This is a genomic window from Nocardia sp. NPDC051900, assembly GCF_044452545.1.
GTDB lineage: Bacteria > Actinomycetota > Actinomycetes > Mycobacteriales > Mycobacteriaceae > Nocardia > Nocardia sichangensis.
On sequence record NZ_JBITBU010000020.1, the window covers coordinates 55,050 to 167,015 of the forward strand.

General features: G+C 68.4%; 118 protein-coding genes (2 of these 118 running past the window's edge). 51 read left to right on the forward strand and 67 right to left on the reverse strand.

The annotated features are described in order from the left end of the window. The 7 genes from ACIA5H_RS29305 to ACIA5H_RS29335 all read right to left on the reverse strand — a co-directional run. Positions 1-425, reverse strand: partial view of a TetR/AcrR family transcriptional regulator gene (locus tag ACIA5H_RS29305; protein WP_355071845.1) — the 5' portion only. The gene continues 142 nt to the left of window position 1, outside the view; only the first 425 of its 567 coding nucleotides appear in the window; it begins with the start codon at positions 423-425; its stop codon lies off the left edge, out of view. Continuing rightward, positions 425-847: a VOC family protein gene (locus ACIA5H_RS29310; protein ID WP_379254046.1), complete on the reverse strand. Its 423-nt coding sequence runs from the start codon at positions 845-847 to the stop codon at positions 425-427. Before ACIA5H_RS29310 ends, ACIA5H_RS29305 begins: the two co-directional genes overlap by 1 nt. A 105-nt stretch (positions 848-952) precedes the next feature. Beyond that, a complete protein-coding gene (metE, locus tag ACIA5H_RS29315; RefSeq protein WP_379254047.1) occupies positions 953-3,259 on the reverse strand; it encodes a 5-methyltetrahydropteroyltriglutamate--homocysteine S-methyltransferase in 2,307 nt (768 codons plus the stop codon). Between the two features lie 287 nt (positions 3,260-3,546). Continuing rightward, a complete protein-coding gene (locus tag ACIA5H_RS29320) occupies positions 3,547-4,419 on the reverse strand; it encodes a 3-hydroxybutyryl-CoA dehydrogenase (protein ID WP_355071840.1) in 873 nt (290 codons plus the stop codon). 222 nt (positions 4,420-4,641) lie between these two features. Continuing rightward, positions 4,642-5,931, reverse strand: a complete 1,290-nt coding sequence (gene aceA / locus ACIA5H_RS29325; protein WP_355071838.1) for an isocitrate lyase — start codon at positions 5,929-5,931, stop codon at positions 4,642-4,644. Between the two features lie 961 nt (positions 5,932-6,892). After that, positions 6,893-7,156, reverse strand: a complete 264-nt coding sequence (locus ACIA5H_RS29330; RefSeq protein ID WP_397078740.1) for a hypothetical protein — start codon at positions 7,154-7,156, stop codon at positions 6,893-6,895. After that, positions 7,156-7,488, reverse strand: a complete 333-nt coding sequence (locus ACIA5H_RS29335) for a hypothetical protein (RefSeq protein ID WP_379254049.1) — start codon at positions 7,486-7,488, stop codon at positions 7,156-7,158. Before ACIA5H_RS29335 ends, ACIA5H_RS29330 begins: the two co-directional genes overlap by 1 nt. 264 nt (positions 7,489-7,752) lie before the next feature. Between ACIA5H_RS29335 and ACIA5H_RS29340 the strand changes: the two genes are divergently transcribed. The 3 genes from ACIA5H_RS29340 to ACIA5H_RS29350 all read left to right on the forward strand — a co-directional run bounded on the left by ACIA5H_RS29340 (position 7,753) and on the right by ACIA5H_RS29350 (position 9,625). Next, a complete protein-coding gene (locus ACIA5H_RS29340) occupies positions 7,753-8,634 on the forward strand; it encodes a helix-turn-helix domain-containing protein (RefSeq protein ID WP_397078742.1) in 882 nt (293 codons plus the stop codon). Beyond that, positions 8,631-8,840, forward strand: coding sequence for a DUF397 domain-containing protein (locus tag ACIA5H_RS29345; RefSeq protein WP_397078744.1), 210 nt, complete (start codon positions 8,631-8,633; stop codon positions 8,838-8,840). The genes ACIA5H_RS29340 and ACIA5H_RS29345 overlap by 4 nt, the downstream gene beginning before the upstream one ends. Positions 8,841-9,226: 386 nt before the next feature. Next, complete coding sequence (locus tag ACIA5H_RS29350) at positions 9,227-9,625, forward strand: hypothetical protein (RefSeq protein WP_397078746.1); 399 nt, start codon at positions 9,227-9,229, stop codon at positions 9,623-9,625. An 84-nt stretch (positions 9,626-9,709) separates the two neighbouring features. Here the strand turns inward: ACIA5H_RS29350 and ACIA5H_RS29355 are convergent, their stop codons facing one another. Continuing rightward, complete coding sequence (locus ACIA5H_RS29355) at positions 9,710-10,558, reverse strand: alpha/beta hydrolase (protein ID WP_397078748.1); 849 nt, start codon at positions 10,556-10,558, stop codon at positions 9,710-9,712. 71 nt (positions 10,559-10,629) lie between these two features. Here ACIA5H_RS29355 and ACIA5H_RS29360 point away from each other — a divergent pair, with 71 nt between their 5' ends. After that, positions 10,630-11,070 carry a MarR family winged helix-turn-helix transcriptional regulator gene (locus ACIA5H_RS29360; RefSeq protein WP_397078750.1) on the forward strand — a complete coding sequence of 147 codons (441 nt, stop codon included), beginning with the start codon at positions 10,630-10,632 and terminating at the stop codon, positions 11,068-11,070. A 91-nt stretch (positions 11,071-11,161) separates the two neighbouring features. Here the strand turns inward: ACIA5H_RS29360 and ACIA5H_RS29365 are convergent, their stop codons facing one another. The 14 genes from ACIA5H_RS29365 to uraD form a co-directional block, all read right to left on the reverse strand. Beyond that, entirely contained in the window at positions 11,162-11,344 is a 183-nt protein-coding gene (locus tag ACIA5H_RS29365; RefSeq protein ID WP_397078752.1) for a hypothetical protein, read from the reverse strand. Positions 11,345-11,758: 414 nt separating this feature from the next. Next, positions 11,759-12,145 carry a DUF6188 family protein gene (locus ACIA5H_RS29370; protein WP_397078754.1) on the reverse strand — a complete coding sequence of 129 codons (387 nt, stop codon included), beginning with the start codon at positions 12,143-12,145 and terminating at the stop codon, positions 11,759-11,761. A 2-nt stretch (positions 12,146-12,147) separates the two neighbouring features. After that, on the reverse strand, positions 12,148-13,395 hold the full coding sequence (locus tag ACIA5H_RS29375) for a hypothetical protein (RefSeq protein ID WP_397078756.1): 1,248 nt from the start codon (positions 13,393-13,395) through the stop codon (positions 12,148-12,150). A 27-nt stretch (positions 13,396-13,422) separates the two neighbouring features. Next, positions 13,423-13,728, reverse strand: coding sequence for a WXG100 family type VII secretion target (locus ACIA5H_RS29380; protein WP_397078758.1), 306 nt, complete (start codon positions 13,726-13,728; stop codon positions 13,423-13,425). Next, entirely contained in the window at positions 13,728-14,072 is a 345-nt protein-coding gene (locus tag ACIA5H_RS29385) for a WXG100 family type VII secretion target (protein WP_397078760.1), read from the reverse strand. Before ACIA5H_RS29385 ends, ACIA5H_RS29380 begins: the two co-directional genes overlap by 1 nt. 197 nt (positions 14,073-14,269) lie before the next feature. Next, positions 14,270-15,172, reverse strand: coding sequence for an allantoinase PuuE (gene puuE / locus ACIA5H_RS29390; protein WP_397078762.1), 903 nt, complete (start codon positions 15,170-15,172; stop codon positions 14,270-14,272). Positions 15,173-15,329: 157 nt separating this feature from the next. After that, positions 15,330-16,307, reverse strand: coding sequence for an allantoicase (alc, locus tag ACIA5H_RS29395; RefSeq protein ID WP_397078764.1), 978 nt, complete (start codon positions 16,305-16,307; stop codon positions 15,330-15,332). A 44-nt stretch (positions 16,308-16,351) separates the two neighbouring features. Beyond that, positions 16,352-17,566: a DUF6986 family protein gene (locus ACIA5H_RS29400; protein ID WP_397078766.1), complete on the reverse strand. Its 1,215-nt coding sequence runs from the start codon at positions 17,564-17,566 to the stop codon at positions 16,352-16,354. Next, the gene (locus ACIA5H_RS29405) at positions 17,563-20,325 is read right to left on the reverse strand and encodes a molybdopterin-dependent oxidoreductase (protein WP_397078768.1); all 2,763 of its coding nucleotides are present in this window, start codon (positions 20,323-20,325) and stop codon (positions 17,563-17,565) included. Before ACIA5H_RS29405 ends, ACIA5H_RS29400 begins: the two co-directional genes overlap by 4 nt. After that, entirely contained in the window at positions 20,325-21,167 is an 843-nt protein-coding gene (locus tag ACIA5H_RS29410) for an FAD binding domain-containing protein (protein ID WP_397078770.1), read from the reverse strand. The genes ACIA5H_RS29405 and ACIA5H_RS29410 overlap by 1 nt, the downstream gene beginning before the upstream one ends. Before the next feature lie 644 nt (positions 21,168-21,811). Beyond that, positions 21,812-23,173: an 8-oxoguanine deaminase gene (locus ACIA5H_RS29415; RefSeq protein WP_397078772.1), complete on the reverse strand. Its 1,362-nt coding sequence runs from the start codon at positions 23,171-23,173 to the stop codon at positions 21,812-21,814. Continuing rightward, positions 23,161-24,066, reverse strand: coding sequence for a factor-independent urate hydroxylase (gene pucL / locus ACIA5H_RS29420; RefSeq protein ID WP_355071814.1), 906 nt, complete (start codon positions 24,064-24,066; stop codon positions 23,161-23,163). Before pucL ends, ACIA5H_RS29415 begins: the two co-directional genes overlap by 13 nt. Positions 24,067-24,068: 2 nt before the next feature. Continuing rightward, the gene (gene uraH, locus ACIA5H_RS29425) at positions 24,069-24,386 is read right to left on the reverse strand and encodes a hydroxyisourate hydrolase (RefSeq protein WP_397078774.1); all 318 of its coding nucleotides are present in this window, start codon (positions 24,384-24,386) and stop codon (positions 24,069-24,071) included. Then, positions 24,383-24,886 carry a 2-oxo-4-hydroxy-4-carboxy-5-ureidoimidazoline decarboxylase gene (uraD, locus tag ACIA5H_RS29430; RefSeq protein WP_397078776.1) on the reverse strand — a complete coding sequence of 168 codons (504 nt, stop codon included), beginning with the start codon at positions 24,884-24,886 and terminating at the stop codon, positions 24,383-24,385. Before uraD ends, uraH begins: the two co-directional genes overlap by 4 nt. A 136-nt stretch (positions 24,887-25,022) precedes the next feature. Between uraD and ACIA5H_RS29435 the strand changes: the two genes are divergently transcribed. After that, positions 25,023-25,619 (forward strand): NTP transferase domain-containing protein, encoded by a 597-nt coding sequence (locus ACIA5H_RS29435; RefSeq protein ID WP_397078778.1) that lies wholly within the window; start codon positions 25,023-25,025, stop codon positions 25,617-25,619. Between the two features lie 13 nt (positions 25,620-25,632). Then, complete coding sequence (locus tag ACIA5H_RS29440) at positions 25,633-26,664, forward strand: XdhC family protein (RefSeq protein ID WP_355071809.1); 1,032 nt, start codon at positions 25,633-25,635, stop codon at positions 26,662-26,664. Here ACIA5H_RS29440 and ACIA5H_RS29445 read toward each other — a convergent pair whose 3' ends face one another. The 5 genes from ACIA5H_RS29445 to ACIA5H_RS29465 form a co-directional block, all read right to left on the reverse strand. After that, complete coding sequence (locus ACIA5H_RS29445; RefSeq protein ID WP_355071807.1) at positions 26,665-27,753, reverse strand: ABC transporter substrate-binding protein; 1,089 nt, start codon at positions 27,751-27,753, stop codon at positions 26,665-26,667. A 69-nt stretch (positions 27,754-27,822) separates the two neighbouring features. Further along, positions 27,823-28,620 carry an ABC transporter permease gene (locus tag ACIA5H_RS29450; protein WP_397078781.1) on the reverse strand — a complete coding sequence of 266 codons (798 nt, stop codon included), beginning with the start codon at positions 28,618-28,620 and terminating at the stop codon, positions 27,823-27,825. Between the two features lie 46 nt (positions 28,621-28,666). Further along, a complete protein-coding gene (locus ACIA5H_RS29455) occupies positions 28,667-29,413 on the reverse strand; it encodes an ABC transporter permease subunit (protein ID WP_355071804.1) in 747 nt (248 codons plus the stop codon). Beyond that, positions 29,410-29,532, reverse strand: a complete 123-nt coding sequence (locus ACIA5H_RS29460; protein WP_397078783.1) for a hypothetical protein — start codon at positions 29,530-29,532, stop codon at positions 29,410-29,412. Before ACIA5H_RS29460 ends, ACIA5H_RS29455 begins: the two co-directional genes overlap by 4 nt. Continuing rightward, positions 29,529-30,332, reverse strand: a complete 804-nt coding sequence (locus tag ACIA5H_RS29465) for an ABC transporter ATP-binding protein (RefSeq protein ID WP_379254064.1) — start codon at positions 30,330-30,332, stop codon at positions 29,529-29,531. Before ACIA5H_RS29465 ends, ACIA5H_RS29460 begins: the two co-directional genes overlap by 4 nt. 143 nt (positions 30,333-30,475) lie before the next feature. Here ACIA5H_RS29465 and pnuC point away from each other — a divergent pair, with 143 nt between their 5' ends. After that, a complete protein-coding gene (pnuC, locus tag ACIA5H_RS29470) occupies positions 30,476-31,177 on the forward strand; it encodes a nicotinamide riboside transporter PnuC (protein ID WP_397078785.1) in 702 nt (233 codons plus the stop codon). A 389-nt stretch (positions 31,178-31,566) separates the two neighbouring features. Beyond that, positions 31,567-32,463, forward strand: a complete 897-nt coding sequence (locus tag ACIA5H_RS29475) for a hypothetical protein (protein ID WP_397078787.1) — start codon at positions 31,567-31,569, stop codon at positions 32,461-32,463. 278 nt (positions 32,464-32,741) lie between these two features. Here the strand turns inward: ACIA5H_RS29475 and ACIA5H_RS29480 are convergent, their stop codons facing one another. The 5 genes from ACIA5H_RS29480 to ACIA5H_RS29500 all read right to left on the reverse strand — a co-directional run bounded on the left by ACIA5H_RS29480 (position 32,742) and on the right by ACIA5H_RS29500 (position 37,495). After that, entirely contained in the window at positions 32,742-33,533 is a 792-nt protein-coding gene (locus tag ACIA5H_RS29480) for a DeoR/GlpR family DNA-binding transcription regulator (RefSeq protein WP_379254068.1), read from the reverse strand. A gap of 111 nt (positions 33,534-33,644) precedes the next feature. Then, the gene (locus tag ACIA5H_RS29485) at positions 33,645-34,379 is read right to left on the reverse strand and encodes a TetR/AcrR family transcriptional regulator (protein WP_379254069.1); all 735 of its coding nucleotides are present in this window, start codon (positions 34,377-34,379) and stop codon (positions 33,645-33,647) included. A gap of 92 nt (positions 34,380-34,471) precedes the next feature. After that, entirely contained in the window at positions 34,472-35,365 is an 894-nt protein-coding gene (locus tag ACIA5H_RS29490) for a carbohydrate ABC transporter permease (protein ID WP_397078790.1), read from the reverse strand. Further along, a complete protein-coding gene (locus ACIA5H_RS29495; protein WP_355071789.1) occupies positions 35,362-36,243 on the reverse strand; it encodes a sugar ABC transporter permease in 882 nt (293 codons plus the stop codon). The genes ACIA5H_RS29490 and ACIA5H_RS29495 overlap by 4 nt, the downstream gene beginning before the upstream one ends. A gap of 1 nt (position 36,244) precedes the next feature. After that, positions 36,245-37,495, reverse strand: a complete 1,251-nt coding sequence (locus ACIA5H_RS29500) for an extracellular solute-binding protein (RefSeq protein ID WP_397078792.1) — start codon at positions 37,493-37,495, stop codon at positions 36,245-36,247. Between the two features lie 160 nt (positions 37,496-37,655). On the opposite strand from ACIA5H_RS29500, the gene ACIA5H_RS29505 reads away from it, so the two are divergent. The 6 genes from ACIA5H_RS29505 (at position 37,656) to ACIA5H_RS29530 (ending at position 44,045) form a co-directional block, all read left to right on the forward strand. Continuing rightward, entirely contained in the window at positions 37,656-38,567 is a 912-nt protein-coding gene (locus tag ACIA5H_RS29505) for an SIS domain-containing protein (RefSeq protein WP_379254072.1), read from the forward strand. A 160-nt stretch (positions 38,568-38,727) separates the two neighbouring features. After that, positions 38,728-39,798 (forward strand): ROK family protein, encoded by a 1,071-nt coding sequence (locus ACIA5H_RS29510; RefSeq protein WP_397078795.1) that lies wholly within the window; start codon positions 38,728-38,730, stop codon positions 39,796-39,798. Positions 39,799-39,901: 103 nt separating this feature from the next. Then, complete coding sequence (locus tag ACIA5H_RS29515) at positions 39,902-41,059, forward strand: N-acetylglucosamine-6-phosphate deacetylase (protein ID WP_397078797.1); 1,158 nt, start codon at positions 39,902-39,904, stop codon at positions 41,057-41,059. After that, complete coding sequence (locus tag ACIA5H_RS29520; protein ID WP_397078799.1) at positions 41,047-42,009, forward strand: hexose kinase; 963 nt, start codon at positions 41,047-41,049, stop codon at positions 42,007-42,009. Before ACIA5H_RS29515 ends, ACIA5H_RS29520 begins: the two co-directional genes overlap by 13 nt. Positions 42,010-42,252: 243 nt before the next feature. Next, on the forward strand, positions 42,253-43,080 hold the full coding sequence (locus tag ACIA5H_RS29525) for a class II fructose-bisphosphate aldolase (protein WP_397078801.1): 828 nt from the start codon (positions 42,253-42,255) through the stop codon (positions 43,078-43,080). Between the two features lie 188 nt (positions 43,081-43,268). Next, a complete protein-coding gene (locus ACIA5H_RS29530) occupies positions 43,269-44,045 on the forward strand; it encodes a DUF559 domain-containing protein (protein WP_397078803.1) in 777 nt (258 codons plus the stop codon). A gap of 237 nt (positions 44,046-44,282) precedes the next feature. Here the strand turns inward: ACIA5H_RS29530 and ACIA5H_RS29535 are convergent, their stop codons facing one another. Together ACIA5H_RS29535 and ACIA5H_RS29540 are read right to left on the reverse strand one after the other, a co-directional pair. Further along, the gene (locus tag ACIA5H_RS29535) at positions 44,283-44,480 is read right to left on the reverse strand and encodes a DUF397 domain-containing protein (protein ID WP_379254077.1); all 198 of its coding nucleotides are present in this window, start codon (positions 44,478-44,480) and stop codon (positions 44,283-44,285) included. Then, positions 44,477-45,358, reverse strand: coding sequence for a DUF5753 domain-containing protein (locus tag ACIA5H_RS29540; protein ID WP_397078805.1), 882 nt, complete (start codon positions 45,356-45,358; stop codon positions 44,477-44,479). Before ACIA5H_RS29540 ends, ACIA5H_RS29535 begins: the two co-directional genes overlap by 4 nt. Before the next feature lie 130 nt (positions 45,359-45,488). Here ACIA5H_RS29540 and ACIA5H_RS29545 point away from each other — a divergent pair, with 130 nt between their 5' ends. Together ACIA5H_RS29545 and ACIA5H_RS29550 are read left to right on the forward strand one after the other, a co-directional pair. Then, positions 45,489-45,791, forward strand: a complete 303-nt coding sequence (locus ACIA5H_RS29545) for a hypothetical protein (RefSeq protein ID WP_355071772.1) — start codon at positions 45,489-45,491, stop codon at positions 45,789-45,791. A gap of 49 nt (positions 45,792-45,840) precedes the next feature. Continuing rightward, the gene (locus ACIA5H_RS29550; protein WP_397078807.1) at positions 45,841-46,281 is read left to right on the forward strand and encodes a DUF4254 domain-containing protein; all 441 of its coding nucleotides are present in this window, start codon (positions 45,841-45,843) and stop codon (positions 46,279-46,281) included. Here the strand turns inward: ACIA5H_RS29550 and ACIA5H_RS29555 are convergent, their stop codons facing one another. The 6 genes from ACIA5H_RS29555 to ACIA5H_RS29580 form a co-directional block, all read right to left on the reverse strand. Next, the gene (locus tag ACIA5H_RS29555) at positions 46,282-46,566 is read right to left on the reverse strand and encodes a DUF3349 domain-containing protein (protein ID WP_397078809.1); all 285 of its coding nucleotides are present in this window, start codon (positions 46,564-46,566) and stop codon (positions 46,282-46,284) included. Positions 46,567-46,581: 15 nt separating this feature from the next. Next, complete coding sequence (locus ACIA5H_RS29560; protein WP_397078811.1) at positions 46,582-46,917, reverse strand: DUF3349 domain-containing protein; 336 nt, start codon at positions 46,915-46,917, stop codon at positions 46,582-46,584. Between the two features lie 11 nt (positions 46,918-46,928). Continuing rightward, positions 46,929-47,207, reverse strand: a complete 279-nt coding sequence (locus ACIA5H_RS29565) for a hypothetical protein (protein ID WP_355071765.1) — start codon at positions 47,205-47,207, stop codon at positions 46,929-46,931. 11 nt (positions 47,208-47,218) lie between these two features. Beyond that, positions 47,219-48,481: an anion permease gene (locus ACIA5H_RS29570; protein WP_397078813.1), complete on the reverse strand. Its 1,263-nt coding sequence runs from the start codon at positions 48,479-48,481 to the stop codon at positions 47,219-47,221. Between the two features lie 90 nt (positions 48,482-48,571). Next, complete coding sequence (locus ACIA5H_RS29575; RefSeq protein ID WP_397078815.1) at positions 48,572-49,828, reverse strand: lipase family protein; 1,257 nt, start codon at positions 49,826-49,828, stop codon at positions 48,572-48,574. Between the two features lie 156 nt (positions 49,829-49,984). After that, the gene (locus tag ACIA5H_RS29580) at positions 49,985-51,496 is read right to left on the reverse strand and encodes an ATP-dependent DNA ligase (protein WP_397078817.1); all 1,512 of its coding nucleotides are present in this window, start codon (positions 51,494-51,496) and stop codon (positions 49,985-49,987) included. A gap of 93 nt (positions 51,497-51,589) precedes the next feature. Between ACIA5H_RS29580 and ramB the strand changes: the two genes are divergently transcribed. After that, positions 51,590-52,996 (forward strand): acetate metabolism transcriptional regulator RamB, encoded by a 1,407-nt coding sequence (gene ramB, locus ACIA5H_RS29585; protein ID WP_379254084.1) that lies wholly within the window; start codon positions 51,590-51,592, stop codon positions 52,994-52,996. 26 nt (positions 52,997-53,022) lie between these two features. After that, positions 53,023-53,307 (forward strand): hypothetical protein, encoded by a 285-nt coding sequence (locus tag ACIA5H_RS29590; RefSeq protein WP_379254085.1) that lies wholly within the window; start codon positions 53,023-53,025, stop codon positions 53,305-53,307. A gap of 53 nt (positions 53,308-53,360) precedes the next feature. On the opposite strand, the gene ACIA5H_RS29595 is transcribed toward ACIA5H_RS29590, so the two are convergent. Beyond that, the gene (locus ACIA5H_RS29595; RefSeq protein WP_397078820.1) at positions 53,361-54,584 is read right to left on the reverse strand and encodes an MFS transporter; all 1,224 of its coding nucleotides are present in this window, start codon (positions 54,582-54,584) and stop codon (positions 53,361-53,363) included. Between the two features lie 74 nt (positions 54,585-54,658). Here ACIA5H_RS29595 and ACIA5H_RS29600 point away from each other — a divergent pair, with 74 nt between their 5' ends. Next, a complete protein-coding gene (locus ACIA5H_RS29600) occupies positions 54,659-55,504 on the forward strand; it encodes a TetR/AcrR family transcriptional regulator (RefSeq protein ID WP_397078822.1) in 846 nt (281 codons plus the stop codon). A 13-nt stretch (positions 55,505-55,517) separates the two neighbouring features. On the opposite strand, the gene ACIA5H_RS29605 is transcribed toward ACIA5H_RS29600, so the two are convergent. Continuing rightward, on the reverse strand, positions 55,518-57,347 hold the full coding sequence (locus tag ACIA5H_RS29605; protein ID WP_397078824.1) for an acyl-CoA dehydrogenase: 1,830 nt from the start codon (positions 57,345-57,347) through the stop codon (positions 55,518-55,520). Between the two features lie 373 nt (positions 57,348-57,720). Here ACIA5H_RS29605 and urtA point away from each other — a divergent pair, with 373 nt between their 5' ends. The 6 genes from urtA (at position 57,721) to ACIA5H_RS29635 (ending at position 63,440) form a co-directional block, all read left to right on the forward strand. After that, entirely contained in the window at positions 57,721-58,995 is a 1,275-nt protein-coding gene (gene urtA, locus ACIA5H_RS29610; RefSeq protein WP_397078826.1) for an urea ABC transporter substrate-binding protein, read from the forward strand. A 178-nt stretch (positions 58,996-59,173) separates the two neighbouring features. After that, on the forward strand, positions 59,174-60,058 hold the full coding sequence (gene urtB, locus ACIA5H_RS29615) for an urea ABC transporter permease subunit UrtB (protein WP_397078828.1): 885 nt from the start codon (positions 59,174-59,176) through the stop codon (positions 60,056-60,058). After that, complete coding sequence (urtC, locus tag ACIA5H_RS29620; RefSeq protein ID WP_379248981.1) at positions 60,055-61,194, forward strand: urea ABC transporter permease subunit UrtC; 1,140 nt, start codon at positions 60,055-60,057, stop codon at positions 61,192-61,194. The genes urtB and urtC overlap by 4 nt, the downstream gene beginning before the upstream one ends. Beyond that, positions 61,191-62,045 (forward strand): urea ABC transporter ATP-binding protein UrtD, encoded by an 855-nt coding sequence (gene urtD, locus ACIA5H_RS29625; protein ID WP_355071744.1) that lies wholly within the window; start codon positions 61,191-61,193, stop codon positions 62,043-62,045. The genes urtC and urtD overlap by 4 nt, the downstream gene beginning before the upstream one ends. Then, positions 62,038-62,730 (forward strand): urea ABC transporter ATP-binding subunit UrtE, encoded by a 693-nt coding sequence (gene urtE / locus ACIA5H_RS29630; protein ID WP_397078831.1) that lies wholly within the window; start codon positions 62,038-62,040, stop codon positions 62,728-62,730. The genes urtD and urtE overlap by 8 nt, the downstream gene beginning before the upstream one ends. Before the next feature lie 8 nt (positions 62,731-62,738). Continuing rightward, a complete protein-coding gene (locus tag ACIA5H_RS29635; RefSeq protein WP_379248984.1) occupies positions 62,739-63,440 on the forward strand; it encodes a GntR family transcriptional regulator in 702 nt (233 codons plus the stop codon). A 4-nt stretch (positions 63,441-63,444) separates the two neighbouring features. Here ACIA5H_RS29635 and ACIA5H_RS29640 read toward each other — a convergent pair whose 3' ends face one another. After that, positions 63,445-64,317, reverse strand: a complete 873-nt coding sequence (locus ACIA5H_RS29640) for an NERD domain-containing protein (RefSeq protein ID WP_356962705.1) — start codon at positions 64,315-64,317, stop codon at positions 63,445-63,447. Between the two features lie 228 nt (positions 64,318-64,545). Between ACIA5H_RS29640 and ACIA5H_RS29645 the strand changes: the two genes are divergently transcribed. Next, complete coding sequence (locus ACIA5H_RS29645; RefSeq protein WP_355072125.1) at positions 64,546-65,079, forward strand: carboxymuconolactone decarboxylase family protein; 534 nt, start codon at positions 64,546-64,548, stop codon at positions 65,077-65,079. On the opposite strand, the gene ACIA5H_RS29650 is transcribed toward ACIA5H_RS29645, so the two are convergent. Then, complete coding sequence (locus ACIA5H_RS29650; protein WP_379248986.1) at positions 65,076-65,852, reverse strand: TetR/AcrR family transcriptional regulator C-terminal domain-containing protein; 777 nt, start codon at positions 65,850-65,852, stop codon at positions 65,076-65,078. The genes ACIA5H_RS29645 and ACIA5H_RS29650 overlap by 4 nt on opposite strands. A gap of 127 nt (positions 65,853-65,979) precedes the next feature. On the opposite strand from ACIA5H_RS29650, the gene ACIA5H_RS29655 reads away from it, so the two are divergent. Next, entirely contained in the window at positions 65,980-66,357 is a 378-nt protein-coding gene (locus ACIA5H_RS29655; protein WP_397078834.1) for a VOC family protein, read from the forward strand. A gap of 174 nt (positions 66,358-66,531) precedes the next feature. Here ACIA5H_RS29655 and ACIA5H_RS29660 read toward each other — a convergent pair whose 3' ends face one another. Beyond that, positions 66,532-67,383, reverse strand: a complete 852-nt coding sequence (locus tag ACIA5H_RS29660; RefSeq protein ID WP_356963472.1) for an SDR family oxidoreductase — start codon at positions 67,381-67,383, stop codon at positions 66,532-66,534. Positions 67,384-67,479: 96 nt separating this feature from the next. Here ACIA5H_RS29660 and ACIA5H_RS29665 point away from each other — a divergent pair, with 96 nt between their 5' ends. Further along, on the forward strand, positions 67,480-67,878 hold the full coding sequence (locus ACIA5H_RS29665; RefSeq protein ID WP_356962711.1) for a helix-turn-helix domain-containing protein: 399 nt from the start codon (positions 67,480-67,482) through the stop codon (positions 67,876-67,878). Between the two features lie 36 nt (positions 67,879-67,914). Further along, positions 67,915-68,343, forward strand: a complete 429-nt coding sequence (locus ACIA5H_RS29670; protein ID WP_379248990.1) for a PPOX class F420-dependent oxidoreductase — start codon at positions 67,915-67,917, stop codon at positions 68,341-68,343. Between the two features lie 376 nt (positions 68,344-68,719). Here ACIA5H_RS29670 and ACIA5H_RS29675 read toward each other — a convergent pair whose 3' ends face one another. The 3 genes from ACIA5H_RS29675 to ACIA5H_RS29685 all read right to left on the reverse strand — a co-directional run bounded on the left by ACIA5H_RS29675 (position 68,720) and on the right by ACIA5H_RS29685 (position 72,006). Continuing rightward, complete coding sequence (locus ACIA5H_RS29675) at positions 68,720-69,427, reverse strand: polysaccharide deacetylase family protein (protein WP_355071729.1); 708 nt, start codon at positions 69,425-69,427, stop codon at positions 68,720-68,722. A 127-nt stretch (positions 69,428-69,554) separates the two neighbouring features. After that, positions 69,555-70,958 carry a dihydrolipoyl dehydrogenase gene (gene lpdA / locus ACIA5H_RS29680; RefSeq protein WP_355071727.1) on the reverse strand — a complete coding sequence of 468 codons (1,404 nt, stop codon included), beginning with the start codon at positions 70,956-70,958 and terminating at the stop codon, positions 69,555-69,557. A 73-nt stretch (positions 70,959-71,031) separates the two neighbouring features. Continuing rightward, the gene (locus ACIA5H_RS29685; protein WP_397078838.1) at positions 71,032-72,006 is read right to left on the reverse strand and encodes a dipeptidase; all 975 of its coding nucleotides are present in this window, start codon (positions 72,004-72,006) and stop codon (positions 71,032-71,034) included. A 222-nt stretch (positions 72,007-72,228) separates the two neighbouring features. Between ACIA5H_RS29685 and ACIA5H_RS29690 the strand changes: the two genes are divergently transcribed. Further along, the gene (locus ACIA5H_RS29690; protein ID WP_379248996.1) at positions 72,229-72,771 is read left to right on the forward strand and encodes a hypothetical protein; all 543 of its coding nucleotides are present in this window, start codon (positions 72,229-72,231) and stop codon (positions 72,769-72,771) included. A gap of 33 nt (positions 72,772-72,804) precedes the next feature. Further along, positions 72,805-74,862, forward strand: coding sequence for a prolyl oligopeptidase family protein (locus ACIA5H_RS29695; protein WP_379248998.1), 2,058 nt, complete (start codon positions 72,805-72,807; stop codon positions 74,860-74,862). Positions 74,863-74,883: 21 nt separating this feature from the next. Here the strand turns inward: ACIA5H_RS29695 and ACIA5H_RS29700 are convergent, their stop codons facing one another. The 3 genes from ACIA5H_RS29700 to ACIA5H_RS29710 all read right to left on the reverse strand — a co-directional run bounded on the left by ACIA5H_RS29700 (position 74,884) and on the right by ACIA5H_RS29710 (position 77,555). Continuing rightward, positions 74,884-75,741 carry an alpha/beta fold hydrolase gene (locus ACIA5H_RS29700; protein WP_356962720.1) on the reverse strand — a complete coding sequence of 286 codons (858 nt, stop codon included), beginning with the start codon at positions 75,739-75,741 and terminating at the stop codon, positions 74,884-74,886. A gap of 48 nt (positions 75,742-75,789) precedes the next feature. Next, positions 75,790-76,422 (reverse strand): TetR/AcrR family transcriptional regulator, encoded by a 633-nt coding sequence (locus ACIA5H_RS29705; RefSeq protein ID WP_355071720.1) that lies wholly within the window; start codon positions 76,420-76,422, stop codon positions 75,790-75,792. A 308-nt stretch (positions 76,423-76,730) separates the two neighbouring features. After that, the gene (locus ACIA5H_RS29710; protein ID WP_397078841.1) at positions 76,731-77,555 is read right to left on the reverse strand and encodes an HAD-IIA family hydrolase; all 825 of its coding nucleotides are present in this window, start codon (positions 77,553-77,555) and stop codon (positions 76,731-76,733) included. Between the two features lie 54 nt (positions 77,556-77,609). On the opposite strand from ACIA5H_RS29710, the gene ACIA5H_RS29715 reads away from it, so the two are divergent. Then, the gene (locus tag ACIA5H_RS29715) at positions 77,610-78,293 is read left to right on the forward strand and encodes a ZIP family metal transporter (RefSeq protein WP_397078843.1); all 684 of its coding nucleotides are present in this window, start codon (positions 77,610-77,612) and stop codon (positions 78,291-78,293) included. Positions 78,294-78,306: 13 nt separating this feature from the next. On the opposite strand, the gene ACIA5H_RS29720 is transcribed toward ACIA5H_RS29715, so the two are convergent. Further along, positions 78,307-78,627 (reverse strand): helix-turn-helix transcriptional regulator, encoded by a 321-nt coding sequence (locus ACIA5H_RS29720; RefSeq protein WP_355071715.1) that lies wholly within the window; start codon positions 78,625-78,627, stop codon positions 78,307-78,309. A 100-nt stretch (positions 78,628-78,727) separates the two neighbouring features. Between ACIA5H_RS29720 and ACIA5H_RS29725 the strand changes: the two genes are divergently transcribed. After that, positions 78,728-79,846, forward strand: coding sequence for an MFS transporter (locus ACIA5H_RS29725; protein WP_397078846.1), 1,119 nt, complete (start codon positions 78,728-78,730; stop codon positions 79,844-79,846). A 60-nt stretch (positions 79,847-79,906) separates the two neighbouring features. Here ACIA5H_RS29725 and ACIA5H_RS29730 read toward each other — a convergent pair whose 3' ends face one another. Further along, a complete protein-coding gene (locus tag ACIA5H_RS29730) occupies positions 79,907-80,359 on the reverse strand; it encodes a MarR family transcriptional regulator (protein WP_355071711.1) in 453 nt (150 codons plus the stop codon). A gap of 122 nt (positions 80,360-80,481) precedes the next feature. Here ACIA5H_RS29730 and ACIA5H_RS29735 point away from each other — a divergent pair, with 122 nt between their 5' ends. Further along, positions 80,482-81,480: an SMP-30/gluconolactonase/LRE family protein gene (locus ACIA5H_RS29735; RefSeq protein ID WP_397078848.1), complete on the forward strand. Its 999-nt coding sequence runs from the start codon at positions 80,482-80,484 to the stop codon at positions 81,478-81,480. A 74-nt stretch (positions 81,481-81,554) separates the two neighbouring features. On the opposite strand, the gene groL is transcribed toward ACIA5H_RS29735, so the two are convergent. Both groL and ACIA5H_RS29745 read right to left on the reverse strand, forming a co-directional pair. After that, positions 81,555-83,180, reverse strand: coding sequence for a chaperonin GroEL (gene groL, locus ACIA5H_RS29740; protein WP_355071708.1), 1,626 nt, complete (start codon positions 83,178-83,180; stop codon positions 81,555-81,557). Positions 83,181-83,392: 212 nt separating this feature from the next. After that, entirely contained in the window at positions 83,393-83,686 is a 294-nt protein-coding gene (locus ACIA5H_RS29745; RefSeq protein WP_355071706.1) for a hypothetical protein, read from the reverse strand. Between the two features lie 189 nt (positions 83,687-83,875). Here ACIA5H_RS29745 and ACIA5H_RS29750 point away from each other — a divergent pair, with 189 nt between their 5' ends. Beyond that, positions 83,876-85,933, forward strand: coding sequence for an NAD(+) synthase (locus ACIA5H_RS29750; RefSeq protein WP_364424508.1), 2,058 nt, complete (start codon positions 83,876-83,878; stop codon positions 85,931-85,933). Between the two features lie 59 nt (positions 85,934-85,992). Further along, the gene (locus ACIA5H_RS29755) at positions 85,993-86,667 is read left to right on the forward strand and encodes a suppressor of fused domain protein (RefSeq protein ID WP_379249010.1); all 675 of its coding nucleotides are present in this window, start codon (positions 85,993-85,995) and stop codon (positions 86,665-86,667) included. On the opposite strand, the gene ACIA5H_RS29760 is transcribed toward ACIA5H_RS29755, so the two are convergent. The 7 genes from ACIA5H_RS29760 to ACIA5H_RS29790 all read right to left on the reverse strand — a co-directional run bounded on the left by ACIA5H_RS29760 (position 86,668) and on the right by ACIA5H_RS29790 (position 91,974). Next, on the reverse strand, positions 86,668-86,904 hold the full coding sequence (locus ACIA5H_RS29760; protein WP_397078852.1) for a hypothetical protein: 237 nt from the start codon (positions 86,902-86,904) through the stop codon (positions 86,668-86,670). Between the two features lie 5 nt (positions 86,905-86,909). Then, a complete protein-coding gene (locus ACIA5H_RS29765) occupies positions 86,910-87,635 on the reverse strand; it encodes a Clp protease N-terminal domain-containing protein (protein WP_364424514.1) in 726 nt (241 codons plus the stop codon). 55 nt (positions 87,636-87,690) lie between these two features. Next, positions 87,691-88,779: an NAD(P)/FAD-dependent oxidoreductase gene (locus ACIA5H_RS29770; protein WP_397078855.1), complete on the reverse strand. Its 1,089-nt coding sequence runs from the start codon at positions 88,777-88,779 to the stop codon at positions 87,691-87,693. 82 nt (positions 88,780-88,861) lie between these two features. Beyond that, complete coding sequence (locus ACIA5H_RS29775; RefSeq protein WP_379249018.1) at positions 88,862-89,776, reverse strand: RNA polymerase sigma-70 factor; 915 nt, start codon at positions 89,774-89,776, stop codon at positions 88,862-88,864. A 146-nt stretch (positions 89,777-89,922) separates the two neighbouring features. Beyond that, positions 89,923-90,870: a CDP-alcohol phosphatidyltransferase family protein gene (locus ACIA5H_RS29780; protein ID WP_379249020.1), complete on the reverse strand. Its 948-nt coding sequence runs from the start codon at positions 90,868-90,870 to the stop codon at positions 89,923-89,925. Continuing rightward, the gene (locus ACIA5H_RS29785; RefSeq protein WP_355071692.1) at positions 90,870-91,598 is read right to left on the reverse strand and encodes a phosphatidylserine decarboxylase; all 729 of its coding nucleotides are present in this window, start codon (positions 91,596-91,598) and stop codon (positions 90,870-90,872) included. The genes ACIA5H_RS29780 and ACIA5H_RS29785 overlap by 1 nt, the downstream gene beginning before the upstream one ends. A gap of 103 nt (positions 91,599-91,701) precedes the next feature. Then, positions 91,702-91,974: a GlsB/YeaQ/YmgE family stress response membrane protein gene (locus ACIA5H_RS29790; RefSeq protein WP_356962735.1), complete on the reverse strand. Its 273-nt coding sequence runs from the start codon at positions 91,972-91,974 to the stop codon at positions 91,702-91,704. Between the two features lie 219 nt (positions 91,975-92,193). Here ACIA5H_RS29790 and ACIA5H_RS29795 point away from each other — a divergent pair, with 219 nt between their 5' ends. After that, positions 92,194-93,222 carry a beta-ketoacyl-ACP synthase III gene (locus ACIA5H_RS29795; protein WP_355071688.1) on the forward strand — a complete coding sequence of 343 codons (1,029 nt, stop codon included), beginning with the start codon at positions 92,194-92,196 and terminating at the stop codon, positions 93,220-93,222. A 63-nt stretch (positions 93,223-93,285) separates the two neighbouring features. On the opposite strand, the gene ACIA5H_RS29800 is transcribed toward ACIA5H_RS29795, so the two are convergent. Next, positions 93,286-93,741 carry an SRPBCC family protein gene (locus ACIA5H_RS29800; protein ID WP_356962737.1) on the reverse strand — a complete coding sequence of 152 codons (456 nt, stop codon included), beginning with the start codon at positions 93,739-93,741 and terminating at the stop codon, positions 93,286-93,288. A 208-nt stretch (positions 93,742-93,949) separates the two neighbouring features. Between ACIA5H_RS29800 and ACIA5H_RS29805 the strand changes: the two genes are divergently transcribed. The 13 genes from ACIA5H_RS29805 to mnhG all read left to right on the forward strand — a co-directional run bounded on the left by ACIA5H_RS29805 (position 93,950) and on the right by mnhG (position 108,154). After that, a complete protein-coding gene (locus ACIA5H_RS29805; protein ID WP_355071685.1) occupies positions 93,950-94,150 on the forward strand; it encodes a hypothetical protein in 201 nt (66 codons plus the stop codon). A 53-nt stretch (positions 94,151-94,203) separates the two neighbouring features. After that, positions 94,204-95,871, forward strand: a complete 1,668-nt coding sequence (locus tag ACIA5H_RS29810; protein WP_379249025.1) for an FAD-dependent oxidoreductase — start codon at positions 94,204-94,206, stop codon at positions 95,869-95,871. Between the two features lie 14 nt (positions 95,872-95,885). Next, positions 95,886-97,376: an ATP-binding protein gene (locus tag ACIA5H_RS29815; protein ID WP_397078860.1), complete on the forward strand. Its 1,491-nt coding sequence runs from the start codon at positions 95,886-95,888 to the stop codon at positions 97,374-97,376. Further along, the gene (locus ACIA5H_RS29820; protein WP_379249029.1) at positions 97,373-97,726 is read left to right on the forward strand and encodes a UBP-type zinc finger domain-containing protein; all 354 of its coding nucleotides are present in this window, start codon (positions 97,373-97,375) and stop codon (positions 97,724-97,726) included. Before ACIA5H_RS29815 ends, ACIA5H_RS29820 begins: the two co-directional genes overlap by 4 nt. Before the next feature lie 73 nt (positions 97,727-97,799). Then, positions 97,800-98,240 carry a hypothetical protein gene (locus tag ACIA5H_RS29825; RefSeq protein WP_397078862.1) on the forward strand — a complete coding sequence of 147 codons (441 nt, stop codon included), beginning with the start codon at positions 97,800-97,802 and terminating at the stop codon, positions 98,238-98,240. Between the two features lie 75 nt (positions 98,241-98,315). After that, complete coding sequence (locus ACIA5H_RS29830; protein ID WP_397078864.1) at positions 98,316-100,580, forward strand: AAA family ATPase; 2,265 nt, start codon at positions 98,316-98,318, stop codon at positions 100,578-100,580. 131 nt (positions 100,581-100,711) lie between these two features. Next, the gene (locus ACIA5H_RS29835) at positions 100,712-102,013 is read left to right on the forward strand and encodes a hypothetical protein (RefSeq protein ID WP_397078866.1); all 1,302 of its coding nucleotides are present in this window, start codon (positions 100,712-100,714) and stop codon (positions 102,011-102,013) included. 110 nt (positions 102,014-102,123) lie between these two features. Next, positions 102,124-105,027, forward strand: coding sequence for a Na+/H+ antiporter subunit A (locus ACIA5H_RS29840; protein WP_397078868.1), 2,904 nt, complete (start codon positions 102,124-102,126; stop codon positions 105,025-105,027). Then, entirely contained in the window at positions 105,024-105,401 is a 378-nt protein-coding gene (locus tag ACIA5H_RS29845; RefSeq protein WP_364424538.1) for a Na(+)/H(+) antiporter subunit C, read from the forward strand. The genes ACIA5H_RS29840 and ACIA5H_RS29845 overlap by 4 nt, the downstream gene beginning before the upstream one ends. Further along, on the forward strand, positions 105,398-107,002 hold the full coding sequence (locus ACIA5H_RS29850; RefSeq protein ID WP_379249039.1) for a Na+/H+ antiporter subunit D: 1,605 nt from the start codon (positions 105,398-105,400) through the stop codon (positions 107,000-107,002). Before ACIA5H_RS29845 ends, ACIA5H_RS29850 begins: the two co-directional genes overlap by 4 nt. Further along, positions 106,999-107,565 carry a Na+/H+ antiporter subunit E gene (locus ACIA5H_RS29855; RefSeq protein ID WP_397078871.1) on the forward strand — a complete coding sequence of 189 codons (567 nt, stop codon included), beginning with the start codon at positions 106,999-107,001 and terminating at the stop codon, positions 107,563-107,565. Before ACIA5H_RS29850 ends, ACIA5H_RS29855 begins: the two co-directional genes overlap by 4 nt. Next, on the forward strand, positions 107,562-107,822 hold the full coding sequence (locus tag ACIA5H_RS29860) for a monovalent cation/H+ antiporter complex subunit F (protein ID WP_356962749.1): 261 nt from the start codon (positions 107,562-107,564) through the stop codon (positions 107,820-107,822). The genes ACIA5H_RS29855 and ACIA5H_RS29860 overlap by 4 nt, the downstream gene beginning before the upstream one ends. Continuing rightward, entirely contained in the window at positions 107,819-108,154 is a 336-nt protein-coding gene (mnhG, locus tag ACIA5H_RS29865) for a monovalent cation/H(+) antiporter subunit G (protein WP_379249043.1), read from the forward strand. The genes ACIA5H_RS29860 and mnhG overlap by 4 nt, the downstream gene beginning before the upstream one ends. A gap of 14 nt (positions 108,155-108,168) precedes the next feature. Here mnhG and ACIA5H_RS29870 read toward each other — a convergent pair whose 3' ends face one another. The 4 genes from ACIA5H_RS29870 to ACIA5H_RS29885 form a co-directional block, all read right to left on the reverse strand. After that, positions 108,169-109,527, reverse strand: coding sequence for a DUF5933 domain-containing protein (locus ACIA5H_RS29870; protein ID WP_397078874.1), 1,359 nt, complete (start codon positions 109,525-109,527; stop codon positions 108,169-108,171). A gap of 76 nt (positions 109,528-109,603) precedes the next feature. Continuing rightward, positions 109,604-110,749 carry a glutamate--cysteine ligase gene (locus ACIA5H_RS29875; RefSeq protein WP_355071663.1) on the reverse strand — a complete coding sequence of 382 codons (1,146 nt, stop codon included), beginning with the start codon at positions 110,747-110,749 and terminating at the stop codon, positions 109,604-109,606. Positions 110,750-110,760: 11 nt separating this feature from the next. Beyond that, positions 110,761-111,447, reverse strand: a complete 687-nt coding sequence (gene sodC / locus ACIA5H_RS29880) for a superoxide dismutase[Cu-Zn] (protein WP_355071662.1) — start codon at positions 111,445-111,447, stop codon at positions 110,761-110,763. Between the two features lie 162 nt (positions 111,448-111,609). Then, positions 111,610-111,867 carry a LytR C-terminal domain-containing protein gene (locus tag ACIA5H_RS29885; RefSeq protein ID WP_379249047.1) on the reverse strand — a complete coding sequence of 86 codons (258 nt, stop codon included), beginning with the start codon at positions 111,865-111,867 and terminating at the stop codon, positions 111,610-111,612. Between ACIA5H_RS29885 and ACIA5H_RS29890 the strand changes: the two genes are divergently transcribed. Beyond that, positions 111,860-111,966, forward strand: partial view of a hypothetical protein gene (locus ACIA5H_RS29890; protein ID WP_379249049.1) — the start only. 196 nt of this gene lie beyond the right edge of the window; 107 of the gene's 303 nt are visible here — the first part of the coding sequence; the start codon lies at positions 111,860-111,862; its stop codon lies off the right edge, out of view. The two genes, ACIA5H_RS29885 and ACIA5H_RS29890, sit on opposite strands and share 8 nt — an antisense overlap.

Below are 111,966 nucleotides of genomic sequence, written 5' to 3' on the forward strand. Positions count from 1 at the left end.
ACTTCGCCGCGGGCGATGGCCGAGCGCAGCGCCGTCGCCGTGGTCCGCCGCCGCGGTTCGAAGACGGTGGCCAGGAAGTGGGCGCGCAACCGCTCGTCACCCGCCAGGTCCGCGACCAGCGCGGGCAACACCCGGTGCAGCGACGTATCACGCAGTGCCGCAACCAGATCCCGCATGGCGCGGTTCAGGTCGGCGCGCAGGTCGCCGGTGTCCGGGGTCGGTCGCAAGCCGAGCATTTCGGCGACGACGTCGACCACCAGGTGCCGCTTCGACGGCCATCTGCGGTAGATCGCGGGACGGTGCAGACCCGCACGGGCCGCGACCTGCCCGATGGACAGGTCCGCGTATCCCACCTCGTCGAGCAGTTCCCGCGCGGCGGCGAGCACCGCGGCGTCGATGCGGTCGTCGCGGGTTCGTCCCGCCATCAGAAGACCGGTCGCGGCATCAGCACGACGCGCCAACCGTCCGGATCGGGAAAGGTCAAGCCGCCGTTGGCCGCCCAGAACGGATTCTCGGCGGGCACCGGCTCGACGCCGAACTCACCGAGCCGCTGCGCCACGTCGTACATGTGCGACTCGCTTGTGAAGTAGAGCACCAACAGGTTCTCCCGGCTCGGCGCATCGCCGGGGCTGCCGTCCACATGCGTGGTGAATTCCAGGTGGTATCCGGCCCCGGGCAATCCGAGCATCACGCCGTCGTAGCCCGCGTGGTCGCGGAATCGGTAGAGCTCGCGCAGGCCGAGCCCGTCGACGTAGAACCGCACCACTTCCTCGAGCCGGTCGGTGGGGCGGGCGATCCGGACCTGCGCGACGCGCAGTGAGTCCGGCCAGCCGTTGTCGGTGTCCATAGTTCAACGATACAGTACGAACTGTACTGAAATAACTCTCGGAAAACACCGAGGGCCGCCCCGTTCGATCGAACGAAGACGGCCCTCGGCGCGTTCTGCCTCAGCTCACTCGGCAGACTCCACCCGTCTGCGGATGCGGCGCGCCGCCGCGACCAAGTTGCGCAGCGACGGCTCGAGCTGCCAGTAGTGCCGGGTCTTCAGGCCGCCGTCCGGATTCGCCCACAACCGCTGCGGCGTCACCGCTTCGGCTGCCGCCGTGAGCAATTCGTCCAGCTCGTCGATGTCCGGGATACGCGCGGACCGGCTCTCGTACACGCCGGGGCCGACGCCGTGGCTGAGCCCGTGCCCGGACGCGCAGTCCTCCTTCAACGCACGCAGCACCCATTCGATCGAGCGCGTCGCGACGATGGCGGTGACGTCGGCGTCGAGTTCTTCGATCGCCTCGACCACCTCGGCGCGGCCGGAATACCCGATGTGCGTGTGGATCTGCGTTTCCGCCTGCACCCCCGAGGTGGCCAGACGAAACGCGCCGATCGCCCAGCGCAGGTACTCGGCGCGCCCCTCCGGGCGCAACGGCAGCATCTCCCGGATCGCGGGCTCGTCGACCTGGATGATCGCGATGCCCGCCTTCTCCAGGTCCACCACTTCGTCGCGGATGGCCAGCGCCACCTGGTCGGCGGTCTCGTGCAGCGGCTGGTCCTGCCGGACGAACGAGCGGGCGATCATGGTGACCGGCCCGGTCACCATGCCCTTGACCGGCCGGTCGGTGAGCGACTGCGCGTAGGTGATCCACTCCACCGACATCGGCGCCGGGCGCGACACGTCGCCGTAGATGATCGGCGGCCGCACACAGCGTGATCCGTACACCTGCACCCAGCCGAAGCGGGTGGTCGCGAAACCGTCGAGCAGCTCGGCGAAATACTGGATCATGTCGTTGCGCTCGTGCTCGCCGTGCACCAGCACATCCAGGCCGATGTCCTCCTGCAACCGGATCGTCGCCTCGATCTCGGCTTCGATCCGCTTGCGGTACTCCTCGTAGGACAACCGGCCCTCGCCGAGCTCGTAACGCGCCTGGCGAATCCGGGCGGTCTGCGGAAAGGAGCCGAGCGTGGTCGCGGGCACCGGAGGCAGGTTCAGCTTGCGCTGCTGGGCTTCCCGGCGCACCTCGTAGGGCTCCCGCGAGCGCATGTCCGAGGTGATCGCGTAGACCCGCTGCCGCACCGCGTGCTTCTGCTTGAAGTGCACCTCGGTCGGCCGCTTGCGCCATTTGTCCGACGGGCCTTCGGTGAGCGCCTTGGCGAGCGAGACCACCTCGCCCACCTTCTGTTTCGCGAACGCGAGCCGATCGGCGACGTGCCCCTCGATGTCGTATTCGACCAGCAGGTCGTAGGGCACGTGCAGCAGCGTGGTCCCGGTCGAGACGACCAGGTCCGGGCACACCTGCGCCAGTTCGTTCAGGTATTCCAGCGTGACGTAGCGGTCGGCGCGCCACACGTTGCGGCCGCTGATCACGCCCGCGTACAAGCGCTTGCGGCGGATGCCGGGCACCTCGGCCAGATCCTCCGGGCGCATCCGGTGACTGGCGAGGTCGAGGCCGATCGCCTCGATGTTCGTGCTCGCGAGAATGGCCAGCGCCTCACCGAAATCGCCGTACTGTCCGGTGACCAGGATGCGCGGACGCAGCGGGGCCCTGCCCAACCGGTGATAGGCCGATTCGAACGCGGCCAGTTCCGCGGGCGTGCGCTCGCTGGTGAACGCGGGCTCGTCCAGCTGCACACAGGTGGCGCCGCGCTTGGCGAGGATCTCGAACAGTTCCTCGTAGACCGGCAGCAGCTTGTCCAGCAGGCTCAGCGTGTCGAATCCGCCCGACTCGCCGGGGATGTGCCCGGCCTTGGACAGCAGCAGCAGCGACACCGGGCCGAGGACCACCGGCCGCAGTTCGATGTCGACCGCCTTCGCGCGGTCGAATTCGTCGAGCAGCGCCTCGGGGTGCAGCGAGAACTCGGTGTCGGCGTCCATTTCCGGCTGGCGGTAGTGGTAGTTAGTACCCAGGAACCGGACCAGCTCGAGCGGCGGCAGGTCCGGACGGCCGCGCGCCATAAGAAAGTAGAAGTCCAGCGGATGCAGGCCCTCGCGATACGGCTCAAACCGCTTGGGCACCGCGCCGAACAACAGCGCGTTGTCGAGCACGTGGTCGTAGAACGAGAAGGTATTGCCCGGCACCTGGGTCAGTCCGGTGGCGGCCAGCTCGTTGAACTGGGTCTCCTGGATCTCACGGCCGACCGCGAGCAACTTCTCGCGGTCGAGCGAACCGTGCCAGTAGGCCTCGAGGGCCCGCTTGAGTTCGCGGTGCGGCCCGATCCTGGGATAGCCGAGGATGCTCGACCCGTAGCCGTCGGTCACGTTCACCATGAGCGGGATACCTTCTTTCGATCACCTGCGCGGCCCTTGCCGGGATCGACGGATCGACCCCGGCGCTGCGCTCCGGATACCCAGCCGAGCCGTCACCATGGCCCGGCTGTTGTGCAGCTTATGCCGATTGCCGTCAACGGCCCGGCGACACCGATTTCTGGTCGACTCCGCGTCGAGGTTCGCCGGTGCCGTTTCCTACCGGTCGCGGCCCGTATCACGTCCGAGTGTCCGTTGCGCCTTCGCCACGGGCGCGGGCAACGGACGCTCGGACGCGAGACTTCAGAGATCTAGCGATTGTTGTATTGGTAGAAACCCGCGCCGGTCTTCTTGCCGAGCAGTCCCGCCTCGACCATGCGCATCAGCAGCGGCGGTGCCGAGTACAGCGGCTCCTTGAACTCGCCGTACATCGAGTCGGCGATGGACTTCACGGTGTCCAGGCCGACCAGGTCGGTCAGCGCCAGCGGGCCCATCGGGTGGGCGCAGCCGAGCACCATCGCCTTGTCGACGTCCTCCTTGGTGGCGAAGCCGGACTCGACCATCCGGATCGCCGACAGCAGGTACGGCACCAGCAGCGCGTTGACCACGAAACCGGAGCGGTCGGCCGAACGCACGACCTGCTTGCCGAGCACGTCGCCCGCGAACGCCTCGGCCCGCGCGGAGACCGACTCACTGGTCTTGAGCGTGGTGACCAGCTCGACCAGCGGCAGCACCGGGACGGGGTTGAAGAAGTGCATGCCGACCACGCGCTCGGGGTTCGCCGTGGCGACCGCGATCTTCATGATCGGGATGGAGGAGGTGTTGGAGGCCAGTACGGCCGAAGGGTCGGTGACGACCTTGTCGAGCTCGGCGAAGATGCTCGTCTTCACCTTCTCGTCCTCGAGCACCGCCTCGACCGCCAGCTGACGGTCGGCGAAGTCGCCGAGGTCGGAGGTGAACCGCAGCCGCCAGGCGGCCTGCTCGCGTTCGCGCTCGGTGATCTTGCCGCTGCTCACGCCGCGATCGAGGGACCGCAGGATGCGCGCGCGGCCCGCCGCGGCCAGTTCCCGGGTCTGCTCGTACACCAGTACGTCGACGTGCGCCCTGGCACACACCTCCGCGATTCCGGCGCCCATCTGGCCGGCGCCGATGACACCGACGCGTTGGATCTTTTCGCTGCTCACGTCCCGCTCCTGCTGGGTTGTCTGGCTCTGGGGTGGCTGGTCTGCGAAGGTGTCGCTCCGGTGTGAGCGCGCCCTTCGATGGTCCAAGGTATAGGGATGCCCTCCCCGCCGGGGCTGTTCAGCGGGGAGGGCAGTACACCCCTACCGGAGTAGAGGATTGTCGGTTTTCACGTCGGGAACCTCACTTCCCTTGGCGAGCACCAGTTGTGTTTTTCGAACGGCTCAGTGGAACTGGCCCTCTTCGGTGGAGCCCTTGAGCGCCGCGGTGGAGGTGTTCGGGTCCACGGTGGTGGCGATGGTGTCGAAGTAGCCCGCGCCGACCTCACGCTGGTGCTTGATGGCCGTGAAGCCACGCTCGGCGGCGGCCTTGAACTCGCGCTCCTGCAGGTCGACGAAGGCGGTCATGCCCTCGCGGGCGTAGCCGTAGGCCAGGTCGAACATGCCGTAGTTGAGCGAGTGGAAGCCGGCCAGGGTGATGAACTGGAACTTGAAGCCCATCGCGCCGAGCTCACGCTGGAACTTCGCGATGGTCGCGTCGTCCAGGTGCGCCTTCCAGTTGAAGGACGGCGAGCAGTTGTAGGCCAGCAGCTGGTCCGGGAACTCGCCACGGACGGCCTCGGCGAACTTGCGCGCGACCTCGAGGTCCGGCACGCCGGTCTCCATCCAGATGAGGTCGGCGTAGGGGGCGTAGGCCTTGGCACGCGCGATGCAGGGCTCGATGCCGTTCTTCACACCGAAGAAGCCCTCGGGGGTGCGGGTGCCGTCCAGGAACTCACGGTCGCGCTCGTCCACGTCCGAGGTGATCAGGGTGGCGGCCTCGGCGTCGGTGCGGGCGATGATCACCGACGGCACGTCGGCGACGTCGGCGGCCAGACGCGCGGAGGTCAGGGTGCGGATGTGCTGCTGGGTGGGGATCAGCACCTTGCCGCCCAGGTGGCCGCACTTCTTCTCGGAGGCCAGCTGGTCCTCCCAGTGCACACCGGCGGCGCCGGCGGCGATCATGGCCTTCTGCAGCTCGTAGGCGTTCAGCGCGCCACCGAAGCCGGCCTCGGCGTCGGCGACGATCGGGGCCAGCCAGTTCTGAACCGAGGTGTCGCCCTCGACCTTGGCGATCTCGTCGGCGCGCAGCAGCGCGTTGTTGATGCGGCGGACCACGGACGGAACCGAGTTGGCCGGGTACAGCGACTGGTCGGGGTAGGTGTGGCCGGACAGGTTCGCGTCACCGGCGACCTGCCAACCCGACAGGTAGATGGCCTTCAGGCCGGCGCGGACCTGCTGGACCGCCTGGTTGCCGGTGAGAGCGCCGAGGGAGTTGATGTAGTCCTCGTTGTTGACGAGATCCCACAGGATCTCCGAGCCGCGGCGGGCGAGGGTGGCCTCCTCGACGACCGTGCCCTGGAGCTTCGACACCTGCTCCGCGGTGTAGTTACGGGTGACGCCCTTCCAGCGCGGGTTGGTGTCCCAATCCTTCTGGATTTCCGCGGTGGTCCTCGGGGTGCCGGTGGTCGACATCTGTGACTCCACTTCCTCGTTCGGTGCTGCCGCCCGGTCGAGCTACGAAACAGCTCGTACTGCTGGAGCGGCAATTTGCAGGCTTGCTAGGCCCTTGGGGTGTACTTCCACACGATGGCACATGAAGAAATAGGCGTCTACCTGTTGTTAGTGTGAATCTGAGCTAGGTTTTCCGCCCTCTTTGCTAAGTCTGCAAAATTTGCCCTCGAATTGCAGTGGTGCAATCTACCGGCCGGTAGCTCTGACGTGGGATTTTAGCGTAACGCTCGTACTGTTAGCGATCGGCGAGCGGCCCCTATACCCCGGCTCTGCAATTCCCAACTGTGAGGACCTTCACAGGACCACTGTGGCCTACGCCACGCGTCGATCACCGGCTCCGATCGCCCGGCTTCCTCGGTTCCGAACCCGGAGCGTGTCTCTCCGCCCGCCATGCGCGCTCCACAGCTGCCCGCCATGCGCGCTTCGGCACCCCGCCATGCCCGCTTCGGCACCCCACCATGCGCCCCCAAAAGCCGTCAGTCGGATTCCTCGGACCATCCCCCATAGCCGGTGTCGTCGCGCGGAGTCCGGCGTCATCCGCCCGGCCGCGACCAATGCCGCGAAGGCGGCGCGCTTGCGGGGACAGTCGTGTTCACGATGCAACTGCATCGCGCGATGAGCATCCGCGAGCGTGAATGTTCGCCCCGGCCGGTTACACGTCCACGCCTCGGGCCAGGTCACCGACCGCAACGAACAACGGGCTCGGGTGGCCCCGCGCGCGGGGCCGGGACGGCGCGGCCGGGCGATCGGCCAGACACACGCGATCCCGACCGCGGCGAACGCGCCACCCCCGACCACGGCGAGAACGCTCTGCACTATGTGCCACACGCCCACGGCCGCTCGCCTTCCACGGCGCAGCCGTTGTCTGCGTCCGGTGTGGACAGCGCCGGCCGCGCGAGCCCGTCGAGCACCTGTTGAAAGGTCACCACGTCCGGCGTCCCCTCGAGCGCCCGTCCACGCTCGCTGTGGTCGATGGGGAAGGCGATACCGCGACGATGAGCCGCTCTCGCGGGCTGAACTGCTGCGGCACCATCCGGCCGCTCTGCACCAACGTGCAGTAGGCGACCCACTTCCAGGCGCACTGCTCGATCCGGCAGGCACGATGCCGCCGCATCTGCTGGTGCGCCACCTCGGGATCAGCGGATGCGCAGGCGCGCGGCGGAACGACGATCACGTGTCGATTCATCACGCCGCCCCCGCTCCGACCCTCGGCCCAGCCTGCGCCGACCGCGCCCAAGTGCACTGCGGGCAAACAGTTTCCAGATCGAACCCCGCGTCACAGACCAACGCGGGCCGGTTGTCCACATGCTCGAGATCGAAAACAACGATCACCTCGATCTCCAGCCCGCCCGCGATCGCGAGCACGTACCCGATCGGATCATCGACATCGACCGGTGGACGAACCGTGTAGACGTATCGGTAGCCGAGCGCGAGAGCATGCCGCTGCAGTGCATCGGCATGCCGTGCTGCGTCCGGGCCGGACACGTCGTTGCGAACGAGCCCGATTGCTTTCGGCACTTCCCCGCTCACGGTCGAGCGGAGAGCCGACCCGACATTCACAAGCTGCGTATTCATCGGATACCCCCAATATCTTCGAAGCGATTCGTCTGATTTGCGGCCCCGGCGTGGCTACCTCGCTCATCCCAGCCGCCTGCCGCACACCGAGTACAGCACCATCAAGCTCGAAAATGGAGTAATAACAATATGATTGGCTTCAGATGGATTCACTCCAGATCAACTGGAATGATCACGTAGCACTGCTAACGAAAGGTGGGGGTTCGCATGGCAGCCCAGACGACGACTCTGCCACGCAGACTGCTGGCTCGACGCTTGCTCGAGTTGCGCGAGCACGCCGGACTCACCCGGGACAAGGCGGCCAAGCTGTCGGAGATGAGTTCACAAACGTTGTGGCGCTTGGAGAACGGCCAAGTCGCCATGGTCAAGAAGATGGTGATCCGAGCACTGTGCGATGTGTACGACGCGATTGACGACGACCGGCAGGCGCTGCTCTGGCTGGCGGAAGAGGCACGTAAGACCGGCTGGTGGCAGTCCTACAGCGACGCGATGTTTGCCAACACAGACCTGTTCGTCGTGCTCGAACAGGCGGCCTGCCATGTCACGTCGTTTCAATTGACGTTGCTGCCAGGTTTGGTGCAGACAGCCGACTACCGACGTGCCGTCGCCAAAGCCTTCATCCCAGCGTTGACCGATGACGCGATCGATCGGCACATAGAGTTGCTCACCAAACGACAAGCGCGCCTTCAGGAACCACCCGACCGATTCAGCCTGGACGTGAGACTGAGCGAGGCAACGTTGCGCCACCATATCGGCGGCACTGCGGTCATGGCAGGCCAGTCCAGTCATTTGGCGGACCTGAGCCGCTTGCCGAACGTATCCATCCGAATCGTTCCACTGAACGCCGGTTCCTACCTCGGATTGGAAGCAGGTTCCTTTGTATTGCTGGAGTTTCCCGAACACCCGAACCCGTCGTTGACGGAGCCGCCCGTGGTCTACGTCGAGGGCTACACTGGGGCCCTGTACCTGGACAAACCCGACGAGATCGATCAGTACCAGACCGCGCGGTCAAGTGTCGAGAGTGCGGCACTGAACGAGGACGAGTCCCGGGCGCTGCTGGTGGCAATTGCAGAGGAGTACGGAGCGTGAGTGCCGACCTATCGACGGCGAAGTGGTTCAAAAGCAGTCGCAGCGGCACTGGCAAAGACTGCGTCGAGGTCGCACATCTCACCGGGGGCATGGTCGGTGTCCGTGACTCCAAGAACTCCACCGGCCCAGCGTTGATCTTCACGCCCTCCGACTGGGACGCCTTCACGGCAACCATCACCGATGGCGGGTTCGATTTCCCAGAGTGAGCACGGTTCCTGCTCGCCAACACGCGGCCCATACCAGGACATGCATTCTCAGGTACGGGCCGCTGTCGTATCGCGAGAACTCCGTAGCACTCGCACGATGAGATCCTGCACATAGACGAAGCAGTCCGAGCCGCCCGGCTGCCGGCGGCGATGGCAGAGGAGTACGAAGCTCGAGCGTCGACCTACCCGCGTCGAAGTGGTTCAACAGCAGCCACAGCGGCACTGGCAACCTCTCCGACTATTCCGGCTCACGAGTGGCACATGAGCGAGAGCCCTTCTCGCATTTTGCCGCAGCCTTGTGCCACTCGTGGCGGAAGATGGCCGATCCGAAGGGGGCGTGTTCTCTCGAGGAGTGTTCGGCCCTATGGACGAATGGCAGGATGGGCATGGGTATAGACGAAGCAGTGCGAGGCGCACGGTTGCTGGCCGCTGATATCGAAGAATCCGTGGGGTTCTCGGTACAGATCAGCACCGAGTACACCGAGGACTGGCGGAGATTCGGCGAGCAGTCCGGTCGCCCGGTGCCGAAAGTATGGGTGAGCATTGGAGTGCCGGATGCCGGCACCTCCGCGGCGCTCGACCCCACCAAGTCGGGCAGCGGCACGGCCGAGGGCTTCGCGATGGAGTTGGTGCGAATCCTTCAGGACGATATCCAGATTCACATACGCGAGCCGTGGCCGAAGGACCCCGCTGCCAGCGGCCAGGCGCTGGAACCGAGTGAGCGCGGTTGGCGAAGCCGAACGGATCCCGGGTATCTCGTGCCGTACGGCAGGCTGGGCCGCTGAGCGGGCATGCGCACGGGCATTTTCCCCAACCTGGGCGCAGGATCAGTCCGTCTGCGGCAATGATGTAGCGAGCCGGACCAGGCTCTATCCCGCCAATACCGTGTGGTCTGACAAGATTTCGCCGACCCGCGCGGCCCATCCGGCCGGATGCGTCAGATTTCCGTTGTGTCCGCCGGGAAATCCCATCACCGGCACGCCGCGCAGCGCCGCCAACTCGTGGGCGGCCTTGTAGTCGAAGACGTGCTGAGGGGTGGTGTGCCCGCAGGCCGGGACGATGCGTACCGGCGAGTGCCGCAAGGCCGCGACGTCGAGGTGGTCGGCGCGGATCGCGGCGAAGTCGTGTCCGAGGAAATGTTCGAAATTCGCGGCGCGCTCGGGGCCGAGCGGCGGTGCGGTGACGCCGGGTTCGCGATCCTGGCTCTCCGGATCGATCCCCAGCGTCCGCACCATCGGGGCGAGCGCCGCCTGCCACCCGCGCTCGGCGAACACCTGCTCACAGTGTTCGAGTTCGCCCATTTGGGCGGCGCGGTCGGCGGCGCCGAGCAGCCACGGCGTGACGGGCTCGTGCGCGATGAGAGTGTGCAACCGGTCCGGGTGCTCGACCGCCAGATGCAGTCCGATGGCCGCGCCCATGCTGCACCCGAGCATTGCCACGGGCTCGTCGGTCAACGTCGAGAGCAGGCGGTCGACATCGTCGGCGTGCGTCGCAACCGAGGCGGGAGCGCTTGGATCGCGAAGGACGCTGCGGGACAGTCCGCGCCGGTCGTAAGTGACGACGGTGAAGCGCCGCTCCAGATGGCGGACCAGATCTTCGCTGCGCCGCGCGTCCCCCTCGCCGCTCTGCGAGATCAGCAGCATCGAGCCGCTGCCGCGAACTTCGTAGTACAGGTCGGCTCCGGGGACTTCGAGAGTGCCGGTGGCAATCGTGTTCATGCAGACAGGCTAATCCATCAATTCAGATACATCAAGTCTGATGCATCTGAATTGATGTAAAGTTCTCCGTCGTGGACGGAGTCGAACTGTTCCTGTTGGGCCGGACGTTGATGAAGATCGGCGAGGAGGCGTTGCCGACGGCGGGACTCAGCGGCGGACACCGCCCCGTGCTCGTCGTGTCGAGCGACATCCTCGAGCACCCGGACAGCACCGTGGGCGAGATCGCCACCCGCACCGGATTACCGCAAAGCGCGGTATCCACCGCCGTAGCCAGACTCAAGGAGGCCGGTGCGGTCACCTCGACGGTCGACCCACGCGACCGCCGCCGCACCCTCGTCCGCGCGGCCGACCAGGCCTCACCCCGAGTCGCCGAAGTACGAGCAACACCAGTGGACGACGCGGTGGCAGCGGCACTGGCCGACAACGACCCGGCCGCCCTACGCGAGGTGCTCGACGCGCTCACGACACTGACCCGCCACCTCCGACCACGCGAACCCCGCGCCGATCCCTGACGCCCGCCACCAGCCACCCGACGACCGCGAGCGGCACACCACCGAGAGGTCTCCTCGCGTTTCGCCACAGCCATGTGCCACTCGCGACGCGTCAGGGAAGGTAGACGCAGCCGCCCATGCCGAGGTAGCTACGGATCGAGCAGATCAGATTGTTCACTGTTTTGCCTGAGCCGGAGGACGAGCCACTACTGAGCGGCTCGGCGCTCGCGGTGGCCGCGACCGGCAGTGACAGGGCGGCGGTGACCAGCATGGTGGCCGCGATCTTCTTCGTCATGTTTTCTCCTGCCATCATGAATTCGAGGACCAACTCCGGCACTCGCCTTCACTGTCGCCACGAAGCGTACGAATCACTGAATGGCGATGACAGCCCCAACTTTTCATGTCTGCCGAGATGCGCACATATCGCCTTCCGGCTCTGTAATCGAAGGCTCGTACAAACATTCGACTCCGTAGTCGAGGTCGCTGCCGGCCGCGCTCGAAAGGACGTTGTTGGAGCCGAGTTCGGTGCGCCCGGCGACGACCAAAGCTGCGAACGTCGCATGAGCGATGCCCTAGACGCGCACAGACTGCCACCGAGCGCAGCGCGAGCCGGCGAGCGCCCATACCCACAAGGGAAGTCTTCTAACGTTTCGCGGCAGCCTTATGTCAGTCGATCGGTCACCTGTGGTCGCGAACCGAGCGTGTCGGCTCAGTGTGCCCCGCGCGCAGACCAAATAGCCAGTTCTCCGCCCGGCATACAGATCACGCGATAGCCACCCGGCCCGACGACTCCCCATGCCTCGTATTCTTCATCGACCGGGACGTAAATTCTCGCTCCGGATTCGAGAACAACCGTCAAACCGGACCCGTCTTCAGCGCTGGAGGACGTGACAGCACTCCCGACCAGCGCCTTCAGATCGGTCGCGATACTCTCGTAGTCCTCGGATGACACACTCGACGTCACGCCGTCCGCAGTGGTGAACTCGATGTCGCCCTCGATTTGGAGTTCAAACTCCGAGTTCGGACCGAATCGAATTGTCACCGCATATCCTATCAGAACTTCGGATACGCGATGATCCACCAATGAAATTTCCATTCTCACCATCCTTGGGGCGTCGGGAATGATCCGTCCGGATTCTTCGGTATGTGGGTTGCAGCTTTGCTTCCAGGTTTTCCGTCGAGTCCGATTGGTTGGCCGTGTTCATTGTAGAATCGAACATATCCGTTCGGGTATTGCGCGGTCGGCTCCGCATCGCGGAACATATTCGCATTCCCCTTGGACCCCGGCTTCTGCCAGACCCAACCCTTTCCGTTGTCCGCTCGCCTGACCTCCCATCCCTCGGGAACGTGATTCGGCCGCTTCGGTGTTCCCGCGCCGATGATCTTCTTGCCTAGTTCCCGGAGCCGTTGCAGGACCGACCGAATGTTGACAGGGAGTTTCTCGAGAGCCTTCAGTACCTTGAAGCCGATGCCGGCGAGGACGGTCCCGACTCGGGAAGCATAGTTCTTCACCTTGAGCGCGATCTTCCCTGCCTTCGCCGCAGCAACCGCTGCAGCACCGAAACCTGCCGTCAGTGCTCCGGCGACAATACTGAAGGCAACACTTGTCGCAATCTCGAGGGCGATCTCCTCGGCGAGTTCCCTGAGGAGTTCTTTGAGTTTCTCACGGAGGCTGTCGATCGCCGCTTTGTGGTCACGGCAGGATTGCGCGATCTCCGCATAAAGGCCGAGGATGCTTTCGGCCGACGACTTCATCTCACGAATATCTTCGTCGACGTACTCCAAGTCGGGCGCCGTCTCGGTTTCGAAATCGTTTGCGAGACCTTCGAGAAGAGCAGGAAGATTACCCGCCCCATCAGCGGATGCGAACCTCGACCAGACATCAGCGGCGTTTTGCAGTTTATCGGGTTCACCGTCCGGGATCGATACACCGAAATTCTCCAGTGCGGAAACCGCGAAACCGACATCGTCGAAGAGTCCGCTGCCAGGGCCGCCGGCGGATGGAGGCGGAACTACGCAGGAGGCCCAGGCCGGAGGAAACTGTGTCGGTTCGACCGGTGCGGCGCGGCCGCTTCCTTCCTCATGATCGGCGAGGGCGTAGTTGTAGCCGGAAGCCTGCAATACGTTGGCATAGTTACCCATCGCCTCGATGAGGGACTGCGTCAAGGTCGTAGCCTCGGTGACGGTTTTGTCGCATGAGGTTGCCCAATCCTTGGACGCCCCGACGTTGCCGCCCATAGCGTCTGTACCGCGCAGAGCGGCCATCTGATCGGCGAAAATCTTTTGAAATGTGCAAGCGTAACTGTTGAGGCTGGCCGCCGCCGACGAATACACCAGCGGATCCACGACAAGTTCCGACATCGGCGTTGGGCCTCACCCGCGTCCGAGCATTTGAAGATTCGCGGCGATCGCCGCGGCGTATCGGTCGTGGGCAGCTTGGGCGGCTTCCTGCATGGCCTGAATGCCTTCGGCGACATCGGTGGCACCAGTGACCCACTGGCGGAACGCGTCGGCTTGGGCGTCGGCGGCCACGCCGTTCCAGTTCTGCTGGACCGTGTCGATGCGCTGCTGAAGTCCGGCGAGGCTGTCGTTGAGAAACCCGACGAATGCACCTAGGCGTGCGTTGATCTGTTCGAGTTCGGACAGCTTTACTCGGAAAGGTTGGGCGTTGTCCACCATCACAGCTCCGGGAGGTCGAGCGAACTGGTCAACGACGCTGTGACCGATGCGCGGAAGGAGTCCTCGTCGGCGACGACCTGGCTGGTCACGCCGAGTAGGTCTGCCATCGCTGCCAACGCGGCCAACACCGTGTCCGCACCTTGCTTGGTTTCGAGCCAACCCGCCGAGTACGCGTCTGCAGAGATGCCCTTCCACGACTCCAGCAGAGTGGTGATATCGGAATCCAGGGATCTCAATCCGTCCACTAAGGACTCAGCCACCCGCTGCACATACTTGCCTGCGTCAGCGACCTCGGCAGGCACCACAGCGAAATCTCGGCCAGACTCATCCGGACCCGAAGTCATAATGGCCCTCCCCCTCTTGGAACAGGCGAACCCCGCACCGACGGTACCGAATTCAGAACTGGCTCAGCAAGTACATCTGGGCAGAATCATCAGACGACAGCAGCGCAGCAGGAGTTCCTTCGTCTCCGACGGAATCGACGGTTCACGAAAATGCCTGCCGCTCGGATGCGCTCGCCGGTTTGTGGGTTACTAGTCCTTCACCTTGAGACGGGTGGCGGGTGCACCGCGCGCCAATGTCGCGCTATGTCGATGCGGCGGGTGATCCAGACCTGGTCGTAGGACTGGATGTGGTCGAGTAGGCGTTCCAAGGCGGCGGTGCGGGCGGGGCGGCCGATGAGGCGGCAGTGCAGGCCGATGGACAGCATTTTCGGATTACCTTCCGCCCCTTCGCGGTAGAGGACGTCGAAGGCGTCGCGGACATGTGCGAAGAATTGTTCGCCGGTGGGGAAACCGGCGGGCGAGGCGAATCGCATGTCGTTGGTGTCCAAGGTGTAGGGCACCACCAAGTGGTCGCGGTCGAGCACGCGCACCCAATAGGGCAGGTCGTCGGCGTAGGAATCGGCGTCGTAGGCGAAGCCGCCGTGCTCGACCACCAGCTCCCTGGTGTTCGGCGAATCGCGGCCGGTGTACCAGCCCAGCGGCGCGGAGCCGGTCAGTTCGGTGAGGACGCGCACCGCCTCGGCCATGTGCGCACGCTCGGTGTCGCGGTCGGTGAGCTGGTAGGACTTCCAGCGCAGACCATGGCAGGCGATCTCATGGCCCAATTCGCCGAAGGCGGCCACCGCCTCCGGGTTGCGTTGCAGAGCTCGGGCGACCGCGAAGATCGTCAGCGGCAACCCGCGCCGTTCGAAGACGCGCAGCACTCGCCACAACCCGGCGCGTGAGCCGTACTCGTAGAGCGACTCCATGCTCATGTGGCGGTTCGGAAAGGCTTCGGCGGGAGTCATTTCCGACAGGAACGTCTCGGAGAACTCGTCACCGTCGAGGACGTTGTTCTCGCCGCCCTCCTCGTAGTTGAGCACGAACTGGACCGCGATCCGCGCCTCTCCCGGCCACTGCGGGTCCGGCGGACGCGGGCCGTAGCCGACGAAATCCCTCATCAGCGCGCCTCACGAAAACACGACTCGGTACGCGCTGCCGATGCCCGCGTGTTCATGTGCCGAGCTCGCCCCGCAGGCGCAGCTTCACTCCGTGCGGACGCCCACGCGTACAAACGCCGAGCAGGCGCAGCCCGACACACTGCCGACGTTCGCCCGCTCATGCGCCGAGCTCTCCGTACAGGCGCAGCCGCGCCAGCCCTCCGTCCGGGTAGATGTCCAGCCGCACCTCCTCCACCGACGCCGCCATCGGCGCGATCGGGAACCGGTGCCTGGTGTCGGGTTGAAGCGGGGTGCGCGGCAACAACTCCAACTCGGTGCCGTCGTTGGTGCGACCGGTCAGCCGGGCGGCGCCCGGACTGTTGCCCAGGAAGTAGGACGTGTCCAGCTCGGCGAGCCGGATCAGTCCCGGCCCGGCCAGGCGGATGCGCACCCAGTCGTTGCCGTCGTCCCTGCGGCGGGCGGTCTCCCAGCCCTCACCCATGGACCGGGCCCGGCCGGGATACAGCAACTGGTTCGGCGAGCTGTAGAAGCGATTGGAGCAGTCCAGCACCAGCGCGCCGTTCTCCAGCGCGGCCAGGTCCAGCGGGCCGAGGCCGAGCAGGCGCGGGTCGGGCCGTCCTTCGCCGTGCACCCGCAGCCTGGCGACGCCGCCGTCGGGGTGCATGGTGAGTTTCACATGCGTCCAGCGCTTCTCGTTCTCGACGGCGAAAGGATTGCGGTGGTCGCCCGCAATCGGCGAGCGATCGACCAGCATCACCCAATCGTCGCGTGCGGCGATGGTTTCCGCGGGCGGATAGTCCTCGACCTCCAACGCGGATACCGAGACAGCGGGCGGGTAGTTGCCCTTGAACCACGCCGTGTCCACCACGATGCCGCGGATCACGCCGGGCACGCCGAGCCGCACGATCGCGGCGTCGTCGCCCGGCTGCCCGCGGTGTCGGCGGGTCTCCCAGCCGTCGTAGATCTGTCCTTTGTGCCCGAAGTCGGACGGCCGGTACTGGGCTGGCCCCGGGTTGATCAGATTCTCTTTCTCCGCGAAGAATTCGTCGTTCGCCCAGATCACCGAACCGCCCAGCGGCCGGACCGCCAGGTCCGGCAGCAGCGTGAATTCTTCGTCTTCGCCCCGGTCACGCATCGCGTCTCCTGTGTCGTGCGGGATCGTCCCGTTCGGATGGCCGATCACGGCGCCTCCGGTATCGGCGCGCGTGCCGCCAGGGCTCGCAGAACCGTCTCGGTGAGTTCCGGAGTCCCCGCGTCCGGGCGGGCACCGCAATCGATGCCACGCAGCACCGTGGCGGCCAGCGCTTCCGCGGTGGCGGGCTCGTCGACGATGTCGCCGCCGCGTCGAGCGAGGTAGTCCCGCAGGCGCGGCACCGCGACGTCGATCGCCCGGCGGAAGAAGTCGTAGGTGGCGAGCCAGCGGGTGACCAAGTGACCCGGATGCATGTCCCAGCCCTGGTAGTACCCGCGCCGCAACGCCCGGGCAACCAATCGGTGGTGGTTGCGCAGCGCGGCCTCCGGGTCGGCGTCGGGCACGATCTGGGTGGAACCATCGCATACCCACACCCCGGTCTGCGCGGCCGCGACTTGCATGACCGCCTTGGCGTAATCGGCGGCCGGGTGGTCGAGCGCCTGATCCGGTGCGGCCACCCCACAGGCGGCGGTGTAGTCGTACGTACCGAAATGCAATGCGCTGCATCGTCCTTCGGAGAGGGTGAGCATGGCGGCCACCGGCGCGGTGCCATCCGCGGCCAGGATCGCCTGCGGGCTCTCGATCTGTAGTTCGAAGCACAGGCTGCCCTCGGCGATGCCGTACCCGCGTTCCAGCCCTACGCACAGCTGCACCAGGGCGGGAACCTGCTGCGCCGCACGGATCTTCGGCACCGTGAAGACGAACCCGTCGGGCACGCCGCCCGCGCCCTCCAACACGAGGCCGAGCGTGCGCAGCGCGCGGCGACGCTCGCCGCCGCCCAAACCCTTCATCCGGATGCCGCTGCTCGCCGGGCCTCCGGGGCGTCGTGCCCAGGCAGCCAGCACCGCGCCCGCCGCCGTGGCCGCGTGGTCCTCCTCGGCGTCGGCGCGCAGGCCGTAGCCGTCCTCGAAGTCGATGCGCAGATCCTGGACCGGGTCGGCTTCCAGCCGTTTGCGCACGTCGGGAAGCGAATCGGTGCCGTCGAGAGTGGTCAGCAGATCGTGGTGGCGGTCGAGTAGTTCGACCGCGGTCGCGCCCCATTCCCCGGGAGTCTCCTCGGTGACCCGGTCGGCCGGGACGTACACGGTGTGGATCGGTTGCGAGCGACCGTTCGAGCCGGGGTATCGGCGGCGCAGCTCGGTGTCGACCGCGTCGAGCATCGCCTCGATCCGGGCGCGGACGTTCTCCGGCACCTTCGTCATCGTGATCCCTTCTCCCGCAGGGCGGCCCAGACCCGGTCCGCGGTCATCGGCAGCCCGTACAGCCGCACGCCGACCGCGTCGCGGATCGCGTTGGCCAGCGCGGGCGCGACCGGGTTGTACGGCGATTCGCTCATCGACTTGGCCCCCAACGGACCGAGCGCGTCGGACGTCTCGGCGAAGTAGACCTCCGTGCGCGGCACGTCGGCGAATTGCGGTATGTGGTAGTGCCGCAGGGTCTGCGCACCCACCACACCGTGCGCGCTGCGCATGTCCTCGTACAGCGCCGTGCCGATGGCCTGAGCCGCGCCGCCCTCGATCTGCCCGCGGCACTGCACCGGGTTGAGCACCGTCCCCGCGTCGGCGGCCTGGATCGATTGGAGGATGCGCACCGCCCCGGTGTCCGGGTGCACGGCGACGCGGAAAGCGTGCACGTTGAAGCTCACCGACCTGGGACTGCCGTCGTGCTCGGCGCGCGCGGTGAGGTCGCCTCCGGTCAGCAGTTCGGCGGCGGTGAGCAGCCGGTCGCCGCAGTGCACGCCGCCGGAGTTCAGCGCGCAGTCCCGCTCCACGACGCCGGTCAGTTCCGCCGCCCTCGCCAGCAGGCGCCCGCGCAACGCGCACGCCGCCGCGTACACGGCCTTGCCCGCGACCACGATGCCGGTGGAGCCGAACGCGCCGGTGTCGTGGTCCACCAAGTCGGTGTCGCCGTGCCGGACCACGATGCGGTCCACCTCGGTGTCCAGCGCGGTAGCGGCGAGCTGCGCGTGCACCGTCGTCGTTCCGTTGCCGAATTCCGCCGTGCCGACCCGGATCTCGTAGCGGCCGTCGGGCAGCAGCGCGGCCGTCGCGGTCGACCGGTGACCGCGCGGCGGGACGGTCGCGATCATCGCGGCGGCCATGCCCGTGCCCACCCGCCACTCCGGGCCGGGCGCGTGCACGTCGTTGCCGCGCAGCAGCGCTCGTTCGGCGAGGTCGAGGCATTGGTCCAGGCCGTAGCTGCCGAACATGAGGTCGCTCTCGTTCACCGCGGCGCCGACGAACCGGTCGCCCGGCACTACCGCGTTGGTGCGGCGCAGTTCGAACGGGTCCATGCCGAGCGCGTGCGCGAGTTCGTCGAGAGCCGACTCCACCGCGAAGATCACCTGCCCGAGGCCGTATCCGCGGAACGCGCCGGAGGGAACGTTGTTGGTGTACACCGCCTGCGCGTCGACCCGCTTGTTGGCACAGCGGTACAGCTCCACCGACTCACCGACGCCGTGATACATCACCCCGCCGCTGTGATTGCCGTACGCGCCGGTGTCGGCGAGCACGTCGACCGCCAAGGCGGTCAGCACACCGCGCGCGTCGGCCCCCGCCGTCACCGCGACCCGCATGGGATGGCGGCAGGTCGCGGCGGTGAATTCGTCGGAGCGCGTGAACTCGTATTGCACCGGTCTGCCGGTGCGCAGCACGGCCAGCGCGATCAGGTCCTCGGCCAGCATCTCCTGTTTCGCGCCGAACCCGCCGCCGACCCTGGCCGCGAATACCCGCACCTGCGCGGACGACCGGCCGAACAGGCGGCACAATTCGTCGCGGACCAGGAACGGGACCTGGGTGCTGCACCGGATGACCAGGCGTCCGGCGTCGTCCAGCCAGCCGACGCCGCCGTGTGTCTCCAAGTGCACATGCTGACCCCGCGGCGAATCCCAGACGCCGCGTACGACATGCGCCGCGGCAGCCAGACCCGCGGCGACGTCACCCACCTCGCCGTGCAGTTCGGCGACCAGGTTGCGGCCGGGATCGACGATCCGGGCCGAGGGGGGCTTGTCGCCGTGCAGTTTCGGCGCGTCGGGGCGCAGCGCGTCCTGCGGTTCGAACACCGCGGGCAGGACCTCGTAGTCGACCTCCAGCAGACGGCATCCCTCGCGGGCGATCGCGACGCTGTCGGCCACCACCGCGGCCACCCGCTGCCCCACGAAGCGAACCGTGCGGTCGAGCACGTAGGTGTCGTCGGGGTCGTCGGTGCGCAGCTCGTGCCGCGCGGTGGAGAACGGCACGTCCGGCGCGTCGGCATGGGTGAGCACCGCGTACACGCCGGGTAGTGCCTCGGCGGCGGTGGTGCCGATCGAGCGGATTCGCGCATGCGGGTGCGGGCTTCGCAGCACCGCGATGTGCAGCGGCGCGGACGGTGGCGCGGTGTCGGCGTCGCCCGGTCGCGGCAAGTCGAAGGTGTACGGTTCGCGTCCGGAGACGATGCGCGGCCCGGCCGGGGCGCCCGCTCCCACGATCGGCGCGGCCGGATCCGGTGCCACGGCGGCAGGATCGTCCGGAGTGAGCTGCTCGCCCAGCGCGGCGCGGATGGCGCGGTAACCCGTGCAGCGGCAGAGGTTGCCCTTCATCAGCTCGGCGAGTTCGTCGCCCGACACGCCGGCCTGCTCGTCGGCGGCACACCCGAGACCCGCGGCCGTGACCACCATGCCCGCGGTGCAGAACCCGCATTGGAACGCGGCGTCGGCGACGAACCGGCGCTGCACCGGGTGCGGATGCTCGGGCGTTCCGAGTCCGGCGGCGGTGGTGACAGCGCGTCCGGCGGCGCGAAACGCGGGAAAGACGCAGGAGTGCACCGTCATTCCGTCGACCAGCACCGAGCAGGCCCCGCAATCTCCCGTGTCACAGCCCTTCTTCACCGCCAGGTTGCCGCTGTCGCGCAGCGCCGTCCGCAGGCACTGACCCGGCCGCGCCGCGATGTCGACGGTCCTGCCGTCCACTTCGAATCGCATCAGCTTCCCCGCAGTTCCGCGGCGACCTCGTCGGCGAGCACTCCCGAGACATGCCTGCGCCACTCCGGCGACCCGTGCGGATCGTCGAACCACAACGGCGAGTCGATCGTGTGCATGGCATCGCGCATCTCGCCCTCGGAGGGCGGGGCGGCGAAGTCCAGCACGACGGGCCTGCTCGTGGCGGCCGTGATCGTGACCGCGCTACGGCCACTGCCTTCCCTCCGCCCCATCACGACGGCGCCGGAGCGGCCGAGCGGGGCGAGCGCGATCTTTCGAAAGCTGGTGCGGGCCAACAGACTCGAGCGCGGCAGGCGAATGGAGCGCAGCACGTCGCCGGGGCGCAGCGCCGTACGACCCGGACCGAGGACGAACTCCCGCATCGGAATCTCCCGATCGGCGCCGTCCGCGGCCCACACCAGCGCCGTTCCGTCGAGCGCCACCAGCGCGCCGAGCACCGCACCCGCGGGCAACGCCAGGCAGACGTTGCCCCCGACGGTCGCGGTGCGCCAGATCTTGTGCGAGGCCAGCAGCGCCCGGCAGGACCGGGCGAACAGCGCGGTCCCCGGCCACGGGTCGCGCAACACCCCCGTCCCCAACTCACGGCCCGGCGCGGCTCCGGCGAACTCGGCCAGGGTGCAAGTCGCGGCGATGTCCAGTCCGCCGTCCACGATCTCGAACGCGGGCCACCCCAGGCCTGTGATGTCGACCAGGCGCAGCAGCTGATCCTGCGGCTCGGAGAACAGGAAGGTTCCTCCGGCGAGCACCGCGGTGGACGCACCGAGCACGGCCAGGTCTTCGCGCTCGCGAGCGACCACCACCTCGCGAATCGTGTCCAGGTCCACGTCTCACCTCGTTCCTGCCTCTCCGTCACCGTAGAGCCAGTCGGTTGCCGCCGTATTGCGCGCGACGCACGTCAGATTGCGCGGCCGTTACCTCGCCGCGCGACGGGCGCCCGCGCCCGGGAACCGCCCCGGCCGCGCGCTTACGCGGGCGTGCCGTCCGCGACACCACGGCTCGCGCCCGCCTACCGGCCGTCCGAGCCGACACTGCTTCAGTATTGCTCGTCCGGCCTGACCAGGCACGACACCCCGCCCAGATCAGCGCGGCGATTCTCACTTGGGCGAAGGTGACGCGACACCACCGTCACCGCACCCGGCATTCCCGACCACCGCGCGGCTATGGCGAAGAGTGCCGCACGGCCGTACCCGGTGTTGCGGTGCGCGATCGACTTCGAGCGCCTTGGCGACGGAGATCCGCACTCCGTGCACCCAAGGAGCCGACAGCATCCTCCCGGCCTCGCCGCACCGACCGCGCCGCCTGGTTCCCGGTGCTGCTCGCCTGCGCAGTCGAGCAGGTGGGCGACCTGTACCGGCCGGGCCACGTCCCCCGCTTCGACCGGCACAGGCCGTACGGCGACAGCACCCGCTGCCGGTAGGCCGATCCCGCGCTCCGGCAGGGCCGCCGACGGCTGCTCCGCGCGAGTCGCTCACCCCGCCTTCGCGAGCAGCTTCGCCTGCGCCCGTGCCACCTCGGCGGCGACCACGTCGGTGTCGACCGTCCGCACCTCGCCGTCGCGCACCACCTCGCGCCCGTTCACCAGCAGCGCCGCCAGCGGTGGAGGCGAGCCGAGCACCAGTGCGGTCACCGGATCCGCGATCCCGGCGTGCGCGGCGGTGTCCAGCCGCCACAGCGCCAGGTCCGCCAGCTTGCCGACCTCGATCGAACCGATGTCGGCGGCGCGGCCGAGCACCCGCGCGCCGCCCATGGTGGCCAGTTCCAGCGCGGTGCGCACGGTCATCGCGTGCGGGCCGCCCCGATTGCGCGCCCACAGCAAGGCGTGGCGCGGCTCCTCGATCATCGAACCGGCCTCGTTGCTCGCCGCGCCGTCCACGCCGAGCCCCACCGCAACGCCCGCGCGGACCAGGTCGGCGACGCGGGCGATGCCCGCGCCGAGCCGCGCGTTCGACGTGGGGCAGTGCGCCACGCCGGTACCGGTCTCCGCGAGGGCGGCGAGCGCGTCGTCGTCCAGGTGGACGGCGTGCGCGTACCAGACGTCCGGACCGAACCAGTCCAGCCGCTGCAGGTACCGCGCGGGCGTACAGCCGAAAGTCGCCAGGCAATAGTCCTGCTCGTCGATGGTCTCGGCGAGGTGGGTGTGCAGCCGGACCCCGAGTTCGCGGGCCAGCGCCGCCGACTCGCGCAGCAGGTCGGGGGTGACCGAGAAGGGCGAACACGGCGCGAGCGCGATCCGCAGCATGGCGTCGGGCGACGGGTCGTGCCACCGCGCGACGGCCTCCGCGCTCGCGGCGAGGATGTCGTCCAGGCGTTCCACCAGGTGATCGGGCGGCAGGCCGCCCGCGCTCGCGCCCAGATCCATCGAGCCGCGACAGGGATGGAACCGCAGGCCCACCCGCGCCGCCGCGGTGATCTCGGCGGCGAGCGGGTCACCGCCGTCGCGCGGGAACACGTAGTGGTGATCGGTGGTGGTGGTGCACCCGGTGCGCGCGAGAGTGGCGAGCGCACCGGTGGCGGCCACGCGCACCCCGTCCTCGTCGATACCCGCCCAGACCGGGTAGAGCGTGGTGAGCCATTCGAACAGCGTGTGGTCGGTGGCCAGGCCGCGGGTGATCCATTGGTAGAGGTGCTGGTGGGTGTTCACCAACCCGGGCGTCAGCAGGCAGCCGCGCCCGTCGACGCGCCGCGCGTCCGCGCCGAGGTCCGGCGGATCCCCCGCGCCGACCGCGTCGATCCGGTTGCCCCGCACGACGACGTACCCGCGGGCGTACTCGGTCCCCTGGGCGTCGACGGTCGCGACGGCGCAGTCCGCGATGACGGTCACCTGCTCCACGCGGGACCCGCTTCCGGCGCGTCGGCCCGCGCAACGGTGGCGTGGATCAGCCCGTAGGGGCGGTCGTCGGCGTGGTAGACCTCCCCGTGGTTCTCGATGCCGAAGCGTCCGAGGTCGTAGTCGAAGTGATGCTTGTTCGGCGCCGCGAGCCGGATCTCGGCCAGCACCGGGTACGCGGTCAGCGCGGCCTTGCCCATCTCGAACAGCGTCTGCTGCAACGCCTTCGAATGCAGCGTCGCGAAGGTCTCGACCAGCCGCGCCCGCACGCCGGTGTAGACCTCGTCCCAGTCGATGCCCGCGCTGCTCGCGAAACGCCATTCGGCGATCAGTGATGTGGCCAGCATTCGATCACGGGTCGGCGCGAGCACGGTGAACTCGTCGTTCAGGAAGTCGGCGAACTCCGAGCCGGTCGACTTGAGGATGGTCAGGTCCTTCACCCCGCCGACGACCCAGGCCCGCCGCTCGGCGCCTTTCCCCGCCACGGTGACCGCCGCGGTGCGCACTTCCGGTCCCTGCCGCACCCAGGTGTGATCATGTTCCACACCGTCGACCGTCACGCGCTGCCAGGCGTATTCGTCGACCTCGATACGCGCGCTGCGCACCGGTTCGATCTCGGCGACGAAATGATCGGCCAGCGCGAGCGCGTAGTCCTCGATGGCCCGCAGCCCGGGCCGTTTCGCGAAGGCATAGGCCGTCTGCTTCTGTGAGTCGGTGGGCAGGACCTTCGCCTGGTCGCCCGCGACGTACGCGTCGGCGAAATCACCGCGCAGCACCGTGGACACGTTCACGTCGCGAATCTCGTGCCGTGCGCTCTGCCGGTGGATCCGGACGACCCGGTTCTCCGCCTTGCCGTATCGGTGGTCGGTCAGCACGATGGGCCCGGTCAGTTCCATGCTCAGCTCCCTCGATAGGTGGAAAAGGCGAAGGGCGACAACAGCAATGGGACGTGATAGCGCCGTTCCCCCGTCACGGCGAACGCGATGCTCACCTCGGGATAGAAGGTTTCCACCCCCTGACCCGCGAAGTAGGCGCCGGTGTCGAAGACCAGCCGATAGGTTCCGGCTTCGAGCGCTTCGCCCAATGCCCGGATTCGCCCGTCCGCGCCCGTTTCGCCCGAATCGAGCTGCCGCTCCTGCTGGTACAACGTCACCGTGACGCCCGCGGCGGGCACGCCGCGCACCGCGTCCAGCACATGCGTGCTCAGCGTGCTCATGACAGCTCCGCCAGCAGCGCACGCAGCCGGATCCGATTGATCTTGCCCAATTCTGTTCGCACGACCTGCCTTTCGGTCTCGGGATCATTGCGTAACCGGGCAGTGAGCAGCGCGAGCAGCTCCTCACCCGACTTTCCGCTCGCACACACCAGGTAGATGTGCCCGAACCGTTCCTCATAAGCGCGGTTGCCCTCGGCGAGCGCCGCGCGTACCGCGTCGGCCGCACCCGCCACTCCGGCCTGCTCCCGCGCCGAAGCGGCGGAATGCGGTCGTTCGCCGATCCTGGGGTGACCTGCCAGGGCCGAGTCGAGCTCGGACTCCGGCAGCCGTGCCAACGCTCCGTCCGCCGCCTCGAGCAGCGCCTCGACGCTCCGGTACGGACGGCCCGCGACCAGCGACCGCGCGAACTCCGGCGACGAGCAGCAGCCGAGCGCCGCCCGGTAGGCCGCGTCGGCGGACAGCGCGTCGAACGCCGCGATACCGCGTCGCTGATCCGTCATCGCACCAGCATCGAATACGACCGGACGAGCCGCCACCGGAAGCGGAGGGATCGCCTTCGGCGTGTCGCTCCGGAACCACGCCTGAGCACCGGTTTCCCATCATGCGGCGCAGACCGGCCGGTATTACCTTTGAGGCATGGCCGACCCTGATCGCCCCGCCGTCGCACCCTGCGCGGGCGTCGTGCTCGCCGCGGGCGCCGGAACCCGCTACGGAAAACCCAAAGTGCTCGCCGAGGACGGCGCCTGGCTGCGGTCCACGGTCGCCGCGCTGCGCGGCGGAGGTTGCGACCCGGTCATCGTGGTCCTCGGCGCGACCGGCCCGACGCCGGGGATCGTCGACCTGCCGCCGGGCGTACGGCACGTCTGGGCGGCGGACTGGGCGACCGGACTGAGCGCATCGCTACGGGCGGGCCTGATCGCCGCGGCCTGCACCCCCGCGCGCTACGCCGCGATCATGCCGGTGGACACCCCCGATGTCGGCGCCGACGCGGTCGCCCGGGTGCTCGCCGCCGCGCTCGCGGCACCCAGCGGTCTGGCACGCGCTGTGTTCCACGACACACCTGGACACCCTGTTGTTATAGCCCACAAGCACTGGAATGCGGTTTGTGGGTCGGCTGCAGGAGATTCCGGCGCCCGCACCTATTTGACCGGCAGAAACGATATGGTGTGCGTCACGTGCGACGATTTGGCGACGGGCGTCGATCGTGACTTCCCGGCCACGACCGCACGGTGATCGGAGCTAGCTGATGCGGGACATCGTCGACGACCTGTTGCGGGTGTGGTACTCGGGCCGGACCGGCGGACTCGGCACCATCGTGCGCACCGTGGGCGCCGCGCCCTTACCGGTGGGCTCGGCGATGCTGGTCGACCCGGACGGGGGCGTCTACGGATCGGTCGCCGCGGGCGGGCTGGAGGACATCGCCTACGAGTCCGTGCTCCAGGCCGCGCGGACCGGCCGCCGCGCGATGCACCGTTTCGGCGTGGCCGGCGGCGTGGACGGGGGCGCGCACGGCGAGGGGATGATGGACGTCTTCACCGAACCGTTCTCTCGAAGACACTTCCCGGAGTTCCCGGAGGTCGCCGCCGAGATCGCGGCGCACCGCAGGGTCACCGTCTTCACGGTGGTGTGGAACTCCGATGCCGACCTGATCGGCCAGCACCTGATCACCGACAAGCGGCACGCCACCGAATTGGTCGCGCTACCCGATTCCGATGTCTTCGTCGCCTCGTTCGCTCCGCCGCCGCGCCTGATCATCTTCGGCGCCAATTCCTTCGCCGCCGCACTCACCGTGCAGGCAAGGTTGCTCGGTTACCGAGTGACCATATGCGACTCTCGCCCCAATTTCGCTACGCCGGAATCGTTTCCCGGCGCCGAGGTCGTGGTCGACTGGCCGCACCGCTACCTCAACATCCTCTCCTCGGCAGGTGAAATCGACAGCAGCACGGCCATAGTCGTGCTGTCGCACGATCCCACCTTCGAAATTCCACTACTCACCGTGGCGCTGCGACTACCCGAGGTCGGCTATCTCGGCGCCATGGGGTCACGCCAGGTGCACATCCGGCGCATGGAGGACCTGCGCGCAGGCGGTTTCGGCGAGGAGACGCTGTCGCGGCTGCACTCGCCCGCGGGATTCGACATCGGCGCGCGCACCGCGCCCGAGATGGCCGTCGCGATCGCGGCCGAACTGCTGGCCGCCCGCGCCGCGCAGCCGGTGCGAGCGGTCGATCCGTACAGCGGCGAAATCCCGATCACGCCGAAAACCGCTGTGGGTCTCTGATCATTTCAGGCCGGGGTGCTCGGCATACACCTCGCGCAATACGGATAGGTCGAACAGTTGCGCGGCCTTGATGTCTATTTTCGCGGCACGCAGCGCGGCGATGTTCTGTTCGATCAGGGCGTCGGTCATCGAGAGCAGTCCGCCCGTTGCGGTATCCGCCGAAACCACTAGATCGTTCTGCGCGACAGCCTCTTTCGTCTGCTCGGCGAGATCGAGCTTCTGATCCTTGCCGTACACCTCGACCGCGAGCCGGGCCGCTTCGGCCGGATCGGCCACCGCGTCCTTCCAGCCCTTGATCTCGGCGGCCAGAAACGCCTTCAACTTATCGCGCTCTTTGTCGATGGTGGACTGCGCGACCGTGAGCGTCTCGGCGACCAGCGGCAGGTTGAAGTCGGCGAACAAGAAGTGTGTGTTCTGGAAGCCCTTGGCCGCCAGCGTGATCGGTTCGTTCGTCACGTAGCTGACCCATCCGTCGACCTCCCCGTTGGCCAGTGGGGTCGGGTCGAATTGGGCGGGCACGACGGTGACATCGCCCGGCTTCAACCCGTTGGCGGTGAGCAGCGCGTTGAAGATCAACTGGTTGGTGTCCTGCACACCGATCTTGCGGCCCTTCATGTCCTCGGGCGTCTTGATCGGTTTCGCCGCGGAGGACACGATCGCGAACGGGTTCTTCTGATACGTGGTGGCGACGATCTTGGCGGGCAGGCCCTCCAGGATCGCGGGTGCGGTGGTCTGCGGCGCGGACAGGCCCAGCCACACCTTGCCGGTATCCAATCCGGCCTCTACCGACGTGCTGGCCGCGCCGCCCGCGATCAAGTCGACCGAGCCGAAACCCGCCTCCTTGAAATAGCCTTTCGAGTCGGCGAAGTATTCGCCCGCGAATTCGATGTTCTTCAGCCAGGAAAGCTGCACCGCGACGCCGCCGTATTTCGATCCGTCCGCGGTGGTGCCGCCCGGCGAATCACCGGAGCTCCCTCCGCAGGCGGCCAGTGCGCCCGCACCGCCGAGCGCGGCGCCGGCGAATGCGGAGTAACGGAGGAAGGAGCGTCGGTTCAGGTGCCCGAACGTGGAGCGGTGCGCGGGTGTCATGGGCCGAATCTAAGCGCAGCGCGTTTCATTTTCTTTACTTTGGCGTTCCGAGCGAGGAATTCGGTTCGGTCAGAGTCGTCCCGCTTCCGGTCCGAACCGGGCCAGCACCAGGTTCTCCACGACACCGACGATCGCGTAGAGCGCCACCGAGACCAGCGTGACGATGACGATCGATGCCCACAACTTGCTGTACTGGAACGTGGGGATCGCCCGGATCAAGCCGGCGCCCAGGCCGGTGCCGCTGCCGAGCCACTCACCGAGCAACGCGCCGATCAGCGCACCCGGCACCGAGATCCGCGCGGCGGCGAACACCGAGGGCAGCGCCGCGGGCACGGCCACCATGCGCAGCCCGGTCCAGCGCGATCCGCCGTACGCGGCCACCAGTTCCAGCGCCTGCCGCGGCGCGTTGCGCAATCCCGCCATGATCATGACCAGCGCGGGGAAGAACACCACGATCGCGGCGAGCACCGCGACCCCGGCCTGGCCGCGGCCGAACACCAGCACGATGATCGGCGTGAGCGCCACCAGCGGTACCGAGCGCAGCAGCATCGCCACCGGCAGGAAGGTCTGCTCGATCGCGGCGAACGACACGAACAGCGCGGCGACCACCAATGCGGCGAGCATGCCCGCGCCGAACCCGAGCGCCGCGTCACGCAGCGTGATCTGCAGGTCGTCCAGGATCGCCTGCCGCGCGGACGCGGCGTTGGGCGCCGTCACCAAGTAGGTCCAGATATCGCCGGGCGTCTTGCCCACCCGCGGGCCGACCTGCGGAAACGCTTTCAGGAAGACGTACCAGATCACCAGCATCAGCACCAGCGATGTGCACAGCGGGAAAAGGAAGATCCCGATCCGTCGCAGCAGATTCATCGGGCCTCCCCTGTGACCTGGTGCAGCGCAACGCGCGTGGAGATCTTCATCGCGCCTCCCGGACGGTCCAGGGCGCGGCCAGGCGGGCGGCCAGCGCCACCAGCGCGTAGCCGAGTCCGGCCAGCGCGGCGGCGGCCAGCGCCATGCCCCAGGTGCGTGGCACGTTGTAGGAGGTCTGGGCGGCGGTCAGCGCCACCCCGATCCCGCTGTCCACGCCACCGAGGTACTCGCCGATGATCGCGCCGAGCACGGCCGACGGCGCGGCGATCTTCAACGCCGCGAACGTGCTCGGCAGCGCAGAGATCGCCTGCACCCGGTACAACTGCTGCCAGCGTCCGCCGCCGTAGGCGCGCACCAGTTCCAGGCTGGTCCGGTCGGCCGAGCGCAACCCGGCGACGGTGCCGACCATAGTGGTGAAGAAGCAGTACATCGCGGCCAGGAAGACTGTCGGGGTGCGTCCGCCGAACACCACAAGGATGATCGGGCCCAGCGCGAGCAGCGGAGTGCAATAGCTCAGGATCGCCAACTGGGTCGCCAGCGACTCGATCGGCGGGACCAGCACGATCAGGACGGCCAGGGCGATGGCCAGGCCGTTGCCCCAGACGAATCCCTGCAGCGCGCCGAGCGCGGTGATCCGGAAATTAGGGCCGTACAGGCCCCATCCGTCGGAGTACATGGTGTGCAGCACCTGCCAGGGACTCGGTATGGTGCCGCCCGCTACCTCGAACGCCGCGAGCGCCCACCACACCGCGACCAGCCCCAGCACGCCGAGCACGCCGCCGAAGCGCTTCACGCCGTATCCCCTGTCCGCCGGACGCACGGCTGCCGCCGCAGCGGCCGAGTGCGCACGCTCGCCCGCTGCCAGCCCGGCTTACGGTGCCGCAGACAGCGTTCCGGTTGGTGCTCGTTCATGCGACGCCTCCTTTTCCCGCGGTCCCGAACAGCAGCTCGGACAGATAGTCGTGCAGCTTGTGGAATTCCGGTGTCCGCATCATCTCGGGCAGCCGTGGACGCGGCAGATCGATCTCGACCAGTTCCAGCACCCGCCCCGGCCGCGGGCTCATCACGGCCACCACGTCGGACAGGAACACCGCCTCCGCGATGCCGTGGGTCACCATCAACGTCGTCGCGGGCTTCTCGGTCCAGATCCGCAGCAACTCCAGATTGAGCCGCTGCCTGGTCATGTCGTCCAGCGCTCCGAACGGTTCGTCCAGCAGCAGCACGGTGGGCTTCACCACCAGTGCGCGCGCGATGGAGACGCGCTGGCGCATGCCGCCGGAGAGCTGCGCGGGCTTGGCCTTCTCGAAGCCGTCCAGCCCGACCAGGCGGATCAGGTCATCGATCTGCCCCGGCTCCGGCGTGATGCCCGCGACCTGGAGCGGCAGCGCGATATTCGACGCCACCGATCGCCACGGCAGCAGCGCCGAATCCTGGAACGCGATGCCGAACGCGTGCTTGCCGCGCAGTTCGGCGGGCGTCGCGCCGTCGATCAGCGCCTTGCCCGCCGTCGGCGTCTCCAGGCCCGCGAGAATGCGCAGCACCGTCGACTTGCCGCAGCCGGACGGACCGAGCAGCGACAGGAACGCGCCCTGCTCGGTGTGCAGATCGACGCTCGCCAGCGCCTGCACGGTTTTCCGCCCGACCCGGAAGGTCTTGGTCAGTCCGCTGAGATGAATTCCGGTCCCCCCGGCGGTATCGCTCTCCGTGCTCATGACGGCCACCATAGGAGCACCCCGTTGCACGGACATTGCGAATGGCGTCGCCAGATTGCGCAATCGTTACGGTCCGCACCGCGCATTTCGGATCGCGGCGATCTGAACGGATGAGATATGCCCCGCCGCGGGTTACACGACAGGTGAACCCGATCCTCACGCTGCTCGACGCCAAGCTGCACATCGCGGGCTCGGAGATCCTCTGGCGCGAAGTGATCGGCAACGGCTTCGGCTTGGCTTCCGCGATCGGCGGCATGCGGCGGCGGGTCTGGGCCTGGCCCGTCGGCATCGCCGGGAACGCCCTGCTGTTCACCGTATTCGTCGGTGGGGTGTTCCACACTCCGCAGCAGCTGAACATGGCCGGACAGGCCGGACGCCAGCTGATGTTCATCGCGGTCAGCGTGTACGGCTGGTGGAGCTGGTACCGGCACGCGGCACGCGGGACCGCGCTCGAGCACCGCGGCGTCGACCCGCGCTGGGCGAGCACGCGCGAGCGCGTCGTCCTGGTGGTGGCGATGCTCGCGGGCACGGCCGTTTTCGCCCAGCTCTTCGAATGGCTAGGTTCCTACGGTCCGTGGGCCGAGGCGTGGATCTTCACCGGCTCGGCGCTGGCCACCTACGGCATGGCCAGGGGGCTGGCCGAGTTCTGGTTGATCTGGATCGCGGTCGACCTGGTCGGGATCCCGCTACTGATCCGAGCGGGCTACTATCCGTCGGCGACGCTGTATCTGGTCTACGCGGGATTCGTCGTGTGGGGCTTCCTCGTCTGGGTGCGGACCTTGCGCCGAGGCACCGGCAGCGATGCGGCGCTCGATCGAGTGGCGGCCACCGCCGCGGGCGAATAACCGCATGTTCCCGGTTCACATATCGGTAACCTCGTCGCTACCGTCCAGAATCCGCTCCACACCACATCAATTCCCATTAGTGGGAACAATCACGGCGCCCGGGGATCGCCAACTACGCCGAACCTCGTGCCACACAACCATTCTCACATACCTGTAACAAATCGTATCGATGGGGGACATTGCCCGACGGCCCCCTCTGTCCGCCGAATCCGGCCGACGAGAAGATCGGATGATACGGTTCACAGCAAACGGTCCGTAGCACGCACCATGCGTCATCGGATCGTCAATTCGAACGTGAGTTTGTTTTCGAGGTCCGGCGTATGTTTCCCGAGCGCTTGCATGGGGTTTCCCGAGCAATCCTCGGAGGTGCCGAAGACATAGTTCGGGCATTGAGCCGATACGCGGCACACGAGGGTGGCGCGATTAAGTCTCGGAGCGCGGAGATTCGTCGCTTTGCCGACCGAGCGAGGGCGACCGACGAACAAGGCAGCCGGAATATCGCCGCCGCAGGCGGTCTGCAAAATAATTCGTCCAGAGCCGAATTTTCACCGACGAGCAATGCGGGTTCGCAACTTCCCGTTCGTCGGCGGCCCGGCGGAACCGAGCGTATCAACAGGCAGATTGGCGAGGGACTACTAGAACGGCATGGCATCGAGGCGTACGGGTTCGGCACACCGGGCGTCAGTACAGATACGGTCCGCGGCATCGCCGCAGCCTTGGACGATATGCTCGCCAAGTATCCGCACACCAGAATTTTGTCGATAGAGATCGGCGACGTCGAGGGAGATATCGCCAGGGCGCTCGAAGACAGAGTCGGCCATACCGATCTCAGAGCGACCAGGATAACATTCTCCACCAAGTACGCCACCGACCCGGGACTGCTCTCCACAGACGTATCGAAAGCGGTGCAGAGACGACATTTCGTCCCGAGATCCCAGGGCCCAGCATATAGCACCATTGTTCATGAATTCGGCCATGCGCTAACTTACGCAGGTCGCTCGGCGGCTCTGGGCAAGGCCGACTCGGCTTTGTTGGATCATTATCGAAAGACGTACGGCCACAAGGGCTCTGGAAGCGACACGGACGAATCCTACGAAAAATGGCGTGATCAGCTGAGCGGCTACAGCTTCTGGAAAGGTGGGGAGTTCCATCCGGTCGAGGCCCTGGCTGAGGCGTTCGCCGACGTCGAGCTGAATGGCGCCCGTGCCAGCGAACCCGCACAAGTTATGCATAGGCTACTGGTGGATACGGCAGAGTCGCAGTGGCGGAGAGAAGGATTGATGTGAGGGGCAGAGGTTTGTCAGCCGATCAGCTTCGACGCAACTTCGATACGAACCTGGCACGTGCGAAAGAGGGGCTGGCTCCAGGATCTCATTCAGGTCTCGGGCCTCGTGTCGAGGACACGTTGACCGCGATAGCGCTGGCCTACCCGGCAGCCAGTGATGAACTCATCGCGAGAGCCCAACGAGAGTTCGCTCAGGAATTGGACAGACCCGACGACAGCGTGTAGCGACGTCGGGTCGAACGGCCTTCAGCCGGCCGCACGAGCTTGCCCGACGGCGGGCTACACCACGTCGACCCGCACGCCCGCCGCCCGGATCGCCTGCACCGCGGCCGGATCCGCGCCGGTATCGGTGACCAGCACCTGCACCTGCTCGATGCCGCAGATGCGGGCCAGTGCGGTGCGCTCGAGCTTGTCCGCGGTGGCCACCACCAGTACCCGGCCGGAACGCCGCACCATCTCGGTGGTCACCCCGGCCTCGTCGATGTGCCTGCACTGTGCGCCCCCCTCGACGGAGATCGCGTTCACGCCGAGCACGAGATCGTCGAGCCGCAGTTCGGCCAGCGCCCGTTCGGCCAGCGGCCCGTGCAGCTCATAGGACTCGCGCCGGGCCACGCCGCCGAGAACGATCGTGCGCACGTGTGGCCGCAGCACCATCTCCCCCGCGATGTTCAGCGCGTTGGTGACGAGAGTGAGCTGCTCGTCACCGGCCGATCCGAGATCCGTGCGCACGGCCAGCGCCCTGGCCACCGCCGTGGTGGTGGTGCCGCCGTTCATCCCGACCACCGCGCACGGATCGACCAGCGACGCGGCGTGTTCGGCGATGCGCTGCTTGGCCTCGCCCGCACTCTGCCGGTAACGCGCGGGCAGGTCGTAGGCCACCGAGGTCGCCACCACACCGCCGTGCGTCCTGGTGGCCAGTTGCTGTTCGGCGAGCGCGGTGAAATCGCGACGCACCGTAGCGGCGGACACACCGAGCCGCTCGGCGGCCTCCTCCACCGAAAGCCGCCCGGATTCGGCGAGCAATTCCAGCAACCGGTTCCACCGTTGCGGACGATCCGACGGCCCGGTCATCTCACACCGCCCCGCTCGCGCGGGCAACCTGCTGTTTCGGCGAACACGCGAACAATATGAACACACGCACCCACCGACCGCGGAAATCCGCACGGCCGACACCGGCCCCGCTCAGAACACATCGGCCTCGACGGTGGGCCGGGCCGGAAGCGCCGCGGTAGCGGGAAGACGCCCGTCTTCCGCACCCGGATCGCGCGCCTGGGAAAGGCCGGAATTCACGAAGTAGGCGATCTCTTCGCAGATCTCGTCCAGACTCACCGCCGAACCCGGCGCCGTACCCTGCACCAATTCCTGGGCGAGTGAGGTGACCGCGCCGATCACGGCCAGCGCGAAGAGATCGAAACGCCGCGGACCGGTCTCGCCACGGCCGACAGCGCGTTCGGCCTCGCTGATCAGCAGCGCCGACAGCAGGCCACGCTGCTGCCTGCGCCACTCCTCCACCGCCGTGCTCACCCCGACCACCTCGACATAACAGACCCGCGCGGACCGGGCGTCGGCGCACGTGACGCTCAGATAAGCGCGGAAACTCGCTACCACGCGGGTGGGCAAGGGCTCGTTCTCGGTGGCCGCCAGTGCGGTCAGCGCGCGTTCCAGCGCACGGGAGGTGATGCGATTCGCCAGGGCGATGAGCAGCGCTTCGCGGCTGCCCATGTCCTCGTAGAAGCTGCGCGTGGAGACGTTCGCCACGGCGCAGAGGCGCTCGATCGAGGTGGCCGCGTATCCCTGGGTGCCGAATAGTTCGAGAGCGGCATCGATCAGGCGGGTCTGCCGCTGGGCAACCCGCTGTTCCTTGGACAGCCCGCCGTAGCTGCGACCGTCCTTGGGTCCGTGATCCCGCCGTGTCACCTCTCGATGCTACCGCGCGGCTACCTTCCATCAGCGCGCCGAACGGTGGCGGCGCGGCGATTCCGTCATCCCGGTGCGCCAGTTCTCGCAGGCTATTTCACGCTTCCCGCGGTCAACCCCGCCACCAGACGCTTCTCGATGAGAGCGAACAGCAGCACCACCGGGACGATGCCGACGGTGGAGATCGCGAACACGTATTGCCACGCGGTGTCGTACTGGCCGACGAACTTGGTCAGCGCCACCGACAGCGGTTGGTTCTCCGGCGTGGTGAGCACGACCAGGCTGGCGGCGAACTCGTTCCAGCACGCCACCACGACGAAGATCGTCGCCGTCACGATGCCGGGCCACACCAGCGGCAGGCTCACCCGGACCAGGATCTGCCCGCGCCCGAGCCCGTCGAGCATCGCGGCTTCCTCGATCTCCACCGGGATCGCGGCGAAGAAACTGTGCAGGATCCACACCGCGAACGACAGGTTGAACGCGGCGTTCACCATGATCATCGCCAGCCAGGTGTCGTTGATGCCGAGCGCGAAGAACTCCCGGATCAACCCGGTGACCAGCACCGTCGGCTGCAACATCTGGGTCACCAGCACCACGCCGAGAAACACCAGGCGCCCCGGAAAACGGTGCCGCGCCGTGTAATACCCGGCCGGAATCGCCACGGCCAGCACCAAAACGGTGGCGCAGACCGCGATGATGATCGTGCTGGCCAGGTTGAACGGCAGCGGCGTCTCGGGGGTGTCCCACATCGTCGCGTAGTTGTCCGGATGCCAGGACTGCGGCAGATACGTCGGCGGGATGCGCAGGATCTCGGCTCTGCTCTTCAGCGAACCGAGCACCATCACCACGAACGGCAGCAGGAACACCGCGGCGAGCACCACGCCGACGGCGGTGAGCTCCCAGCGGCGTCGTGCGCGGCGCGCGGGCGCCGCCGGGGCGGGTGGCGTCGCCGTGGCCTGCTCGCGTACCTCCACCCGCGTCGTCATCGGTCGATCTCCGCGGTCGGACGAACCAGCTTCACGTAGATCGCGATGACGACGACGATCAGAGCGAAGTTCAGCACGCTCATCGCCGCGGCGGTGTCGACCTGCTGGTTCTGCCGGATCAGCTTGAAGGTCAGCGTCGTCGTGGTGTCCGCCGAGAAGCCTGCGATGCTTCCGGTGATCACTTGAAGGATCGGCAGCGAGTTGAACACGTTGATGATGTTGATGATGGTCGCCACCGCGATCGCCGGACGCAGCTGCGGCAATGTGAGATGGCGGTAGCGCTGCCAGGCGCTCGCGCCGTCGACCCGCCCCGCCTCCTCGATCTCCGCCGGAATGGCTTGCAGTCCGGCCAGAATCGTGTAGGTGGTGAACGGCACCGAGACGAACACCGCGACGCCCATCGCCACGAGGAACGCCTGCGTCGGCTGCTTGGTGAACCCGTATCCGCGGTCGAGCAGGCCGATGTCCACCAGGAACCGATTGGCGATGCCCACGTCCGGATCGAGCATGTAGTAGAAGATCGTGGTCGTCATCACGACCGACGCCGCCCACGGCACCAGGATCGCCATCCGTACCACGGCGCGGCCGGGGAACTCCTTGTTCAGGAATTGGGCCAGCGCCGCGGACAACGCCAGCGTGACCAGCACGACGCCGACCACCCAGACCACCGTGTGGACCAGCACCGAGCCGAGTTCCGAGATGTCGAACAGCGCCCGGTAATTGGCCAGTCCGGCGGCGCCGCGGTCCTGGCCGTAGGCGCTGAGGTCCCTGGTGCTGGTCCACAGCATGTAGCAGGCCGGGAAGGCGACAACGGCCGCGATCAGGACCAGTGACGGCCCGATCCACGGCAGTGCCGCCAGTACTCCTCTGCGCCGCACGCTATTTCGTTGCTTCCTGGATCCGTTGCAACACCTGAGCGGGGTCGGCGCCCTGTGCGATGGTGCCCATCTGCTGGCGGATCACCCCTTGCGCCACGGCCCATTTCGGATTGTTGCTCGGATAGAACCTCGCGACCGGAAGCGTGGCGGCGAACGCCTTCGTCACCGGGTCCTCGGCGAGGGCGGTGGCGGCACTGTGGGTGATCGGGATGAAGCCCTCGTGCTTGACGAAGTCCGCGTATACCGCCGCCGAATAGAAGTAGTCGAGGAACTTCTTGATCGACTCGGCCTTGGCGCCGTCCTTCTTGAACGCCATCAGATGATCGGCCACCCCGAGCGTGACCGGGTTCCCGGTCTTGGTCGGCGAAGGCGCGGTCGCGTACCGCAGACCCGGATTCTTCGCGGCGATCTGACCGATGGTGGGCGGCAGCGCTTCGATCATGCCGATCTTGCCCTGGATGAAGGCGTTGATCACGTCCTTGCGGTCGGTCGCGCCCGGATTCGGCTGCGTCGCACCGGCGTCGATCAGCTCACGCATGGCCCGCACCCCTTCCAGGTTCGCCGGGGTGTCCACGGTGACCCGGTCGCCGTCGGCCCACGAGCCACCCGCGCCGAAGGTCCAGATGGAGGTTTCGCCCTGCGCCTCCTCGCTGCCCAGCGGGAGCCCGTACCCGGAGACGCCGCCGCCGAGCGCCTGGATCTTCTTCGCCGCGTCGGTGAGCTCGGCCCAGGTCTTCGGCGGCCGGACGATGCCCGCTTTCTCGAACAGTTCGGTGTTGTAGAACAGGGTTCGGGTGGAGGCGAACAGCGGCAGCGCGTATTGCGTGCCGTTCAGCGCCGCGTTCTGCGCGAAAGCGGGCTGGATGTCGGCCAGCACCGGCGCGGAGACGATGTCGGTCACCGGGTAGAGCAGGCCGTCGCCCGCGAAGCTGGCGTAGGCGTCGATGTTGAGGATGTCCGGGGTGGTCGACTGCGACTGGAGCTTGGTGCGCACCACGTCGTTGATCGAGTTCCACGACTCCATCTGCAGATCGACGGTGATGCCCGGGTTCTGCTTCTGGAATTCGGCGATGATGCCGTCCCACAGCGCCTTGGTGCCCGTGGCGCCGTCGCTGTAGGCGGGAGCGAGGAAATTGATCGTGGTAGCCGAGTCCGCACCACTTTTCGCACCGAACCCACAGGACGACAGGGCCAGCGCGACGCCGGTGACCATCGCGACTCCGGCAAGCACGCGGTGGAATGGTCTTTTCACGAGCAGAACCTTTCAGATTTACCCACCCGGCGCCAGCGGAGCCGCCGATGATGGGAGGACACACCGTCGGTGCACCTCAATCTAGCCCGAATTGTGATCATATGTGACCGTTTTCGTCTGAAATTTGACATAAACGATCATCCGGAGTGAAGCTGGTGGCGTGCCTACGCCTGCCGACCACACGCCGCAGCCGCATCTGGTCACCGAAGTGGCCACCCAGCCGGACGATTGGACGCACGCCGCCGCCGTCGCGGCGGAACATCGCGCCGTACTGCCGAAACCGGGCGAGCGCATCGCGGTGATCGGTTGCGGCACGTCGTATTTCATGGCGCGCGCCATCGCGGCACTGCGCGAGGGCGCGGGTCATGGCCTCACCGACGCCTGGCCCGCCAGCGCGGTCCGCGCTCGCGAGTACGACCGCTACCTGGTGATCTGCCGCTCCGGCACCACCACCGAAGTGGTGCGCGCGATGCGGGACATCCCGGCGCACGTCCCTCGGACGGTGATCTGCTCCAGTCCCGGCACGCCCGTCCTCGAACTGGGCGACCCGATCCTCATCGACCAGGTCGATGAGCGGTCGGTGGTGCAGACCCGCTTCGCGACGACCACCCTCGCCATCCTGCGCAACCACCTCGGCGAAGACCTCGCCCCGGTGATCGCCCGAGCGCGCGCGGTGCTCGCCGAGGATCCCGCCGAGTCGCTGGCCGCGGTGCGCCACGCAGAGCAGATCAGTTTCGTGGGTATGGGATTCGCGGCGGCCATCGCCGAGGAGGCGGCCCTCAAGCTTCGCGAATCCTGCCAGTCCTGGACGGAGGCGTATCCGGCGACGGAGTACCGCCACGGCCCGATCGCCATCTCGGCGCCCGGCCGGGCGGTCTGGGCGTTCGGCCCACTCGAGCCGGGCTTCGCCGACGACGTCGCCGCCACCGGCGCCCACCTGGAGCATCGCGACATCGACCCGATGGCGGACCTGGTCCGAGTGCATCGGCTCTGCCTCCTGCGTTCCGCCGACCTGGGATTGGACCCCGACCACCCGCGCGGCCTGAATCGCTCGGTGGTTTTGAAGTCGTGACCGAGGGCCTGCGGTGAGCATTCGCCGTACCGCGCCGGGTACGGACGGCATCGTCGCGCCCGCAGCCACACCGTCGGCCTCGAGTCGACTCGAACTCGTGACATCACCACAGGCCGCATGCGCACCGTCGCGGGAGCCACCACGAACTACTGTGCCGAGGATGGGAACCGAGCAGCCGCGTGCGCCGTCGGGTGCGTCTGTGTCCGGATCGCGCGGCGCGGGGACGGACCGCGCATGCCCCGGCGACCGGCCGACCGCGCGGCGAGGTTCGGCCGGGCAGCCCACGGACATACTCGGCGCAGCGGCGCGGGCGCTGCCGGACGACGCGCTCGTGCTCGGCATGGATGTCGGCGGCACCACCATCAAAGGCGAGATCACCGACGCGGGGGGCGCTGCGCTGGCCGTGGGCACCGTGGCTACACCGCATGGTCCGGCCGCGTTCGATGCCATGGGCGAGCTGGGCGATCGGTTACTCGGGGGACTCCCGGAATCCGACCGCCGCCGGGTACGTCGCGCCGCCGTCGTGCTGCCCGGCATCGTCGACACCGCCCGGTCGGTCGCCGTGTTCAGCAGCAACGTCGGCTGGCGGGACGTGCATGTGGGCGACCGCTTCCCCGAGCGCTGGGGGGTACCGACGCTGATCGAACACGATGTCGCCGTGGCCGGTTGGGCGGAATGGCGGTACGGCGCAGGGCGGGGCCACGAGAATGTGTGCGTCGTCATTCTCGGCACCGGTATCTCGGGCACGCTGTCGGTCGGCGGGAGGCTGGTGCGCAGCAGCTACGGCCAGGTCGGCGAGTACGGGCACGTGCCGGTGCGGCGCGCGGGCGGATTGCCCTGCCCCTGCGGCAATACCGGATGCGTCGAGACGGTCGCCTCGGGCGCGGCCATCGCGCGGGCCTACACCCGGCGCACCGGACGCGAGACCGGCGGCGCGGCGGAAGTTTTCGCACTCATGTCCACCGACCCCGACGCCGCCGCCGTCGTCGCGGACGCGGTCGACGCGCTCGCCGACGGTCTGGTCGGCATCGTCCACGCGGCCTGCCCCGAACTCGTCGTGCTCGGCGGCGGGCTCGCCGGAGCGGGCGCGGCGCTCACCGACCCACTGCACCGCGCCCTGTCCGACCGGCTCCGCCTGGTCCCCGCTCCCCGAGTCGTCCTCGGCCGGTTCGGCGCACGCGCGGGCTTGGCAGGCGCTGCCCTCTACGCCCGCAGCGGAGCGTTGACATGACGTCACCCGCGCGGCCTGCGAACCGAGGCGCACCACAAACTTCAGCCAGCACAGTGGACATCCCTATCCAGCAGCCGGTCCGCGCGAGCCGAGGGGCACTCGAATGACAGCACACACACAGCTCATCCGGGGGCGCATCGTCTCGGCGAGCGTCACGGTGGACGACGGCGTAGTGATGGTGTCCGGGGATCGGATCGACGCGGTGCGGTCGTTCGCGCAGTGGCGCGCGACGCATCGCGATTTACCTGAGCCGCCATTTTCGGGAACCGTGCTGCCGGGGCTTGTGGACATTCACAATCACGGCGGGTTCGGGTACCGGTTCGATACCGTGCGCGGTGAGCAGGCCCGCGCGGCGGCGCAATCGCACCATGAGCGCGGCTCGACCACCGTGGTGGCGAGCGTGGTCACCGGCCCCGCCGCGGAAATGGTGGCGCAGACCGCCACCTTGCGCGAACTCGCCGAGGAAGGCGCGCTCGGCGGTATCCACGTCGAGGGACCCTTCCTGTCCGAGGCGCGCTGCGGGGCGCAGGACCCGCGATATCTGTGCGACCCCGATCTCGGGTTGACCGACCGGCTGCTGGAAGCGGGTGGCGCGCACCTGCGCGCGATGACGCTCGCGCCGGAACGTCCCGGCTACGCGGCCGTCGCGCGGCGGCTGACCGACAACGGCGTGGTGGTCGCGCTCGGCCACAGCGACACCGACTACGCGTCGTTCCGGAACGCGCTGGCCCCCAAAGGATCAGGAAGCCTCGTGACGCACTTGGCGAACGGCATGCCACCGCTGCATCACCGGAACCCGGGCCCGGTCGCCGCGGCGCTGGCGGCCGCCGCGGGCGGTGACGTGACGGTGGAGCTGATCGGCGACGGCGTGCACGTGGATCCGGGCTTCGCCGCGCTGGTGTTCGCGACCGCGCCGGGGCGAGTCGCGCTGGTCACCGATGCCATGCAGGCCGCGGGACTCGGCGACGGCGAGTACCAGCTCGGTCCGCAGCCGGTGACGGTCCGTGCCGGCGTGGCGCGCATCGCCGACGGGTCGATCGCGGGCGGCGTCAGCACCCTGCTGGAATGCGTCGCGCGGGCCGTGCGCGACTCCGGCGTCCCGCTGCGCGCGGCGGTCCTGGCGGCCACCTCGGTTCCGGCCGCCGCGCTCGGGCTCGCCGACGTCGGTGACCTGCGGCCCGGCTATTTCGCCGACATATTGACAGTCCGTGACAATCTCCACTTGCGTGGGGTGCTCAGACGTGGACAGTGGTTGAAGTGATCCTCACCGTGACAATGAATCCCGCGTACGACATGACCTATCGCGTCGAACGCTTCGAACGCGGGCAGGCCCACCGAGTCCGGTCGGTGGAGCAGCGCATCGGCGGCAAGGGCATCAACGTGACCCGGGTGCTGAATCAGCTCGGCAAGTACGCCAGGGCCACCGGGTTCTCCGACCACGCCTTCGCGGCCGCCGCCGAACTGGAGATGCCGGTCGACTTCGTGCACGCGCTGCCCTGGGTGCGCCGCACCGTGGTGATCAGCGAATCCGAGGACGGCACGGCCACCGCGCTCTGGGAGCCGGGTGCGCGAGTCTCCAATCCGCATGCCGCCGAACAGTTGTCGGTCCGAGTGGCGGGACTGCTCCCGGAAATCGCCGGATTGGTCATCTCCGGGTCGCTGCCCGGCGGCATCGAACCCTCCCTGCCCGCCGAGATCGCCCGCACCGCCATCGCGGCGGATGTGCCCACCATCTGCGACGTCGACGGCGAAGCGCTGCGCTTGGCCGCCCAGGTGCCCGGCATCGTGCTCACTCCGGACGAGACCGAATTACAGCGCCTCATCGGCACCCGGCCGACGACCGCCGACGACATCGTCATCGCCGCGAAGCCGCTGATCGACAACGGAGTGCGCGCCCTGATCGCGACCCGCGGTCCCGATGGGATCGTCGCGGTGACCGCCGAAGGCGCGTGGACCGGAGCGCTCGCCGAACCGCTCGCCGGAAATCCCACCGGCGCGGGCGATGCCGCGGTGGCGGCGGTGATCGCCGCCCTTTCCTCCGAATCGCGCCCGGACTGGGCCGCCCTGCTCGCCGACGTGGTCGCGACCTCCGCGGCCGCCGTGGTGGTTCCGGTGGCCGGCGAGATCGACCGCTCCCTGCGCACCCGCCTCACCCCGACCGTTCAGGTTCGGGAACTGGACATCTCCACACCGCAGAAGACTTCTCCATGACGGCCGAGCCGGTTCGCCGCTGCGCGCGAACGTGCGGAACGCTCCCGCGATGCGGGCGAGCCGGGCGATCCCGCGACCCTGGTCGCTTACGCGGCTCGCATGGCGAACCACATGCCGCGTTCACCCGCCGACGACCTCGGCATGCGGCGAGCCGGTCACGGACGCACCAGCCGGTCCACAACGCATCCGGTCGCGCCTCCGCCGTAAACCCTGTACGCCGCTCGCCCTTGAAAGCACGCAACCATGCCGCTGACCTCGATACCGGATCTGATCGCCACGGCCCGCCCCGGCGGACTCGGCGCCTTCAACGTGATAACCCTCGAGCATGCCGAGGCGATCGCGGCCGCCGCGGAATCGGCGAGAAAGCCGGTGGTGCTGCAACTGTCGGAGAACACCGCGCGCCATCACCGCGGCATCGCCCCGCTGGCACTGGCCTGCCTGCGCATCGCCGCCGACAGTGAGGCCGCGATCGCGGTGCATCTCGACCACGCCACCAGCACCGAATTGATCCATGCCGCCGTCGATCTCGGCATCCGCTCGGTGATGTACGACGGCTCGGCTCTCGACTACGCCGACAACCGCGCCGCCACCGCCGCGATCACCGCTTGGTGCCACGAGCGCGGTGTGCACATCGAAGCCGAGCTCGGCGAGGTGGGCGGCAAGGACGGCGCCCACGCGCCCGGCGCACGCACCGATCCCGACGAGGCGGTCGAATTCGTGAGCGCTACCGGCGTCGACGCACTCGCGGTCGCCGTCGGCTCCTCGCACGCCATGCACACCCGCACCGCCGAACTCGACAACGACCTCATCGCCCACTTGGCCGCGAAGGTCCCGGTCCCCCTGGTGCTACACGGCTCATCCGGCGTCCCCGATCACGGCCTGCGCGCCGCCGTCGAACACGGCATGACGAAGATCAACATCGCCACCCGCCTCAACATCCGGATGACCACCGCCATCCGCGCCCGCCTAGCCGCAGCCCCCGACCTCTCCGACCCACGCGAATACCTCACCCCCGCCCGCACCGCCATCCAGTCCGAAGTCGAACACTTCCTCCACCTCCTCGCCGGTTGACCGCCACGAGTGGCACACCATCGAGGCCTCCTCTCGCGTTTTGCCACAGCCATGTGCCACTCGCGAGATTTGTCGGGGGTGGTGGGGAGGATGGGGGTATGGGGGAGATCGGGGAGGTTTTTCCGGGGAGTTGGGCGGTACGCGCGGGGGTGGTAAGCGCTTGGGAGTTGCGGAAGGACTTCGAGCGTGTGTTTCCGGATGTTTATGTCCGGAAGGGGATTCGGCTGGATGCGCGGGGGCGCGCGCAGGCGGTCGCGCATTGGGTCAAGGGCACCGGGATTCTGGTCGGGTTCTCCGCGGCGGCTATGCATGGGACACAGTGGCTGGACGATAAGCCCGCCGAGATCGCGCTGTCGACTCGTGCCCGGCCGCCACGGCACGTGCTGGTCTATCGGGACGCCATACCGGCGGACGAAGTATGCAGCGTCGGCGGATTCCGGTGCACCACACCGGCGCGGACCGCGTTCGACCTGGCCCGACGCCTCGACTTCGACGAGGCGGTCGAAGTCGTCGACGCCCTATGCAACGCGACCCGGCTGACCACCGCGGACATCGAACGGCTGGCCGAACGGCACCCGCGCGCACGCGGCGCCACGAGCTTGCGCCGAGTTCTGCCCTACATCGACGGCGGCGCCGAGTCCATCCAGGAGACGCGTACGCGCTTGCTGCTGCGGCAAGCAGGACTGCCCGCGCCGGAAACCCAGATCCGTATCCATGGCCCGGACGGAATGACCCTCGCACGCCTCGACATGGGCTGGCGCAAATGGCGAGTCGCCGTCGAATACGACGGAGCCCACCACTGGACCGACCGCGACCAGCGCGCCTGGGACATCGACCGCAGCGCCGCCCTGGAATCCCTCGGCTGGACCCTCATCCGAGTAAGCGCCGCCCTCCTGACCCACCGCCCCCGAACCATCACCGCCCGGGCCCTGGACGCCCTCCGCCGGCACGGCGCCGACATCTGACGAGTGGCACACCATCGAGAGGCCTTCTCGCGTTTTGCCGCAGCCATGTGCCACCCGCGGACCTGAGCGGCCGGCGACGCATGCGAGGGGGCTGCGCCGCCGGCCGGTTCCAGTGGTGGGCAGGGCAGTTGCCCACCGGTGAAGCTGTCGATGGATCGCTTCGCATCGACGGGAACACTCTTCCGGATGGAGCTGTGTTATGGGTGTCGTGAACCTGAGAGTCTGCTGGGAGACGTGTCAGGTGAGGTCGGCGGTGCGGATCGCGGAGGTGAATCCCGCCCACTGGGTCGGCGTGAACGCCAGCGTGGGCGATGCGTCCGATGGGCCCTCGAATTTGCTGTCCCGAACCAGGACCCGACCACCGTCGAAGCACACTTCTACGCAGGTCTGGCTGTCATTGGAATACGAGGATTTGAACCACCCGGTACCGCTCACTCGATCGACTGTAATTCAGCAGCGGTCGCGCGGATGAGCGCCAGAGACTCGTCTCGGGACAGCGCGATTGTTCGCGCCCGCTCGAACACGAAACCCAGGTCGCGCACTTTGGTTTCCTTTCGGCTCTCGTCATCGACGATGATCTGGCCGAATACCGCCGATTCATGCCACGCGAGCGTCGGCAATCGCGGACTGGCGAAGTCGAGGAGATGGTAGGTGGAGCTCGCCGGGACACTGTCTGCGGCAGTGAACGGAATGACCTGTAGTTCGACGCACTCGTCATGCGACTCGAGGACGTCGGCCAGATGGATCAGTTGACGCCGCAGTACGTCCGGTCCCCCGATCTGCTGCCGGAGCGCCGCCTCGCCGACAACCACCCGCAGCGAAACAGGACTCTCCCCCGTCAGCCGTCGCTGCCGATGCAACCTCGCTTCGACACGCTGATCGACTTCGATCGCCCGCACTGTCGCTCCCGACGAAAGCATCAGTGCCCGAATGTATTCCTCGCCTTGTAGCAGGCCCGGCATCATGAGGCTCTCATACGTCCGGATCGATTCGGCGCCCCACTCCATTCCGTAGTAACGGAGGATGTCTTCCCCGAACAGTGCGGAATAGCGGCTCCACCAGCCGCGGCCTCTCGCGGCTTCCCTGAGGGCGAGCAGTTCACGCTGTTCGTCGGCATCGATCTCGAGGATGCTCAGTAGCCGTTCCAGTTTGTCCTTGGGGAGCAGGTTGCGCTCGTTTTCGATGTGCGACCAGTACGCGGCCGAGACATCGAGCGCTCTGGTGATCGACGCGGCACCGATACCCAGCTCCAGCCGTCGCTGCCGGAGCCGGAGCGCGAGCTCCCAACGCGCAACCGCAGGTGACAGCGCCATGTCAGCACGATACAGCGGACAATGCCGCGCAATCACTTTCGTAAAGTGAGTTGTATAGTTTACGATTCGAGTGTTGCGCATCACAGCGGGGGCTTTCGACAGAACCCGCTCCGGCGGGGAGGGGGTTCTGATGTCCGTGCACGTCGTCGACCGCATGTGGATCGTGAGCGATCGGACGCCGCATCAGGCGCGGCGGGTCAGTGACGACGCGTGGGTGGTGTCCTATCTGCGTGGCCGGATGGTGAACACCGAGCAGGCGACGGCGGCTATCCAAGCGGCGGAGATGGTTTCGCTGACGGAGGAGTTGGTGCGCCCCGTCGGGCTCACCGCGCTGGAAGCGGTCGGCCTCGTCGTCCTCGAATCGCCGTGGGACACCGCGCCGTTGCGCACTCGGTTCAGATTGCCGCGTCCGGGCGGGCGGCATCGCCGATGATCCTTCAGGTGACGCCCGGCGCGAAAATTCGATCCAGGGGGTTGACGCAGTGGAACCGCTGCCCACCAAAGAGCTCGTCCTGAAGGCTTGCCGCATCGCGCCGCATCGCGCGCACCCAGTCCTGGAGTCGGCTCACCTACTCGCGGGATTACACCAGCGCCGCCTGCGCTGTGCACCGGGCGGGACGAACGAGATCGACCAGCACCGCGCCCGCCTCGTGCTCGTCATCGACCGCTGGGTCGCCACCGAGACGTCACCGCCGCACGGCGGCGCACACATGCACACCGAAACCGTGGGCATGGTGGTCGATCGGCTCGCGCAGTTCTCCGCCAGCGCGTACGACATCCTCTCCGGCGCGCCGGAATGGGCCGTGCACAACGCCTGGGAGCGCCTCGCCGAACTGTCGCTGGGCTATGAAGATCTCGCCTACGAGGTCGCGGCGGGCGTGCGCCGCCTCCCCTATCTCAGCGGCCCGCGCGAACACCCGTGATCAGTCCTCGTCCGGCCACGCATTGGCCTCGACCCGGGCGCGCACCCGCGCCACGTCGGCTTCGGACGGCATGTCGTTGGTGATCTTGGTGATCATCACCTGGATGTCGGTCTGGTCGATGTCCGCGCCGCCGGAGCCGGCCAGCTCGGCGGCGATCCGGGCCACCTCCGCGTCGGACAGACGGCGGCGCAGCAGGGCGAGCAGCGGGATGTAGTCGGCTTCCGGGACCCCGTCCGGGTATCCCGCCCGCAGCCAGCTGATGATCGCGTGCAGGAAGGGAGGCATCGGCGGCGGCTCGGGTCAGTCGGAATCGGCGGGCGGATCGGCCAGCGGCCAGCCGCCGGCGGCCAGATGGGACGCGACGCGAGCCACGTCATGCTCGTCCGGCTGCTCCTTGGCGAGCCGCGCGATGGCCTCCTCGATCTCGGTGTGCGTGATCTCGCTGCCCGAATTCGAAGCGACCAGTTCCTCGGCGATCGCGACCACCTCGTAGTCGGTGAGGTGCCGGTGCAGCACGGCGAACAAGGCCACGTAGTCCGACTGCGGCACGCCCTGCGGGTAGCCCGCGCGCAGCCAGCCCACGACTTTGCCGAGCAGTTTCGGCCGAACCGGGACTGGTTTCACTGGATCGGTCACGCTGGCACTCCTTAAGCCTGCCCGAACAGATGGATGCCGAATTTGGCCGCCAGGAACGCCTTCGCCGTGTACAGGATGCCGGTGACGATCGCAACGACGACCAGCACGAAGCACGCAAGCGCGACCGCGAGGGCCGGATAGTTACGCCGCACCGTGCCCGCGTCGGTGGTCGCGGTCATCGACCAGAACCGCACCCCGATCGCGAAGATCATCGGCAGCCCGGCGCCAAGCACCAGCCCGGCCACGATGACTTTCCACAGGGCGTTCAGATTGGTGACGAGAGTGTGCACGCCTGGTCCTCCTACACCTGGGCGGAGCGGTTCGAGTCCGCCGACGTGGTCCGGCCGCCCGCGGGCGGCACGGTCCGATCGCTTGTGGGCGGTGCGGCTTGATCGTCCGTGACCGGCGTGACCGCGGACGGGTCGGCCCCCTCGCCCGGCCACTCGTTGACGTTGCCGGTGTGCACCGGATCGCGCCGCGACCGCAGGTACATCAGCGTCGACAACCCGACCAGCAGGGCGAAGACCACCAGCACCCCGGCCAGTCCGCCGATGACGTGGGCGATGCCCCAGCAGATCGCCCCGGCGACCGCCGCCAGCGGCAACGTGAGCAGCCATGCGACCACCATGCGCCCCATCACGGCCCAGCGCACCTCGGCGCCCTTGCCCAGGCCGGTGCCGAGGATGGAGCCGGTCGCGGTCTGCGTGGTGGACAGCGGTAACCCGAAGTGGGCGGAGGTCAGGATGATCGCGGCCGAGGCGGATTCCGCCGCGAGCCCCTGCGGCGAGTCGATCTCCACCAAGCCCTTGCCAAGCGTCCGGATGATCCGCCAGCCGCCGAGGTAGGTGCCCGCCGCGATGGCGAGGGCGCACGCGGCCATCACCCACAGCGGCAGGTCGTCGTCCTTGGTGAGGGTCCCGTGCGCCACGAGCGCGAGGAAGATCACGCCCATCGTCTTCTGCGCGTCGTTCGTGCCGTGCGCCAGCGAGACCAGCGAGGCGGAGCCGATCTGGCCCCAGCGGAATCCCTCGGTGACCTTGTCCTCCTCGGCGTCACGCGTGATCCGGTACACCAGCCACGTGCCGATCGCCGAGATCAGCGCGGCGACGATGGGCGCGAGCACCGCGGGCAGGATGATCTTGGTGACCACGCCGTCCGACCCGGACGCCCAGATCACCCCGCTCCAGCCGAGCGCGGCCAGCGTCGCCCCGATCAGACCGCCGAACAGCGCGTGCGACGAACTCGACGGCAGGCCGAACAGCCAGGTGAGCAGATTCCACAGGATTCCGCCGACGAGGCCGGCGAACACGATGACGATCAGGTCCTGGCCTCCGACGGCGTCGAGTCGCACGATGCCCTTCGCCACGGTGGCGGCGACGGCCACCGACAGGAACGCGCCGACCAGGTTCAGCGCCGCCGAGAGCGCGACCGCCACCCGCGGCCGGAGCGCGCCGGTGGCGATCGAGGTCGCCATCGCGTTGGCGGTGTCGTGGAAGCCGTTGGTGAAATCGAATGCGAGCGCCGTGACGATGACGATCAGGAGAACCAGTAATTCGACGGTCACGCCTCCAGTGTGCTGCACCCCCGGACGGCACAGTCATGCCGGTTACCGGAACTTCGTCCGGCCTCCGTGCACTAGTCTGATCCGTCCAGGTCAGCCGGTCCGGGTGCAGTGTGGGGCGACGGGCCGACCGGCGAACCGGTCATCGATCCACGAGTTGGCGCCGGGGATGCCGCTGAGTCCGACGAGGAAGTGTTCGCCGAAATGGACCTGGAAATCCACCTGCGTTCCGGCGCCACACCAGTCCGCGTAGAGCTTCTCCGCGCCGGCCAGCGGCACCCACGGATCGTGCGTGGCGTGATACAGGAACACCGGCACCGTCGGCGCGCTCGCACCCAGCCGATTGGCGGCCAGGATCTCCCTGACCATCGGCAGGTCGGTGGGCGCGGCGGCATGGGTGAGCGCCTGCACCGGAATGGGCGCCACGGCGCCGCCGAACTCCTCCGCGGTCATGCACAGGTCCTTGCCGACCTGAGCCAGCCGCCAGCCGTCGTCGTTCATCAGGCCGAGCAGCTCGGGGTACTCTCGCGCCAGTCCGAGGGTGGCGGCCAGGAAGACTCCGGACGCGGCGTTGCGTCCGTTCATGGTGGACAGCAGCATGTCGAAGTCGGCGGGGACACCGCCGAACGCCGCACCCACCAGATTCAGCTCGGGCGCGTATCGCGGGGCCAGTTGTGCGGCCCATCCGCTCGCGATGGCGCCGCCGGAGTATCCGGTGACCACGGTCGGCGCTTCCGGTCGCAACCCGAACTCCGGCGTGTTCACCACCGCCCGGATCGAGTCGAGCACCGCGTGCCCGGCCATCAGTCCCGCCGCGTACGCCTGCCGCGGGCCCTGATGGTCGGGCACGAGCACGGCGTAGCCCTTGGACAGCGGAATCTGGGCGGCCCAGAACTCGGCTGTCGGCTCGTTCCTGAGTTTGTAGGACGGTGCGCACCGATGCCCGAGCGAGTCGATCGCGGCATTGAACGACAGCACCGGACGCGGCCCCGGTCCGGTCCACGGGGCCTGCGGCACGAGCAATGTCGCGACCACAGGCACCGGCAGGTCCTTCGAATCGGTGGACCGGATCAACAGTTCGGTCGACCGCAACGGGAACGCGGTCAGGCCCGTTCCGCCCGCACGGGACGCGAGAATCGCTCCCGGAGGCAGGCTCTCGAAGCCCGGCGGCGGCGTGTAGAAGGGATCGTCCAGCGGCGTGGGCAGGATTCCCGGATACTCGCGCGACGGCGTGAGGAACTGCTCGATCGGATTCGCCCGCACGGGCGTACCGACCGCACTCACCGCCAAGGCGCCCAGGAGTGCCGCCAACAGCAGGACATACCGTCCGCACAGCGATTTCCGCATCATCCCACCCGCCCGCCGATTCCTTGTCCGGAAGCACGAACCGGCCGGACCACTGAATTGTGGGGGCCATCCGGAACCTTGCGCTGCCCATACTTACAGTGGCTCGACGTGCTCGGCACGCCCGACACGCACCCGGCGCGGGAGCGACCGCGCTTCACATCACGGCAGTAGCGCCCGAATGGTATCGATGGTGTCCGCGTCGGCGGGTTCTTTGTCGGGGCGATACCGCACCACACGAGCGAAACGCAGAGCGACACCGCCGGGGTAGCGGGAACTGACCTGCACGCCGTCCAGCGCGATCTCGACGACGAGTTCCGGCCACAGGTACACGGTGTGCTGATCGCGCGAGCGCTCGTGGCGGGGGAATTCGTCGGTCTGCCACCGCAACAGCGCGTCGGTGAGTCCTTTGAAGGTCTTGCCCACCATGACCGGCTCCCCGCCCTCCGGGTCGCGCGCGCCGAGATGGAGGTTCGACAGATAGCCCGTGCGGCGGCCGTAGCCCCATTCCGCGCCGAGCACGACCAGGTCGAGGGTGTGCGTCGGCTTGATCTTCTGCCAGGCCCGGCCCCGCCTGCCCGCCGCGTACGGCGCGGTCAACGACTTGACCATGACGCCCTCGTGCCCCGCTGCCAGCGCGGCGTCGAAGTATTCCGCGGCCGCATCGGCATCCGGCCGCAGCAGCGCCGGGATGGTGTGCTCGGCGGCCACCTTCGTCAGCGCGGCGCGCCGCTCGGACAGCGGAGCGTCGAGCAGGTCCTGCCCGTCCAGGTGCAGACAGTCGAAGAAGTACGGATGCAGCAGCAACTCCCTGGTGGAGCTCACCTCGGCGAACCGGCTCATGGTCTCCTGGAACGGACGCGGTCGTCCGGCGTCGGTGAGCGCCAGCGTCTCCCCGTCCAGCACGACGCTCGTGCAGTCCAGGCCCGCGACCAGCTCGACGAGTTCCGGAACGCCGGCGGTGATCTCGCGCAGCGTCCTGGTGAAGATCCGGACCCGGTCGCCGTCCCGGTGCACCTGAATGCGCGCGCCGTCCAGTTTGTGCTCGACGCTCACCTCGCCCTGGAACTCGAGCAGCGCCTCGTCCAGCGTCGCACCGGGCGAGGCGAGCATGGGCTGGATCGGACGGCCGACTTCGAGCCGGAACTCCGCGAGCGCCGCGGCGCCGCCGGTGAGCGCCGCGACGGCGGTGACCGGCAGGCGGCCCGACAACATATATGCCCGGCGCACCGCATCGGGCGGCACGTCCGCGGCGACCGCCACGGCTTCGGCGACCAGGGCGGTGAGCGCTCCTTGGCGCAGTTCCCCGGTGAGCAGGCGCACCAGGAAGCCCTGCTCGTTCGCCGTCGCCGCGGACCACAGCGCCGCGAGCAGCTCCTTGCGCCTGGCCGCGGAACCGGCGCCGGAGACAACGGCCAGCTCGCTGAGCGCCGCGTGCACCGCCGACACGGTCAGCGTGGGCACCGGCGCGGGCGCGTGGTCGAGCGTGGTGAGCGTGCGCCACCCCGTACCGATCCGCCCCTGCGCCAGTTCGCCGGACGCCCAGGCGACCACGGGCACGAGCTCCTCCGGCGCGGCCGCGGTCAGCAGCGCGGCGAGCGTCGCGATCTTCGTCTTGCGTGACCTGGTCGCCCGCACGGTCTCCGAGGCCAGCACGACATCCGAGAACAACACCTTGCCGACGGTAGCCGCCGGGTACGACACCTGTCTGCGAGGAGTGTTAATCGAAAATTGGCACGGATGCGAAAGCAGCCATAAACTGGACGCATGGCCAAGACTTACGTCGGCGCTCGGCTGCGTCAACTGCGGACCGAACGCGGACTGAGCCAGGTCTCGCTGGCCCAGCAGCTGGAGATCTCGGCGAGTTACCTGAACCAGATCGAGCACGACGTGCGCCCGCTCACCGTGCCGGTGTTGCTGAGGATCAGTGACGTGTTCGGCGTCGACACGACCTTCTTCTCCGCTCAGGACGACACCCGGCTCATCGCGGAACTGCAAGAGGTCGTGATGGACGAGGAGCTGGGCATCGAGGCCGACGCGCAGGAGATCGCGGACATCGTCTCGGCGCACCCGAGCATGGCCCGCGCGCTGGTCAACATGCACAACCGCTACCGCAACACTTCCGCCCAGCTGGCCGCCGCCACCGAGGACCGGTTCGCCGACGGCGCGGGCAGCGGCGCGATCAGCAAGCCGCACGAGGAGGTGCGCGACTACTTCTACCAACGCCAGAACTACATCCACGAGCTGGACACCGCCGCCGAGGATCTCACCGCCCGCATCCGTTTCCACGGCGGCGACGTGAACAGCGAGATCGCCAGGATCCTGCGCGCCCACGACGTACGGATCATCGAGCGCATCGACCTCGGCGAAGGCGTGCTGCACCGCTACGACCCGCAGACCCGCACCCTGGAGATCGCGCCGCACCTGTCCGGCGGGCAGCGAACCTTCAAACTGGCCGCCGAGCTGGCCTACTTCGAGTGCGGCGAGCTGCTGGAGAAGCTGGTCGAGGAAGGCAATTTCGCCTCCGAGGACGCCCGCAAGCTGGCCATGCTTGGGCTGGCCAACTACTTCGCCGCGGCAACGGTGCTGCCGTACACGCATTTCCACGAGGTCGCCGAGGACTTCCGCTACGACATCGAGCGGCTGTCGGCGTTCTTCACGCAGAGCTACGAGACCATCTGCCACCGGCTTTCCACGCTGCAACGGCCGTCGCTGCGCGGCGTGCCGTTCTCGTTCGTGCGGGTGGACCGTGCGGGCAACATGTCCAAGCGCCAGTCCGCCACCGGTTTCCACTTCTCCGCCAGCGGCGGCACGTGCCCGCTGTGGAACGTCTACGAGACCTTCGCCTACCCGGGCAAGATCATGACCCAGATCGCGCAGATGCCCGACGGCCGCAAATACCTCTGGGTGGCGCGCACGGTGGAACGCCGCGCCACCCGCTTCGGCCAGCCGAGCAAGACCTTCGCCATCGGTCTCGGCTGCGAATTGCGGCACGCGGCCCGCGTGATCTACGCCGACGGCATCGATCTCGACGAAGTGCAGCCGACGCCGATCGGTGCGGGCTGCCGAGTCTGCGAACGCGCCAATTGCCCGCAGCGCGCCTTCCCGCCCCTGGGCAAAGTGCTCGACATCAGCGAACACCGCAGCTCCGTATCGCCGTACGTGCTGAAGTAGTCCCACCGGTTCCGTAGGTTGTCGCTATGGCCGGTGATTCGCGGTACCCCATGCCCGCGTCGATCGTGCTGATCGCGACGCCGGAAGGTTGGCGGCACAGCGTCCTGGACACGCGGGGCGGGATGCTCTGCGGTCGGCTGGCGCAGATCGCCGCTGACGCCGCACCGGAGCAGGCGCGCGCCGCGGCGGTCGCGATGCTGCGCGACGTGGCCCGGGAATATCACGACACCGAAATCGAAGTGATCTGGAATGGTCCGGAGCCCGAAGAAATGCTGACAGCTCAGGTGATTTCGTTGCGGCACCGTCCCTGAACGAACATCCGGCCGGTATCGGAGCACCGATACCGGCCGGACATCCTGTTCGCTCAGGCGGCCGTCGACCTCCGCATGCGGAGACCGATCCCCGTCATACCCAGTGCGGTGACGAGCAACAGGGCCAGCGTCCAGGCGAGGGTCGCGAAGCCGCGGGGCGCCGCGGCGGCGGCGACCAGCGGGCCGATGGTCGCGCCCACGTAGAAGGAGAACATCGCGACGGACATTGCGGCCGCGCGGGATTCGCCGCCCAGTTCACCCGCGCTCTGCAGCACGGCCGGCGCGATGATGCCCAGTCCGCCGACCAGAACGGCGAGCAGCACGGCCAGCACGGCCGGGTGAGTTCCCTCGAAGGTCGCGACCACCATCGCCGCGGCGGCGATCAGTACGCCCAGCGCGATCTGACCGTGCTTGGACAGCCGGGCCAGCGGCACCGCGAGCAGGGGAAGCGCCACCATCACCGGCAGCGCGCCTGCACGCAGCGCGAGCAGTTCGCCCGCGCCTCGAACCACTCCGGTCAGTTCGAGGCCGGTGTACACCCCGACCATCACCGCCATGCTCATCGCGCCCGCGATCAGCATCGGCACCAGCGCCCGGATGCGCAGCACCGCCGGAATGGCGGCGTAGCTGTGCCGCAGCGGCTTGTCCCGGCCGGTGGGCGCGTCGGCCAGCAGCGCGGACCGCAACACCAGCGCGAGCACGGCGAAAGCGACCGCGGAGGCGACGAACACGGTGCGCCACGGCAATGCGGCCACCATCCACTGCGACACGATCTGCGCGACCACCGTCGCCGCGAGGAACGACGTGGCCACGGACATGGTGGCCACGGCACGGTGTGCGGGAGCGATGCGGGTCGCCACGTAGGCCATGATCGCGGGCGGGATCGAGCCCACCACCAGCCCCTGCGCCACCCGCAGGCCGACGGCCAGTGGAGCGCTGAACGCCAAACCGGTCAACAGTGTGACCGCTGCGGCCACCAGCATCCCGGTGACGAGCACCCGGCGGTGACCATAGCGATCCGACAGCGGCCCGAACAGGACGAAGCCGCCGGCGTAGCCGAAGGCGAACGCGCTGATGATCCAGGTCATCACGGCGGGACCGACGCTCCAGTCGGCCCGCATAGCGGTGAAAAGTGGGATCGGAACGTACATCTGGCCGGTCGCCAGCAGTGCGGACAAGACGAAGAAGGGCAGGGTGCGCCCGGTGTGGGCACGCGACGATACGACTCGGGTGCGCGTCCGGACCGGAGCCACGGACTGAAGAGTTGGCATTGCCATGGGTCGAAGGTAGGCCCTGGCGAGCCGCGTTGTCAACCAAATAGTTGGTTTAATGGAATGGTAAAGTGTCCGTCATGACCGCCACGATGAAACGCAGTGACGCGACCAGGCACGCCCTGTTGCGCGCCGCCCGCGACGAGTTCGCGCAGCACGGGCTGGCCGGCGCGCGGGTCGACCGGATCGCGGACGCGGCGGGTGTCAACAAGGAACGCATCTACGGACTGTTCGGCAGCAAGGACAAGCTGTTCGACGTCATCCTGATCGACACCCTGCGCGAGTTCATCGACGTGGTGAAGCCGCTGGCCGACACCGAACCCGGCGCGTACGTCGGCAAGCTGTACGACTACCACCGGGACAACCCCCAGCTACTGCGCCTGATGCTCTGGGAGGCACTGCATCGCGGCGCCGACGCGCACGACATAGACGGCTGGCGCGCCGCGCACTACGTGCGCAAATTCGATCGCGCGCAGGAACAGTTCGACGTGGACTCCGCGAACGCGGGCCGCCTGCTGCTTGCCCTGTGCGGCCTGGCCAATTGGTCACTCGCCGTTCCGCAGACCACCAAACTGCTGCTCGGCGAGGCCGCCGCGGAGGATGGGAACGCCACCCGCGCGTTCCTGATGGAGTTCGCCAGAGCGGCGATGCGCCGCGACACGGCCGCCGGCGAACGGCAAGCACGCCTGCCCGAGGTCGAGCTGGTCAACGACTTGACCGCCGACGACGAGCCGTCCGGAGTCGACCGAGCCGCCCAGCGTCTCCGCGACGCCCAAGCCGCCGCCGACGCCGCCCGCGAAGAACTCGCTATCGCCCTACGCGCCGCCCACGCCGCGGGCGCGAGCGCCAACCACCTCGCCCGTCAGGTCTCCGGCACCCTGTCCCGTCCCGTGGTGCTCAAACTCCTGTCCCAGCCCGAACCCTGAACCCGCCGCGCCTCTAGAACGCACTTTCTTCGAGGTTCATGATGTCGTTGTCCAACGTCGCGACGATTCCGCGCACCGCGCTCAGCGTCGGCAGCGCGTTCTTGACGAAAAAGCTCGCGACGGCGACCTTTCCGGCGTAGAAAGCGCGGTCCTTCTCCGGTGCGTCGGCGGCCAGCGCGGCGGCCGCGATCTCCGCCTGGACCAGCAGCCGCCAGCCGATGAGCAGATCGCCGACCGCCAGCAGGAAACGCACCGAACCCAGACCCACCTTGTACAACTCGGTGGGCTGCTGCTGGGCGGCCATCAGGAAACCGGTGAGCGAGGCGGCCATGGCCTGTACGTCCTCGGCGGCCGTGCGCAGTAGTTCGCGTTCGGTGTCGAACCGCCCGGTCTTGGCGTCCAGGAACGCCGCGATCCGCGCGTTGACGTGGCCGAGCGCCACACCTTGGTCGCGAATGACCTTGCGGAAGAAGAAGTCCTGCGCCTGGATGGCGGTGGTGCCCTCGTACAGCGAGTCGATCTTCGCGTCCCGGATGTACTGCTCGATCGGGTAGTCCTGGAGATAACCGGATCCGCCCAAGGTCTGCAACGATTCCGTCAGGTACTGGTAGGCCCGCTCCGAACCGACTCCTTTGACGATCGGCAGCAGCAGATCGCTCACCCGGTGCGCCAGCTCGGGGTCGGCGCCCGAAACGAGCTGCGCCACATCGGCGTTCTGATGGGCGGCGGTGTACAGATACACCGCCCGCAAACCCTCCGCGTACGCCTTCTGCATGGCCAGCGAACGTCGGACGTCCGGGTGCTGGGTGATGGCCACACGCGGCGCGGCCTTGTCGGTCATCTGCGTCAGATCCGCGCCCTGGACGCGCTCCTTGGCGTAGGCCAGCGCGTTGAGGTAACCGGTCGACAGGGTGCCGGAGGATTTGACGCCGACCATCATGCGCGCGTTCTCGATCACCTGGAACATCTGCGCGATGCCGTTGTGCACGTCACCGACCAGCCAGCCCTTGGCGGGCGTGCCGTGGCCGCCGAAGGTCAACTCGCAGGTGGGCGAGGACTTCAGGCCCATCTTGTGCTCGACCCCGGTGACGTACACGCCGTTGCGGTCGCCGAGTGCCAAAGTCTCGGGGTCGAAGAGGAACTTGGGCACGTAGAACAGCGACAGCCCCTTGGTGCCCGGCCCAGCGCCCTCGGGACGGGCCAGCACCAGATGGAAGACGTTCTCGGCGGTGTCACCGACTTCCGCGCCGGAGATGAAGCGCTTGACACCCTCGATGTGCCAGGAGCCGTCCTCTTGCCGGATCGCTTTGGTGCGACCGGCTCCGACGTCGGAACCGGCGTCGGGCTCGGTCAGCACCATGGTGCCCTGCCAGCCCTTTTCGAAACCGAGCGTCGCCCAGTGCCGCTGCTGCTCGGTGCCGACCTCGAACAGCACGGACGACATGACCGGGCCCATGTTGAAGAACGACGCCGACGGATTGGCGCAGGTGATCATCTCGGCGACCGACCAGACCAGCGTGGCGGGGGCCGGGGTGCCGCCCATGCCCTCCGGCATGCCGAGCCTGCTCCAGTCCGCGTCGCGCACGGCGGCGACGGTCCTACGGAGCGGCTCCGGAACAGAGATCGAGAAAGTGGCGGCGTCGTAGACGACCGGATCGCGGTCGGCCGCCGCGAAGGAGTCCGCTACCGGCCCCTCGGCCAAGCGCTTCACCTCGGACAGGATCTCCCGGACGGTGTCGGAATCGAGGTCGCCGTAGGCCCCGGTATCGAGCAGCTTGTCCAGCTCGAGGACTTCGAACAGGTTGAACTCGATATCCCTCAGGTTCGCCTTGTAGTGGCCCACCTGGTCCTCCTCGACTCGAGTCCGCGGCCCGCCGCCGCGGCATGGGACGGTTCAGACGTCGTACGAATCGAAGCGTGCCGTATCGCGGCGACGCTACGCAACCGTAGCCACATCCGCCCCGGCCAGCGGGTTTGCCGGGATCTCACAACTGTTCACCATCCGTTCACAGGAAAGGTTCACATCGGCGAAACAGACGAAACGGACTTGTCATCGAGAGATATTCCGGCGCAACAACTCCTGTCTACCGTTCCTTCACGAATACAGCCGTTGTATACAGCCCCGTCTACAGCCGTGAGCGGGGCGAAGACGGCGGTGTTCGACGCGGCGTCCTGCCGACGCCGCCGCGATACCTGATGAGGAAAGGGCTCGCCCCATGCCAAGTTTCCGTGCCACCCATCGCTCCGGGCGTTTGGTTCGAGCGATGGCGGTACCCACCGCGGTCGCGCTCGCCGGCCTGTTGCTGACCGCCTGCGGCGCGAAGGACGACGCCTCGACCACCGGCTCGGGCGCCGCGTCCTGCGTCGACACGTCGAAGGACACGATCAAGGTCGGTTCACTGCACTCCCTGTCCGGCACGATGGCCATCTCCGAGGTCACCGTCGCCAACTCGACCAAGCTCGCGGTCGACCAGATCAACGCCGCGGGCGGCGTGCTCGGCAAGAAGATCGACCTGGTGCTCGAGGACGGCGCCTCGGACCCGAAGACCTTCGCGGAGAAGGCCGAGAAGCTGATCAGCTCCGACTGCGTCGCCGCGGTGTTCGGTGGCTGGACCTCATCGAGCCGCAAGGCGATGAAGCCGAAGTTCGAGAGCCTGAACTCGCTGCTCTACTACCCGGTGCAGTACGAGGGCCTGGAGGACAGCAAGAACATCTTCTACACCGGCGCCACCACCAACCAGCAGATCGTCCCGGCCCTGGACTACTTGAAGCAGAAGGGCATCACCTCCCTCTACCTGGTGGGCAGTGACTACGTCTTCCCGCAGACCGCCAATCGCGAGATCAAGGCGTACGCCGCCGCCAACGGCATCGAGATCAAGGGCGAGGACTACACCCCGCTCGGCTCCACCGATTTCTCCACCATCGTGAACAAGGTTCGCGCCGCGAAGGCGGGCGCGGTGTTCAACACCCTCAACGGTGATTCCAACGTCGCGTTCTTCCGCGAGTACACCAACGCGGGCCTGAAAGCCGCCGAGATGCCGGTGGTCTCGGTCTCGATCGCAGAAGAGGAAGTGGCGGGCATCGGCGCGCAGAACATCGCCGGCCAGCTCACCGCGTGGAACTACTACCAGACCGTCGACAGCCCGGTGAACCGGAAGTTCGTCGCCGACTACAAGGCCGCCTTCGGCGCCGACAAGCCGACCTCGGACCCGATGGAAGCCGCCTACGCGTCGGTCTACCTGTGGAAGAACACCGTCGAGAAGGCGAAGTCGTTCAAGGTCGAGGACATCCAGGCCGCCGCCGAAGGCGTGACGTTCGACGCGCCCGAGGGCCTGGTCACCATCAACGGCGCCAACCACCACATCACCAAGACCGCCCGTATCGGCGAGATCCGCCCCGACGGACTGATCTACACCGTGTGGGACTCCGGCAAGGCCGTGACGCCGGACCCCTACCTGAAGTCCTACGACTGGGCCAAGGGCCTGAAGTAGTCCGCGGCTGTCCGCGGCCCAGCTACCGGTGCCCGCCCGGCGACACAGTCGCGACGGCGGTCACGCGGAGCGCGTAATGAGGGGGGCCGCGGACAGCATCGGACCGGCGCAGGCATCGCAGGCCCTGCGGCAACACGCCGCGACGCAGTCGCGGCAAATCCAACACAGGAGCCTTCCCATGGATGTTGTGATCGGACAGCTCTTCACCGGGCTGAGTCTGGGATCCATTCTCTTGCTCGCCGCACTCGGTCTCTCGCTGACGTTCGGTCAGATGGGCGTGATCAACATGGCGCACGGCGAGTTCATCATGGCCGGTTGTTACACCACTTATGTTGTGCAGAAGGTGATCTCGTCGGCGGGCGTCTCGCTCGTCGTCTCCTTGCTGATCGGTTTCCTCGTCGGCGGACTGTTGGGCGCCGCATTGGAGATGGGCCTGATCCGCTGGATGTACGACCGGCCGCTGGACACCCTGCTGGTCACCTTCGGTGTCGGGTTGGTGCTGCAACAATTGGCCCGCGACATCTTCGGCGCACCCGCCAAGAACGTGATCGCGCCGGAATGGCTCAGCGGCGGCGTCACGATCCTGGGCGCGGTGGTGCCGAAGACGCGCATCTTCATCCTGGTCCTCGCGGTGGTCGCGGTGACCGCGCTGGCCGCGGTGCTCAAGACGACGCCGCTGGGCCGCCGTATCCGAGCGGTGGTGCAGAATCGCGGCCTGGCCGAAACCTCCGGCGTATCCAGTCGTTTCACGGATATCAGCACGTTCTTCATCGGCTCGGGCCTGGCGGGCGTGGCCGGTGTGGCGCTGACGCTGATCGGCTCCACCAGCCCGACCATCGGCCAGAGTTACCTGATCGACGCGTTCCTCGTGGTGGTCATCGGCGGGCTCGGTCAGATCAAAGGCACGGTGATCGCGGCGTTCGCGCTCGGGCTGCTCAATTCCTACATCGAATACTCGACCACCGCGTCCATCGCGAAGGTCATCGTCTTCGTCGTCATCGTGATCTTCCTGCAGGCTCGCCCGCAGGGTCTGTTCACCGTCCGGACAAGGAGCCTGGCATGACCACGCTGATACAACGGTGGCGCGCACACTCCTCGCTCGGCGCGCTGGCCGGATTCGCCGTCGCCGCCGTTCTGTTGTTCGCGGTCGCGCCCGCCCTGCTCAGCGATTTCCGGCTCAACCTGCTTGCGAAGTTCCTGTGCTTCGCGATCGTCGCGGTCGGCATCGGATTGGCTTGGGGCCGAGGCGGAATGCTCACCCTGGGACAAGGTGTGTTCTTCGGCATCGGCGCCTACATCATGGCCATGCACCTGCAGATGGCCGACGCCGCCCGGCTGGGCAACGACGTGCCGGAGTTCATGGAGATCGCGGGCATTCGCGAATTGCCCTCGTTCTGGAAGCCGTTCGCGTCGGCTCCGGTTGCGCTGATCGGCATCCTCGTGCTGCCCGCTCTGATCGCCGCGGTGCTGGGCTACGGCGTCTTCAAGCGCCGCGTGAAGGGCGCCTACTTCGCCATCCTCAGCCAGGCGCTGGCCGCCGCGCTGGCCATCCTGCTGACCGGTCAGCAGAGCATCGGCGGGTTCACCGGCCTGTCGGATTTCCGCGCGTTCTTCGGGTTCAAGCTGTCCGACCCGGTCAACCGGCGCATGCTGTTCTTCTTCGCCGCGGCCGCGCTGCTGGTGGTGGTCGCGCTGGTGCGGCAGTTGATGCACAGCCGCTACGGCGAGTTGCTCGTCGCGGTGCGCGATCAGGAGGAACGGGTACGTTTCCTGGGCTACGATCCGGCGAACGTCAAGATCGTCGCCTACGTGGTCGCCGCGTTCTTCGCGGGCATCGCAGGCGCGCTGTTCACCCCGATCGTCGGCATCATCTCCCCCGCCGACATCGGCGTCGTCCCGTCCATCGCGTTCCTCATCGGCGTCGCGATCGGCGGCCGGACCACGCTGCTCGGGCCGGTGCTGGGCGCGATCGGCGTGGCGTGGGCGCAGACGGCGCTGTCGGAGGAGTTCCCCTCGGGGTGGACGTATCTGCAAGGCGTGCTGTTCATCGTGGTGGTCGGTTTCGTTCCGGCGGGTCTGGCCGGATTGTGGCCGATGCTGAAAGGCCTGCTGGACAACAGGCGTTCCGCGCCGGCACCCGCGACGGTGGTAGTCGAGGCGCTGCCGGAACCCGCGACGGAGAAGGTGGAATCGCGATGACCGAGACGACGCACGAACCGAAGCTCGGCGGCAACGCAGGCATGTCCAGCGAGTACCTCGAGATCCGCGGTCTCTCCGTGAGTTTCGACGGTTTCAAGGCCGTCACCGACGTCGATCTGACGGTGTTGCAGGGCGATCTGCGCTTCCTCATCGGCCCCAACGGGGCGGGCAAGACGACGCTCATCGACGCGATCACCGGACTGGTCCCGGCGACCGGCTCCGCGCAGAAGACCGGCGTGGAACTGCTCGGCCAGAAGGTACACCGGATCGCCAGGCTCGGTGTCGGACGAACGTTCCAGACCGCGAGCGTGTTCGAGCAGCTCAGCGTGCTGCAGAACCTCGACATCGCCGCGGGCGCCGGCCGTTCGGCGCTCACCATGCTGCGCCGCCGCAAGACGGTGCTGCCCGCGATCGAGGAGGCGCTGGAGACCACCGGCCTTGCCGACCTGCGCGACAAACCCGCAGGGGTGCTCGCACACGGGCAGAAGCAATGGCTGGAGATCGGCATGCTTCTGGTGCAGAACGCGTCGGTGCTGCTGTTGGACGAACCGGTGGCCGGGATGAGCGCCGAGGAGCGCGAGGAAACCGGCAATCTGTTGCGCCGCATCGGCGGCGACCGGGTGGTCGTCGTGGTCGAGCACGACATGGATTTCATGCGCGCCTTCGCCACCTCGGTCACCGTCCTGGCCGGCGGCAAGGTGCTCAGCGAGGGAACCGTCGAACAGGTGCAGGCGGACCCGAAAGTCCAGGAGGTCTACCTCGGCACCGCAGCGGCCGTCGGGACCGAGCTGGAGGACGCGTCGATCGCGCCGAGCCCGGAGTCACCCCAGAAAGGGGACAGTGATGCTTGAACTCACGGATATCCACTCCGGTTACGGCCGCACCGAGGTGATCCACGGCGTCTCGGTGACCGTCCCGGACGACAGCGTGGTCGCCATCATGGGGCACAACGGGGCGGGGAAGACCACGTTGCTGCGCACCGCCGTCGGGCTGATCGGCACGAAGGCGGGCCGGATCGAGTTCGACGGGGAGACCATCACCAAACTGTCGCCGTCGCGCCGGGTGCGCCGCGGGATCGCGTATGTGCCGCAGGGACAGCAAAGTTTCCCGCAATTGACCACGGCGGAGAATCTGCAAGTGGTCGCCGACGGCCGCAAACGGGGCAAGGCGTTGATCGATGAATCGCTGGATCTGTTTCCCGCGCTGCGCGAGCTGCTCACCCGGAAAGCGGGCCTGCTGTCCGGTGGCCAGCGCCAGCAACTCGCCATCGCGCGGGCGCTGATCACCGAGCCGAAGCTGCTCATCCTGGACGAGCCGACCGAGGGCATCCAGCCGTCGGTGGTCGCCGAGATCGAGCGCACCATCATCGATCTCACCCGGCGCGGCGGGCTGAGCGTGCTGCTGGTCGAACAGCACATCGGCTTCGCATTGCAGGCGGCGCAGCGCTACTACGTGCTGCGATCGGGCCGGGTGACCTCCACGGGCGCGGGTGGGGCGGGCGCCGAGCGCGAAGTCCGCTCGGCGATGGCGATCTGAGCGCCGCCGTGGCCCGCGACAGGGGCCGGATTCCGTTGCGCGAGCAGGTGTACGACTCGTTGCGCCGGGATCTGGCCACCGGAGCCATCGTGCCGACCGAACGGCTCGGCGAAGAACGCCTCGCCGAGGCGTACGGCGTGTCGCGCACGCCGGTGCGCGAGGCGCTGGCGCGACTGCAAGCGGACGGACTGGTCGAGCGGCTCGCCGACGGCCTCTACCCGTACCGTCCCCGGCTCGACGAACTCGATCACCTCTACGAGTTGCGGCTCGTACTGGAAGCCAGGGGCATGCAACGCGTGGCCCCGCCCGGCGAGGCGCCCACGCACGATCTGGATCTCGTGCGCACGGAACTCGACACCTGGCGCGCACTGCGCGACGCCCCACCCGAACCGGGCCCCGCGCTGGTGGCCGCCGACGAACACTTCCACACCACCCTGCTCGCAGCCGCGGGCAACGCCGCGCTCGCCGACGCGCTCACCGCCGTGCACGTCCGGGTGCGTCCGGTGCGCACGCTGGACATGCCGACTCCGGAACGCATCGCCACGATGACCGCCGAGCACATCGCGATCGCCGAACACCTGGTGTCCGGTGCGGTGGACGCGGCGTTGGCGACGCTCACCGCCCATATCGACACCTCGCGAACGCACGTGCTGGCCCGAGCGCAGTACGCCATGCGCCTGACCAAACTGGGCCGTGCCGTGCGGGATTGACCGTTCAGCAGTGCTGCTGGAAGGGGTAGCACTGGGTGGGCCGGTACGCCGGCGGCGACGGCGTCGGGCTCGTCGTGCCGGTCGCCGGGATCGGCTGGGCCGAATCGTGCGCCAACGCGGTGGCGATCACGCCGAGCACGAACAGGACCCCGACAACGGCGATCACGATGACGGACCAGCCCGCATAGGCCTGGCTTTTCGTCGCGACGCCCGCCGTCGGCTCGACTCGCGGCTTCGGTGTGCGCGGGATGGTGGTGACCGGTTCCGGCGCGTTCTCCTCGAAGCCCGCCTCGAGGAGCTCCGCGCGGGACGGCGCGATTTCCGCCAGGCCGAGCGCGCCGCACGCGCCGATCACCCGGTCCGCGGTCCAGTCGCGCGGTCCCGCGGAGAAACCCTCCAGGTAGATGCGTAGTTCGGTCGCGTCGGTGACATTCCCGACGACCACGTCCAACCCCGGACGCAGATTCGTGCGCGCCGGGCGCACCACGGCGCCGCGGAAGGGGACGAGCACGACGGCGCCGCTGATGTGTCCCGGGTCCTGCAACGCGCGCTGGAGCATGTGCTTGACCGCGTAGATGCCGTGTTCCACGCGCTCGGCGGGGCTTCCGTTCTCCGGGTCGTCCAGCTCCACCGGCGCGTCGCTGATCGTCCACGGCCCTTCGGCCGGTGTGCTCAGGATGCCGCTCTGCCTGCGCTGGAACCCGTGCACCTCCAGCACGGTCAACCCGCGCGGGGTCCACACCACCGCGTCGACACGCCGGTTGTCCGCCTCGAGATCTATCACGGCGAGGCCGGTCGTCGGATACGACCGCAGGCACGCGACGAATTCCCGCTCAGCGCCGGACAGCTCCGCTCCCGGCCTGATCCTCACCAGCATCTTTTCCCCTGACGACCTGTTGTCCACACCTGACGCCGCGGAAACGCGCTGCGGCCGCGGCGACCCGCACCGGTACTGATGATGACGGGGTACCCCGCTGAAAACCACTGGAAAGCAAAAGAATGGTGGCGCGCCGGGCGGGATACTGCCAAGTAGGCTCTCATCTCGGTCGGCACCGACGCCGGCCGCACAGACCACGCGGAGGTGGCAACCGGCATGGTTTCAGCGCTGCAACCACGCATCTCGCCCGGACGGCTCCGGGAACTCGGGGCGCTCAATTGGGTTGTCTGGCAGGTGCTCTCCCGCGCCGCGGGCACCCACGACGCCCATTTGTTCAGCACGCTGGGCCGCACCCGCGGCCTGTTCCGCGGTTGGCTGCACTTCTCGGGCAAGCTCATGCCAGGCGGGCGGCTGCCCCGCCACGAGTCCGAGCTGGTCATCATCCGGGTCGCACACCTGCGCGGGTGCGAGTACGAGATGGACCATCACATCCGGCTCGGCCGGCGCGCCGGGGTGACGAGCGAAATCCTGGAGCGGCTGCGCAAAGGCCCCGAGGCGGCGGAGTGGTCGGACAAGCACCGCGCGCTGCTGGCCGCCGTGGATCAGCTGGTGGAGACCCGTGACCTCGACGACGACACCTGGGCCGAGCTGGCGAAGCACTACGACGAGCGCAGCCTGATCGAGATCGTCCTGCTGATCAACCAATACGACGGGCTGGCCGCCACGATCACCGCCCTGCGCATCCAACGCGACGGCCTCTAGTCGGACGGGCCCTCGATACGGCGGGCCAGACCGTCCAGCACCAGCGTCAACCCGAACTCGTAGGCATGGTCGGCGCTGTAGGCGGCGTCGTGCGCCTGGCCCGCGGCCGTCCCGACGCGCGCGGCGAGCGGGTACCGCCGCGCGTCGAAGACCTGCGCCAGCACCGGCGCGGCCCGCTCCCACCACTGACCGTCGGACATGGCGCTGTCGGCCGCCGCCCGCGCGCTGTCGATGGCGATGCGGGCGACGGACGTGACGAAGCCGAGCACGAAGGTCAGAGCGGCGTCCATCGCCAGGTCGTCGAGGCCGAGGTCCGCGAAGGCCTCCAGCTCGTGGTCGTATTTCGCGGCGAGGCCAGGCCCGAGTGGTGGCCGGGTGGTCGGCAGATACGCCACCCACGGATGACGGGCCAGCAGGGCGCGGTTCTCGGCGGCGATCCGGGCGACCCGCTCGCGCCAGGGCAGACCGGTGAGGTCGGCGCGCTCCATCCGCGCGTACACCGTGTCCAGCATCAGGTCGATCAGTTCGGATTTGCCCGGCACATAGGTGTAGGTGGCCATGGGGGTCAGGCCGAGCCGGTTGGCGACCGCACGCATCGTGACCGCTGCGATTCCCTCCACGTCGGCGATCTCGATCGCGGCGGCGACGACCGCATCGACGCTGCTGCGCTGTTTCGGCCCCCGGCCGGTGCCCGGCTCCGACGGAATCCGCCACAGCAATTCCAGCGTGCGCACCGGGTCACCGGCGCCGCTGCGCTCCTTCGGCTGTCTCATCGCTCGCCTCCTCAACCGCCTCGCTTCCCGATGGTATCGATGTGACGCACCTCATAATGCGCGCCGCCCATCAACTCCGTACAAAGTACAGTGTACTTAGTACGGAGTTTTTCGCCGAGGAGGGCCCATGCACATCACCGCTTCCGCCATCTCGCTCAACGTCCGCGACCCGGCCGCCTCGGCGCGGTTCCTCGTCGAGCACCTCGGCTTCGAGGAGAAGATGTCGGCCGACGGGTTCGTCTCGCTTGACCGCGGCGACGCCGGACTGAATGTCATCTACCTGCGCACCGGACTGGCGAGCTTCAAACCGCGGAGCGCGGCGGGCAGCGCGGGCGAAGGCCTGCTCGTCGTCTTCGTCGTCGACGACATCGATGCCGAATACGCCCGGCTGCGAGCCGAGGGCGTGCCGATCGTGACGCCCATCGAAACCGAGGAGTGGGGCGAGCGGTACTTCCAGATGAGCGATCCGAACGGGATCATCATCCAATTGGTGCAGTGGGTCTGAGTTGGTTTTCCAGGCCTTCGGCGCTGGGTGTTCGCGGCCCCGTTGTGGCTCGCGTCCGAGCGACCGCCGCTGGCGACTTCGCCGCGGACGCGGCGGTCATTCGGATGCGAGCCGGGCCGCGAACAGCTCATGCCCGGTCTCGCTTCGCTCCTGCCCGGAGCGGCTCGGATGGCGTCAGGCGAGCGCAGCGCGGAAGACGTCGACGGCGGGAGTCGCCGGGCGGCCGAGCAGTCGCGCCAGGTCGCCGGAGCGGACGTCGAGGATGCCTTGTGCGATACCGGCGTCGGCGTCGGCGAGTGCCTCGGCGAACTGGGCGGGCAGTCCCGCCCCGGTCAAACCGGCCGCATAGTCGGCCTGCGGAAGGTTCTCGTAGCGCACCGGCTTGCCCGATGCCTCCGAGATCGCCTCGGCCAGTTCGGCATAGGTGAGCCGTTCGTCGCCGCCGAGTTCGTATACCCGGCCCGCGTGGCCGTCGGTGGTCAGCACCCGGGCGGCGGCTTCGGCGTAGTCTGCCCGCGCCGCGCCCGCCACGCGACCTTCACCCGCCGCGCCGTGCAGCACGCCGGACTCCACCGCGTGCGCCAGACCGCCCAGGTAGTTCTCCCAGTACCACCCGTTGCGCAGCACTGTGTGTGGCACAGCCGATTCGGCGAGCACCGCTTCGGTGCCCTTGTGTTCCTGCGCGAGAATGAGCGGATTGTCGGTCGCGCCGGGAATGCTGGTGTAGGCGAGCAATTCCACACCGGCCCGCTCAGCGGCGCGAATGACGTTGGTGTGCTGCGCCACGCGCGCGCCGAACTCGTTACCGGAGACCAGCAGCACCCGGTCGACACCCGCGAGCGCCCGGTCCAGCGCGGCCGCGTCGTCGTAGTCGGCCTGCCGGACGTCCACGCCACGTTCGGCCAGGTCGGCCACCTTCGCCGGGTCGCGCACGATCGCCACGACCGGTGTCGATCCCACCTTCAACAGCGCGTCCACTACGAGCCGGCCGAGCTGTCCACTGGCCCCGGTCACCGCGACGGTCATGACTACCTCCAAGTTCGGCATGTTCGAATAGCACTAACTATTCGTAAGCACTATGCACCTTGTAGCCACTATGGTCAAGTTGGGTACTATCGAAGTATGTCCACCCAGCGCATTGCCTCGGCGGACGCCGACGATCCCACGCTGGAAGCCGACGTCTTCGCCCGGAACTGCACGTCGCGGCCGGTCCTGCAGAACGTCGCCAGTCGTTGGGGCACGCTGGCGCTGGTCGCGCTGCGCGAGGGGCCGTACCGGTTCAGCGCCTTGCGGCGGCGGGTCGACGGCGTCAGCGAGCGCATGCTGTCGCAGACCCTGCAGGCCCTGGAACGCGACGGCATGGTGCACCGCGAGGTGCAGGAAACCATTCCGCCCCGGGTCGAGTACACCCTCACCGACCTGGGTGTCGAGGTGGCCGACCGCTTGGAGGCGCTCATCCGGGTACTGGAAACCAACATGCCGCGCGTGCGCGAGGCGCAGGCCGCCTACCACCGCGACTGACGGGAAGAGACCAGCGTCACCGCGGGTTACACGGGCATGGAACTCGCCGCCGCAGTCGATTTCGCCCGCGACCACCGCAGGTCCGTGCTCACCACGATCCGCCGCAACGGACGACCGCAACTGTCCAACGTGCTGCACGTCGTGGGCGCGGATGGCCGCATTCGCATCTCCATCACCGCCGACCGGGCGAAGTACTACAACCTCGTCCGGGACCCGTGGGCGGCGCTGCACGTGACCCGCGACGATTTCTTCGCGTATGCCGTCCTCGAAGGCACGGTCGAACTCACCCCCGTCGCCGCCGAGCCGGACGACCCCACCGTCGACGCACTCGTCGACTACTACCGCACCGCCACCGGCGAGCACCCGGACTGGGACGAATACCGCAACGCGATGGTCACCGACCGCCGCGCCTTGGTGCTGTTCACCCCGACTCACGCCTACGGCATGCTCCCGGCCGCCGGGTAGCCGAACGAATCCTGCGCCACGAACACCGACGCTCCGGCGCATCGCCTCCGTCGGCGCCTGCGGCCGCGCGGGCATAGCCCACTTGCCCCGCACAAGGCGAAGCACGGCGGCCCGTCCGGCTGAGAGCCGGGCCGAGAGCGCCCACGACTGGGTGGCCAGAACAGACGCCGGATCGGGGCGTGGGCGCGCGTAGCAGTAGCGGATACGCCGTGCCCCGCCCCACCTCGCGGCGGCTGATGCGCACCGCCGACCGGACCTCGCCGCGCCGACCGATCGGCCCCGGCTCCCGGTCGGCGCGGGCTGCGAAATCCGCCGTCGCCCAGCAGCCCCGCGCTCCGACCGCCGTCGACGACGGCCGTGCGCCGGGCCGTTCGGATCAGCGGGACATGAGATCGGACACCGTGACGAATTGGTATCCCGCGGCACGCAATTCGGTGACGATGCGCGGGATGGCGGCGATCGAGGGCTCGGCGTTGCCGTGCATGACATGCAGCAGAACGATCGACCCGGGGCGGACCTTGCCGAGCGTCTCGGCGACGATGTCGTCCGCGGTAACGCCGGCCCGGCCGGAATCGGGCTCGACGTCCCAGGTCACGGTGACGCGGTCGTGCTCGGCGAGGTAATGCGGCAGCACCCACAACTTCTTGCCGTAAGGCGGACGGAAGGTGATCGGGCCCACGTAGCCCGTCTGCATGATCTCGGCGTCCGTGCGCTCCACTTCGTCACGGACCGTGCCGGGCGTCACGAAGACCATCCGCCGATGCGAATAGGTGTGATTGCCGATCTCGTGGCCCGCCGCGGCGATCGCCCGGCCGTACTCCGGGTGTTCGGCGAGATCACGCCCGTTCAGGTAGAAGGTCGCCGGAACCTGCGCGTCGGCGAGGACTTTCAGCACCTCGGGCGCGCGATCGGACGGCCCGTCGTCCAAGGTCAGCGCGACTACCCGCGCGTCGGTATCCACCCGGCTGACCACGTGACCGGCCAACTGGAAGGTGCGCGCCTTCATCAGGTAGAAGGTGCCCGTCCCCAGCAGCACCACCACGACGAGCACCGGCACACTTCCGATCAGCCACCTGCGAAACATGCACGCTGTATAGCAGAACGCTCGCACCGATGCCGACCGCCGACGGCCCTACCTGCGCGGAAACCTTTGCCGGACAGCGAAAAAGGGCGTGCGATCATCGACCGCACGCCCTTTCGACGCGAAGGGATCAGAAGTTGATCATGTGGCCGGCCAAGCCGTGGAAGGCTTCCTGGAGGGCCTCGCTGAGCGTCGGGTGAGTGTGGACGTTGCGGGTCAGCTCGTTGACCGTCAGGTCCCACTTCTGCGCGAGGGTGAGTTCGGGCAGCAGTTCGGAGACGTCCGGGCCGATGAGGTGCCCGCCGATCAGCTCGCCGTACTTGGCGTCGGCGACGAGCTTGACGAAACCGGTCGGGTCGCCGAGGCCGTGGGCCTTGCCGTTCGCGGTGAACGGGAAGGTCGCGACCTTCACGTCGTAGCCCTCGTCACGGGCCTGCTGCTCGGTCAGGCCGAAGCTGGCGACCTGCGGCTGGCAGAAGGTGGCGCGCGGCATCATCCGGTAGTCGCCGAGGGGAACGGTCTCCGCACCCGCGATGGTCTCGGCCGCGACCACGCCTTGGGCCTCCGCGACGTGCGCGAGCTGCAGTTTCCCGGTGACGTCGCCGATCGCGTAGATGTGCGGCACGTTGGTGCGCATGTAGTCGTCGATCCCGATCGCGCCCCGGTCGGTGACCACGACGCCCGTGGTCTCCAGGCCGTAGCCGTCGACGCGCGGGGCGAAGCCGACGGCCTGCAGCACCTTGTCCACGGTGACGGTCTCGATCGACCCGGTCTTGTTGTCCTTGATCGCGACGGTGACCTTGGCGCCGTCGTCCTCGATGGACTGCACGGCCGCACCGGTGGTGATGGTGATGCCGAGCTTCTTGTACTGCTTGGTGATCTCCTTGGAGACGTCCGCGTCCTCGTTCGGCAACGCGCGATCGAGGAACTCCACGATGCGCACGTCGACGCCGTAGTTCTTCAGGACGTAGCCGAACTCCATGCCGATCGCGCCGGCGCCGACGATGAGGATCGAGCCGGGCAGGTCACGGGTGAGGATCTGCTCCTCGTAGGTGACCACGTTGGCGCTGAGCTGAGTGCCGGGCAGCAGCTTGGTGACGGTACCCGCCGCGATGATCGCGTTGTCGAAGGTGATCGACTCGGTGCCGCCCTTGGTGAGCTCGACCGAGAGCGAGTTCGGGCCGGTGAAGGTGCCCTTGCCGTCGAACTCGTCGATCTTGTTCTTCTTCATCAGGAAGTGGACGCCCTTGACCCGGCCGTCGGCGACCTTGCGGCTGCGGTCGAAGGCGACCCCGAAGTCGAAGTTCACCTCACCGGAGATGCCGAAGGTCTTCGCCTCCTTGGTGAAGATGTGGGCGAGCTCGGCGTTGCGCAGCAGCGCCTTGGACGGGATGCAGCCGACGTTGAGGCACACACCACCCCAGTATTTCTGCTCGACGATCGCTGTTCGCAGGCCGAGTTGAGCGGCGCGGATCGCGGCGACGTATCCGCCGGGACCAGCGCCGAGAACGACGACATCGTAGTGGGAAGTCACGACCCGAGCCTAACTCCGCAGCGGGTAGTTCACCCACCCATCCCCCACCACAGTGAGGCGTGGGCCACACCCATCAGCTACGCCAGACCTGACGGGCGACGCGGCGGAAGTTTTCACCGAAGATCGCGGCTCGGTCGGCGGAGGTGAAGCCGCGCCGGGAGAGGGCCGCGTCGAGGGTGGGGACTTCGGAGGGGCCGAGGAGGTCTTCGGGTGGAGTCCAGTGGAGGGGCCCCCATTGGGTGTACGCCTCGGAGAAGGCCTCGGGGTTCTGCTGTAGTTCGGCGTTGAAGTCGTCGGCGTCGAAGGAGTAGTCCGAACCTATGCCGATGTGTTCGATCCCGACGAGCTCGACGCCGTACTCGATGTGGCGGGCCATCGCCGCGATCCGCTCGGCGCGCTCGTGGGGCGCGTTGCGGCCGAGGAAGATGCCGACGCCGTTGATGCCGATGACACCGCCGGTCGCGGCGCAGGCGCGCGCTTGGTCGTCGGTGATGTTGCGCGGATGGTCCCACAGCGCGGCGAAATTGGAGTGGCTGTAGATCATCGGGACGACGCTCAGCTCGGCCAGCTCCAGCCCGGTGCGCCGGGAACAGTGCGAACCGTCGGCGAACATGCCGACTTCGTTCAACGCGTGAACGAGATCGCGCCCGTAACCGGTGAGCCCGGTGTCCTCGGTGTCCAGGCAGCCGCAGCCCGCGGCGTTGGCGTGGTTGTAGGCGGGCAGCAACGACCGCACGCCGAGGTCGTAGAAGCGAGCGACGTTGTCCAGGTCGCCGCCCAGCGGCCCGGCATCCTCCAGATCGAAGGCCAGCGCGATGGTGTCCGCGGCCCCGATGTCCGCCACGGTCTCGACGAGGCGGAACCGACCGTCCGCCATGGCATCCCGGCGGAATCGATCCAGCAGCGCCATGGAGTCCGCGGTCGATTGCCGGGAGTAGCCGACGTTCACCGACAGATACGATCCGGCCGGGTAGCGCGCGAGGTCGCCGATGCGCGCGGCGGGCGACAGCGGCAGACAGCAGTGCTGTTCCCAGAGAAAGGGTGGCAACCTCGAACCTCCTGGTCGGATCCAGCCTCGGAGCAGCGATCCTACTGTTGGCGCCGAGCGAGCACAGGCGCGCAGCGAACGCCGAGCCGCCGTGCCGCCGCGCCGTGACCGAGTTGCCGCGACCGCCAACACTTTTCGCCCTCATCCGCCGGTAACGAGGCATCCACCTGGACCGATGCATGTTATACATCAATCCCTCCTGTGCCCGAAGGCGGTGCGACCATGCGTCGCTTGCTTCTCCTGTTCGTCTCCTTCGTGACCCTCGCCGGTCTTTTCGTCGCCCCCGCCCCGGCTTCCGCCGCCCCGGAGTGCGCCTCCGGCTGGGGTTCGATACCCAAGGTGAGCCGAGCCCGGACGCTCACGCCGCTGACCGGGATCCGCGCCGGACGGCACGACTGCTTCGACCGCTTGGTACTCGACATCGCCGGTCCGGTGACCGGTTATCACGTCGGCTACGTCGAGCGAGTGGTCATGGATGGCTCGGGCGCACCCGTCGCGCTGCGCGGCGGCGCGTTCCTGAGCATCGCCGTCTACGCCCCGGCCTACGACGACGCGTTCAGCCCCACCTACACCCCCGCGAATCGGGCCGAACTCGCCGACGTGCGGGACTACCGGACCTTCCGCCAGGTGGCCTGGGCCGGTTCCTTCGAAGGTCAGACCACCGTCGGATTGGGCACGCGCGCGCGATTGCCGTTCCAGGTGTCCACCCTGGCCGGGCCGGGCAGCGGATCGCGCATCGTGATCGATGTAGCGCACTCCTGGTGACCCCGCGCCGCGCGGCTCGGCAACAATGTGGGGATGAGCGGCGTTGAGCGGAATGTGACCGATCCCTACCTCTGGCTGGAAGAAGTGACCGGCGAGCGCGCTCTGGACTGGGCTCGCGCGCACAACACGGTCGTGCACGCCCGGTTCGCCGACTCCGATCGCTTCCGCGACCTGGAGCGGCGCATCCTCGACATGCTCGACACCGACACCAAGATCGCCTACCCGTCCCGCCGCGGCCCCTGGCTCTACAACTTCTGGCGGGACGCCCAGCACCCGCGCGGCCTCTGGCGGCGCACCACGTTCGCCGAGTACGCCGAGGACGCGCCGGACTGGGACGTGCTGATCGACCTGGACGCGGTGGCCGCCGACGAGGACGAGAACTGGGTGTGGGGCGGCGCGGCGGTGCTGCGCCCGGAACAGTCCCGCGCGCTGATCAGCCTGTCGCGCGGCGGCGCGGACGCGAAGGTGGTCCGCGAGTTCGACATGGAGCGCAGGGTGTTCCTCGATCCGGCCGATGGCGGGTTCTTCCTGCCCGAGGCCAAGTCGGAGATCCGCTGGATCGACATCGACTCGGTGTACGTGGGCACCGACTTCGGCCCCGGCACACTGACCGATTCGGGATATCCGCGCATCGCGAAACGCTGGCGGCGCGGTACCGCGCTGGAGGAGGCGACCACCGTCTTCGAGGGCGAGAGCGGCGATGTCGCCGTCTCGGCGGGTTACGACCGCACGCCGGGTTACGAACGGCACTACGTCGGCCGCGCCACCGACTTCTTCAACGAAGAGGTCTACCTGTTGGAGGACGACGGCGCCCTGCGGCACCTCGACATCCCCACCGACGCCAGTGAGTCCTGGTACAAGGACTGGCTGCTGGTGCGGCTGAAGTCGCCGTGGGAGGTCGGCGGCAGGAGTTATCCCGCGGGCGCGCTGCTGGCCATCGACTTCGAGAAGTTCCTCTCCGGCGCACGGGAATTCGAGGTGATCTTCACCCCGGACGCGCACACCTCGCTGCACGGCTACGGCTGGACCGAGAACCATCTGCTGCTGGTCACGCTCGAGGACGTGCAGACCAAGCTCTACGTGCTGACGCCGGGATCCGACGGCTGGCGCCGCGAGCCGCTTGCCGATACCCCGCCGATGGCCACCACCAGCGTCCTCAATCTCGACCCGCTGGAGAGCGGCGACGAGTTCATGCTCAACACCAGCGGCTTCACCACCCCGGCGACGCTGCTGGCCAGTGCCGTCGGTGGGCGCACCGAGCGGCTCAAACAGGAACCCGGATTCTTCGACGCCGACGGGGTGGAGACCGAGCAGTTCTTCGCCACATCCGACGACGGCACGCCGGTGCCGTACTTCGTGATCCGCCATCGCGACCGGAAGGACGCGCCGGGGCCGACGGTGATGTCCGGCTACGGCGGTTTCGAAGTGTCCCGAACCCCCGCATACAGCGGCGCGTCCGGCATGGGCTGGTTGGAGCGCGGCGGGACGTGGGTGATGACGAACATCCGTGGCGGCGGCGAGTACGGACCGCAGTGGCACACCTCGGTGCAGAAAGCGAACCGGCACAAGGTTTACGAGGACTTCTCCTCGATCGCGAAAGACCTCGTCGCGCGCGGTATCACCACCGCGGACCAGCTCGGCGCGGTGGGCGGCAGCAACGGCGGACTGCTCATGGGTGTGATGCTGACCCGCTACCCCGAATTGTTCGGCGCCATCGTCTGCCAGGTGCCGCTGCTGGACATGAAGCGCTACCACCTGCTGCTCGCGGGCGCTTCGTGGATGGCCGAGTACGGCGACCCGGACAAGCCGGAGGAATGGGAGTACATCGGCAAGTACTCGCCCTACCAGAACGCGCGCGCCGACCGCGCCTACCCGCCGATCCTGCTCACTACCTCGACCAGGGACGACCGGGTGCACCCCGGCCATGCCCGCAAGATGGCCGCCCTGCTCGAGGAGCAGGGCCACGAGTTCTGGTACCACGAGAACATCGAAGGCGGCCACGGCGGCGCGGCCGACAACAAGCAGTCGGCCTTCCAGGCGGCGCTGATCTACGAGTTCTTCACCCAGATGCTGATCGAACGACGCGGCTGACGGATCGACGCGGAGCAACGCTCAGCGGTCGCGCAACCACTTCTCGATCTGGTCGACGGTGCTGGTGTACTGCCGGATCCAACCGTTGTGACCTAACGGTTCCGGCTGGCGCCAGCGCGTCACCTCCGCGTTGGGCAGTTTCTCCAGCAGGTGCTCGGCGGAGCTGGGCGGGGTGAGGTCGTCGCCGGTGATCGTGATGGACAGCACCGGGAGTTTCAGCCGCGCGATGCGCTCCTCGTAGTCGATGTCCGCGCCGACCGGAACGAACCTGCCGGTGCGCGCCAGCCGGGCCCAGTCGGAGATCAGCACTTTGGACTGGCGGCCGAAACCCATCGAGACACGGTCACCGGGCCAGAAGCCGGCCAGGTTGGCCGTCAGCGAGATCGCCGCGGTGCCGACCAGCATGCCCGGACCCGAAAGTCCCCGATAGCCACGGTAATAGGGGGTGCCGGAGGCGACCAGGATCAGCCCGCCGAGCCTGCCACGGACGCGCGCGGCGTACATGACGCCGAGCTGGCCGCCCATGCTGTGACCGAGCAGGTACGGCGTGCTGTCCGGGAACTGCTCGCGGACCACCTCGAAGATCGCCGGGAAGTCCACCGAGACCAGTTCGTGGTAGCCGAAAGTACTGGCGGAGCTCGGCTTCGGCCTGCTGTCGCCGTTGCCGCGCAGCTCGCCGATGGCCACGTCGAACCCGCGCGCGGCCAGTCCCGAGGCGAACAGTTCGTAGTAGCCCCCCGGAACGCCGAGCCCGGGCACGATCACCAGCACCGGTCGCGGCGTGTCCGGACCCACCGCGTGCCGGTGCGGGCCCCCGGCGGGGATCAACCGCACCGGGACCGTTGTGCCGTCCGGCATCTGGATCGGAACTGTTTGCATCCCCGCACGTTACCGTGCTCATCGCGCCCGATCCCGCAGGCCGGGACGCTATGCGCGGACCGCGCCGATGATCACCCTGCTGAGCACCCGGATCACGTCGTCGAGCGGCGGGCGCGGCTCCGCGCCGCTCCACGAGTCGACCACATAGTTGACACCGCCGATGATGGCGAGCATCCGCATTTCGTAGTCGCCCGCGGGTATCTCACCGTGCAGGGCGGCGTCTTCGGCGGCGCCGGCCAGCAGCGAACCCCACTCCCGGCGCACCGCGAGACGGAACTTTTCCACCTTCGGGCCCGCGCCGACCACTTCCACCAGGGCGACGCGCGCCTTGCGCGGATCGGAACCGATGGATTCGACGTAGGCGCGAACCGCGGCGTCGATGACGTCCAGGGCCTTCGCGCCGGACTTCGCGTCCAACGCCTTCTTCACGGCGTCCCGCGACTCCCGGTCGATCTGCTCGTACAGCTCTAGGAGCAGGGACTCGCGGCCGGTGAACTCCTCGTAGAACTGTCGCGAGGAGAGTCCGGCGTCCTTGCATATGGCGCCGACCGAACTGTTGGCGTAGCCGTCCCGCGCGAAGACCGTCAGGCCTGACTCCAGAAAACGCGCACGCCGCTGACGTTGCCGGTCCTCCACGGGTTGCCCGGCATACATTCGACCCGTATTCGCATCCTGTGACATTGGGGCAGACAATACAGAAGGGCCCGAACTCATCGTCACGGATCGGGCCCTTCGTTACAACCCTCGACCAATCTATGGTTAGCCGAAAGTTGGCTGAGCAGTTGCTACCTCATCAAATGGTCGCCGGACAGAAGCCCGGCGACCATAGTAGCTTGCGCACAAGCACTCTTTTCCACGGATCGAGCATTCGGCAACTCCGATCTGGGCCGTAGGAGATTTCTTGTCACTGGCTATTTGCCGGAACAGACGATACCTAGCAGCGTCGCGCTTGCGGGCAATTTTAGAGGGAAACTGTAGAATTTTTTGTTTCATTCCGATTCGTCGGTTACGGCGAGTTCGCCGGCTCCCACCGAACCGCCCAGCAATTCCGGCAGATCGACCACGGATTCGATGACGTGATCCGGCGCGCGGTCGGCCGATGCCAGCACGCCCGGCCGGAATTTGCCGGTGCGCACCAGCACGCCGGTCAACCCGACGTCCTGCGCCGCAAGCACATCCGAGTACAGATCGTCACCGATCATCACGACCTCCGCCGGCTCGAGGCGCATCAGCCCCGCGGCGGTCCGGAAACCGGGGGCCGCGGGCTTGCCCACCACCTCGATGCGGGCATTGCCCGCCGCCTCCAAGCCGGGCAGATACGCCCCCGCGTCGATACGCAATCCGTCCGCGGTCGCCCAGGTCAGTCCGCTGTGCATGGCGACGACGGGCACGCCGTCCAGCATCAGTTCCGCCACTCGACTCAGTGCGGCATGGGTGAATTCCGCTCCCGCGCCGCCGATCACGACCACGTCCGGACGTTCCTCGTCGAGCCGGAGACCGGCGAGGTCGGCATCGATGTCGCCGTGGTTGAGCACCCAGACGGCGGCGCCGGGGTAGCGCCCGCGCACGAACTCGGCGGTGAGTCTTGCGGCGGTGACGATCTCGGCGGGTTCGACCTCGATACCCGCGCCGCACAGGCGTTCCGCGATCTCGGCACAGGTACGCGAAGTGGTGTTGGTCAGAAACGCCCGGCGCAGTCCGCTCTCCCGGATCCGGCGCACCGCTGCGGCGGCGCCCGCGATCTCCCGCCAGGAGGTCACCAGGACGCCGTCGATGTCGTAGAGCACGCCTCGGATCCGGACGCGGTCAGGCATGGCTTCAGCGTACGACCGACCCGATGGCCCGGCATGCCGACTTAGGGTGTTCCCATGACGAAGGCGCTGCTCTACGGGCTCGGCACGGCCGTGCCGCTGGTCTTGGGCGCTGCCATCGGGGCGCGGTGGCAACTGCCCAAGGCGGTGCTCGCCTCCCTGATGGCCTTCGGCGCGGGCACGATGATCGCGGCGGTGTCCACCGAGCTGTTCGAGCCCGCCTTTCGCCAGAACGCGACGATCGCCGCGATCGCGCTGCTCGCGGGCGCGGGGGTCTACGTGGTGGCCGATCACCTCATCGAGAACAAGCTCGGTCCCCGCGCGCTCGGCTGGGCGCTGATGCTGGGCGCGGTGCTGGACGGTGTCCCGGAGAACACGGCGCTCGGCGTCACACTGACCGGTGGCGGCGGACTGGTGCTGCTGGTGGCAGTGGCCGTGGGCAACGTGCCCGAGGCGATCAGCGGAGCCGCGCTGATGCGCGACCAGCACGGCGTGGCGCGGCACCGCGCCCTCTGGCTGTGGACGGCGACCGGCGCGGTGCTCGTACTGGTCACGATGCTCGGAAACGCGTTGTCGGACAACTTGTCCGAGACCCACATCGGCGCGGTGCAAGCGTTCGCCGGCGGTGCCACGATCGCGGTGCTGGCCGACTCACTGATGCCGGAGGCCTACCGAGAAGGCGGCTGGTGGGTCGGAATGGCCACGGCGGCGGGGTTTCTCGTGGCTTTCATCTTGCGCTGACCGGCGGCGGTCGTCAGCGCCGCGCGCCGCTGATGACCGCGTCCAGCAGGCCGGGGAAGCGCTGATTCAGATCTTCGCGCCGTAGCGCGACCAGCCGATTGCGGCCGGAGACGAACGTCATCGTGACGCCCGCGTCCCGCAGCACCTTCCAGTGGTGCGAGGCGGTGGCCGCCGTGATCTCCACGTCGAACTCTCGGACATTGCAGCTCAACGGTTCCCGTTCCCCGGCGAGCGCGCGCACCAGTTCCAGGCGCACCGGGTCGGCGAGCGCGCTCAGCACGCGGACCAGATCGATGTCGGCGGTACTCGGCTGCGGCAGCGTACGCATCTCCATTCCCCGATCATTTGACAACGATCGAATTGTATCTCACGCTCATTCTATGATGTTTCGACAACCATCAAATAATCTTTACCGGTCGCTCCTCCCGCTCGCCGTGGGCACTTTCGTGCTCGGCACCGACGGCTTCGTACTCAGCGGCCTGCTTCCGCTGATCGCCGCCGATCTGCACGTCTCCGTGTCCACCGCCGGGCAGCTGACCACGATCTTCGCCTGGACCTACGCCATCGCCGCACCGCTGATCGCGGCGGCGACCGGGTCCTGGGATCGCCGCGTGCTGCTCGGTGGCGGCGCCGCGCTCTTCGTGGTCGGCATGATCGGGCAGGCCGCCGGGGAGAGCTTCGGCGTCATGGCCGCGGCGCGCGTCGTCGCGGCCATCGGGGCGGCGGCCTTCCAGGCCAACGCGTACGCCGTCGCCGGCGTCGTCGCCGATGAAGCCCATCGGGGGCGGGCACTGGCGATCGTGACGGCGGGCATCACGCTGTCCAGCGTCGCGGGCGTGCCGATCGGCATCTTCGCCGAGCGCTGGATCGGCTGGCGCGGCGTGCTGTGGGGCATCGCGCTCGGCGGAGCCATCGCCGCGCTGCTGGTATTGCTACTGCCACGGGTGACACTGCCGAGCACGGGACTGCGCGCCCGGATCGGCGTGCTGACCCGCCCGCCGGTGCTGCGGGTGCTGATCGTGACGACAACGCAGATCACCGCCGTCTACACCACCATCGTCTACCTGCCCGTGGTGGTCGCGGCATCGGTGCCGCAGAGCATGCTCGCCTGGCTGTTGCTGGCCATGGGCATCGGCCAGGTGATCGGCAACGCGCAGGCCGGGCGGGCGGTCGACCGCTACGGCCCGCAGCGCACGCTGACGGTGGGACTCACGGGCGCACTGATCGGCCTCGCACTGCTCGGCGTGGCCGTCCATGCCGCGTGGGCGGTGTTCGTGGTGCTCGCCATCACCGGGCTGTTCGGTTCGGCGATCCTGGTTCCGCAACAGCATCGGCTGTTCGGCATCGCCCATGACGCGCCCACCGTCGCCCTCGGCCTGAACGGATCGGCCATCTACCTCGGCGCGGGCATCGGATCGATCATCGGTGCGACCGTGCTGGATTCCTCCGGCAGCCAGTGGCTTCCGTGGACCTCCACGCTCATCGCATGCCTCGCCCTCGCCCTCGCGCTCCAGAAGACCCAATCCCCCACCAGGGCTCCAGTTCCGGCATGAGCTACCCGTCGCCGGGATCGGGCGGGGCACTCGCCATACCGCGTGCCCCGCTACCGGCGACTAAGCGGCAGGGCCGGGCCGGATCGAGTCCAATCGGTCGGCACAGCGAGTCAGCAAGTCCTGCAAGGAGGCTCGCTCGGCGTCGGTGAATTCTTCGGCCAAGGCGCGTTCGACTCGGACGGCGCGGGCGTCCGCGTCGCGCATGACGGCCGCGCCCTTCTCGGTCAACGTGGTCTCCAGGACGTTCTTGTGCCACGGGTGCGGGGTGCGCTCGATGAGCCCGCGGTCCTGCAGATTGCCGAGCACGGTGTTCATCGAGGGCGGGGTGACGCCGCAGAGCCGGGCCAGGGCGGCGGCGGAGATACCGGGATTCTCGGCGAGGAACAGCAGTGCGGCGTATTGGGGCACGGTGACGCCCGCCGGTTTCAACGCGGCGTTCTTGGCCGTATTGAGGGACTGCTCGGCCCGTTTGAGGTACGAGCCGATCCGTTCGGCGGCGGGCATCGACGTCATAAGCGCATGGTATCCGCACGTCTTCTTGTTTCAGTCTTGACTGATATTAGAGTTCTAACTTAGATTCGAGCCAGATTTTTGATGTGAACACTTTTGAATGCATGATCTCTAAGAGGTAATCGATGCCCCACGCACTACCCCTCCGCCTGCTGTCGAGCCTGGCCGCAGCCAGCGCCTGCCTCCCGCTCGTCGCCTGCGGCACCAGCGACGAACCGAACACCGCCGTCCACACCGCCTACGAGCTGCCGGGCGACCGGGCCTACCCCGAGGGCATCGCGGTGGACGCGCGGACCGGAGACAGCTACGTCGGCTCCTACACCACCGGCGCCGTCTATCGCGCGACGCAAAACGCGCACCGAGCCGAGGTTTTCCTGCCCGAAGGCGCGAACAGCCACAAGACCGCCAACGGCTTGAAAGTCGACGCGGCCGGACGGCTGTGGGTGATCGACTCGACAACCGGCGTCGCGGTGTACGACATCGCGACCCGCGCGCTGCTCGCCGACTTCACCGTGCCCGGAAACGAGCCCCGCTTCGTAAACGATCTCGCCATCACCCCGGACGGCACGGCGTATCTGACCGACAGCACACGTGCGCTCGTCTATCGCGTGACACCTGATCAACTGGCCGCCGCCAGAGCGCAGGGTGGGCGAGCCGAGCTGACCCCTCGGTTCGACCTGCACTCCGCGCTGCCGCCGATCGAGCCGGGCGGCTTCAGCCTCAACGGCATCGTCGCCGATCCGGCAGGCCGCTATCTGCTCACGGTCGACATGCCGCGCGGCGACTTGTACCGCATCGCGTTGACTCCGGACCCGAATCCGATCCGCAAGGTGGCCTTGCGCGGTGGCGATCTGCGTCAGGGCGACGGACTGGAACTGCGCGACGACACCCTGTGGGCCGCGCACAACACGACAAACACCATCAGCCGCTGGACCCTCTCCGACGACGGCGCCGCGGCCACGCTCGCGCAGCAACGCACCGACGAAGCCCTGTCCATCCCCACCACCCTGGCCCGTGCCGGTGACCGGATCCTGATCGTCTCCTCCCAATTCGACAAGGGCGGCCCGATGGGCCCCGGCACCCCGAAGACGCCTTTCACCGTCGTCACTCTCGACGGAATCTGACCCGGAACGCCGGAAGCCGGCCCACCTCGCGGTGGACCGGCTTCCGGTTCGAAATGTGTTGCGGGTGGCCGGACTCAGAAGTCCATGCCGCCCATGCCACCGGTCGGGTCGCCGGCGGGAGCGGCGGCCTTCTCCGGCTTGTCGGCGACAACGGCCTCCGTGGTCAGGAACAGAGCCGCGATCGAGGCCGCGTTCTGCAGCGCCGAACGGGTGACCTTGACCGGGTCGGCGACACCGGCGGCCAGCAGGTCCTCGTACTCGCCCGAGTCGGCGTTCAGGCCGTGACCCGCGGGCAGGTTGGCGACCTTCTCGGCGACCACGCCGGGCTCGAGGCCCGCGTTGAACGCGATCTGCTTCAGCGGAGCCGACAGCGCGACCTTCACGATGTTCGCGCCGGTGGCCTCGTCACCGGTGAGCTTCAGCTCCTCCAGCGCCGGAGCCGACTGCAGCAGGGCCACGCCACCACCGGCGACGATGCCCTCCTCCACGGCAGCCTTCGCGTTGCGGACGGCGTCCTCGATGCGGTGCTTGCGCTCCTTGAGCTCCACCTCGGTGGCCGCGCCCGCCTTGATCACCGCGACACCGCCGGCCAGCTTGGCCAGACGCTCCTGCAGCTTCTCCCGGTCGTAGTCCGAGTCGGAGTTCTCGATCTCGGTACGGATCTGCGCGACCCGGCCCTTGATCGCCTCCGCGTCGCCCGCGCCCTCGACGATGGTGGTCTCGTCCTTGGTGACGACGACCTTGCGCGCCTGGCCGAGCAGCTCGACGCCGGCGTTCTCCAGCGACAGGCCGACCTCTTCGCTGATGACCTCGCCACCGGTCAGGATGGCGATATCGGCCAGCTGAGCCTTGCGGCGGTCACCGAAGCCGGGAGCCTTCACGGCGACCGACTTGAAGGTGCCGCGGATCTTGTTGACCACCAGGGTGGACAGGGCCTCGCCCTCGACGTCCTCGGCGATGATCAGCAGCGGCTTGCCCGCCTGGATGACCTTCTCCAGCAGCGGCAGCAGGTCCTTGACGGTGGAGACCTTGGAGCCGACCAGCAGGATGTACGGGTCCTCGAGGACCGCTTCCTGACGCTCCGGGTCGGTGACGAAGTAGCCGGAGATGTAGCCCTTGTCGAAGCGCATGCCCTCGGTGAGCTCCAGCTGGAGACCGAAGGTGTTGCTCTCCTCGACGGTGATGACGCCTTCCTTGCCGACCTTGTCCATGGCCTCGGCGATCAGCTCACCGATGGACGCGTCGCCTGCCGAGATACCGGCGGTGGCGGCGATCTGCTCCTTGGTCTCGACCTCCTTGGCGGTGTCGAGCAGCTTGGCGGTGACGGCCTCGACGGCCTTCTCGATGCCGCGCTTCAGGCCCAGCGGGTTCGCGCCGGCCGCGACGTTGCGCAGGCCCTCGCGCACCAGCGCCTGGGCGAGCACGGTCGCGGTGGTGGTGCCGTCGCCCGCGACGTCGTCGGTCTTCTTGGCGACTTCCTTGACCAGCTCGGCGCCGATCTTCTCGTACGGGTCCTCCAGCTCGATCTCCTTGGCGATGGACACACCATCGTTGGTGATCGTGGGGGCGCCCCACTTCTTCTCCAGGACAACGTTGCGACCCTTGGGGCCCAGCGTCACCTTGACCGCGTCGGCGAGGCTGTTCAGACCCCGCTCGAGGCCGCGGCGGGCCTCTTCGTCATACGCAATTGTCTTGGCCATGGCGTTGTTGAGATCCTCCATGTGTATGGCTGACACACAGGACGACCGCCGGTTGGGTCGCCCCAGTTACGCTGGCCAGGTTCGGTGCCCGCGACGGACGACCGAGGGTGTCTAGGGAACCCGGTCTCACCGTCCCGACCTGGCACTCACAGGTCGAGAGTGCCAAAAGCATTTTTAGCACTCAGGGGTGCCGAGTGCAAGGTCCGCGCGGGCTAGGGGCGGTCGTCGACACGGAGCACCAGCGCGACGAACGCGTCGGTACGGCGTTCCTCCGGCGTGCGGGGCTCGCCGTCCTCGACGGTGACGAGCTCGGCGTCGTGCAGCAGCAACTCCGCCTCCACCCGCATGATCGCGCGAATGAACGGCGGGGCGACGTCGGGCGGCAGGTCGCCGTTCACCACGTAGCTGCCGTCCGGTTGGGACTCGGTGGACACATACGAAAGCGCGCGCAGCAGATCTGCGCGCCGTTCCCCCGCTATTAGGTCGGAATCCGTTTCATCCGCCATTGCTATAGCTTAGCCGCCAGTGGTTCACATCTTCGGCCGGACGATTCGCGCCGCCCGGCGCCGACGATGAAAGCGCAGGTCACAGCACCCCTCCTGGGGACAGGGTGAACTAGGCACCGCGCCGAGGCGGCCGGGGCGGCGTAGATTCCGGGTGGACCATGATCAACCTCAGCCCGGAAGGGGACGCGGGTGGACGACCTGCCGTTCGATTCGCTCTACCGGCACGGCTTCGCCCGGGTGGCGGTCGCGGTGCCCCGGATCCGGGTGGCCGACCCCGCCTACAACGTGGAACAGACCGTCGAGCTGGCCACGCAAGCCGCGGCGGCCGGGGCGGTGCTCACGGTGTTCCCCGAGCTGGGCCTCTCCTCCTACACCGCCGACGACCTGTTCCACCAGGACGCGCTGGACGCGGCGGTGGAGGCGGCGCTCGCCAGGGTGGTCGCGGCGAGTACGGACATCGACACGGTGCTCGTGGTGGGCGCGCCGCTGCGGGTGCACCACCGGTTGTTCAACTGCGCGATCGTGATCTGCCGGGGCATCGTGCTCGGCGTGGCGCCGAAGAGCTACTTGCCGAACTATCGGGAGTTCTACGAGAAGCGTCAGTTCGCGGCGGCGCGGGAGGCGCTGGAGGATCACGTCACCGTCGCCGGGCACCGGGCGCCGTTCGGATCCGACCTGTTGTTCCGCGCGAGCAATCTGGACGACTTCGTCTTCCACCTGGAGATCTGTGAGGACGGCTGGGTTCCGTTGCCGCCCAGCGGCTTCGCCGCGCTGGCCGGGGCGACCGTGCTGATCAACCTGTCCGCGAGCAACATCGTGATCGGCAAGGCGGACTACCGGCGGTCGCTGTGCACCTCGCATTCGGCGCGCTATCTCGCGGCATACCTGTACTCCGCCGCGGGGACCGGCGAGTCGACCACCGACCTCGCCTGGGACGGCCAGGCGTTGATCTGCGAGAACGGCGACCTGCTCGCGGAGGGCGAGCGGTTCTCCGATCATCCCCAGCTGGTCACCGCCGACCTGGACCTGCGCCGCCTCGCCGCGGACCGGCTGCGCACCACCAGCTTCGCCGACAACGTGCACGACCACCGCGACCGGCTGACCTCGCTGCGGCACATCGACGTGCGGCTGCCCGTCCCCGAGGCCCCGGTCGCGCTGGAGCGCGAGCTCGCGCGCTTCCCCTACGTCCCCGCCGACCCCGCCTTGCGCAACGAGCGCTGCGCCGAGGTGCACCACATCCAGGTGGAGGGCTTGAGCACGCGATTGCGCGCCACCGGCACGCAGCGCGTGGTGATCGGGGTCTCCGGCGGCTTGGACTCCACGCAGGCGCTGATCGTGGCGGCCAAGACAATGGACCGGCTCGGCCTGCCCCGGGAGAACGTGCTCGCCTACACCATGCCCGGCTTCGCGACCAGCACCAGGACCAGGACCGACGCGCACCGCCTGATGGCCGCCCTCGGCGTCACGGCGCGCGAGATCGACATCACTCCATCGGCGACGCAGATGCTGCGCGACCTCGGCCATCCGGCCGCCGACGGCGCGCCGGTGTACGACATCACCTACGAGAACGTGCAGGCGGGCGAGCGGACCTCGCACCTGTTCCGGCTGGCCAATATGCACGGCGCGCTGGTGGTCGGCACCGGCGACCTCAGCGAACTCGCGCTGGGCTGGTGCACGTTCGGCGTCGGCGACCACATGGCGCACTACAGCGTGAACGCGTCGGTGCCCAAGACGCTGATCAAGTACCTGATCGCCTGGGCGGTGGACACCGAGCAGTTCGGCGCCGAAGCGAACGAGGTGCTCTCGTCGATCCTGCGCACCGAGATCTCGCCGGAGCTGATTCCGCACGAGGACTCCTCCGCGCCGGCCCAGAGTTCCGAGGCGACCGTCGGCCCGTACGAATTGCAGGACTTCCACCTCTATTACCTGTTGCGCTTCGGCTACCTGCCCAGCCGTATCGCCTACCTGGCCTGGCACGCCTGGTCCGATCCGGCGACCGGCCGCTGGCCCGATCTGGTCCCCGCCGACCAGCGCAACGCCTACGACCTCGCCACCGTCAAGCACTGGCTGGGCGAGTTCCTGCGCCGCTTCGTGCAGACCAGCCAGTTCAAGCGCTCGACGCTGCCGAACGCGCCGAAGGTCGGCTCCGGCGGCTCGCTCTCGCCGCGCGGCGACTGGCGCGCGCCGAGCGACGCGTCCGCGGCCGCCTGGCTGGACGAGCTCGCCCGCAACGTGCCGGATGCCTGACCGGCGCGGTGTCCGACGCCCCGGATAGGGCCCGACGCACCCCTGCCTATGGTGGCTGCGTGAGTGAGAGATCCGGCTGGGATGCCATCGACGGTGCGTTGCGGCCGCTGTACGGCGACATCGAACCCTTCCATTGGGCCTCCGACCACCCGTGGTCGCTGGGCGGGTCCGACCCTCTCGACGGGATCAGCGCCTACTCACGCACCGATCCGGTGCCGCACTGGCACTACGTCAGTTATGGGATGACCGAGCTGTACGAGAAGGAGTGGGACAACCCGGCGGAGTCCGGCTGGGGCTTCGAGTTCACCTTCCGCTTGGCGCGCGGGCCCGAGGACACCGAACCGCCCGTGTGGCCGACGAACTTCATGCAGAACCTCGCCCACTACGTCTTCCAGTCCGGCAAGTGGTTCGAACCGGGGCACACCATCAAGACGAACGGGCCGATCGCGGCCGGCCACGCGGACTGCACCAATCACGCGGTCTGCTTCACGACGGACCCGGAACTGGGCGCCATCGACAGCCCGCACGGCCGCGTGTTGTTCCTGCAGATCGTCGGGTTGACCATGCGGGAATACCGCGCGGCGCAAGGCGGGCGCGCCCTCGCACTGCTCGCCGAGCTGGAACCGCGACTACCCCTGTTCGTCACCGACATCCATCGCGAACCGTTGGTTCCCGAGCCGAAACCGCAAGCCCTCTGGCCCCGATGGGGCGGCGGCCTGGCCGGACGAGGGTGATCACGCCGCCCGCGTCGCGCGGTGTGCGATCGGAACGGCCGGGCGTGGTCCGCGGATACCGGCTCCCCGCGTGCGCAGCGCCCTGCGATGGCGCGCCCGCGCGGCGTGCGCGCACCGCAATCCGTTGACGACGTTGCGAATCTCGTGCGCGGCAACCGATCCCCGGGCCACGCCGATCACCAGCAAGAGCACCGCGAGGGCGAGCGCGGTCCGCGCACGGAACTTCCCGTCGCCCATCGGAATCAGGACTTCTCGGTCTTGATAACCGCGAGCAGCTCGCCCAGATGCGCTTCGGCGCTCGCCTTGTCGACGCCGAGATCACTGAGCAGACCGGCGCCGTTCTCCTGTTCCAGCAGCGCCAGCAGCATGTGCTCGGTGCCGATGTAGTTGTGCCCCAGCCGAAGCGCCTCACGGAAGGTGAGTTCCAGGACCTTCTTGGCCTCCGCGCCGAACGGGATCAGCGCGGGGACGTCCCCCTCGGCCTGCGGCAACGACGCGGAAGCGGCGGCGGAGATCACGTCGACGGACACGCCCTGGTGGACGAGTTCGTGCACCGCGAGACCTTGGGGTTCGGTGAGCAACCCCAGCACCATGTGCCCGAGGGAGATCTCCCGATTGCCCGCGGTACGCGCGGCCTCCTGCGCCGCCATCACGACCGCCCGCGCTCGCGGGGTGAAACGGGCGAAGCCCGCGTTCGGGTCCATGGCCGCCGCGGCGGCCGGATCGGGCACCTTGGGCACGAACCGCTTCTGCGCGGCCTGCTTGGTGACGCCCATGCTGGCGCCGATATCGGTCCACGAGGCGCCGGAGCGCCGGGCCTGGTCCACGAAGTGGCCGATCAGGTGGTCGGCCACTTCGCCCAGGTGATTCGCCACGACGACGGCATCGGACAGTTGTTCGAGCACATTGTCGGGACGGGCTTTCTTGATGCCGTCGATCAGGTCGTCGAGGCGGAATTGTTCGGTCATGCGTCAACCATAAGTTGACGATGACCCACCGTCAACCGTTAGTTGACGATGCGACTCACGGGCGCGCAGACCAGGCCGCGCCGCGCACGATGCGTTCCTTCACCCACGCGGCCGTGCGCCCGGTCAGCACCGTCCTGGCCGGTGCGTCGTCGGCGCGCACCGCTTGGACGACCCCGTCTCCGCGACCCAGGCTGAGGCACTGGAGCACATAGCGGAACCGCAGCTCCTTCGGCTCACGACCGCGCATCAGGGCGACGGCGGAGTCCGCCGCGTGCTTGCCGGTCGGCAGCGCCGTGGCACACGCCATGCGCAGTTCGCGTCCGCCCGGCCCCGCGACCACGGCGGCGTCACCTGCGGCGAAAACGTCCGGGTGCGACACCGAACGCAACGTGGCGTCGGTGAGCACCCGACCGTCGGGATCCACCGCCAGACCGGATCTGGCGGCGAGGTCGGGCACCCGGAAACCGGTGGTCCACACCGTCGCGGCGGCCGCAACCAGTGAGCCGTCGGCCAAGCGCGGCCCCTCGGCTGTCACCTCGATCACCTTGGCGCCGGACCGGATCTCGACTCCGAGTCGCTCGAGCGTCCGCGTGATGTGCGCCTGCGCCCGCGCCGACAGCCAGGCGCCCGGCTCCTCCGACCCGAGCAGCACCACCCGGGACTCCGGATGCGATTCGGCCAGTTCCGCCGCCAGCTCGATGCCGGTGGCTCCGGCGCCGACGATCGCCACCGGTCCGCCCGCCACGGCCAGACCGCGCACGTCTTCCTGCGTGGCGACCGAAAAGGCGTGTTCGGCGACGCCGGGGACGCTCGCGAGATCGGCGACGCTACCGAGGGCGTAGATCAAAGTGTCGTAATCGAGTGCGGGCGCAGTGTCGAGCACCACCCGACGCGCGACCGTATCGATCTCCGTCGCCAGGGCCTGCACGAAGCCGATGCCCTTGCTTTCCAGCGATTCCCGCAGATCCCATGCCGCGATCCGCTGCCCGGCCGCCTGCTGATGCAGCCGTACCCGCTCGACGAAGGACGCGTGCGCATCCACCACGGTGATCCGAGCGTCCCGCGCCGTGCGAGCGAGCCTGCGGGCCGCCGCCAGTCCCGCGTACCCCGCGCCGAGAACGACGATCCGATGCTGTCCGGTCATTGCTGAGGCTCCTTTCGATCGGCCATCAACACTCAGACCGGACAGGGCCCCGATCCCTGACAGACCGGTGCCGTGAAGCGCGTCACAGCGGACGGCGAAGCCGGTCCGGCATTGTGCCCACCGCGCCCGCCGACCCGCTCGCCCCGGCGAAATAGGCGAGCTTGTCCGGATTCACGATCAACCGCAGCGCGGTGACCGCGCCGTCGGCGACGTCCACCGCGACCACGAGCAGCGGCGCACCGTTCACCCGTGCGACCGCGGCGGGCGCGCCGTTGACCTCCTCCACGACCAGCCGCATGCCGGGCACCTCCCAGCGCATGAGCCCGACGAGGTACCGCGCCACCTGCGCCGCACCTCGCACGGGACGGCGCGCCGCGTTCACCTTGCCGCCGCCGTCGGCCGTCGCGCTCACGTCGGCGGCGAGCATCCGCTCCAGCGACGCGACGTCGCCGTCGCGCGCCGCCTTCAGGAACCGCTCGATCAACTCGCGGGCATGGTCGGGCGTGATACCGAAGCGGGGGCGGCCCTCTCGTACGCGCAGGGCCGCCCTGCGGAAGATCTGCTGCGAGTTCGTCTCGGTGATATCGAGCATGTCGGCGATCTCGCGGTGCGCGTATCCGAACGCCTCGCGCAGCACGAAGACCGCGCGTTCGATCGGGGTCAGCCGCTCCAGCGCGGTCAGCAGCGCGAGCGAGACCTGTTCGCGCTCCTCGACGGTCTCCAGCGGTCCGAGCTCGCCACGCGCGGTCGGCACCGGTTCGGGCAGCCACGGCCCGACGTAGCTCTCCCGCCGGGCCCGCGCCGAAACGAGCCAGGTGCGGCACAGATTCACCAGCGCGGTGGTCAGCCAGGCCTCGGCGGAGCGGATACCGCCGCGGTCGGCGCCGTCCCAGCGCAGATAGGTCTCCTGCACCGCGTCCTCGGCCTCACTCGCCGAGCCGAGCATCCGATAAGCGAGCGCGAACAAGCGCGGTCGATGCCCCTCGAATTCCCGCACGCATTCCCGCCTCTCCGGGTCTTCAGGCCGTACAGGCTGGGTGACGCGAGATTTGCGTTCAGGTCTTGCGTTCAGTGCCGCTGCTGGTTTGGGCGTGCCCGACGAGTTACCCATGTACTCACGAAACCAGTTGTCGCCCGAAAGAGCTACGAGAGACCCGCGCGCGGCGGCCCATCACCGTTCTGGCGTTGCTTCGCCCCAGGCCGGCGCAGCCGCAGCCGGGCCGAGCCGCGGATCGCCGGACGCGGGATGGTCGGACGCGGAATCGCCGGACGACGGATGGCGGGCAGCCGCCGGTCCGCCCGTCGTTGCGCACGCCGCTCGGCGGGTTTGTGCGTCCAGGTCTCCGGACGCGCGGCCACCCAGCGCTGGGAATGCCAGGCGAACGGGATGTGGCCCAGATACAACGCGACCAGCACCAGCAGCAGCACGATCGGATACGTGACCAGCGCCGCGGCGGCGAGCGCGACCAGCACCAGCAGCCCGGCCGCGGCCTGCGGAGCCACCGACACCGATTTCATGGCCAGCGTCGGGATGGTGCTGACGCACAGCGCGGCCGAGAACACCGTCCACGCCGCGACCTCGTAGAAGCCGACCCACCAGCCGTCGCCGAACTGCACGAACAGGGCCACCGGCACCATCGCGATGAGCGCGCCCGCCGGAGCGGGCACACCGACGAAGTACTCCCGCGACCAATCCGGCCGGGTGTCGTCGTCCATCAGGGTGTTGAACCGGGCCAGGCGCAGCACGATGCTGACGGCGAACAGCAGCGCGACGATCCAGCCGACGCTGTTGCTGCTGAGCAGAGTCACGTACAGCACCAACGCGGGGGCGACGCCGAAGGAGATGGCATCCGACAACGAGTCCAGCTCGGCGCCCATCTTCGTGGTTGCGTCGAGCATTCTGGCCAGCCTGCCGTCGAGGGTGTCCAGCACGGCCGCCGCGCCGATCATGGCCAGCGCGATACCGAGTTTGCCGTCGAGGCCGAACTTCACCGCCGACAGACCGGCGCACAGCGCCAGGATGGTGACGATGCTCGGCAGCAGGCGGACGGACCGCCGCCTGCGCCGCTGGGTGGATACCGCCGCTTCCATCACGCGTCAGCGGATGTGCCGAGCACGGCGAGCACTGTCTCGCCGCCGATGGTGCGCTGGCCGGGCTGCACGAGCAGTTCGGTGCCCGCCGGGAAGTAGGTGTCGACCCGCGAGCCGAAGCGGATCAGGCCGTAGGTGTCGGCGATGGTCAGCACGTCGCCGACCTGGGCGTCGCAGACGATCCGGCGCGCGAGCAGCCCGGCGATCTGCACCACGACGACCTGGTCGCCCTCCGGCGTCTGGAGCACCATGCTGTTGCGCTCGTTCACCGAGCTCGCCTCGGGCAGGTCGGCGGAGCGGAATTGGCCGGGCTGGTGCAGCACGGTGCGCACGACGCCGGAGACCGGTGTGCGCTGCACGTGGACGTCCAGCACGGACAGGAAGATGCTCACGCGCGGCAGCGGCGCGTCGCCGAGACCCAGCTCGGCGGGGGGAGCGGCCGTGTCGACCAAGGCGATCTCGCCATCCGCCGGGGCGACCACGACGCCCGGCCGGTTCGGCGGCACGCGACGCGGGTGACGGAAGAAGGTCGCACAGGCCGCGGCGGCGAAGAGTCCGGTGCGCCGCACCCATTTGCGCTTGCCGCCGACCACGGCGACCGCCAAGGGTGCGGCGACGAACGGAAGCCCGGCGGGATGCAACGGAGGGATCGCGTTGCGGACCAGATCGACGACGTGGCCGACTCCGGTGCGTTCAGGCGTGCCGGGCGGGGTGGGACGGCGGGCCACAGGCTCCTCTTTCGTGCTCGATGCAGACGGTTTGCGCCGTATCGACGATAGGACCGGCGCAAGCGTTCACACCTTACGGGAAAGGAGCCTGTGGCACGCGGGGTCAGGACCTGACTCGGGCGCCGGTGACCAGTCGAACCAGGAACAACAGGATGACGGCACCGCCCAGGCAGGTGAAGAAGCTGAACCAAAGGCCGCCACCCTCGACGTCGACTCCGAGCAGCTTCAGCAGGAACCCACCGAGCAGACCGCCGACCACCCCGACGACAATATTGAGCAAGATGCCCTGTTGGGCGTCCGTCTTCATGAACTTGCTCGCGATCCATCCGGCAAGACCGCCGATGATGATCCATCCGATAATCCCGAGACCGAGCATGGTGTCCTCGCATTCAGTTGGGCCACGCCTCGTGCAGCAGTGGCGTGCTTCGACGTGATACCCACCGATTGTCGGAATACGCGCGGCAGATGAGCGACTTTCAAGCTAATATGAGGAAGCCTCATGTCTGTTCGCCAATGGACAGTGGCTGATGAGGGACCGATTTCGATGCTTCGGGGCACCCCCGGCGGCGTCGCCGCAGGTACATAGGAGACGCAGATGGCTGCTCGAATCGCCCAGACCACCGGCGCTGAGCACACGGCGATCCTCGGGCTCGGCGTTTACCGCCCTGCTCGAGTGGTCACCAACGACGAGGTGGCCGGCCCGATCAACTCCAGCGACGAGTGGATCAGGACCAGGTCGGGAATCAGAACCCGCCGGTTCGCCGACGAGTCGGAGACGATCCAGAGCATGAGCGTCGCGGCCGCGCGCGGCGCGCTGGAATCCTCCGGTATCGCGGTCGACCAAGTCGATTGCGTGATCGTTGCTACATCCACCCACCTGTTGCTGACGCCGGCCGCCGCCCCGCGCATCGCCACCGAACTCGGCATGAACGGCTCCGCCGCCTTCGACGTCTCGGCCGGGTGCGCGGGCTTTTGCCACTCGATCGCGCTGGCGTCGGATCTGGTCCGGGCGGGCACCGCTTCGCACGTCCTCGTGATCGGCGTGGAGAAGCTGACGAACACGGTCAACCCGAAGGACCGTTCCACCGCCTTCCTCTTCGCCGACGGCGCGGGCGCGGTGATCGTCGGCCCCTCCGACGAGCCGGGCATCGGCCCCACCGTATGGGGCTCGGACGGCACCCAGCACCACGCCATCCGGCAGGACAAGGACTGGATGGAGTTCTTCCACGAGATCGACGAGAAGGGCCTGGACGCGGTGCGGCCCTATCTGGCCATGGAGGGCACCGCGGTGTTCCGGTGGGCCGCGCACTCGCTGGAGAAGGTGTGCCGCGACGCCATCGACCGCGCGGGCCTGTCTCCCGAGGACCTGGACGCGATGATCCCGCACCAGGCCAACGGCCGGATCATCGAGATCATGGCCAGGGTGCTGAAGCTGCCCGAGCACTGCGCGCTCGCCAACGACATCGAGGAGGCGGGCAACACCTCGGCCGCCTCGATCCCGCTGGCCATGGAGGCGTTGTTGCGCAAGGGTGAGTCGAAGCCGGGCGACACGGCGCTGCTCATCGCGTTCGGCGCGGGCCTGTCCTACGCCGCTCAGGTCGTGAACCTGCCGAACTGGAAGTAACCGCTCCCACTCGCCGCGGCCGGGTCACGACATCTCGTGCACCGGCCGCGGCGAGCACCGCGCTCAGGCGCCGGCTTCGACCGCCGCCTTGACCTTGCCCAGCGTCTCGTTCATGCCGCGCACCAACGCCTCCTCGAACGGGATCTCGCCGCCGAGCGCGGCCTCGATCGCCTTGCGGGAGAACCAGGTGGTTCCGTTGGGCACGTCCCGCCGCTCGATCAGCCGCGTGCCGGACTCGGTCGGCTCCAAGGTGTAGCTCCACACCGTCCGGTTCTCGGTGATCCGGAACGCGAACGCCTGGTTCGGCTCGAACCGCACGATGCGGGACGTGGTCGGCCAGAATTTCTTGCCGTCGCGATTGAGGTTCAACGTCCAGGTGCCCGCCGCGAGCGAGCCGAGCGGCACCATGCGCACGCACTGCGGACTGAACTCCCGCATCCGCTTCAGATCGGAGATCACCGCCCACACCTGCTCCGGGGGCGCGGAGATGTCGATGCTGGCTTCGAGATTTTTCGGCAACGCTGCCTCCGGGATACGAGCGACGGACCGACGACCATCCGTCCGAACGCGATGTGACGAGTCGCGCACATTTTAAACGCGCCGACAGTTGCGTCACATTTTCGCTACTCGCGCACCGGCCGGTGTAATGATCGGCGCACAATAACAGATACATGAAGCACAGACACCGCCTCCAACATTTCGGCGTCCCAACGTGAGGTGATCGGCCGTGAAACTGCGCTCCCTGCTCCATCGTCGACCGGCGGACCCGGTTCCGCTGCTTCCCGCCATCGAGCCGGTGGACGGACGAAAAGCGCACGGCGCGTCGGTCTTTCCGCCACGTAGTGTTCGCGGGGCCGCGCAGGAAGAACGTCTGGAGCGTCTGCTCACCCCGCGTGAGCTCGATTTCGTCTTGCACCATCGGCTCTGAGCCCTCGGCGAACGCCCACGACAGACCGCGCCGCGAGGCTCCATACTCGACAGGTGACTTCACCCGCTGCCACGAAACCGGCCATCCTGAGCGTCGACGACGACCCGGGCGTCTCCCGGGCGGTCGTCCGCGACCTGCGCCGCCGCTACGGCGCCGATTACCGGATTCTGCGCGCGGAATCGGGTCCGCAGGCCCTGGACGCGCTGCGTGAGATGAAGCTGCGCGGGCAGCCGGTCGCCGTGTTGATCGCCGACTATCGGATGCCGGGCATGGACGGCATCGAATTCCTCGAGCAGGCGATGGACCTGCACCCCTACGCGCGCCGCGTGCTGCTGACCGCCTACGCCGACACCAATGCCGCGATCGACGCGATCAACGTCATCGACCTCGACCACTATCTGCTCAAACCGTGGGACCCGCCGGAGGAGAAGCTCTATCCCGTGCTCGACGGGCTGCTCGACGCCTGGCGCAGCAGCGAGCATCGGCCCGTCACCGAGACCAAGGTGGTCGGCAATCGCTGGTCGCCGCGGTCGTCGCAGGTGCGGGAATTCCTCGCCCGCAACCAGCTCCCCTACCGGTGGTACCTGGCCGACGAGCCCGAGGGCGCGCGCCTGCTGGAAGCGGCGGGCGCCGACCCGGAGCGCTGTCCGGTGGTGATCACTTCCGCGGGCGACGCGCTCGTGCAGCCCACCGACAGCGAACTGGCCCAGAACGTCGGCCTGACCGTCGACCCGGCGGGCGAGTTCTACGACCTGATCGTGGTGGGCGGCGGTCCCGCCGGTCTAGGTGCGGCGGTCTACGGCGCGTCCGAGGGTCTGCGCACCGTGCTCGTGGAGCGGACCGCCACCGGCGGCCAAGCGGGGCAGAGTTCGCGCATCGAGAACTACCTCGGCTTCCCCGACGGCTTGTCCGGGGCGCAGCTGGCCGACCGGGCCCGGCGGCAGGCGGCGAAATTCGGCGCCGAAGTGATCACCACGCGCGAGGTGGTGGGGCTGGAGGTGAACGGGTCCGCGCGCACCGTGCGGTTCGCCGACGGCGGCAGACTGTGCGCGCACACCGTGATCATCGCGACCGGCGTCGACTACCGCCGCCACCCGGCGCCGGGCGTCGACGACTTCACCGGGCGCGGCGTCTACTACGGATCGGCGATGACCGAAGCGTCCGAGTGCGCCGATCACGAGGTCTACATCGTCGGCGGGGCGAACTCCGCCGGTCAGGCCGCGGTGTTCCTGTCCCGCAACGCGCGCACCGTGCACCTGGTGGTCCGTGCCGATTCGCTGGAACAGTCCATGTCGCACTACCTCATCCAGCAGATCGCGCAGATCGCGAACATCGAGGTGCACACCAACACCGAGGTGATCGCCGCCGACGGTGACGATCACCTCCAGCAGATCGTGCTGCGCAACAACAAGTCCGGCGCCGAGGAGAAGGCCGACGCGGAGCGGCTGTTCCTGTTCATCGGCGCGGCGCCGCAGACCGATTGGCTCGACGGCGTCGTCATCCGTGACGACGCAGGTTACGTGCTCGCCGGGCCCGACCTGATGGTCGAGAGCGCGCGCCCCGCGGGCTGGGAGCTATCCCGGCCACCGCATCACCTCGAAACCAGCGTGCCCGGCGTGTTCGTGGCGGGCGACGTGCACGCCGAGTCGGCCAAGCGCGTCGCCTCCGCCGTCGGCGAGGGCGCCATGGCCGTCATGCTCGTGCACCGCTATCTCGCGTAACCAGGAGGCCGCAGATGACTTCGAACCAGACCGCGGACCGCAGCAGCAGGTCGGTGTGCGACCCCGCCGAGCTGCGCACCTTGTTCCTGTTCGAGAAGCTGAACGACGAGCAGCTGGAATGGCTGTGCGCCGACGGCCGGATCGAGACGATCGAACCCGGTGTCGTCTTCCGCGAAGGCGAACCGGCCACCTGTTTCTACGTGTTGATGGATGGCGAGCTGATCCTCACCAAGCAGTCCGGCGGCGCGGAGATCGAATTGGTACGCACCGAGCATCACGGCGCCTACGCGGGCGCTTGGATGTCCTACATCGGCGACAAGGTCGACCAGACCTACAGCGGGACGATGCAGGTGACGCGGCCGGCGCGGTTCTTCGTGCTGGACGCCGAGATCTTCGCCCGGATGATGCACGAGTGGTTCCCGATGGCCGTGCACCTGCTCGAAGGGGTGTTCTTCGGCAACCGCAACACCAACGCGCGCATCGGTGAGCGCGAACGACTGCTGGCGCTGGGTTCGCTGTCGGCCGGCCTCACCCACGAGCTCAACAACCCGGCCGCCGCCGCGGTGCGCGCCACCGCGGGCCTGCGCGAGCGGGTCGCGGGCATGCGGCACAAGCTCGCCATGATGGCGGAGGGCAAGTTCGATCCGTCGTCCTTGGGTTCCTTGGTGCGCCTGCAGGAGGAGGCCGCCGCCCAGGTCGCGAAGGCGCCGGAGCTGACGCCGCTGGAAGCCGCCGATCGCGAGGACGTGCTCGGCGAATGGCTGGAGGACCACGGGATCGCCGACGGCTGGAACCTCGCGCCGAACTTCGTGCAGGCCGGGTTCGACACCGACTGGCTGGAGCGGGTGGCCGCCACCCTGGACGGCTCGCCGGAGCAGGTGTTCCAAGGGGCCATCCGCTGGTTGAACTACACCATCGAGACCGAGCTGCTGATGAACGAGATCGCCGACTCGACGACGCGCATCTCCGCGCTGGTGGGCGCCGCGAAGCAGTACTCGCAGATGGACCGCGCCCCGTTCCAGGTGGTCGACATCCACGAGCTGCTGGACAGCACCTTGGTGATGCTCAGCCGCAAGATCGGCGACGGCGTGCACGTGGTCAAGGAGTACGACCGGACGCTGCCGGAAGTGCCGTGCTACGCGGCCGAACTCAACCAGGTGTGGACCAATCTCATCGACAACGCGGTGTACGCGATGAACGGTGAGGGCACGCTGACCATTCGCACCAGGAAAGAGAACGACTGCGCGGTCGTGGAGATCGGCGACACCGGGCCTGGCATCGCGCCGGAGGCCCGCAACCGGATCTTCGAGCCGTTCTTCACCACCAAGCCGATGGGCGAGGGCACCGGACTGGGGCTGGACATCTCGTTCCGCATCGTGGTCAAGAAACACAACGGCGACATCAGGGTGGACTCGGAGCCGGGCGACACCAAGTTCACCGTCTGGCTGCCGCTGCACCGCCCAGAACAGGATCGAGCCGGAACCGACACGGAAGGACAGTCATGACCGAGCAGCTCGCGGGCATCGATCCCGCGGTACCGCCCAGTGGGCCGGGTTGCGCGGAGTGCGAGCAGCACTCCGGCTGGTGGGTGCATCTGCGCCGGTGCGCCCAGTGCGGGCATATCGGCTGCTGTGACACCTCCCCCGCGCAGCACGCCACCGCGCACGCCAAGAGCACCGGTCACCCGTTCATCCAGAGCTTCGAGCCGGGTGAGGACTGGTACTACAACTTCGAAACCGAAGAGATGTTCAGCGGCGGACCGGAATTGGCGCCACCGCACAGTCATCCCGCCGATCAGGGCGTCCCCGGCCCGCGCGAGCGGGTTCCCGGGGATTGGCAGGCACACATCCACTGATGCCGCCGGAACCGGTACGCTGCTGCCGACGCCGGGGCCTCCGGCGCCACGATCCACCCGGGAAAGCATCGGTATGAAACGAACTTCCGCCATCGTCCTGATCGCCGGGACGGTGGGTTTCCTGCTGGCAGGCTGCGGCGGAGGGGACGAGTCCACCGACGCGAACGGATTGCGCCAGGGCTCCGTGACCGCGACCGCGGCCGCCTCGGCCGCCCGCACGACGACCGCCCCCGGCACCGCGACGCCGAGCGGCCCGGCGGATACGGACGCCCCTACCACGACGAAGCAGCGCGACCCCGCGCTCGGTCCGGCGTCGAGCACCACCTGCGGTGAGTTCCGCAAGCTCGACACCGACGAAGAGAAGGTCCTGATCGAGCAGATCCTGGCGGAGAACCCGGGCGGCCCGTTCGACGGCAGCCCGAACGTCGCGCTCGGCACGGCCAAACTGGTGTGCCTGGCGCCGAGCGTCGCCGACAAGTCGGTCGCGACCGCCGCTGGACTCGTCAAGAAATAGCCGAAAGCGTCGTCGTCCACCATTCCCGGACGGCGGACCGTGACCGAACGCGGGGCCGCGCGGCAGAATGGCACAGTGGCAGAACTGGCACTCACCGCCCGTCTGAACCCTTCGGCCGCCGATGCCCGGCGCGGGGTGGTCCGGCTGCATCCGGAGGCGCTGACCGCGCTGGGGTTGCGGGAATGGGACGGAATCATGCTGGTCGGCTCCCGGCGCACGGCCGCGGTGGTCGGCGTCGCGCGCCAGGGCACGCCCGCCGGGGTAGCCCTGCTCGATGACGTCACGCTGTCCAACGCCGGGCTGCGCGAGGACGCGACGGTGGTGGTCTCCCCCGCGACCGTCTACGGCGCGAAACAGATCACGGTGAGCGGTTCGGTGCACGCCACCCGCACGATCCCGGCCGCGACACTGCGGCAGGCGCTGTTGGGGAAGGTCGTCACCGTCGGTGACGCGGTCTCCCTGCTGCCGCGCGATCTCGGCCCCGACATCAGCTCCACGGCGGCCACCCAGGCACTGTCGCGCACCTTCGGCATCGCCTGGACCACGGAATTGCTCACCGTCACCGGCACCGATCCGCGCGGGCCGGTGAGCGTGCAACCGAATACCGCGGTGAGCTGGGGCGCGGGCGCGGTCGCCGCGCGGGACGCCGCCGATCTGGCCTGGGCCGGAACCCCGATCCCGGTGGGCGAGGCCTCGCGGGCCGCCACCGAAGCCGCCGCGTTCGACACGGCCGCGGGTAACAACGGCGCCGCGATGGTCCGGGCCACGGCGGCCGTCGACATGCAGAGCGTCTCGGTCGAAGTCCTGGCGGGCGGGCGCAGCCAGGCCGCGAAGCTCGAGGAGTGGCTCAGCCTGGCGTTGGACGAGCCCGAGCTGTTGCGCACGCTGGGCGCACGACCTCATCTCGGCGTGCTGATCACCGGCCCGGCCGGCGTCGGCAAAGCCACGCTGGCACGTGCGGTCGCGGGATCGCGGCGACTGGTGGAGCTGGACGGCCCCAGCATCGGCGCGGCCGAGAGCGGTGCGCGGCTGCGCGAGGTCGCCGAGGCGGTGGCCGATATCGGCTGCGGCAGGGGCGGCGTCCTGCTGATCACCGACATCGACGCGCTGCTGCCCGCCGACCCCGAACCCGTCGCCACACTCATCCTCGACCAGCTGCGCGCCGCGATGGCGGGTCCCTGCGTCGCGTTCCTGGCGACCACCGCGCACCCGGCAGGCGTCGACCAGCGCCTGCGCGCCCCCGACCTGTGCGATCGCGAACTCGCGCTGCCGTTGCCCACCGCGGGCGTGCGCAAGGCGCTGCTGGAGTACCTGCTGCGCCGGGTGCCGACCGCGGAGCTGGAACTCGACGAGATCGCCTCGCGCACACCCGGATTCGTGGTGTCCGATCTGGCGGCGCTGTGCCGGGAGGCGGCGTTGCGTGCGGCGTCGCGGGCCAGAGAGCACGGCGAGCCGCAACTCACCCAATCCGACCTGCTCGGCGCGCTCGAGGTGATCCGGCCGCTGTCACGCTCGGGCATGGAGGAACTCGCCATCGGCAGCCTGAGCCTCGATGACGTCGGCGATATGGCGGAAACCAAGCAGGCGCTCACCGAGGCGGTGCTGTGGCCGCTGAAGCACCCGGACTCCTTCGCCCGCCTCGGCATCGAGCCGCCGCGCGGGGTGCTGCTCTACGGCCCGCCCGGCTGCGGCAAGACCTTCCTGGTGCGCGCGCTGGCCGGTACCGGTCAGCTCAGCGTGCACGCGGTCAAGGGCGCCGAACTGCTGGACCGGTGGGTCGGCTCGTCGGAGCGCGCGGTGCGCGAATTATTCCAGCGGGCCCGGGATTCCGCACCCTCGCTGATCTTCCTCGATGAGGTGGACGCGCTGGCCCCGCGCCGCGGCCAGAGCGCCGACGCGGGCGTGGGCGATCGGGTGGTCGCGGCGCTGCTCACCGAACTCGACGGCGTGGAGCCGCTGCGCGACGTGGTGGTGCTGGGCGCGACCAACCGGCCGGAGCTGATCGATCCGGCGCTGCTGCGCCCGGGCAGGCTCGAACGGCTGGTGTTCGTGCCGCCGCCGGACGCCGCCGCCCGCCGGGAGATCCTGCGCACCGCGGGCCGCGCGGTGCCGCTGGCCGACGATGTCGACCTCGACGCGCTCGCGGAGGAACTGGACGGCTACTCCGCCGCCGACTGCGCCGCGCTGCTGCGCGAGTCCGCGCTCGCGGCGATGCGCCGGGACGTACACGCGGCCGACGTCACCGCCGCCGATGTGCTGGCCGCCAAGACGGTGGTGCGGCCCTCGCTGGATCCGTCGCAGATCGACACACTGCGCCGCTACGCCGACAGCCGCGGGTAGATCACGCTCGACCCGATTCGGACAATCTCCGGCAATCCGGCTCTTGTTGCCTTTTTCGCACCGGAGACATTTTCGGGCGAATCGTCGGCAATCACAAGATCACGTCACCACCACGGGTATGTTCGACAACCGTGCGCAGGGTCGGCGACATTGTCGACGCGACCACGGCCTTCACCGGAGCCGCGGTCGCGGGCGTGACGCTGTTCCTGCCGGTCACCGTCAACACACAGGGGCAAGCCACGTCGTACCGGATCGCCGGGCTGCTCAACAGCGTGCCGCGCAGCGCGGCGCTGGGCGTGATCGTCGCCGTGGCGGTCGCCGTGCTGGTCGCCACCACCTCGCGACCGCTGACCGGGTGGGCGACGGCCACCGCCGCCGCGCTGGCGCAGCTGATCAACCACTTCACCGGACGCCACGTGGCCACGGCCGAGATACTGACCACGCAGAACTACATCGACTCGATCTGCGCCGCCGTGCTGCTCGGCGGGCTCGGCGCGGTGGTGCTGCGCAGACCCTTGCCCGCCGCGGCGTTCGCGGTGGGCGGCGTCGGCTTCTTCGGTTTCGGCGATCTCGCCGGCCTGCTGAACATCAACGCGGATCCGTACGCGGTCCTGGAGACCCCGACGCGCTGGATGATCGGCGTGAGCTTGGTCCTGCTGATGATCAGCACCTTGCACAACTGGAAGCGAACCGAGGACGCGAAGGAGCCGCACATGGCGATCGCGCTGCCGGTGACGCCGATCCTCGCCGCCATGGTGCTCGCGCTGGTGGTCCTGGCCGGCACCGAATGGCTGGGCAGGCAGTACAGCAAACTGCCGGGGGAGAGTCACGCGGTCGAGATCGTCATCGTGGTCGCGGCGACGATCGTCAGCGCGACCGCGGCCGCCATGCTGCTGCCCGGCCGCGACGGCACCGGTGTGTACCTGGCCGTGAGCCTGACCGCGGCGGTCGACGCCGTGGGTTACGCGGTGCGGCCCGGCTGGACCTCCACGGTGCTCATCGCGCTGACCGCGGCCGGACTCTTCATCGGCGTCAGGATCCCGTCGACCGCTCTCGCCATCCTGCTGTTGACGGGCATCTCGGTATTCGCCCTCGTCACCTCGACATCCGCGAGCACCGTCGCGTTCGCGGTGATCAGCGGGGTCATCGCGTTGACGGCGGGGTACTGCTGCGGCACCGCGCGGCCGCACTACGCGCCCAGCGGCGTACTCGCGCTCAGCGCGCTGTATCTGCCGTCGGCGGTCTCGGTGATGCCGGACCGCGTCAAGGACTGGCGCGAGGACGTGGCGGCGCACGACGCGACCCCGGGCGGCACCGCGCTCGCCATCGTCATCGGCAGCGCCGTCGGGCTCGTCATGCTGCGTAAATTACGGCCACGCAGTAGGCCGCAACCAAATGGGCAACCAGAGAGCGAATCATTAGCGGACATATAGCTTCGGTTCGGGCGGATGACGGACACCATACTCAGCCCTTCCACGGAAAAAGCACGCTTTCCGTAGGCTTGTGCCGGACACCCCGCCGCCCCTACCCGACGGAGTGAAGTTTGCTCGCAATCCTGCTCGCTCATGCCGCGGCCGCCCTGGTGGCTCCGCTGTGGGTGCGGGCACTGGGGCGCAACGCATTCTTTCTACTGGCTGTGGTCCCGCTCGGCGGCTTCGCCTGGGTGATCGCGAATTGGTCCGAGCCGCAGCGAGTTCGGCTGACCTGGGCGCCGAGCATCGCCCTGAACATCGATCTGCGCTTCGACACCCTCGCGGCGGTATTGTGCGCGCTCGTACTGGGCATCGGGGCGCTGGTGCTGGTCTACTGCGCCCGGTACTTCGAGGACGACGAGCCGCGGCTCGGGGTGTTCGCCGCCGAGCTGGTCGCGTTCGCCGGCGCCATGTTCGGGCTGGTCACCAGCGACAACATGCTCCTGCTCTATGTGTTCTGGGAAGCGACAACGGTGCTGTCGTTCTTGCTGATCGGTCACAACGCCGAGCAGGCGGCCAGCCGAAGGGCCGCGATCCAGGCGCTGCTGGTGACCGGAGCGGGTGGGCTGGCGATGCTGACGGGCATCGTCGTGCTCGGCACCGTGAACGGCAGCTATCTGCTGTCGGATCTCCTTTCCGGGACCAACCCGAGCGGGACCGCGGTGAATGTCGCGGTGGCCCTGATCCTGGTGGGCGCGCTCACCAAATCCGCCGTGGTGCCCTTGCATTTCTGGCTGCCCGGCGCGATGGCCGCACCGACCCCGGTGAGCGCGTACCTGCATGCCGCGGCGATGGTGAAAGCCGGCGTGTACCTGATCGCGCGCCTGGCACCGGCGTTCGCGCAGAACCCCGTGTGGCATCCGCTGGTGCTGACCCTCGGCCTCGCCTCGATGCTGCTGGCCGGGCTGCGCTCGCTCCAGGTGGTGGATCTGAAACTGGTGCTGGCCTTCGGCACGGTGAGCCAGCTGGGATTCCTGATCGTGCTGGTCGGCATCGGCACACCCGATGCCGCGCTGGCCGGAGTCGCGCTGGTCGTCGCGCACGCGCTGTTCAAGGCGTGCCTGTTCCTGGTGGTCGGGATCATCGACCACGGTGCGGGCACGCGCGATCTGCGCCGCTTGTCCGGGCTCGGCCGTCGGGCTCCCGTGCTGTGCGCCACCGCGGTCCTGGCCGCGCTCAGCATGGCGGGCATACCGCCGCTGCTCGGCTTCGTCGGCAAGGAAAGCGCGCTGAACGCCGTACTGGACGCGGACGTGCTCACCGCGCCCGTACGCGGCGCGGTGTTCACCGGAGTGGTGCTCGGGTCGATGCTGACCGTCGGCTACAGCATCAGGTTCGTCTGGGGCGCTTTCGCGGACAAGGACCGCGAGCCGGAACCCGCGGCAGGCGCCACGCCCGTCGCCCACCACCCGAGCGAAGTACCCGTCGCCGAAGATCAGCCGGAAGCCGAGCGTCGTCTCCGCTGGCATCCGCCGGGTGCTCTGTTCCTCGCGGCACCGGTGATCCTCGCCGTCGCGAGCCTCGCGGCCGGTCTCGCCCCGTCCTGGCTCGACGCACGATTGCGCCCCTACGCCGAAACGCTGGCCGCCGTTCCTTTTTCGCATCTGGCGCTGTGGCACGGTTTCGATGCCGCGCTCGCGTCGACACTGCTGATCGTCGCGGTCGGCGTCGTGTTGTGGCGGCTGCGCGGCCGCTTCGCCGAATCGGCGCACCCGCGCCTCGGCAACGCCGACCGCGCCTACGACGCCACGCTGCGCGCGATGGACACCCTCTCGCTGCGGATGACCGGCGCGGTGCAGCGCGGGTCGCTGCCGCTGAGCCAAGCCGCGATCCTGGTCACGCTCATCGTCCTGCCGACCGTCCTGCTCGCCCTCGGCACCCGCACCGGAGTCACGCTGCGGTTGTGGGATTCACCGCTGCAAGCGGCCATCGGCGCGATCATGGCGGTGAGCGCGCTCGCCGCGACGGTGCTGCGCAACCGGCTCGCGAGCGTGCTGGTAGTCGGGGTGACCGGATACGGCAGCGGCGTCATCTTCGCGCTGCACGGCGCGCCCGACCTCGCGCTCACCCAATTCCTGGTGGAGACGCTCACGCTGGTCATCTTCGTGCTGGTGCTGCGCGCTTTTCCCGCCGCGATCGAGCCGAGCCGGACGGCCGCGTTCAAGCTGCGCAGAGCGGTCCTGGCCGTCGGGACCGGGACGGTGGTCGCGGTCCTGGCCGGGTTCGCCGTGGCGGCCCGCACCGCCGAACCCGTCTGGCTCAGAATTCCCGATGCCGCCTACGAATTCGGCGGCGGGAAGAACGCCGTCAACGTCCTGCTCGTCGACCTGCGGGCGTGGGACACCCTCGGTGAGATCTCGGTGCTCGTCGTCGCCGCGACCGGGGTGGCCTCTTTGGTGTTCCGCAGCAGGCGCTTCGGCAGCGCGCCGCGCGCGACGGACTCCCCCGACTACGATCCGGAGCTGGTCAGCTGGCTGCCCGCGGGCCGATTGGTGGCCCGGGCCCAACGCTCGATGGTCCTGCAGATCACCACGCGGCTGGTGTTCCCGACCATCATGGTGCTGTCGGTCTACTTCTTCTTCTCCGGCCACAACGCGCCCGGCGGCGGGTTCGCGGGCGGGCTCACCGCTGGGCTCGCGCTGACCCTGCGGTACCTCGCGGGCGGCCGCTACGAATTGGGTGAGGCACTGCCCGTCGACGCGGGCCATATCCTCGGCGCCGGCCTCACCTTGGCCGCGGGCACTGCCGTCTCGTCGCTGCTGCTCGGCGCGCCGCCGCTGTCCTCGGCGATCATCGAGGTTTCGCTGCCGGTGATCGGGCACGTCAAGGTGGTCACCGCGCTGCTGTTCGATCTCGGCGTCTACCTCATCGTGGTCGGCCTGGTGCTGGACGTGCTGCGCAGTCTCGGCGCGCGCCTGGACAGCGAGCTGGCCGACGCCGAGCCCCCCTCGGCGAACGGAGGTTCCGCGACGTGACCGCGAATCTGACCCTATTGGTGGTGATCGGCATCCTCGTCGCGTGCGGGGTATACCTGCTCCTGGAACGCGCCGTGTCGAAGATGCTGCTCGGGCTGATCCTGTTCGGCAACGCGGTGAACCTGCTGATCCTCACCGCGGGCGGCGGTCGCGGCAAACCGCCCATCCGCGGCACGGCCGACACCGAGGAGATGGCCGACCCGCTCGCCCAGGCGATGGTGCTCACCGCCATCGTGATCACCATGGGCATCGCGGCATTCGTGCTCGCCCTCGCCTACCGCGCCTACATGCTCACCACCAGCGACGACGTCGCCAACGACCAAGAGGACGTGGATGTCGCCCGGCGTCGCGCCGGAGAGGACCCGGAGACGTGAACCTCTCGCCCGGCCTGCTGCCGGTTCTCACGCCGCTGCCGGTGCTCGTCCCCCTGCTCGGCGCGGCGGCCACGCTCGTCTTCGGCCGCAGGCCGCGCATCCAGAGCGCGGTCAGCGTCGGGGCGCTCACCGCTGTCGTGGTGATCTGCGGGTTGCTGCTGTTCCTGGTCGACCGGGACGGCACCACCGCGTTGCAGGTGGGCGACTGGGCAGCGCCGATCGGCATCACGCTGGTGGTGGACCGGCTGTCGGCGGCGATGCTGCTGGTCTCGTCCATCGTGCTGCTGTCGGTCAACCTCTACGGCGCGGGCCAGAACATCCGCGACGGCGACGAGCGGCAGCCCACCTCGATCTACCGGCCCACGTATCTGGTGCTCACCGCCGGTGTTTCGGCCGCGTTCCTGGCCGGTGACCTGTTCAACCTCTTCGTCGGCTTCGAGATCCTGCTCGCGGCGTCGTTCGTGCTGCTCACCGTAGGCGCGACCACCGAACGCATCCGCGCGGGCGTGGCCTACGTGATGGTCTCGTCGGTCTCGTCGCTGATCTTCCTCGCCGGCATCGGGCTCACCTACGCGGCCACCGGAACGCTGAATCTCGCCCAGCTCGCGGTCCGGTTCGGCGCCGTGCCGGAAGGCACGCGCACGGCGATCTTCGCGGTGCTGCTGGTGGCGTTCGGTATCAAGGCGGCCGTCTTCCCGCTGTCGAACTGGCTGCCCGACTCCTATCCGACCGCCCCGGCGCCGGTCACCGCCGTGTTCGCCGGTCTGCTCACCAAAGTCGGCGTGTACGCGATCATCCGGACCCACTCGCTGCTGTTCCCCGACGGCGGCTTCGACTCGGTGCTGCTGGTGGCGGGCCTGCTCACCATGCTCATCGGCATCCTCGGCGCCATCGCACAGAGCGACATCCGCCGTCTGCTGTCGTTCACGCTGGTCAGTCACATCGGCTACATGGTGTTCGGCGTCGGCCTCGCCAACGCGGCCGGGCTGTCGGGCGCGGTGTTCTACGTGGCGCACCACATTCTGGTGCAGACCACGCTGTTCCTGGTGGCGGGACTGATCGAGCGGCAAGCCGGATCCACCTCGCTGCGCAGGCTGGGCGGGCTCGCCGCGGCCAGTCCGCTGCTGGCCGTGCTGTTCCTCGTCCCGGCGCTGAATCTCGGTGGGATACCGCCGTTCTCCGGGTTCATCGGCAAGGTGGCGCTGTTGCGGGCGGGCGCCGAACGCGGCAGCGTGCTGGCCTGGGTGCTGGTCGGCGGCGCCGTGCTCACCAGCCTGCTCACGCTCTACACCGTCGCCAGGGTATGGAGCAAAGCGTTCTGGCGGCCCCGCGAGGACGCGCCGGAGGGCCATCTCACCGCGGCCAGGCCGCCGACGCTGATCGAGGAAGCGACCGACGTGCACTACGACGAGCGCACCGATCCCGGCCGCATGCCGCCGCTGATGGTGCTGTCCACCGCGGCGCTGGTCACGGTGGGGCTGTGCCTGACGGTGCTGGCGGGGCCGATCCTCACGATCGCCGACCGCGCCGCGGTGGACCTGCGCGATCCCGGCGTGTACATCGGTGCGGTGCTGGGCGAATCGCCGGGAAGCCCACGATGAGCGCCGAGCGGGGCCGGGGGCGCGACACGACCGTCCGCGTCGGCATCCTCGTATGGCTCACCGTGGTCTGGCTGGCCCTGTGGGGCGATCTGAGCCTCGCGAATGTACTGGGCGGGCTGGCGGTCGCCGCGCTGATCATGGTGGCGCTGCCGCTGCCGCGCGTGCCGGTGTCCGGGCGGCTGAACCCGTTTCCCCTGCCCGAACTGATCGTGGCGAGCGCGTATTACGCGCTGGAGTCGAGCCTTCAGGTCGCCTGGCTCGCGATCCGCCCGAAGCAGACCCCGGTGTCGGGCGTGCTGCGCGTGTACTCCGGCACGAGATCGGATCTGGTGCTGGTGCTGTGGGCCGACCTGCTCAACCTGATCCCCGGCACCATGGTGCTGGAGATCGACCGCAGGCGCTGCGTCGTCTACGTGCACGTTCTCGACGTCGGCAGCGATGCGGCAGTGGACAAGTTCTTCCGGACCACCCGGCGGCTGGAGCGACTGCTGATCGAAACATTCGAACGCCCGACCGGATGGCCGTACTTCCGGCCGCCCTCTCCTCCGGAGGTGACATCGTGACCGTCGTCGCCGTCCTCGCCGCCGTCATCCTGACCGCGGCGGCACTGATCACCACGTATCGCGTCGTCATGGGGCCGAGCACGCTGGACCGGGTGGTCGGCATCGACTCGCTGATCGCCATCGCCGCCTCCGGGCTGGCCGTCTGGGCGGCCTACAGCGCCGACACCACCGTGGTACCCGCGATCGTCGCGCTGGCGCTGGTCGGGTTCCTCGGCTCGGCCGCGGTGTCCCGATTCCGAGTGCGGGACGACACATGAGCCTCTGGCACGTGCTCGCGGGCACCCTGATCCTGTTCGGCTCGACGCTGGCGCTCACGGCGGCGATCGGGATCGTGCGCTTTCCCGACACGCTGACCCGGATGCACGCCGCCACCAAGCCACAGGTCATCGGGCTGATCCTGGTGCTGGCGGGCGCCGCGATCCAGCTGGGCGGACACGGCAACGTCTGGATGCTGGTGCTGGTCGGGCTGTTCACCCTGCTGACCGCCCCGGTGATCGCCCACCTGATCGGCCGCACCGCCTACCGCGAGCAGCGCCACCGCGACGGCCTGTTGCGCGTCAACGAGATGCGCGACGACGACGTCGATTAGCCGCGTGACCGGCCTCAGCGCGCGACGGGCTCGACCTCGCGGACGGCCCGCTCCGGCTGCCGCGCGGTCGCGAACCACGTCGCGTGGAACGCCGCGGCCAGTCCGGCCAGCAGTCCGAGCACGACCGTGCCCGCGAGCACCGGATACTCGGCCATCGGCACGGCGAGGTACCGGTAGGACAGCAGCAGCGTGGCCAGCACGACCGCGCCTGCGCCGACCAACCGGATCCGGAACCATCCCCAGCCGCGCTCCGGTGCGCGCAGCGCCGATTCGACGGTGAGGCACAGCACCGCGCCCGCGACCAGGTCTACGCCGTAGTGGTAGCCGAAGCCGAGGGTGGCGGTGAGGGTGGCCAGCAGCCAGAACGCGCCGCCCCAGCGCAGCCAGCGCGGAGCAGGCTCGCCGTCGCCGTCGCGGCGGGTGTGCAGGAACACCGACAGCGCCCAGGCGGTGTGCATCGAGGGCATGCAGTTGCGTGGAACCGGCGCGTCGAACGGCAGCGGCAGCGGGTTGCGATCGATCGGCGGCACCACCCCCGGCCAGTAGTTGCCCAATTGCAGCCCGTTGCCGTCCGGGCCGTACGCGAACATCGGACCGACCACCGGGAAGAGGACGTACACCAAGGGACCGATCAAGCCGAGCACCAGGAAGGTGCGCACCAGGTAATGCGACGGCCACCGGCCCGACGACACCACTCGGCGCAGCTGCCACACGGCCACGACGATCGCCGCCACGGGCAGCTCGATGTAGACCCAGTGCAGCACCGCGTAGACCACCGGCCCGAGCGTGTCCACCGCCCGCCCGAGCACCCACGACGGATCGCCCAGCGCATGGTCGGCCAGGATCACGTATTCGTCGAGCACCGTCGGTCTGCCGATCACGGTGACGTGCAACCAGACATCGCCGACCTTGGTGGCCAGGACGAGCAGCGCGCCGAGCGCGGCGGCGTGCAGCGCGTCCCGCCGTTCGGTTCCGGACCAGCGCAGCCAGGCCACCAGCGCCAAGCCGGTCAGCACGATCACGGGGCCGTTCCCGATCGCGAACGGCTCTCCCGCCAGCAAGCGGACACCGGCCCACGCCACATCGATGGCAGCCGCGACACCCACCGCGACCAGCCTGCGACGGGCCGAAATGCCCACCAGCGCAAGGACCAGTCCGGCCCACGGCACCGACATCGATTTCGGTGTGCCGATGTAGTCCCGTCCCAAGCTCTCCAGGGGGCCTTCGAATCCCTGCCAGACGGCTACGCCCTGCAACACGATCAGCAGGACCGGCACCGCGGCCACCGCCGCGACGACCCGGATCCGAGTCCGCGGTACGCGACGGCGCGAGACCGCGCTTCCTGCTCTGGAACCCGGGTATTCGACAAGCATCCGACCATAGTAAACGCGGGGTGAACGTCATCCCCCTGGCCAGCTGAACAGCAACCGACCTATACGCGGCCGATCGCTACTGTTTCAGCTCCTCGACCAGCGCGTCCACCACCGCGACCAGATCTCCCTGCGACGCCGCGGCAACCCGGCGCTGCCGCTGGTAAGAGGCTCCCCGCTTGGGGATCTCGGCGACCAGGGCGAGTTCGTCCGCGCAGCCCAGCCGCGCCGCCGTCGGCTCCAGCCGGTTCAGCAGATCCGCCAGGTCGTCGGTGACCAACCGCTCGTTGCTGTCGGCGTCGGTGATGATGATCGCATCCAGCCCGTAACGTGCGGCGCGCCACTTGTTCTCCTGCACGTGCCACGGCGGCAGGGTGGGCAGTTCCTCGCCGTTCTCGACGCGGCGGTCGAGGTCGACGATGAGGCAATGGATGAGCGCGGCCATCGCGGCGAGTTCAGCGCGCGTGGAGATCCCGTCGCACACCCGGACCTCGATGGTGCCCCACTTCGGCGCCGGGCGGATGTCCCAGTGCATGCCGCCGAGCTGCGTGAAGACACCGGTCTTGATCTGATCGTGCACGAAATGCTCGAACTGGGTCCAGTTCTCGAACTGGAACGGCAGGCCCGCGGTCGGCAACTGCTGGAACATGAGCGTCCGATTGCTCGCGTAGCCGGTGTCCGATCCCGACCACATCGGCGAGCCCGCCGACAGCGCGAGCAGATGCGGATACGACAGCAGCAACGAGTTGAGGATCGGAAAAACCTTGTCGCGGTGGGAGACTCCGACGTGCACGTGCACGCCCCAGATCATCATCTGGCGACCCCACCACTGGGTGCGCTCGATCAGCTCGTCGTAGTGCTCCGATCGGGTCAGCTGCTGGGCCGACCATTGCGCGAACGGATGGGTGCCCGCGCAGAACAAGTCGACACCGAGCTGCTCGGCCGCACGGCGCACCGTGTTCATCGTGCCGGTGAGGTCCTCCACCGCCGCGCCGACGGTCTCGTGCACCCCGGTGACGAGTTCGACGGTGTTGCGCAGCAATTCCTTGGTGACCTGGGGTGTGCCGTCGTGGGCACGGAGCTCACCGAGTGAATCGAATACCGCCGCGGCGGTATTCGACAGGTCGCGGGTCACCTTGTCGACCAAGGCGATCTCCCATTCGACCCCGATGGTGGGCCGGGGCGAACCATCGAAGGGAACGTGTTCGATTCCTGCCCCGGCCATATGCCACCGCGCTATTGGATCACGCCACAAGCGACACGGCCGCCCGCGTCGCCCGTCGCTAGGGTCGTCTCATCGGGACCCGCGACGCCATCGGCACGGGAGTAACGGTTGGGAATGTTGCCGAAGTTGTCGGCGTCGGCGTGGATGATGAGGGCCTTGCCCTTCACGTCGTCCAGCGTCACCGCGTCGGTGGTGGTGATCAGCTTGGCGACGCCGTCGCCGCGCACCTCGAGCGAGGTCAGATCGCCGCTGGCCGGATGCGCGTTGGCGCTGCCGACCTGCAGGTGACCACCGGCGGACAGGAAGTCGCCCGCCGGGCCGCCGGTCGGCGCGACGGAGTTCGGCTCGCACTTGCCGACCTGGTGCACGTGCAGGCCGTGGAAGCCGGGGCGCAGGCCGTGCGCCTCGACGGTGAGCTGCAGGTGGTTGCCGTCCTTGGCGAAGTTCGCGGTGCCGACCGAGGCGCCCGAGGGGTCCTTCAGCTGCACGTTCACGCCCTGCTCGGCGTTCGGCGAGCCACCGTGCTCGGTGCTCGACTGCCCGGCCGGAGCGGGCGACCCGCTCCACACCGGCGGGGTCGTTCCCTGGACGTCACTCGACTCCTGGCTGTTCGAGCATGCGGCGAGGCCGAAGACCGCGACCGCGAGCACCGGGGTCACAGTCCGCCAGGACGGGCGTCGAGTTGTGGACGGGGCCATCGGGGAACTCCTTTACGAGTACCGAGTTTACGAGTAAGGGCGGGTGGACACGTTCGTTACCGGACAAGATGATGCCACGCCGTCCCGCCGTGCCCCCGACAGGGCGGCGCGCCCTCACGCGTGTTCGCTGGTCCGGGCGTGCGACCAGCGGCCACATATGGGTCAGTTACCCGTGACGATCACCGTTACACCCGGCGCGGTATCCCCGATCGCACTCGACTTCGGTGCCACCGACGCGCCGAGCTGGTCCGCGATGGCCTGCGCGGCCTCCTTGTCGCCGGACGAATCGCCGTAGTACACCGTGGTTTTGGCGATGTTCGAGCCCGGGTAGTTGCCCGTTTCCGCGATCGTCCAGCCGCTCGCCTCTAGCTGGCCTGCCGTTTTCGCCGCGAGTCCGGCCACCATGCTGTTGTTGAGCACGCGCACCGGGACCGAACGCGCCGCCGTGGTGGTGGTCGACGCGGCGGCACTGGTCGGCGTCACGGTCGCCACCGCGGTGGACGAGGTCGGCGCCTTGGG

Excerpts from the sequence above, each read along its gene's own strand:
- ACIA5H_RS29650 (WP_379248986.1), bottom strand. The coding sequence starts at position 65,852 with ATGAGACAGCCGAAGGAGCGCAGCGGCGCCGGTGACCCGGTGCGCACG.
- ACIA5H_RS29510 (WP_397078795.1), top strand. The coding sequence starts at position 38,728 with ATGGGAACCGAGCAGCCGCGTGCGCCGTCGGGTGCGTCTGTGTCCGGA.
- ACIA5H_RS29590 (WP_379254085.1), top strand. The coding sequence starts at position 53,023 with ATGGCCGGTGATTCGCGGTACCCCATGCCCGCGTCGATCGTGCTGATC.
- ACIA5H_RS29600 (WP_397078822.1), top strand. The coding sequence starts at position 54,659 with ATGACCGCCACGATGAAACGCAGTGACGCGACCAGGCACGCCCTGTTG.
- metE (WP_379254047.1), bottom strand. The coding sequence starts at position 3,259 with ATGGTGAACGTGACCGACGGCTACGGGTCGAGCATCCTCGGCTATCCC.
- ACIA5H_RS29820 (WP_379249029.1), top strand. The coding sequence starts at position 97,373 with ATGACCGAGCAGCTCGCGGGCATCGATCCCGCGGTACCGCCCAGTGGG.
- ACIA5H_RS29670 (WP_379248990.1), top strand. The coding sequence starts at position 67,915 with ATGGAACTCGCCGCCGCAGTCGATTTCGCCCGCGACCACCGCAGGTCC.
- ACIA5H_RS29735 (WP_397078848.1), top strand. The coding sequence starts at position 80,482 with ATGCCCCACGCACTACCCCTCCGCCTGCTGTCGAGCCTGGCCGCAGCC.
- ACIA5H_RS29370 (WP_397078754.1), bottom strand. The coding sequence starts at position 12,145 with ATGGAAATTTCATTGGTGGATCATCGCGTATCCGAAGTTCTGATAGGA.
- ACIA5H_RS29730 (WP_355071711.1), bottom strand. The coding sequence starts at position 80,359 with ATGACGTCGATGCCCGCCGCCGAACGGATCGGCTCGTACCTCAAACGG.
- ACIA5H_RS29705 (WP_355071720.1), bottom strand. The coding sequence starts at position 76,422 with ATGTCACAGGATGCGAATACGGGTCGAATGTATGCCGGGCAACCCGTG.
- ACIA5H_RS29555 (WP_397078809.1), bottom strand. The coding sequence starts at position 46,566 with ATGCCTCCCTTCCTGCACGCGATCATCAGCTGGCTGCGGGCGGGATAC.
- urtA (WP_397078826.1), top strand. The coding sequence starts at position 57,721 with ATGCCAAGTTTCCGTGCCACCCATCGCTCCGGGCGTTTGGTTCGAGCG.
- urtB (WP_397078828.1), top strand. The coding sequence starts at position 59,174 with ATGGATGTTGTGATCGGACAGCTCTTCACCGGGCTGAGTCTGGGATCC.
- ACIA5H_RS29595 (WP_397078820.1), bottom strand. The coding sequence starts at position 54,584 with ATGGCAATGCCAACTCTTCAGTCCGTGGCTCCGGTCCGGACGCGCACC.
- ACIA5H_RS29540 (WP_397078805.1), bottom strand. The coding sequence starts at position 45,358 with ATGGCGCTGTCACCTGCGGTTGCGCGTTGGGAGCTCGCGCTCCGGCTC.
- groL (WP_355071708.1), bottom strand. The coding sequence starts at position 83,180 with ATGGCCAAGACAATTGCGTATGACGAAGAGGCCCGCCGCGGCCTCGAG.
- ACIA5H_RS29655 (WP_397078834.1), top strand. The coding sequence starts at position 65,980 with ATGCACATCACCGCTTCCGCCATCTCGCTCAACGTCCGCGACCCGGCC.
- ramB (WP_379254084.1), top strand. The coding sequence starts at position 51,590 with ATGGCCAAGACTTACGTCGGCGCTCGGCTGCGTCAACTGCGGACCGAA.
- ACIA5H_RS29465 (WP_379254064.1), bottom strand. The coding sequence starts at position 30,332 with ATGAGCACGGAGAGCGATACCGCCGGGGGGACCGGAATTCATCTCAGC.
- ACIA5H_RS29870 (WP_397078874.1), bottom strand. The coding sequence starts at position 109,527 with ATGCTTGTCGAATACCCGGGTTCCAGAGCAGGAAGCGCGGTCTCGCGC.
- ACIA5H_RS29440 (WP_355071809.1), top strand. The coding sequence starts at position 25,633 with ATGCGGGACATCGTCGACGACCTGTTGCGGGTGTGGTACTCGGGCCGG.
- ACIA5H_RS29790 (WP_356962735.1), bottom strand. The coding sequence starts at position 91,974 with ATGCTCGGTCTCGGGATTATCGGATGGATCATCATCGGCGGTCTTGCC.
- puuE (WP_397078762.1), bottom strand. The coding sequence starts at position 15,172 with ATGAGGGATTTCGTCGGCTACGGCCCGCGTCCGCCGGACCCGCAGTGG.
- ACIA5H_RS29460 (WP_397078783.1), bottom strand. The coding sequence starts at position 29,532 with ATGAACGAGCACCAACCGGAACGCTGTCTGCGGCACCGTAAGCCGGGC.
- ACIA5H_RS29765 (WP_364424514.1), bottom strand. The coding sequence starts at position 87,635 with ATGACCGAACAATTCCGCCTCGACGACCTGATCGACGGCATCAAGAAA.
- ACIA5H_RS29745 (WP_355071706.1), bottom strand. The coding sequence starts at position 83,686 with ATGGCGGATGAAACGGATTCCGACCTAATAGCGGGGGAACGGCGCGCA.
- ACIA5H_RS29365 (WP_397078752.1), bottom strand. The coding sequence starts at position 11,344 with ATGACGAAGAAGATCGCGGCCACCATGCTGGTCACCGCCGCCCTGTCA.
- ACIA5H_RS29350 (WP_397078746.1), top strand. The coding sequence starts at position 9,227 with ATGGGTATAGACGAAGCAGTGCGAGGCGCACGGTTGCTGGCCGCTGAT.
- ACIA5H_RS29450 (WP_397078781.1), bottom strand. The coding sequence starts at position 28,620 with ATGAATCTGCTGCGACGGATCGGGATCTTCCTTTTCCCGCTGTGCACA.
- ACIA5H_RS29855 (WP_397078871.1), top strand. The coding sequence starts at position 106,999 with ATGAGCGCCGAGCGGGGCCGGGGGCGCGACACGACCGTCCGCGTCGGC.
- ACIA5H_RS29435 (WP_397078778.1), top strand. The coding sequence starts at position 25,023 with ATGGCCGACCCTGATCGCCCCGCCGTCGCACCCTGCGCGGGCGTCGTG.
- ACIA5H_RS29340 (WP_397078742.1), top strand. The coding sequence starts at position 7,753 with ATGGCAGCCCAGACGACGACTCTGCCACGCAGACTGCTGGCTCGACGC.
- ACIA5H_RS29480 (WP_379254068.1), bottom strand. The coding sequence starts at position 33,533 with ATGACCGGGCCGTCGGATCGTCCGCAACGGTGGAACCGGTTGCTGGAA.
- sodC (WP_355071662.1), bottom strand. The coding sequence starts at position 111,447 with ATGGCCCCGTCCACAACTCGACGCCCGTCCTGGCGGACTGTGACCCCG.
- ACIA5H_RS29515 (WP_397078797.1), top strand. The coding sequence starts at position 39,902 with ATGACAGCACACACACAGCTCATCCGGGGGCGCATCGTCTCGGCGAGC.
- pucL (WP_355071814.1), bottom strand. The coding sequence starts at position 24,066 with ATGGAACTGACCGGGCCCATCGTGCTGACCGACCACCGATACGGCAAG.
- ACIA5H_RS29660 (WP_356963472.1), bottom strand. The coding sequence starts at position 67,383 with ATGACCGTCGCGGTGACCGGGGCCAGTGGACAGCTCGGCCGGCTCGTA.
- ACIA5H_RS29780 (WP_379249020.1), bottom strand. The coding sequence starts at position 90,870 with ATGGAAGCGGCGGTATCCACCCAGCGGCGCAGGCGGCGGTCCGTCCGC.
- ACIA5H_RS29710 (WP_397078841.1), bottom strand. The coding sequence starts at position 77,555 with ATGCCTGACCGCGTCCGGATCCGAGGCGTGCTCTACGACATCGACGGC.
- urtC (WP_379248981.1), top strand. The coding sequence starts at position 60,055 with ATGACCACGCTGATACAACGGTGGCGCGCACACTCCTCGCTCGGCGCG.
- ACIA5H_RS29720 (WP_355071715.1), bottom strand. The coding sequence starts at position 78,627 with ATGGAGATGCGTACGCTGCCGCAGCCGAGTACCGCCGACATCGATCTG.
- ACIA5H_RS29690 (WP_379248996.1), top strand. The coding sequence starts at position 72,229 with ATGCGTCGCTTGCTTCTCCTGTTCGTCTCCTTCGTGACCCTCGCCGGT.
- ACIA5H_RS29715 (WP_397078843.1), top strand. The coding sequence starts at position 77,610 with ATGACGAAGGCGCTGCTCTACGGGCTCGGCACGGCCGTGCCGCTGGTC.
- urtE (WP_397078831.1), top strand. The coding sequence starts at position 62,038 with ATGCTTGAACTCACGGATATCCACTCCGGTTACGGCCGCACCGAGGTG.
- ACIA5H_RS29575 (WP_397078815.1), bottom strand. The coding sequence starts at position 49,828 with ATGATGCGGAAATCGCTGTGCGGACGGTATGTCCTGCTGTTGGCGGCA.
- ACIA5H_RS29770 (WP_397078855.1), bottom strand. The coding sequence starts at position 88,779 with ATGACCGGACAGCATCGGATCGTCGTTCTCGGCGCGGGGTACGCGGGA.
- aceA (WP_355071838.1), bottom strand. The coding sequence starts at position 5,931 with ATGTCGACCACCGGCACCCCGAGGACCACCGCGGAAATCCAGAAGGAT.
- ACIA5H_RS29490 (WP_397078790.1), bottom strand. The coding sequence starts at position 35,365 with ATGACGACGCGGGTGGAGGTACGCGAGCAGGCCACGGCGACGCCACCC.
- ACIA5H_RS29665 (WP_356962711.1), top strand. The coding sequence starts at position 67,480 with ATGTCCACCCAGCGCATTGCCTCGGCGGACGCCGACGATCCCACGCTG.
- ACIA5H_RS29795 (WP_355071688.1), top strand. The coding sequence starts at position 92,194 with ATGGCTGCTCGAATCGCCCAGACCACCGGCGCTGAGCACACGGCGATC.
- uraD (WP_397078776.1), bottom strand. The coding sequence starts at position 24,886 with ATGACGGATCAGCGACGCGGTATCGCGGCGTTCGACGCGCTGTCCGCC.
- ACIA5H_RS29330 (WP_397078740.1), bottom strand. The coding sequence starts at position 7,156 with ATGAATCGACACGTGATCGTCGTTCCGCCGCGCGCCTGCGCATCCGCT.
- ACIA5H_RS29405 (WP_397078768.1), bottom strand. The coding sequence starts at position 20,325 with ATGCGATTCGAAGTGGACGGCAGGACCGTCGACATCGCGGCGCGGCCG.
- ACIA5H_RS29310 (WP_379254046.1), bottom strand. The coding sequence starts at position 847 with ATGGACACCGACAACGGCTGGCCGGACTCACTGCGCGTCGCGCAGGTC.
- ACIA5H_RS29675 (WP_355071729.1), bottom strand. The coding sequence starts at position 69,427 with ATGTTTCGCAGGTGGCTGATCGGAAGTGTGCCGGTGCTCGTCGTGGTG.
- ACIA5H_RS29545 (WP_355071772.1), top strand. The coding sequence starts at position 45,489 with ATGTCCGTGCACGTCGTCGACCGCATGTGGATCGTGAGCGATCGGACG.
- alc (WP_397078764.1), bottom strand. The coding sequence starts at position 16,307 with ATGCGTGACCGGGGCGAAGACGAAGAATTCACGCTGCTGCCGGACCTG.
- ACIA5H_RS29700 (WP_356962720.1), bottom strand. The coding sequence starts at position 75,741 with ATGCAAACAGTTCCGATCCAGATGCCGGACGGCACAACGGTCCCGGTG.
- ACIA5H_RS29695 (WP_379248998.1), top strand. The coding sequence starts at position 72,805 with ATGAGCGGCGTTGAGCGGAATGTGACCGATCCCTACCTCTGGCTGGAA.
- uraH (WP_397078774.1), bottom strand. The coding sequence starts at position 24,386 with ATGAGCACGCTGAGCACGCATGTGCTGGACGCGGTGCGCGGCGTGCCC.
- ACIA5H_RS29815 (WP_397078860.1), top strand. The coding sequence starts at position 95,886 with ATGACTTCGAACCAGACCGCGGACCGCAGCAGCAGGTCGGTGTGCGAC.
- ACIA5H_RS29825 (WP_397078862.1), top strand. The coding sequence starts at position 97,800 with ATGAAACGAACTTCCGCCATCGTCCTGATCGCCGGGACGGTGGGTTTC.
- ACIA5H_RS29640 (WP_356962705.1), bottom strand. The coding sequence starts at position 64,317 with ATGCTGGTGAGGATCAGGCCGGGAGCGGAGCTGTCCGGCGCTGAGCGG.
- mnhG (WP_379249043.1), top strand. The coding sequence starts at position 107,819 with ATGAGCCTCTGGCACGTGCTCGCGGGCACCCTGATCCTGTTCGGCTCG.
- ACIA5H_RS29400 (WP_397078766.1), bottom strand. The coding sequence starts at position 17,566 with ATGACGAAGGTGCCGGAGAACGTCCGCGCCCGGATCGAGGCGATGCTC.
- ACIA5H_RS29385 (WP_397078760.1), bottom strand. The coding sequence starts at position 14,072 with ATGACTTCGGGTCCGGATGAGTCTGGCCGAGATTTCGCTGTGGTGCCT.
- ACIA5H_RS29525 (WP_397078801.1), top strand. The coding sequence starts at position 42,253 with ATGCCGCTGACCTCGATACCGGATCTGATCGCCACGGCCCGCCCCGGC.
- ACIA5H_RS29355 (WP_397078748.1), bottom strand. The coding sequence starts at position 10,558 with ATGAACACGATTGCCACCGGCACTCTCGAAGTCCCCGGAGCCGACCTG.
- ACIA5H_RS29875 (WP_355071663.1), bottom strand. The coding sequence starts at position 110,749 with ATGGCCGGGGCAGGAATCGAACACGTTCCCTTCGATGGTTCGCCCCGG.
- urtD (WP_355071744.1), top strand. The coding sequence starts at position 61,191 with ATGACCGAGACGACGCACGAACCGAAGCTCGGCGGCAACGCAGGCATG.
- ACIA5H_RS29445 (WP_355071807.1), bottom strand. The coding sequence starts at position 27,753 with ATGACACCCGCGCACCGCTCCACGTTCGGGCACCTGAACCGACGCTCC.
- ACIA5H_RS29760 (WP_397078852.1), bottom strand. The coding sequence starts at position 86,904 with ATGGGCGACGGGAAGTTCCGTGCGCGGACCGCGCTCGCCCTCGCGGTG.
- ACIA5H_RS29380 (WP_397078758.1), bottom strand. The coding sequence starts at position 13,728 with ATGGTGGACAACGCCCAACCTTTCCGAGTAAAGCTGTCCGAACTCGAA.